The 112,929-nt window shown below is 71.5% G+C and carries 109 protein-coding genes, 1 pseudogene and 1 riboswitch (1 of these 111 only partly in view); of the genes and pseudogenes, 52 read left to right on the top strand and 58 right to left on the bottom strand.

Features of this window, described 5'->3' with window-relative positions:
* The 7 genes from ABTX18_RS24855 to ABTX18_RS24825 form a co-directional block, all read right to left on the bottom strand.
* Positions 1–245, bottom strand: partial view of a peptidoglycan D,D-transpeptidase FtsI family protein gene (locus ABTX18_RS24855; protein WP_352124953.1) — the start only. The gene continues 1,207 nt to the left of window position 1, outside the view; 245 of the gene's 1,452 nt are visible here — the first part of the coding sequence; it begins with the start codon at positions 243–245; the stop codon falls past the left edge of the window.
* 89 nt (positions 246–334) lie between these two features.
* Complete coding sequence (locus ABTX18_RS24850; protein ID WP_352124952.1) at positions 335–994, bottom strand: response regulator transcription factor; 660 nt, start codon at positions 992–994, stop codon at positions 335–337.
* Positions 994–2,253 (bottom strand): sensor histidine kinase, encoded by a 1,260-nt coding sequence (locus ABTX18_RS24845; protein ID WP_352124951.1) that lies wholly within the window; start codon positions 2,251–2,253, stop codon positions 994–996. Before ABTX18_RS24845 ends, ABTX18_RS24850 begins: the two co-directional genes overlap by 1 nt.
* On the bottom strand, positions 2,250–3,272 hold the full coding sequence (locus ABTX18_RS24840) for a hypothetical protein (protein ID WP_352124950.1): 1,023 nt from the start codon (positions 3,270–3,272) through the stop codon (positions 2,250–2,252). Before ABTX18_RS24840 ends, ABTX18_RS24845 begins: the two co-directional genes overlap by 4 nt.
* A gap of 92 nt (positions 3,273–3,364) precedes the next feature.
* Positions 3,365–4,705, bottom strand: coding sequence for a phosphatase PAP2 family protein (locus tag ABTX18_RS24835; protein ID WP_503061204.1), 1,341 nt, complete (start codon positions 4,703–4,705; stop codon positions 3,365–3,367).
* A gap of 254 nt (positions 4,706–4,959) precedes the next feature.
* Positions 4,960–5,433: a GNAT family N-acetyltransferase gene (locus ABTX18_RS24830; RefSeq protein ID WP_352124949.1), complete on the bottom strand. Its 474-nt coding sequence runs from the start codon at positions 5,431–5,433 to the stop codon at positions 4,960–4,962.
* Positions 5,434–5,435: 2 nt separating this feature from the next.
* Positions 5,436–6,206: an IclR family transcriptional regulator gene (locus ABTX18_RS24825; protein ID WP_219569419.1), complete on the bottom strand. Its 771-nt coding sequence runs from the start codon at positions 6,204–6,206 to the stop codon at positions 5,436–5,438.
* A gap of 154 nt (positions 6,207–6,360) precedes the next feature.
* On the opposite strand from ABTX18_RS24825, the gene ABTX18_RS24820 reads away from it, so the two are divergent.
* Entirely contained in the window at positions 6,361–7,881 is a 1,521-nt protein-coding gene (locus ABTX18_RS24820; RefSeq protein WP_352124948.1) for an aldehyde dehydrogenase (NADP(+)), read from the top strand.
* Positions 7,878–8,489 (top strand): DUF1349 domain-containing protein, encoded by a 612-nt coding sequence (locus tag ABTX18_RS24815; RefSeq protein ID WP_352124947.1) that lies wholly within the window; start codon positions 7,878–7,880, stop codon positions 8,487–8,489. Before ABTX18_RS24820 ends, ABTX18_RS24815 begins: the two co-directional genes overlap by 4 nt.
* A gap of 111 nt (positions 8,490–8,600) precedes the next feature.
* Here ABTX18_RS24815 and ABTX18_RS24810 read toward each other — a convergent pair whose 3' ends face one another.
* From ABTX18_RS24810 to ABTX18_RS24800, 3 genes are all read right to left on the bottom strand, one after another.
* Positions 8,601–9,269 carry an NADPH-dependent F420 reductase gene (locus tag ABTX18_RS24810; protein ID WP_503061203.1) on the bottom strand — a complete coding sequence of 223 codons (669 nt, stop codon included), beginning with the start codon at positions 9,267–9,269 and terminating at the stop codon, positions 8,601–8,603.
* 72 nt (positions 9,270–9,341) lie between these two features.
* Positions 9,342–10,274 (bottom strand): SDR family oxidoreductase, encoded by a 933-nt coding sequence (locus ABTX18_RS24805; RefSeq protein WP_352124946.1) that lies wholly within the window; start codon positions 10,272–10,274, stop codon positions 9,342–9,344.
* Positions 10,275–10,325: 51 nt separating this feature from the next.
* Entirely contained in the window at positions 10,326–10,946 is a 621-nt protein-coding gene (locus ABTX18_RS24800) for an NADPH-dependent F420 reductase (protein ID WP_352124945.1), read from the bottom strand.
* A 181-nt stretch (positions 10,947–11,127) separates the two neighbouring features.
* On the opposite strand from ABTX18_RS24800, the gene ABTX18_RS24795 reads away from it, so the two are divergent.
* From ABTX18_RS24795 to ABTX18_RS24780, 4 genes are all read left to right on the top strand, one after another.
* Positions 11,128–12,039, top strand: a complete 912-nt coding sequence (locus ABTX18_RS24795) for a LysR family transcriptional regulator (RefSeq protein WP_352124944.1) — start codon at positions 11,128–11,130, stop codon at positions 12,037–12,039.
* A gap of 238 nt (positions 12,040–12,277) precedes the next feature.
* Entirely contained in the window at positions 12,278–12,430 is a 153-nt protein-coding gene (locus ABTX18_RS24790; RefSeq protein WP_352124943.1) for a hypothetical protein, read from the top strand.
* 141 nt (positions 12,431–12,571) lie between these two features.
* Positions 12,572–13,291, top strand: coding sequence for a DsbA family oxidoreductase (locus ABTX18_RS24785; RefSeq protein WP_352124942.1), 720 nt, complete (start codon positions 12,572–12,574; stop codon positions 13,289–13,291).
* Positions 13,292–13,523: 232 nt separating this feature from the next.
* Complete coding sequence (locus ABTX18_RS24780; protein ID WP_352124941.1) at positions 13,524–14,585, top strand: aminotransferase class V-fold PLP-dependent enzyme; 1,062 nt, start codon at positions 13,524–13,526, stop codon at positions 14,583–14,585.
* Positions 14,586–14,591: 6 nt separating this feature from the next.
* Here ABTX18_RS24780 and ABTX18_RS24775 read toward each other — a convergent pair whose 3' ends face one another.
* The gene (locus tag ABTX18_RS24775) at positions 14,592–15,077 is read right to left on the bottom strand and encodes a MarR family winged helix-turn-helix transcriptional regulator (RefSeq protein WP_352124940.1); all 486 of its coding nucleotides are present in this window, start codon (positions 15,075–15,077) and stop codon (positions 14,592–14,594) included.
* A gap of 167 nt (positions 15,078–15,244) precedes the next feature.
* Here ABTX18_RS24775 and ABTX18_RS24770 point away from each other — a divergent pair, with 167 nt between their 5' ends.
* Positions 15,245–16,315, top strand: a complete 1,071-nt coding sequence (locus ABTX18_RS24770) for an alkene reductase (RefSeq protein ID WP_352124939.1) — start codon at positions 15,245–15,247, stop codon at positions 16,313–16,315.
* Between the two features lie 61 nt (positions 16,316–16,376).
* Here ABTX18_RS24770 and ABTX18_RS24765 read toward each other — a convergent pair whose 3' ends face one another.
* From ABTX18_RS24765 to ABTX18_RS24750, 4 genes are read right to left on the bottom strand one after another with little or no spacing between them, the layout of a single operon-like run.
* Positions 16,377–17,411 carry a LacI family DNA-binding transcriptional regulator gene (locus tag ABTX18_RS24765; protein WP_352124938.1) on the bottom strand — a complete coding sequence of 345 codons (1,035 nt, stop codon included), beginning with the start codon at positions 17,409–17,411 and terminating at the stop codon, positions 16,377–16,379.
* A 41-nt stretch (positions 17,412–17,452) separates the two neighbouring features.
* A complete protein-coding gene (locus ABTX18_RS24760; protein ID WP_503061202.1) occupies positions 17,453–18,319 on the bottom strand; it encodes a carbohydrate ABC transporter permease in 867 nt (288 codons plus the stop codon).
* Positions 18,316–19,242: a carbohydrate ABC transporter permease gene (locus ABTX18_RS24755; RefSeq protein ID WP_352124937.1), complete on the bottom strand. Its 927-nt coding sequence runs from the start codon at positions 19,240–19,242 to the stop codon at positions 18,316–18,318. Before ABTX18_RS24755 ends, ABTX18_RS24760 begins: the two co-directional genes overlap by 4 nt.
* Positions 19,239–20,555, bottom strand: coding sequence for an extracellular solute-binding protein (locus tag ABTX18_RS24750; protein WP_352124936.1), 1,317 nt, complete (start codon positions 20,553–20,555; stop codon positions 19,239–19,241). Before ABTX18_RS24750 ends, ABTX18_RS24755 begins: the two co-directional genes overlap by 4 nt.
* Before the next feature lie 180 nt (positions 20,556–20,735).
* On the opposite strand from ABTX18_RS24750, the gene ABTX18_RS24745 reads away from it, so the two are divergent.
* Together ABTX18_RS24745 and ABTX18_RS24740 are read left to right on the top strand one after the other, a co-directional pair.
* A complete protein-coding gene (locus ABTX18_RS24745; protein WP_352124935.1) occupies positions 20,736–22,781 on the top strand; it encodes a beta-galactosidase in 2,046 nt (681 codons plus the stop codon).
* A 58-nt stretch (positions 22,782–22,839) separates the two neighbouring features.
* A complete protein-coding gene (locus ABTX18_RS24740; protein ID WP_352124934.1) occupies positions 22,840–24,408 on the top strand; it encodes a glycoside hydrolase family 53 protein in 1,569 nt (522 codons plus the stop codon).
* An 11-nt stretch (positions 24,409–24,419) separates the two neighbouring features.
* On the opposite strand, the gene ABTX18_RS24735 is transcribed toward ABTX18_RS24740, so the two are convergent.
* From ABTX18_RS24735 to ABTX18_RS24705, 7 genes are all read right to left on the bottom strand, one after another.
* On the bottom strand, positions 24,420–25,439 hold the full coding sequence (locus ABTX18_RS24735) for a VOC family protein (RefSeq protein ID WP_352124933.1): 1,020 nt from the start codon (positions 25,437–25,439) through the stop codon (positions 24,420–24,422).
* A 111-nt stretch (positions 25,440–25,550) separates the two neighbouring features.
* Positions 25,551–26,402 (bottom strand): hypothetical protein, encoded by an 852-nt coding sequence (locus ABTX18_RS24730; RefSeq protein ID WP_352124932.1) that lies wholly within the window; start codon positions 26,400–26,402, stop codon positions 25,551–25,553.
* Between the two features lie 177 nt (positions 26,403–26,579).
* Positions 26,580–27,473, bottom strand: coding sequence for an ectoine hydroxylase (gene thpD / locus ABTX18_RS24725; protein ID WP_352124931.1), 894 nt, complete (start codon positions 27,471–27,473; stop codon positions 26,580–26,582).
* Positions 27,474–27,476: 3 nt separating this feature from the next.
* Positions 27,477–27,875 (bottom strand): ectoine synthase, encoded by a 399-nt coding sequence (locus ABTX18_RS24720; protein WP_136328578.1) that lies wholly within the window; start codon positions 27,873–27,875, stop codon positions 27,477–27,479.
* Between the two features lie 62 nt (positions 27,876–27,937).
* Positions 27,938–29,200, bottom strand: a complete 1,263-nt coding sequence (gene ectB / locus ABTX18_RS24715; protein ID WP_352124930.1) for a diaminobutyrate--2-oxoglutarate transaminase — start codon at positions 29,198–29,200, stop codon at positions 27,938–27,940.
* A gap of 143 nt (positions 29,201–29,343) precedes the next feature.
* Positions 29,344–29,874 (bottom strand): diaminobutyrate acetyltransferase, encoded by a 531-nt coding sequence (gene ectA, locus ABTX18_RS24710; protein WP_352124929.1) that lies wholly within the window; start codon positions 29,872–29,874, stop codon positions 29,344–29,346.
* Positions 29,875–30,192: 318 nt separating this feature from the next.
* Positions 30,193–31,299, bottom strand: a complete 1,107-nt coding sequence (locus ABTX18_RS24705) for a pyridoxal-phosphate-dependent aminotransferase family protein (protein ID WP_352124928.1) — start codon at positions 31,297–31,299, stop codon at positions 30,193–30,195.
* 183 nt (positions 31,300–31,482) lie between these two features.
* Between ABTX18_RS24705 and ABTX18_RS24700 the strand changes: the two genes are divergently transcribed.
* Both ABTX18_RS24700 and ABTX18_RS24695 read left to right on the top strand, forming a co-directional pair.
* The gene (locus tag ABTX18_RS24700; protein ID WP_352125193.1) at positions 31,483–32,559 is read left to right on the top strand and encodes an amidohydrolase family protein; all 1,077 of its coding nucleotides are present in this window, start codon (positions 31,483–31,485) and stop codon (positions 32,557–32,559) included.
* Positions 32,560–32,891: 332 nt separating this feature from the next.
* A complete protein-coding gene (locus tag ABTX18_RS24695) occupies positions 32,892–34,079 on the top strand; it encodes an SCO1860 family LAETG-anchored protein (RefSeq protein ID WP_352124927.1) in 1,188 nt (395 codons plus the stop codon).
* 325 nt (positions 34,080–34,404) lie between these two features.
* Here ABTX18_RS24695 and cobC read toward each other — a convergent pair.
* The 5 genes and pseudogenes from cobC to cobM form a co-directional block, all read right to left on the bottom strand.
* Positions 34,405–35,514: pseudogene (cobC, locus tag ABTX18_RS24690) on the bottom strand (Rv2231c family histidinol phosphate aminotransferase CobC); the annotation flags it as partial.
* On the bottom strand, positions 35,483–36,394 hold the full coding sequence (locus tag ABTX18_RS24685) for a sirohydrochlorin chelatase (protein ID WP_352124926.1): 912 nt from the start codon (positions 36,392–36,394) through the stop codon (positions 35,483–35,485). The pseudogene cobC and the gene ABTX18_RS24685, both read right to left, overlap by 32 nt.
* 56 nt (positions 36,395–36,450) lie before the next feature.
* Positions 36,451–38,169 carry a precorrin-3B C(17)-methyltransferase gene (gene cobJ, locus ABTX18_RS24680; protein WP_352124925.1) on the bottom strand — a complete coding sequence of 573 codons (1,719 nt, stop codon included), beginning with the start codon at positions 38,167–38,169 and terminating at the stop codon, positions 36,451–36,453.
* Positions 38,166–39,422, bottom strand: a complete 1,257-nt coding sequence (gene cbiE, locus ABTX18_RS24675) for a precorrin-6y C5,15-methyltransferase (decarboxylating) subunit CbiE (RefSeq protein WP_352124924.1) — start codon at positions 39,420–39,422, stop codon at positions 38,166–38,168. The genes cobJ and cbiE overlap by 4 nt, the downstream gene beginning before the upstream one ends.
* Positions 39,419–40,258 (bottom strand): precorrin-4 C(11)-methyltransferase, encoded by an 840-nt coding sequence (cobM, locus tag ABTX18_RS24670; protein WP_352124923.1) that lies wholly within the window; start codon positions 40,256–40,258, stop codon positions 39,419–39,421. The genes cbiE and cobM overlap by 4 nt, the downstream gene beginning before the upstream one ends.
* Positions 40,259–40,335: 77 nt before the next feature.
* Between cobM and ABTX18_RS24665 the strand changes: the two genes are divergently transcribed.
* Positions 40,336–41,058, top strand: a complete 723-nt coding sequence (locus tag ABTX18_RS24665) for a ZIP family metal transporter (RefSeq protein ID WP_352124922.1) — start codon at positions 40,336–40,338, stop codon at positions 41,056–41,058.
* Between the two features lie 5 nt (positions 41,059–41,063).
* Here the strand turns inward: ABTX18_RS24665 and cobI are convergent, their stop codons facing one another.
* The 9 genes from cobI to ABTX18_RS24620 all read right to left on the bottom strand — a co-directional run bounded on the left by cobI (position 41,064) and on the right by ABTX18_RS24620 (position 54,308).
* A complete protein-coding gene (cobI, locus tag ABTX18_RS24660; protein ID WP_352124921.1) occupies positions 41,064–41,792 on the bottom strand; it encodes a precorrin-2 C(20)-methyltransferase in 729 nt (242 codons plus the stop codon).
* Entirely contained in the window at positions 41,789–43,303 is a 1,515-nt protein-coding gene (locus tag ABTX18_RS24655; protein ID WP_352124920.1) for a cobyrinic acid a,c-diamide synthase CobB, read from the bottom strand. The genes cobI and ABTX18_RS24655 overlap by 4 nt, the downstream gene beginning before the upstream one ends.
* Positions 43,297–43,896: a cob(I)yrinic acid a,c-diamide adenosyltransferase gene (gene cobO, locus ABTX18_RS24650; RefSeq protein WP_352124919.1), complete on the bottom strand. Its 600-nt coding sequence runs from the start codon at positions 43,894–43,896 to the stop codon at positions 43,297–43,299. The genes ABTX18_RS24655 and cobO overlap by 7 nt, the downstream gene beginning before the upstream one ends.
* Positions 43,896–45,926, bottom strand: a complete 2,031-nt coding sequence (locus ABTX18_RS24645) for a putative cobaltochelatase (RefSeq protein WP_352124918.1) — start codon at positions 45,924–45,926, stop codon at positions 43,896–43,898. The genes cobO and ABTX18_RS24645 overlap by 1 nt, the downstream gene beginning before the upstream one ends.
* Positions 45,927–46,065: 139 nt before the next feature.
* A complete protein-coding gene (cobN, locus tag ABTX18_RS24640) occupies positions 46,066–49,716 on the bottom strand; it encodes a cobaltochelatase subunit CobN (RefSeq protein WP_352125192.1) in 3,651 nt (1,216 codons plus the stop codon).
* A 32-nt stretch (positions 49,717–49,748) separates the two neighbouring features.
* Complete coding sequence (locus ABTX18_RS24635) at positions 49,749–51,290, bottom strand: cobyric acid synthase (RefSeq protein ID WP_352124917.1); 1,542 nt, start codon at positions 51,288–51,290, stop codon at positions 49,749–49,751.
* The gene (locus ABTX18_RS24630) at positions 51,287–52,330 is read right to left on the bottom strand and encodes a cobalamin biosynthesis protein (RefSeq protein ID WP_352124916.1); all 1,044 of its coding nucleotides are present in this window, start codon (positions 52,328–52,330) and stop codon (positions 51,287–51,289) included. The genes ABTX18_RS24635 and ABTX18_RS24630 overlap by 4 nt, the downstream gene beginning before the upstream one ends.
* Positions 52,331–52,464: 134 nt before the next feature.
* A riboswitch (cobalamin riboswitch) is annotated at positions 52,465–52,595 on the bottom strand.
* A 152-nt stretch (positions 52,596–52,747) separates the two neighbouring features.
* Positions 52,748–52,981, bottom strand: coding sequence for a hypothetical protein (locus tag ABTX18_RS24625; protein ID WP_352124915.1), 234 nt, complete (start codon positions 52,979–52,981; stop codon positions 52,748–52,750).
* A gap of 34 nt (positions 52,982–53,015) precedes the next feature.
* Complete coding sequence (locus ABTX18_RS24620) at positions 53,016–54,308, bottom strand: inorganic phosphate transporter (RefSeq protein WP_352124914.1); 1,293 nt, start codon at positions 54,306–54,308, stop codon at positions 53,016–53,018.
* Positions 54,309–54,544: 236 nt separating this feature from the next.
* Here ABTX18_RS24620 and ABTX18_RS24615 point away from each other — a divergent pair, with 236 nt between their 5' ends.
* The 3 genes from ABTX18_RS24615 (at position 54,545) to ABTX18_RS24605 (ending at position 57,958) form a co-directional block, all read left to right on the top strand.
* Positions 54,545–55,213: a class II aldolase/adducin family protein gene (locus ABTX18_RS24615; RefSeq protein ID WP_352124913.1), complete on the top strand. Its 669-nt coding sequence runs from the start codon at positions 54,545–54,547 to the stop codon at positions 55,211–55,213.
* Between the two features lie 121 nt (positions 55,214–55,334).
* The gene (locus ABTX18_RS24610) at positions 55,335–56,462 is read left to right on the top strand and encodes an alpha/beta hydrolase (RefSeq protein WP_352124912.1); all 1,128 of its coding nucleotides are present in this window, start codon (positions 55,335–55,337) and stop codon (positions 56,460–56,462) included.
* A gap of 185 nt (positions 56,463–56,647) precedes the next feature.
* Positions 56,648–57,958: a hypothetical protein gene (locus ABTX18_RS24605; RefSeq protein WP_352125191.1), complete on the top strand. Its 1,311-nt coding sequence runs from the start codon at positions 56,648–56,650 to the stop codon at positions 57,956–57,958.
* Positions 57,959–58,073: 115 nt separating this feature from the next.
* Here ABTX18_RS24605 and ABTX18_RS24600 read toward each other — a convergent pair whose 3' ends face one another.
* Both ABTX18_RS24600 and ypfJ read right to left on the bottom strand, forming a co-directional pair.
* A complete protein-coding gene (locus ABTX18_RS24600; protein WP_352124911.1) occupies positions 58,074–58,487 on the bottom strand; it encodes a VOC family protein in 414 nt (137 codons plus the stop codon).
* 127 nt (positions 58,488–58,614) lie between these two features.
* Positions 58,615–59,505, bottom strand: a complete 891-nt coding sequence (gene ypfJ / locus ABTX18_RS24595) for a KPN_02809 family neutral zinc metallopeptidase (protein WP_352124910.1) — start codon at positions 59,503–59,505, stop codon at positions 58,615–58,617.
* Between the two features lie 280 nt (positions 59,506–59,785).
* On the opposite strand from ypfJ, the gene ABTX18_RS24590 reads away from it, so the two are divergent.
* From ABTX18_RS24590 to ABTX18_RS24580, 3 genes are all read left to right on the top strand, one after another.
* Entirely contained in the window at positions 59,786–61,384 is a 1,599-nt protein-coding gene (locus ABTX18_RS24590) for an ABC-F family ATP-binding cassette domain-containing protein (protein WP_352124909.1), read from the top strand.
* Positions 61,385–61,704: 320 nt separating this feature from the next.
* Complete coding sequence (locus tag ABTX18_RS24585) at positions 61,705–61,926, top strand: helix-turn-helix domain-containing protein (protein ID WP_352124908.1); 222 nt, start codon at positions 61,705–61,707, stop codon at positions 61,924–61,926.
* 160 nt (positions 61,927–62,086) lie between these two features.
* Positions 62,087–62,878 (top strand): enoyl-CoA hydratase/isomerase family protein, encoded by a 792-nt coding sequence (locus ABTX18_RS24580; protein ID WP_352124907.1) that lies wholly within the window; start codon positions 62,087–62,089, stop codon positions 62,876–62,878.
* 89 nt (positions 62,879–62,967) lie between these two features.
* On the opposite strand, the gene ABTX18_RS24575 is transcribed toward ABTX18_RS24580, so the two are convergent.
* Positions 62,968–63,687: a hypothetical protein gene (locus tag ABTX18_RS24575; RefSeq protein ID WP_352124906.1), complete on the bottom strand. Its 720-nt coding sequence runs from the start codon at positions 63,685–63,687 to the stop codon at positions 62,968–62,970.
* A gap of 92 nt (positions 63,688–63,779) precedes the next feature.
* Between ABTX18_RS24575 and ABTX18_RS24570 the strand changes: the two genes are divergently transcribed.
* The 5 genes from ABTX18_RS24570 to amaP are packed head-to-tail and all read left to right on the top strand — an operon-like array spanning position 63,780 to position 66,090.
* Positions 63,780–64,256 carry an Asp23/Gls24 family envelope stress response protein gene (locus ABTX18_RS24570; protein ID WP_352124905.1) on the top strand — a complete coding sequence of 159 codons (477 nt, stop codon included), beginning with the start codon at positions 63,780–63,782 and terminating at the stop codon, positions 64,254–64,256.
* A 31-nt stretch (positions 64,257–64,287) separates the two neighbouring features.
* The gene (locus ABTX18_RS24565; RefSeq protein ID WP_136330255.1) at positions 64,288–64,479 is read left to right on the top strand and encodes a hypothetical protein; all 192 of its coding nucleotides are present in this window, start codon (positions 64,288–64,290) and stop codon (positions 64,477–64,479) included.
* Between the two features lie 5 nt (positions 64,480–64,484).
* Positions 64,485–64,838 carry an Asp23/Gls24 family envelope stress response protein gene (locus ABTX18_RS24560; RefSeq protein WP_352124904.1) on the top strand — a complete coding sequence of 118 codons (354 nt, stop codon included), beginning with the start codon at positions 64,485–64,487 and terminating at the stop codon, positions 64,836–64,838.
* Positions 64,835–65,506, top strand: a complete 672-nt coding sequence (locus ABTX18_RS24555; RefSeq protein ID WP_352124903.1) for a DUF6286 domain-containing protein — start codon at positions 64,835–64,837, stop codon at positions 65,504–65,506. The genes ABTX18_RS24560 and ABTX18_RS24555 overlap by 4 nt, the downstream gene beginning before the upstream one ends.
* Positions 65,503–66,090 carry an alkaline shock response membrane anchor protein AmaP gene (gene amaP, locus ABTX18_RS24550; protein ID WP_352124902.1) on the top strand — a complete coding sequence of 196 codons (588 nt, stop codon included), beginning with the start codon at positions 65,503–65,505 and terminating at the stop codon, positions 66,088–66,090. The genes ABTX18_RS24555 and amaP overlap by 4 nt, the downstream gene beginning before the upstream one ends.
* Before the next feature lie 118 nt (positions 66,091–66,208).
* Here the strand turns inward: amaP and ABTX18_RS24545 are convergent, their stop codons facing one another.
* The 6 genes from ABTX18_RS24545 to ABTX18_RS24520 form a co-directional block, all read right to left on the bottom strand.
* Positions 66,209–66,964 (bottom strand): SDR family oxidoreductase, encoded by a 756-nt coding sequence (locus ABTX18_RS24545; protein WP_352124901.1) that lies wholly within the window; start codon positions 66,962–66,964, stop codon positions 66,209–66,211.
* A 4-nt stretch (positions 66,965–66,968) separates the two neighbouring features.
* Positions 66,969–68,780, bottom strand: coding sequence for a glycoside hydrolase family 15 protein (locus ABTX18_RS24540; RefSeq protein WP_352124900.1), 1,812 nt, complete (start codon positions 68,778–68,780; stop codon positions 66,969–66,971).
* Positions 68,781–68,873: 93 nt separating this feature from the next.
* Positions 68,874–69,671, bottom strand: a complete 798-nt coding sequence (locus tag ABTX18_RS24535) for an SURF1 family cytochrome oxidase biogenesis protein (protein ID WP_352125190.1) — start codon at positions 69,669–69,671, stop codon at positions 68,874–68,876.
* Positions 69,672–69,766: 95 nt separating this feature from the next.
* Positions 69,767–70,000, bottom strand: coding sequence for a metallothionein (locus tag ABTX18_RS24530; protein ID WP_078852816.1), 234 nt, complete (start codon positions 69,998–70,000; stop codon positions 69,767–69,769).
* A gap of 64 nt (positions 70,001–70,064) precedes the next feature.
* Positions 70,065–71,069 (bottom strand): DEDDh family exonuclease, encoded by a 1,005-nt coding sequence (locus ABTX18_RS24525; RefSeq protein WP_352124899.1) that lies wholly within the window; start codon positions 71,067–71,069, stop codon positions 70,065–70,067.
* A 40-nt stretch (positions 71,070–71,109) separates the two neighbouring features.
* Positions 71,110–71,742, bottom strand: a complete 633-nt coding sequence (locus ABTX18_RS24520) for a TetR/AcrR family transcriptional regulator (RefSeq protein ID WP_352124898.1) — start codon at positions 71,740–71,742, stop codon at positions 71,110–71,112.
* Between the two features lie 112 nt (positions 71,743–71,854).
* Between ABTX18_RS24520 and ABTX18_RS24515 the strand changes: the two genes are divergently transcribed.
* The 8 genes from ABTX18_RS24515 to ABTX18_RS24480 all read left to right on the top strand — a co-directional run bounded on the left by ABTX18_RS24515 (position 71,855) and on the right by ABTX18_RS24480 (position 79,544).
* Positions 71,855–72,655 carry an acetoacetate decarboxylase family protein gene (locus ABTX18_RS24515; RefSeq protein WP_352124897.1) on the top strand — a complete coding sequence of 267 codons (801 nt, stop codon included), beginning with the start codon at positions 71,855–71,857 and terminating at the stop codon, positions 72,653–72,655.
* Positions 72,652–73,536, top strand: a complete 885-nt coding sequence (locus ABTX18_RS24510) for an SDR family NAD(P)-dependent oxidoreductase (protein ID WP_352124896.1) — start codon at positions 72,652–72,654, stop codon at positions 73,534–73,536. Before ABTX18_RS24515 ends, ABTX18_RS24510 begins: the two co-directional genes overlap by 4 nt.
* Before the next feature lie 17 nt (positions 73,537–73,553).
* Positions 73,554–74,831 carry an amidohydrolase family protein gene (locus tag ABTX18_RS24505; RefSeq protein WP_352124895.1) on the top strand — a complete coding sequence of 426 codons (1,278 nt, stop codon included), beginning with the start codon at positions 73,554–73,556 and terminating at the stop codon, positions 74,829–74,831.
* A complete protein-coding gene (locus ABTX18_RS24500; protein WP_352124894.1) occupies positions 74,831–76,054 on the top strand; it encodes an amidohydrolase family protein in 1,224 nt (407 codons plus the stop codon). The genes ABTX18_RS24505 and ABTX18_RS24500 overlap by 1 nt, the downstream gene beginning before the upstream one ends.
* Before the next feature lie 30 nt (positions 76,055–76,084).
* Positions 76,085–76,789, top strand: coding sequence for a VIT1/CCC1 transporter family protein (locus tag ABTX18_RS24495; protein WP_503061209.1), 705 nt, complete (start codon positions 76,085–76,087; stop codon positions 76,787–76,789).
* Between the two features lie 113 nt (positions 76,790–76,902).
* Positions 76,903–77,790 (top strand): sterol desaturase family protein, encoded by an 888-nt coding sequence (locus ABTX18_RS24490; RefSeq protein ID WP_352124892.1) that lies wholly within the window; start codon positions 76,903–76,905, stop codon positions 77,788–77,790.
* Complete coding sequence (locus tag ABTX18_RS24485; RefSeq protein WP_352124891.1) at positions 77,787–78,479, top strand: lysoplasmalogenase; 693 nt, start codon at positions 77,787–77,789, stop codon at positions 78,477–78,479. The genes ABTX18_RS24490 and ABTX18_RS24485 overlap by 4 nt, the downstream gene beginning before the upstream one ends.
* A 21-nt stretch (positions 78,480–78,500) precedes the next feature.
* On the top strand, positions 78,501–79,544 hold the full coding sequence (locus ABTX18_RS24480) for a zinc-dependent alcohol dehydrogenase family protein (RefSeq protein ID WP_352124890.1): 1,044 nt from the start codon (positions 78,501–78,503) through the stop codon (positions 79,542–79,544).
* Positions 79,545–79,584: 40 nt separating this feature from the next.
* On the opposite strand, the gene ABTX18_RS24475 is transcribed toward ABTX18_RS24480, so the two are convergent.
* Positions 79,585–81,120: a S8 family peptidase gene (locus tag ABTX18_RS24475; RefSeq protein ID WP_352124889.1), complete on the bottom strand. Its 1,536-nt coding sequence runs from the start codon at positions 81,118–81,120 to the stop codon at positions 79,585–79,587.
* Between the two features lie 291 nt (positions 81,121–81,411).
* Between ABTX18_RS24475 and ABTX18_RS24470 the strand changes: the two genes are divergently transcribed.
* From ABTX18_RS24470 to moaA, 3 genes are all read left to right on the top strand, one after another.
* On the top strand, positions 81,412–81,777 hold the full coding sequence (locus tag ABTX18_RS24470) for a DUF485 domain-containing protein (protein ID WP_148015995.1): 366 nt from the start codon (positions 81,412–81,414) through the stop codon (positions 81,775–81,777).
* The gene (locus ABTX18_RS24465) at positions 81,774–83,414 is read left to right on the top strand and encodes a monocarboxylic acid transporter (RefSeq protein ID WP_352124888.1); all 1,641 of its coding nucleotides are present in this window, start codon (positions 81,774–81,776) and stop codon (positions 83,412–83,414) included. Before ABTX18_RS24470 ends, ABTX18_RS24465 begins: the two co-directional genes overlap by 4 nt.
* A 186-nt stretch (positions 83,415–83,600) precedes the next feature.
* Positions 83,601–84,590 carry a GTP 3',8-cyclase MoaA gene (moaA, locus tag ABTX18_RS24460; RefSeq protein WP_352124887.1) on the top strand — a complete coding sequence of 330 codons (990 nt, stop codon included), beginning with the start codon at positions 83,601–83,603 and terminating at the stop codon, positions 84,588–84,590.
* 21 nt (positions 84,591–84,611) lie between these two features.
* Here moaA and ABTX18_RS24455 read toward each other — a convergent pair whose 3' ends face one another.
* Together ABTX18_RS24455 and ABTX18_RS24450 are read right to left on the bottom strand one after the other, a co-directional pair.
* Entirely contained in the window at positions 84,612–84,863 is a 252-nt protein-coding gene (locus tag ABTX18_RS24455; protein WP_352124886.1) for a hypothetical protein, read from the bottom strand.
* A 219-nt stretch (positions 84,864–85,082) separates the two neighbouring features.
* Positions 85,083–85,460, bottom strand: a complete 378-nt coding sequence (locus ABTX18_RS24450; protein ID WP_352124885.1) for a DUF3099 domain-containing protein — start codon at positions 85,458–85,460, stop codon at positions 85,083–85,085.
* A gap of 240 nt (positions 85,461–85,700) precedes the next feature.
* Between ABTX18_RS24450 and ABTX18_RS24445 the strand changes: the two genes are divergently transcribed.
* Positions 85,701–85,985, top strand: a complete 285-nt coding sequence (locus ABTX18_RS24445; RefSeq protein WP_352124884.1) for a GlsB/YeaQ/YmgE family stress response membrane protein — start codon at positions 85,701–85,703, stop codon at positions 85,983–85,985.
* A gap of 120 nt (positions 85,986–86,105) precedes the next feature.
* Here ABTX18_RS24445 and tyrS read toward each other — a convergent pair whose 3' ends face one another.
* The 3 genes from tyrS to ABTX18_RS24430 all read right to left on the bottom strand — a co-directional run bounded on the left by tyrS (position 86,106) and on the right by ABTX18_RS24430 (position 90,362).
* Positions 86,106–87,374 (bottom strand): tyrosine--tRNA ligase, encoded by a 1,269-nt coding sequence (gene tyrS, locus ABTX18_RS24440; protein ID WP_352124883.1) that lies wholly within the window; start codon positions 87,372–87,374, stop codon positions 86,106–86,108.
* Between the two features lie 73 nt (positions 87,375–87,447).
* Positions 87,448–88,842, bottom strand: a complete 1,395-nt coding sequence (locus ABTX18_RS24435) for a metallopeptidase TldD-related protein (RefSeq protein ID WP_352124882.1) — start codon at positions 88,840–88,842, stop codon at positions 87,448–87,450.
* Positions 88,839–90,362, bottom strand: a complete 1,524-nt coding sequence (locus tag ABTX18_RS24430; RefSeq protein ID WP_352124881.1) for a TldD/PmbA family protein — start codon at positions 90,360–90,362, stop codon at positions 88,839–88,841. Before ABTX18_RS24430 ends, ABTX18_RS24435 begins: the two co-directional genes overlap by 4 nt.
* Positions 90,363–90,630: 268 nt before the next feature.
* On the opposite strand from ABTX18_RS24430, the gene fabG reads away from it, so the two are divergent.
* The 4 genes from fabG (at position 90,631) to ABTX18_RS24410 (ending at position 94,604) form a co-directional block, all read left to right on the top strand.
* Entirely contained in the window at positions 90,631–91,350 is a 720-nt protein-coding gene (gene fabG / locus ABTX18_RS24425; protein ID WP_352124880.1) for a 3-oxoacyl-[acyl-carrier-protein] reductase, read from the top strand.
* 5 nt (positions 91,351–91,355) lie between these two features.
* Positions 91,356–92,123, top strand: a complete 768-nt coding sequence (gene fabI, locus ABTX18_RS24420) for an enoyl-ACP reductase FabI (RefSeq protein ID WP_352124879.1) — start codon at positions 91,356–91,358, stop codon at positions 92,121–92,123.
* Positions 92,124–92,283: 160 nt separating this feature from the next.
* Entirely contained in the window at positions 92,284–92,688 is a 405-nt protein-coding gene (locus ABTX18_RS24415; protein ID WP_352124878.1) for a hypothetical protein, read from the top strand.
* Positions 92,689–92,969: 281 nt separating this feature from the next.
* Positions 92,970–94,604 (top strand): hypothetical protein, encoded by a 1,635-nt coding sequence (locus ABTX18_RS24410; protein WP_352124877.1) that lies wholly within the window; start codon positions 92,970–92,972, stop codon positions 94,602–94,604.
* Here the strand turns inward: ABTX18_RS24410 and ABTX18_RS24405 are convergent.
* Entirely contained in the window at positions 94,601–95,275 is a 675-nt protein-coding gene (locus tag ABTX18_RS24405; RefSeq protein ID WP_352124876.1) for a FadR/GntR family transcriptional regulator, read from the bottom strand. The two genes, ABTX18_RS24410 and ABTX18_RS24405, sit on opposite strands and share 4 nt — an antisense overlap.
* A gap of 117 nt (positions 95,276–95,392) precedes the next feature.
* On the opposite strand from ABTX18_RS24405, the gene ABTX18_RS24400 reads away from it, so the two are divergent.
* From ABTX18_RS24400 to ABTX18_RS24385, 4 genes are all read left to right on the top strand, one after another.
* Positions 95,393–96,679 carry a CynX/NimT family MFS transporter gene (locus ABTX18_RS24400; RefSeq protein WP_352124875.1) on the top strand — a complete coding sequence of 429 codons (1,287 nt, stop codon included), beginning with the start codon at positions 95,393–95,395 and terminating at the stop codon, positions 96,677–96,679.
* A 26-nt stretch (positions 96,680–96,705) separates the two neighbouring features.
* Positions 96,706–96,816, top strand: a complete 111-nt coding sequence (locus tag ABTX18_RS24395) for an SGM_5486 family transporter-associated protein (RefSeq protein ID WP_266786054.1) — start codon at positions 96,706–96,708, stop codon at positions 96,814–96,816.
* A 148-nt stretch (positions 96,817–96,964) separates the two neighbouring features.
* Entirely contained in the window at positions 96,965–97,171 is a 207-nt protein-coding gene (locus tag ABTX18_RS24390) for a hypothetical protein (protein ID WP_352124874.1), read from the top strand.
* Between the two features lie 74 nt (positions 97,172–97,245).
* Positions 97,246–97,764 (top strand): SixA phosphatase family protein, encoded by a 519-nt coding sequence (locus ABTX18_RS24385; RefSeq protein WP_352124873.1) that lies wholly within the window; start codon positions 97,246–97,248, stop codon positions 97,762–97,764.
* An 80-nt stretch (positions 97,765–97,844) separates the two neighbouring features.
* Here the strand turns inward: ABTX18_RS24385 and serB are convergent, their stop codons facing one another.
* The gene (gene serB, locus ABTX18_RS24380) at positions 97,845–99,101 is read right to left on the bottom strand and encodes a phosphoserine phosphatase SerB (RefSeq protein ID WP_352124872.1); all 1,257 of its coding nucleotides are present in this window, start codon (positions 99,099–99,101) and stop codon (positions 97,845–97,847) included.
* Between the two features lie 274 nt (positions 99,102–99,375).
* On the opposite strand from serB, the gene ABTX18_RS24375 reads away from it, so the two are divergent.
* Positions 99,376–101,931, top strand: coding sequence for an ABC transporter ATP-binding protein/permease (locus tag ABTX18_RS24375; protein ID WP_352124871.1), 2,556 nt, complete (start codon positions 99,376–99,378; stop codon positions 101,929–101,931).
* A 105-nt stretch (positions 101,932–102,036) separates the two neighbouring features.
* Here ABTX18_RS24375 and ABTX18_RS24370 read toward each other — a convergent pair whose 3' ends face one another.
* Positions 102,037–102,780 carry a transglycosylase SLT domain-containing protein gene (locus tag ABTX18_RS24370; RefSeq protein WP_352124870.1) on the bottom strand — a complete coding sequence of 248 codons (744 nt, stop codon included), beginning with the start codon at positions 102,778–102,780 and terminating at the stop codon, positions 102,037–102,039.
* Positions 102,781–103,292: 512 nt separating this feature from the next.
* On the opposite strand from ABTX18_RS24370, the gene ABTX18_RS24365 reads away from it, so the two are divergent.
* From ABTX18_RS24365 to ABTX18_RS24355, 3 genes are all read left to right on the top strand, one after another.
* Positions 103,293–104,438: a GAF domain-containing sensor histidine kinase gene (locus tag ABTX18_RS24365; protein ID WP_352124869.1), complete on the top strand. Its 1,146-nt coding sequence runs from the start codon at positions 103,293–103,295 to the stop codon at positions 104,436–104,438.
* Positions 104,431–105,075 (top strand): response regulator, encoded by a 645-nt coding sequence (locus tag ABTX18_RS24360; RefSeq protein ID WP_352124868.1) that lies wholly within the window; start codon positions 104,431–104,433, stop codon positions 105,073–105,075. The genes ABTX18_RS24365 and ABTX18_RS24360 overlap by 8 nt, the downstream gene beginning before the upstream one ends.
* A 149-nt stretch (positions 105,076–105,224) precedes the next feature.
* Positions 105,225–105,476 carry a chaplin family protein gene (locus ABTX18_RS24355; protein WP_351397035.1) on the top strand — a complete coding sequence of 84 codons (252 nt, stop codon included), beginning with the start codon at positions 105,225–105,227 and terminating at the stop codon, positions 105,474–105,476.
* Positions 105,477–105,566: 90 nt separating this feature from the next.
* On the opposite strand, the gene ABTX18_RS24350 is transcribed toward ABTX18_RS24355, so the two are convergent.
* Entirely contained in the window at positions 105,567–106,346 is a 780-nt protein-coding gene (locus ABTX18_RS24350) for an Rv1486c family protein (RefSeq protein ID WP_352124867.1), read from the bottom strand.
* 200 nt (positions 106,347–106,546) lie between these two features.
* On the opposite strand from ABTX18_RS24350, the gene ABTX18_RS24345 reads away from it, so the two are divergent.
* The 4 genes from ABTX18_RS24345 (at position 106,547) to ABTX18_RS24330 (ending at position 109,773) form a co-directional block, all read left to right on the top strand.
* Positions 106,547–107,344 (top strand): ABC transporter ATP-binding protein, encoded by a 798-nt coding sequence (locus ABTX18_RS24345; protein ID WP_352124866.1) that lies wholly within the window; start codon positions 106,547–106,549, stop codon positions 107,342–107,344.
* A 68-nt stretch (positions 107,345–107,412) separates the two neighbouring features.
* Positions 107,413–107,841, top strand: a complete 429-nt coding sequence (locus ABTX18_RS24340) for an NfeD family protein (RefSeq protein ID WP_352124865.1) — start codon at positions 107,413–107,415, stop codon at positions 107,839–107,841.
* Between the two features lie 153 nt (positions 107,842–107,994).
* Positions 107,995–108,933 carry an SPFH domain-containing protein gene (locus ABTX18_RS24335; RefSeq protein WP_352124864.1) on the top strand — a complete coding sequence of 313 codons (939 nt, stop codon included), beginning with the start codon at positions 107,995–107,997 and terminating at the stop codon, positions 108,931–108,933.
* A 72-nt stretch (positions 108,934–109,005) separates the two neighbouring features.
* Positions 109,006–109,773 carry a sulfite exporter TauE/SafE family protein gene (locus ABTX18_RS24330; protein ID WP_352124863.1) on the top strand — a complete coding sequence of 256 codons (768 nt, stop codon included), beginning with the start codon at positions 109,006–109,008 and terminating at the stop codon, positions 109,771–109,773.
* A 61-nt stretch (positions 109,774–109,834) separates the two neighbouring features.
* Here the strand turns inward: ABTX18_RS24330 and ABTX18_RS24325 are convergent, their stop codons facing one another.
* The 3 genes from ABTX18_RS24325 to ABTX18_RS24315 all read right to left on the bottom strand — a co-directional run bounded on the left by ABTX18_RS24325 (position 109,835) and on the right by ABTX18_RS24315 (position 111,865).
* Complete coding sequence (locus ABTX18_RS24325; RefSeq protein ID WP_136330302.1) at positions 109,835–110,341, bottom strand: HNH endonuclease; 507 nt, start codon at positions 110,339–110,341, stop codon at positions 109,835–109,837.
* Positions 110,342–110,488: 147 nt separating this feature from the next.
* Positions 110,489–111,028 carry a YbhB/YbcL family Raf kinase inhibitor-like protein gene (locus ABTX18_RS24320; RefSeq protein ID WP_352124862.1) on the bottom strand — a complete coding sequence of 180 codons (540 nt, stop codon included), beginning with the start codon at positions 111,026–111,028 and terminating at the stop codon, positions 110,489–110,491.
* A gap of 54 nt (positions 111,029–111,082) precedes the next feature.
* Positions 111,083–111,865, bottom strand: a complete 783-nt coding sequence (locus tag ABTX18_RS24315; RefSeq protein ID WP_352124861.1) for a sporulation protein — start codon at positions 111,863–111,865, stop codon at positions 111,083–111,085.
* A gap of 72 nt (positions 111,866–111,937) precedes the next feature.
* Here ABTX18_RS24315 and ABTX18_RS24310 point away from each other — a divergent pair, with 72 nt between their 5' ends.
* Positions 111,938–112,579 carry a DNA-3-methyladenine glycosylase gene (locus tag ABTX18_RS24310; RefSeq protein WP_352124860.1) on the top strand — a complete coding sequence of 214 codons (642 nt, stop codon included), beginning with the start codon at positions 111,938–111,940 and terminating at the stop codon, positions 112,577–112,579.
* The last annotated feature ends 350 nt before the right edge of the window (positions 112,580–112,929 follow it).

Genomic DNA, 112,929 nt, shown 5'->3' with positions numbered 1-112,929 from the left:
CCCTCCTTGTAGGTGCGCTTGTACGCGAGATCGCTGCCCTCCGTCCTCTTCGATCCGGTGACCGGGGAGCCGGCCACGATGATGTCGCCGAGCGGCTGCGCGTACTGCGCGATGGTCTTCCGCCGGTTGTGGTCGTCGTCTGCGAGCGCCCGGGCCTGGTACGCCTGCACCCAGGTCGCCCGCCCCAGGAGGGCGAGGACCAGCAGCAGGGAGAAGACCGAGGCGCGCCTGATCGTCTTGTTCATCCCGCTGGAGGGACGAGCGGGAGACGGTACTCCGTTCCCGTCTGTGCCGCTTCTCACCCATTCCTCATCTGCGCGGCCGTGCTCCCGGGTCAGCCCGGAGTGATGAACCCCGACTCGTACGCCGCGATGACCGCCTGGGTGCGGTCCCGGGCCCCGGTCTTCGCGAGGACGGCCGCCACATGGCTCTTCGCCGTCGCCGCGCCCACCCCCAGCCGCGCGGCGATCTCCGCGTTGGTGAGGCCGCTCGCCATCAGCCGCAGCACGTCCGACTCCCGGTCGGTGAGCCTGGCCGCCCACGGCGGCGCGGCGGGCTGCTGCCGCTTTCCGTACGCGGCCGCCAGATCCCGTACCGCGGCGGGGAAGAGCAGCGAGTCGCTGCGGGCGACGAGCCGGACCGCCTGCACCAGGTCCTCCGCCGCCGCCCGCTTGAGCAGGAAGCCCGCCGCCCCGGCGCGCAGCGCGTCGTACACATAGGAGTCGTTCTCGAAGGTGGTGACGACGACGACGCGGGGGGCCGGGTCGAGCGTGGCCAGGATCTGCTCCGTCGCCCGGATTCCGTCGATCTGCGGCATCCGGACATCCATCAGCACGACATCCGGGCGCAGTTCGCGGACCACGGAGACGGCCTCCGCCCCCGTCGACGCCTCACCGACGACCTCCAGGCCGGTCTCGGCGTCCAGGATGACCCGCAGGGCGGTGCGGACCATGCGTTCGTCGTCGGCCAGGACGATCCGGACCGGTGTGCTCATCACTGCTCCTCGGCGGGGGTGGGGAAGGGGAGGCGGGCGGTGAGCCGCCAGCGGCCCTCGTGTTCTCCGGCCTCGGCACGGCCACCGAGCAGTACGGCCCGCTCGGCGATGCCGCGCAGCCCGCGGCCCCCGCCGGGGCGCACCACCGCCGGCCGTTCGGACAGGGGGCTGTCCAGCACGGTCTCCAGCTCCCCGGCGCGCACCGTGATCCGCAGCCGCACCGGTTCGCCGCGTCCGCCGTGCCGCAGCGCGTTGCTCAGGCCTTCCTGCACGATGCGGTACGCCTCGCGGGACACTGGCGCGGGGACGGTGCGCGGATCGCCGTCGGCGGTGTGCGCGACGGGCAGCCCGCAGTGGGCCAGCAGCCCGTCCAGTGCGTCGAGCGCCGGGCCGGACGGCGTGCCCGGTGCCCCGGCCCCGTCGTGGTCGTCCCGGCGCAGCATCCCGAGCACGGTGTCGAGTTCGCCGACCGTGCGCCGGGTCGTCTCCTCGATCGCGGTCAGCGCGTCCCGGACGAAATCGGGGTCGCTGTCCAGGACCCTGCGGGCCGCGCCCGCCTGGAGGGTGACGGCGCTGAGCGCGTGGCCGACCGAGTCGTGCAGTTCGCGGGCCAGCCGGTTGCGTACGGCCAGGTCGGCCGCGCGGCGTTCGGCGGCGGCCAGCCGGTCGTCCGGGGTCGGGCCCAGCAGCACCGGCGCCCGGTCCGCCAGCAGCGCCCCGGCCGCCGCCGCGCACCCGGCCAGGGCCACCAGCATCGCGATACCGGCGAAGGGCGCCAGGGCCATGACCCATGGGCGGTCCATGGACGAGGGCAGACGCAGCACGGCGGAGTCCCGCACGGTCGTGAAGAACGGCAGCCCGATGACGCCGACGGCGAAGGGGACGAGCGACAGCGTCATGCCGCTGACGACGCCGCCGAGCCCCACGTGCAGGGTGAACCAGGCCGACGAACGGACCCGCGCCTGCCGGGTTCTGGCGGGTCCGTCCGCGAGCGGGCGGTCCGGCGGCAGACCGCACAGGGCGCGGGCGGCGGCCACCGAGAGCGGCCGGACCAGGGGCACGAGCGCGGTGACCGCGGCCATCGGCAGGGCGTAGGCGAAGGCGGTCAGCTGGTTGACCGGCGAGCTGAAGAGGTCGCCGTCGCTGCGGTACAGGCCGACGATCACGGTGCCGACCAGGAAGTACGGCATCAGCAGGGCGCCGCCGATGATCAGGTGCAGCCAGCGCTGCCGGGCCCGCCGGCCGACCAGCGGCGTCACGCCCGCCGGCCCGCAGGCCTGTTCGCGGCCGATCGCTCCACCAGGAAGTACGCACCCAGGGTCATCACCAGCGTTCCGACCAGCATCTGCACAGCGTAGATCAACACCATGGCGGCGGTGGGCTGATCGGCGAGGTCGTCGACGTCGCTCAGCGAGGCGATGCTCATCCAGCCGCCCCAGCAGGCGGTTGCTCCCGAGCCGCCCCAGGCCAGGACGAGCGGTACCCACAGGGGCAGCGCGGAGTTCCGGCGGAAGGCGAGGAGCAGGATTCCGGCGACGGCCGCGACGACGAAGAGCGCGAAGACCGCTTCGAGCACCGCCGATCCGCTGGTGCGTTCCTGGATCCGGCCCTCGTTGAGACCGGCCGTCGAACCGGTGGCCCAGAGCAGATGCAGGGCGCCGGGCACCAGGGCGAGCAGCGAGGCGGCGACGGCGGCGGCCCGCAGCGCGGGAGCGGTGGGGCTGTCCGGCAGTTCGCGGAGCGTGCCCTGCCAGAGGTGGCCCCAGCGGTCCCTGGCGTACAGGGCGAACAGGGTACCGAGGGCCAGTCCCTGGACGATGAAGCCGGTGTAGACGACGCCGAAGACCCACTCGTCCAGGAAGGGGCGGCCCGCGTCACCCTTGTTGACGGTCTTCCCGCCCAGGACCTGGACCAGCAGCTGGAGCGGATAGCCGGTCATGATCGGCAGCAGCAGGCCGGTCGCCACCCACATCGGCAGGGCGAGCAGCCAGGCGGGCACGCGCCGGCCCCAGGCCTGGGTGAGCAGCAGGGCGATGACCACGACGGCGCTGTCCATCAGGACCGACGCGCCGTTGGCGACAGCCATCGAGGTCCGGTGGTCGAGGAGCGAGCTGCCGGCCGGAATCCCGAGGCGGCTTCCCGAGATCCAGGCGGTCTTGAGGGCGATGTAGGGCAGGCAGGAGACGATCGCGACGCTGCGCAGCGCGGTGCGGAGGCGGTCGGTGACCGGGGCGGCGGCCTCAGGTGCGGGAGCGGGTGCGACAGGGGTCCGTGTCATGGCCTCCACGCTGCCGCGCGGCCGGTCCGGGCACGTCATGCCCGGCGACGATCCGTCTCCGCCGGACGGCGGAGACGGATCGTCGCAGCGGCTCAGACCAGTTCGGGCCGCAGCTCCGGCTGCCGTACCGGTGCGGGCTTCGGGTCCCACTGCCTGGTGGTCCGCACATACGCGTAGACCACCGAGGCCGTCGCGAGGACGAGCAGCGGGCCGGACACCCATGGATGGGCGGCCATCTGCGTGGGCACGAAGCGGGCGGCCACCAGGATCGCGGTGAAGACCGTGGCGCCGTAGGCGACCAGCTGGGTTCCGGACCGGTCCCAGCCGCGGCTCAGTGAGCGCAGGGCCGTCTCGATCGTGACGGTGAAGATCACGCCGGTGATGATGTCGATGCCGTAGTGGTAGCCGAAGCCCAGCGTCGCGGCGAGCGTGGCGATCAGCCAGAACGTGCCCGCGTACCGCAGGAAGCGGGGGCCCTTGCGGGAATGGATGAAGATCGTGGTGGCCCACGCCGTGTGCAGGCTGGGCATGCAGTTGCGCGGGGTGAAGTCGTCGAACGGCATGTGCTGCGGGCCGCTGCGCGGTGGCAGCGTGTCGGGCCACAGGCTGGCGGCCGCCCAGTGTCCGCCGTCGGCGCCGAAGGCGAAGACCGGTCCCACGACCGGGTAGATCATGTAGATGGCCGGTCCCAGGAGGCCGATGACCAGGAAGGTGCGCACCAGGTGGTGGGCCGGGAAGCGGCGCTCGTCCGACACGTTGCGCAGCTGGTACAGCGCGACGACGACCGCGGCCACCGCGAGCTGGGTGTAGACGGAGTCGAGGAAGACCTCACCGAACGAGCCGGTCGACCTGACCAGGCGGCCCACCAGCCACGAGGGGTTGCCCAGCGCGTGGTCGGCGGTCGCCACGTACTGGTCGAGCACCAGCGGGCGGGTCTTCGACGTGATGAGCAACCAGGTGTCGCCGGTCTTGCGGCCGGTCACCAGCAGCAGGCCCAGCCCGACACCCTTGAGCAGCAGGAGGCGTTCGGCGCCGGTGCGGCGGGTGACGGCGATCACCGCGCATCCCAGGATCACCCACAGCGCGCCGTTGCCGAAGGGGTGGCCGTGGGTCACCGGGGCGTCGGCCACCCAGCGCACCAGCAGGATGACGAGGTCGATACCGACGGCGGTCCCGATCGCGAGGAACCGCTGCCGCCAGGTCAGCACGACCATCATCAGGCCCATGCTGGCGTACAGCAGGAAGCCGGAGGCGGGGGCGAATATCACCTCGCGCGCCTGGCTGGCGATCGGCCCCGGCAGACCGTAGTGACGCGCGGCGATCTCCAGAGCGACGAGGAACCCGAGGCCCACGACCGCCGCCGCGGCGAACAGCGCCGTTCGTGGCCGGCGCCAAGTGCCGGGCGTATTTCCGTCGGTTATTCGCGAAAACACCCGCGATGCTATAGGTATCAAGAGTTTGGCCGATGTGTTAGATGTTGGTGGGGTACGTCACGCCGTGGGTCATTTGTCGCGCCGGACAGCATGGTCCGCCGCTGCGGTGCGGACCATGAGGCCAATCGCCAATCGCCATGAATCCGAGCATGTTATCGGAGTGGTGTTCGAAGGCTGCGACGGTCATGACGATTCCGCGGCAGGCCGGCCGGCCTGCCGCGTGGCACGGGGTGTCTCACCCGGGAAGCGTGAAGTCACCCGGGAAGGGTGAACAGCAGTTCGTCCGTCTCCTCGCCGCGCGCGTGCGCGTAGCCGTGGTCCTCGCCCGTCACGGCGAACCCGCACTTCTCCAGCACCCGCCGCGACCCCGTGTTGTCGGCCGCGGCGCGTGCGTACAGCGGACGTTCCGGTACGGCGTCGAGCAGCGCGCCCAGAGCGGCGGTGGCCACACCGCGGCCCCAGTACGCCCGGTCGATCCAGTACGTGACCTGCCGGTCGTCCGGCGCCCCGTACACCCCGGCGCTGCCGACCACCGCACCGTCCGTGAGCACCGTGCGCATCACGACCGAGGGGTTCGCGAGGATGCGCTTCCAGTGCGCGTCGAACGTGTGCCGGTCGGCCGGGTCCTCGCTGGTGAAGGCGGCCGTGCGGACGGACTCCGGGTCGGACATCCAGGCGAAGAACAACGGCAGGTCGGTGTCGCGCACCTCGCGCAGCGAGACGTCCACGGTCAGAGCCTCCTGGTGGCGAGCGTCAGCCGGTCCCGCGCGTCGAACAGGGCGTCCTTCACCATCTGCTCGTGGGCCGGCGTGAGCCGGGCGACGGGCACCGAGCAGCTGATGGCGTCCCGGGCGGGGGTGCGGTACGGGACCGCGACGCCGAAGCAGCGCAGGCCCAGGGTGTTCTCCTCGCGGTCCACCGCGTAACCCTGTTCGCGGATCAGGTGCAGCTCCTCGATGAGCTTCTCCCGGTCGGTCAGGGTGTGCTCCGTCAGCGCGGGCAGCGTCTCCGGAAGCATCTTGCGGACCTGCTCGTCGCTGTGGGTGGCCAGCAGCGCCTTGCCGAGCGAGGTCGAGTGCGCGGGCAGCCGGCGGCCGACGCGGGTGAAGGGGCGAAGATAGTGCTGGGACTGGCGGGTGGCGAGGTAGACCACGTTCGTCCCGTCGAGCCGGGCGAGGTGGATGGTCTCCGTGGTGTCGTCGGAGAGCCGGTCCAGGGTCGGGCGGGCCGCCGCGACCACCTCGTCGCCGTCGATGTACGAGGTGCCGACCAGGAGCGCCCGCACCCCGATCCCGTACCGCGTCCCCGTCGCGTCCGTCTCCACCCAGCCCAGCTCGACCAGCGTGCGCAGCAGCATGTAGAGGCTGGACTTGGGGTATCCGACGGCCTCCTGCACCGCGGCGAGGGAGTGCATGCCCGGCCGCCCGGCGAAGTACTCCAGCAGCTCCACCGTCCGTACCGCGGACTTGACCTGTGCCCCACCAGACTCGGCAACCGACATCGCCCTACGCCCCTTCCAGCCCACTTGGGAAACCTGCGACTTCTTGCCAACACCGAACGCCCGGAAATAGAGTCGCTTCATATTCACGATCAGGAACTCTGTTCAGAATACCGAACAACTTCTGATGTGTGGCAGTGGAGCGGAAGGAAACACGGTGGCAGCAGCACCAGTCTGGAGCGTCGACCCCCGCACCGGGAACCCGCGTGAGCAGGTTGCGGTGGAGGCTACAGCGGAGGAGGTCGACCGCGTGGTCCGGGCCGCCCACGCCGTACGGGCCTGTCTCGCGGACCGTGCGGTGCGCGCCGCGTTCCTGCGTACCGCGGCCGATCTGCTCGCCGGGGCCGGTGAGCACGTCATCGAGGCCGCCGATGCGGAGACGGCGCTCGGCCCGGCCCGCCTGACCGGCGAACTCGCCCGCACGGCAGCACAGTTCCGCGCCTTCGCGGAGGTCGTCGACGAGGGCGCGTACCTCGACATCCACATCGACCACGAGGACGCCACCCGCACCCCGCCGTGGCCCGACCTGCGCCGCTACAAGATCCCGCTCGGCGTCGTCGCCGTCTACGCGGCCAGCAACTTCCCGCTCGCCTTCTCCGTCCCCGGCGGTGACACCGCCAGCGCCCTCGCGGCCGGCTGCCCGGTCGTGGTCAAGGCGCACCCCGACCACCCCGCGACCTCCGAACTGTGCGCGTCGATCCTGCGCCGGGCCGCGGCGCAGCACGGGCTGCCGGAGGACGTCGTCACCCTGGTGCACGGCTTCCAGGCCGGCGTCGAACTGGTCAGGCACCCGCTCATCAGCGCCGCCGGGTTCACCGGCTCGATCCGCGGCGGCCGCGCCCTCTTCGACGCGGCGGCCGCACGGCCGGTCCCCATCCCCTTCCACGGCGAGCTCGGCTCCCTCAACCCCGTCGTCGTCACCGAGGCGGCCGCTGCCGAGCGCGGCGAGCAGATCGGCGCGGGGCTCGCGGGCTCGATCACCATGGGCGCGGGCCAGTTCTGCACCAAGCCCGGCTTCGTCCTGGCCCCCGCGGGCGAGAGCGGTGACCGGCTGCTGAAGTCCCTCACCGGGGTGGTCAGCGACACCGAGGCCGGGGTCCTGCTCGACCACCGCATGCGCGACGCGTTCCTCGCCGGAGTCAGCGAGCGCGCCGCACTCCCGGACGTCGAGGCCCCGGTCACCCCGGGAGCGGCCGGCGAGCACACCGTCGCGGCCGGCTTCCTGACCGTACCGGCGCAGCTGCTCGCCACCGAGGGCCCGCACGACGCGCTCCTGGAGGAGTGCTTCGGCCCGGTCACCGTCGTCGCCCGCTACACCTGCGAGGACGAGATCACCGCGGTCCTGTCCCGGCTGCCCGGCAACCTCACCGCCACGCTCCAGACCGCCACCGAGGAACCCGACGACGGCGCCGCAGCCCTCCTGGCCGCGCTCACCCCGCTCGCCGGACGCATCCTCGTCAACGGCTGGCCGACCGGCGTCGCCGTCGCGCCCGCCCAGCACCACGGCGGCCCCTACCCGGCCACCACCTCCACCTCCACCTCGGTCGGCGCCACCGCGATCGAGCGCTGGCTGCGCCCGGTCAGCTTCCAGACCACCCCCGACGCGCTGCTCCCGCCGGAGCTGCGCGAGGACAACCCGCTGGGCCTGCCCCGCCGCGTGAACGGACACCCCGCATGAGCCTGCGACTCCCCGAACTCCCCTTCGTGCTGGAGCCCTTCGGCCCCGCCACGGGCTGGAACTACGAGGCCGGCGTCCTCACCGGCCGCGCGGGCGCCCGCCAGGACCGCTTCGTCCCGCCGGACGGCGAGGGCCTCGACCCGGCGAGCGACGCCCCCCGGCTGCTGGGCCCCGCCCCGGAGGGCGACTTCCAGCTGATCGCACGGGTGCGCGTCGGCTTCGACGCCGCCTTCGACGCGGGGGTCCTCTATCTCCACGTCGGCGACCGCGAGTGGGCCAAGCTCTGCCTGGAACTCTCCCCGGACCGCCCCACCATCTGCACCGTCGTCACCCGGGGCCACTCCGACGACGCCAACTCCTTCGTCGTCGACGGCGACACCTACTGGCTGCGCCTGACCCGCACCGGCAGCGCCTTCGCCTGCCACGCCTCACCCGACGGCGAGAAGTGGACCTTCATCCGCGTCTTCGCCCTGGGCGCCCCGGACCGGGCCGCCGCCGCGTCCATCGGCTTCCTCGCCCAGTCACCCACGGGCGAGGGCTGCGAGGTCTCCTTCGACCACATCGAATTCCGCCCGACGGGCCTCGCGGACCTGCGCGACGGCAGCTGACGCCGCGGGTTGCGGCGGTGCGCCGTCCTCCGGCCACGGAGGACGGCGCACCGGACGCCGGTCTCCTTCACGGCTACCGCCGGGCGCTCGTTGGCCCGCGCCGACCTACGGTTACCGCGTTGCGGCGGCCAGTGCCGCGCGGATGGCGTCCTCGCCGGCCGGCCGGGCCTTCTCGTTCGAGGCCGGCCCGTACGGGGTCCCCCACACCGGTGTGTCCGTCGCCTGCCGCCAGCCGTCGGCCAGCGGTCCCGCGTCCATCACGCTGTACCCGATGGATTCGATGAACGCGGTCACCGCCGCCTTCGCCGGCGCGGAGTCCCCGGCGATCGGCAGGCAGGAACGGCCGGCCGCCCCCGCGGGGCGGGCGAGCGACAGCAGGTGCTTGAAGTAGATGTTGTTGAAGGCTTTCACGAGCATGGCGTCCGGTAGGTACTGCTGAAGCAGCTCGCTCGAGGTGAGCGACGTGCTGTCGAGCTCGGGGATGTGGCCGTCCCGCCCGGGGCCGTAGTTGCACGTGTCGATGACCGTTTTCCCGGCCAGCGGCGCGGCGGGCAAGCTGGGGAAGGCACTGACCGGCACCGTGACCACGACGATGTCACCGGCCGCCGCGGCCTCCCCGCTCGTCGCCGCAGACGCCCGCGGTCCCAGTTCCGCGACCGTGTCCGCGAGCGTTTCGGGACCGCGCGAGTTGCTGAGTACGACCTGGTGCCCGGCCTCGACGGCGAGCCGCGCGATGGTGGTGCCGATGTATCCACTGCCGATGAATCCCACAGTCGTCATATTCTCGGCGTCCCTCCAGAAGTCGTTAATCCTTGCCATTTTCCGGGTTCGTCGCGATTCGGATTCCTGCCGTCAGCCGGCGGAGAAGTAATGGCCGTTGTCCAAATCGGCGAGCAGGCTGGGCTGGGCGGGTTCCCAGCCGAGGGTCCGGCGGGTGATGAGGTTGGACGCCGGGTAGCTCTGCGTGACTATGTTCGCGAGGAACCCGAAGTACGCCGGCACCATCAGTTCGTCCGCGGGAATGGCTGCCACGGGCAGGCCCAGTCGGCTGCCAATGGCCTCGGCGATCTCGCGGAACGGGATGCCCCCGTCCTCGACCGCGTGCCAATATTTGCCGGCCGGACCCTTCTCCAGCGCCAAGCGGAACAACGAGGCGGCATCGCGGACGTGCACGGCGTTCCACAGGTTCGCGCCGTCTCCGGGGTAGCCGGCGAAGCCCTTCTCCTTCGCGAGCGCGATCAGCATGGGGAGGAAGCCGGCATCGGTCGTGCTGTGCATGATGTTGGCAATCCGCACGACCGAAGACCGCACTCCCTGCTCGGCGAGACCGATGACGGCGGCTTCCACGGCATTGCGAACCCGGAGGGTGCCCCTGTGCTCATCCCCGACGGGAAGGGCCGGGTCCTCCTCGGTGGCCGGCCGGCCCAGCCTGCCCGGCGACCCTATGCTTCCCGCGGCCACCAGCGGCTTTCCGGTTCCCGCAAGTGCCTCGCCGTACGCGAGCACGACCGGGAGCTCCGCGGCGGCCACAGCGTTCATCCCACCGGACGGAAGCAGGTCCTGCCTGTGCGCGACGTGGACGACGCCGTCGGAATCCGCAGCCGCCTCCTTGAGCCCGTCGAGATCCTCGAGGCCGCCGCGGCGCACCTTCGCGCCGAGCGCGGACAGCGCCGCCGCTGCCGTGTCCGATCGGGCCAGGCCGGTGACCTCGTGCCCTGCGGCGATGAGCTCGGGGATGATGTACGAACCGGAATGGCCGGTCCCGCCGGTGACGAAAACGCGCATGCTACTCGTCCTCTTCATTGTTGTGGCGCGAGACGTGGGGGTGTGGCGCGCTCAGGCTGAAGTGTTGACATCGAGGGTGAAGTCGAAGCTCCCGGCGCCGTGGTTTCCCAGGCCGATCATCACCAGGCCCGTTCCCTCCAGCCAGCGCGCCATTCCCAGGGAGCCGGTGTCCAACGGCCGCAGCCCGAGGCTTTCGATGAACGCCGAGACACTCGCCTTGGCCTCGGCGTCATCGCCGGCGAGGAGCACGTCCAGCGTGTTGCCCTGCGCCAGCATGTGACCGAAGACGGTGTTGAACGCCTTTACGACATGCGCGCCGCCGGGGGCGGCCTTGGCGATCTCCTGCGCGCCGGAACTGCCGTCGGGGGTGACAAGGCCCTGGGCATCGGGGGAGACGGGGTTGGTGACATCGATGATGACCTTGCCGTCCAGTGCGTCCCCGTACTCGCTCACCACCGCCGCCGCGCCGGCGTACGGCACGGCGAGGACAACGATGTCCCCGGTCGGGGGGGCACCGGCCGTTCCGACAGTGGCGCCGCCGAGCGCGGCGGCCAATTCCTTGGCCCTGGCCTGGTCGCGGCCGATGATCTCGACGTCGTTGCCACCGGCGAGCGCCCGGCCGGCCAGGGCGCGGGCCATGTTCCCCAGGCCGACAATGCTGATGCTGCTCATTGGTGTGCCTGCTTTCTTCCGGGCCTGAGCCCTGTCATCAAGTTCCGATGCCGAATTCGTAGGCCGCATTCGCTTCGGCCTCATGAGGTGTCAATTCAGGTTGTCACTGGCCTGAGTTGGTGTCCAAGACCTCTTTCAGTCGCGGTGATACCCTCACGGCATCACCGGACCGGGAGGCGCCATGGATCTGGATCTGCGCAAACTGCGTTACTTCGTTGCCGTGGCCGACCAGTTGCACTTCAGCCGCGCCGCCGATGAGCTGCATATCGCACAGCCGGTGCTCAGCCGGCAGATCCGCGCGCTCGAGCAGGATCTCGGCGCCCCGCTGTTCACCAGGGATCGCCACGGCGTAGCGCTGACCGACGCGGGCCGGCAACTACAGGCCGACGCCGGTCCGCTGCTCGCCTCCGCGCACGCGGCCCGCCGCCGGGTGACCGCGGCCGCGCGCGGCGGCCGACGGCTCATGGTCGGCTTCCGGGCAGGCATCGCGGTCGCCCCGGCGGTACGACTGTTCTCCGCCCGGCACCCGGATGTGCTGGTGGACGTGCAACGGATCGAATGGGACGACCAGGCCCCGATGCTGCTCGACGGGCGCATCGACATCGGCTATGTGCGGCTGCCCATCGACGAGGCCGGCCTGCGCGTCGCCCCGCTCTACGCCGAGCCACGGGTGGCGGTGCTGCCCGTCGGCCACCGATTGGCCGGCAAGGAGGAGATCCGCGAGGCCGACCTGGCCGGTGAGCCGCTGGTCTGGCACGCCGACCCGAGCACGCAGCCCACCAGGCACCCGCACCCCAACGCCGGGTACCTGGCGCGCGGGGTGGACGAAACGCTCGAGCATGTAGCGGCCGGCCGGGGCATCTCGTTCCTGGCCCGTTCGGCGACCGTGTTCTACTCCCATCCGAACGTCACCTATGTGCCCGTCCCGGATCTGGCGCCCGACCAGGTGTGCCTGGCGGTGCCGGTATCGCGGATCTCGCCGGTGGTCGACGACTTCTTCGCCGCGGCCCAGGCGGCGGCCGAGATCACGTCAGAATGTGGGAACTATGAAATGTGGCAGCGTGGAGGCCCTGCCGCCGCAAAGCACGGTTGAGCAGCTCACCCCCGTCGGCCTTCGGCCTGCGGGGCTCGTACGAACCGGTCAGGACGCCGCGAGAAGCCCCGCCTGTGCGCCACGGGGACAGCGCGTAGACGGGGCCGGGCCGATCCGCTGAACGGTCTTGCTCGCCGTCGCGCCGTTGCTCAGCGGACCGGGGTCGGGGCGTCCAGCGGACTCTGCCGGTCCGTCGAGCGGACGGGCACGGACGCGAGGCCGGAACGGGGGACAGAGTGTGGCTGCGAACGTGACCGATGCCGCCGCGGCCACCCGGCCGCCGAAGCGACTCCCGCTCGTCGCGGTCTCCGTCAACCAGTGCGACGGCGACGCCCCGACGATCATCGTGGCCCTCGTCAGTGACCGCCCGATCGTCGAGCTGGAGGAGTAGGGCCTCTCGGTCCGGCCGGGAATGACAGGGTCCGGGCGCGTGTTCACGCAGGAGCGGAGGGTGCCTCCGTGCTGCCCCTGCCGACCTGTGCCCAGGGCGGCCGCACGATCCATCTGTAACAGCCTGGAGAGAAGAAGAGTCATGCGCGTCGAGATCTGGAGCGACATCGCCTGCCCCTGGTGCTACATCGGCAAGGCCCGCTTCGAGAAGGGCCTGGCGGGGTTCGCCCATCGCGACGAGGTCGAGGTCGTGCACCGGTCCTTCGAGCTCGACCCGGGCCGCGCCAAGGGCGACACCGCCCAGGTGATCGACATGCTGGCGCAGAAGTACGGGCGTACCCGTGAGGAAGCCCGGTCGATGGAGGCGAACGTCGCGGCCAACGCGCAGGCCGAGGGGCTCGGCTACCTCGCGGAGGGCCGTGATCACGGCAGCACCTTCGACATCCACCGGCTGCTGCACCTGGCCAAGGCCCGCGGCCGTCAGGACGAGCTGCTGAGCCTCGCCTACCGGGCGAACTTCGCCGAGGAGCGTTCCGTCTACGACGACGCGGTGCTGCTCGACCTGGCCGTCGAGGCCGGTCTTGACGCGGACGAGGCGCGTGCGGTGCTTGCCGACCCGGAGGCGTACGCGGCCGAGGTGCGGGCCGACGAGCAGGAGGCGTCCGAACTGGGCGCCAACGCGGTGCCGTTCTTCGTGCTCGACCGGCGTTACGGCATCTCCGGCGGCCAGCCCGCAGAGGTTTTCGCCCAGGCGCTGGAGCAGGCGTGGAAGGACCGCCCGCTGACCGCGATCGGCGGGGACGGGGCGGCCTGCGACGCCGATGGCGCGTGCGAAGTGCCGCAGGCCGGCGGCACCGTCTGAGCCGGTGAGTGGCGGCCATGGGTTCGGCAGGCCGGCGGCACCGTCTCGGCCGGTGAGTCGCGGCCATGGGTTCGGCGGCCGACGGCGGCGTCCGGGCCGGGAGGCGGGGCTCAAGTTCCGCAGGTCGGCGGCACCAGCCTGAGCCCGTGAGCTGCGGGGATAAGTTTCCCTTGGATACGCCCCTCGACTCCGGGTGATTGACTATGAGTCAAGGGGAACCCACGCTGTTCCCATGACGATCTCTTCGCTCAGCCGTGCGGTGGCCGCCGAGTTCGCGCCGCAGACCGCCTACCTCAACACCTCCTCCTGCGGGCTGCTGCCCCGCCGCACCGTCAATGCGGTGAAGACGCTCGCCGAGGAGAACGCCTCCGGTCGCAGGGCCGGTGCGGGCGACTTCGAAGCGGTGGACCGGGCGCGGGACGGTTTCGCGCGGCTCGCCGGGGTCGCCGCCGGGCGGGTCGCGGTCGGCAGTTCCGTGTCCGTCCATGTGGGACTGGTCGCCTCCTCCCTGCCGGCCGGAGCCGAAGTGCTCGCGCCCGAGGGGGAGTTCAGCTCGGTCACCAGCCCGTTCTCGGTCCGCGGTGATCTGCGCATGCGGTACGTGCCGCTGGCGGAGCTCGCCGACGCGGTGCGCCCCGGGACCGCGCTCGTCGCCTTCTCCTCGGTGCAGTCCGCCGACGGCCGGCTCGCCGATCTGGAGGCCGTGCGCGCCGCGGCGGCCGCCCACGGGGCCCGTACGCTGCTGGACGCGACCCAGTCCGCCGGCTGGCTCCCGCTGGACGCGGGGGCGTACGACTACACGGTCACGGCCGGCTTCAAGTTCCTGCTCTGCCCACGGGGCGCGTCCTTCCTCACGGTCACCGAGGAGGCCCAGGAGTCGCTGCCCCCGGTCTTCGCGGGCTGGGTCGCGGCCGCCGACGCGTGGAACAGCCTGTACGAGCCGGTGCGGCGGCTCGCCGCCGACGCCCGCCGCTACGACGAGCCGCCCGCGTTCCTCTCGTACCACGGTGCCGAGCACTCCCTCGCGTTGCTGAACGAGATCGGGATCGACGCCGTGCACGACCACGCCACGGGGCTCGCGGCCCGCTTCCGGGACGGGCTGGAAGAACTGGGCCACAAGCCGGTGCCGGGGGCGACGGCCGTCGTCGCCGCGCCCGGACTCGGTGACCGGGCGCCGGACCTGGAGCGGGCCGGCGTCATGGTCTCCAACCGGGCCGGCAACCTCCGGGCGGCCTTCCACCTCTACAACACCGAGGCCGACGTGGACCGCGCGCTGGACGTGATCTCGGGCTGAGGCCGGTCAGCGGTTCTCCGGGCAGTCCCCCGCCTCCCGGCAGAGGTTCTCCTCGACCCTGGCCAGGAGCCGGGCCAGCTCCTTGCGTTCCCCCGCGTCCAGGCCCGCGAGCGTGTGCTCCTCCAGATTCGTCCAGGCCCGCTCCACCTGGGAGAGCAGCGCGCAGCTGGTGTCGGTGGCCTCGACCAGGACGGCCCTGCGGTCGGCCGGGTCGGGGCTGCGGCGCACATGGCCGGACTGCTCCAGTCGCTGGAGCATCTTGGTGACGGTGGAGGGATCCAGGTCGACCGCCTTGATCACGTCGGACTGCCGGACCGCCCCCGCGTCCCAGAGGTACATCATCAGGAACTCCTGCCCGGGGTAGAGGTCCGCCCCCTTGAGCAGCTTCCCGGCCGCGATCCGGTGGAGCCGGGCCACCCGTGACACGGCATGGCTGACCGGGCCGCCGCGGGCGGCGCTGGGCAGCTCGGTACAGGCGGGATCGGAGGTCATCGGGGGCTCCTCGGGTGGGGCGGGGCGGCTCTGCGGCGGCCGGATGCGGCTTCCCGGCAACTTTACCTTGGTCGGCCAAGTAATGCGCTACAGTGGCACGCGCATCAAATGCTTGGCCGACCACATAGTTTCCCCGGCCGACCACATACCTTTCCTGGGGGCTTCTCATGACCACCGCATTCGACTCGCACGACCTGGCCGGCACCCCGCTCGCCAACCGCATCGCACTGGCGCCGATGACGCGCAGCCGGGCCGGCGAGGGCGGCGTGCCGACCGAGCTGACGGCCGAGTACTACGCCCAGCGCGCCTCGGCGGGCCTCCTGATCACGGAGGGCGTCCAGCCGTCGGTCGTCGGCCAGGGCTACCCCGGCACCCCGGGGCTGCACAGCGACGAGCAGATCGCCGGCTGGCGCAGGGTGACCGACGCCGTGCACGACAAGGGCGGCAGGATCTTCGCCCAGATCATGCACACCGGCCGCATCGGCCACCCGGTCCTGCTGCCCGACGGGCTCACCCCCGTCGGTGCCTCCGCGGTCGCCGCCACCGGGCAGGTCTTCACGCACGTGGGCCCGAAGGACTTCGTCACCCCGCGCGAGCTGACCGACCCCGAGATCCGGGCGACGATCGCCGACTTCGCCGCCGCGGCGCGGGCCGCGGTGGACGCCGGCTTCGACGGGGTGGAGCTGCACGGCGCCAACGGATACCTGATCCACCAGTTCCTGGCGCCCAACTCCAACCGGCGCACCGACGAGTGGGGCGGTTCCGTGGAGGGCCGGATCCGGTTCGCCCTGGAGACCGTGCGTGCCGTCGCCGCCGAGATCGGCGCCGCCCGCACCGCGATCCGCCTCTCGCCCGGCAACCGGTTCAACGACATCGACGAGCCCGCGCCCGAGGCCACGTACAGCGCGCTCGTGCAGGCGATCGAGCCGCTCGGACTGGCCTATCTGCACCTCGTCGAGGGAGCGGCCGCCGACCGGGCGCTGACCGAGTCCCTGCGCAAGCAGTTCAACGGAACCCTCGTCCTCAACCCGGCGAGCGAGGGCCCGACCGGACCCGACGCGCTCGCCCTGATCGAGGAGGGCGTGGCCGACATCGTCTCGTACGGCGTGCTGTTCCTGGCCAACCCGGACCTGCCCGAGCGACTGCGCGCGGGCGGCCCGTTCAACGCCGCGGACGCCGCCACCTTCTACGGGGGCGACCACCGCGGCTACACCGACTACCCGGTGCTCGGGGCGTAACCAGAAGCAAGAAGACGTAGCGGCCGCAAGGGCCGGCCGCGGCGCCCCCCGAGCGCCGCGGTCAGGCCGATCCGCGACGGACCAGCTCGGTCGGCAGTATCACCGCGGCCGGGTCCTCCCCGCCGATCTGCGCCAGCAGCACCCGTACCATCTCGGCGCTGATCCGGTCCCACGGCTGACGGATCGTCGTCAGCGCCGGCCGGGAGGCGAGCGCCGCGGGGGAGTCGTCGAAGCCGCCCACCGCCACGTCCTGCGGCACGCTGCGCCCGGCCTTCTCCAGCGCCGCGAGCACGCCCTGCGCCATCAGGTCCGAGGCGACGAACACCGCGTCCACGTCCGGGGCCCGCTCCAGCAGCAGCGCGGCGGCCGCCTCGCCGCCCGCCCGGCTGTAGTCGCCCGGGACGATCAGCGCGTCGTCGGCGGGCAGCCCGCAGTCGGCCAGCATCTCGCGGTAGCCCGCGAGCCGCTCCACCCCGCCGGGGGTGTCCAGGGGGCCGCTGACCGTGCCGATCCGGCGGCGCCCCGACTCGTACAGAAAACGCACCATCTCCCGGGCCCCGTCCCGGTCGTCGGCCGCCACATAGCTGACCTTCGAGCCCTGCCCGAGCGGCTTCCCGCAGGCGACCAGGGGGACACCGGCCTCGTGCAGCTGGGCCGCGACCGGGTCGCCCGAGTGGCTGGAGACCAGCAGGACGCCGTCCACATGGCCGGCGATGTACCGCATGTTCCGGCGGCGTTCCGCCTCCGTGCCCGCGATCATCAGCAGCAGCGGGATGTCGTGCGCGGCGAGCGCGCTCGTGCAGCCGCGCAGCAGCACGTTGAAGTTCGGGTCCTCGAAGAACCGCTCCTGGGGCTCGGTGAGCAGGAACGCCACCGAGTCGGAGCGGCCCGTGATCAGCGACCTGGCGTGCCGGTTGACCGTGTAACCGGTCTTGCGGATGGCGGAGTTGACCGCGTCCAGCGCGGCGGGGCTGACGTTGTGGCCGCCGTTGAGCACCCGGGAGACCGTGCCCCGGGAGACTCCGGCCTCCCGCGCCACGTCGTGGATCGTCGGCGGCCGGCGGCGTCCCGTACCGGACTGTTCTGTGCGGCTCATGGTGCGTGATCTTTCATCAAATGGCTTCCTGGCGGGACCCGTCAGGACTTTACGGCCCCGGAGAGAAGGTCGAGGCTCCAGAACCGCTGGATGACCAGGAACAGGGCGATCAGCGGGACGATCGCGAGCAGCGCGCCCGTGATCACCAGCGTATAGAGGGCCGGGGTGGTGGACCCCTGCTGGAGCAGGGTGAACAGCCCCAGCGTGACCGGGAACTTCTCGTCGTCGCCGAGCATGATGTACGGCAGCAGGAAGTTGTTCCAGATCGCGACGAACTGGAAGAGGAAGACGGTCACCAGCCCCGGCAGCATCATCGGCAGCGCGATGGTCCGGAAGATCCGCCACTCGCCCCCGCCGTCCATCCGCCCGGCCTCGATCACATCGCCCGGCACGGCGGCCGCCGCGTAGATCCGGGCGAGGTACACCCCGTACGGGGAGAGGATCACCGGCAGCATCACCGAGAGGTAGGAATCGGTCAGGTCGGCCTTCGCCATCAGCAGGTACTGCGGTACGGCGAGGATCACGGGCGGCATCAGCACCCCGGCCAGCAGGATATTGAAGATGCTCTCCCTGCCGCGGAAGCGGTAGACCGCCAGCGCGTAGCCCGAGACGGCGGACACGCCCGTGGACAGCAGCGCGCCCACGCCGGCGTAGAGGGCCGAGTTGGCCATCCACTTCCAGTAGACGCCGTCCCGGTACGCGGAGAGGTCGGCGACGTTGTCCGCGAAGCCGGAGCCGGGCAGGAAGGTGAAGGTGGAGAACAGCTCGCTGCCGGACTTGGTCGAGGCGACCAGGATCCAGGCGACGGGCAGCAGACAGTAGAGCGCGCCGAGCAGCAGGGCGGCGGTGGGCGCGAGGGCGAACCGGCGGGGGGCCGCGGGCAGGCGCCCGAGGTGCGGCGTGGTCACTGGGAGTCTCCCTGCTTCGTACGGGAGTTGGCCGCCTTGAGGAAGCCGAAGGACAGGGCCAGGGTGGCGGCGGCGATGATGACGGCCTGGGCGGCCGCCGCGTAGATGTCGTTGTTGACGAAGGCGTCCTGATAGACCTTCATCAGCGGACTCCAGGTGGTGGAGAGGGAGTTGGTGAGCGGCTTCAGCGTCGTCGGCTCGCTGAACACCTGAAGGGTCGCGATGATCGAGAAGAAGAACGTCAGCACCAGGGACGGCGCCACCATCGGGATCTTGATCCGGAGCGCGATCTGCCACTGCGAGCAGCCGTCCAGCCGGGCCGCCTCGAAGATCTCGACGGGGATCGCCCGCAGCGAGGTGTAGATCACGATCATGTTGAAGCCGGTGCCGCCCCAGACCGCGATGTTGGCGAGCGCGAGGTAGAGCGGCCCGCCGTCCAGCAGATCGGGCTGCGGGAGCCCCGCCTTGTCCAGCAGGTAGTAGAACGGGCTGACGTCGGGCAGGTAGAGGAAGCCCCACATCAGGGCGGCGACGACCCCCGGGATCGCGTACGGGAGGAAGATCGCCAGCCGGCTGAACCCGCCCAGCCGGAGCCGTTCGGTGTCCAGGAGCAGGGCGAAGAGGAGGGCCAGGCCCAGCATCACCGGGACGACGATCGCGCCGTAGCCGAGGATGCGCAGCGCGCCGTGGAGCAGCTCGGAGTCGGAGACCGCGTCGGTGTAGTTGGCGAACCCGGCCCAGATCTCCTGGCGGGCGCCCTTGCCGAGGCCCAGGCCGCTGACCTCGGTCCGGCGGAAGCTGAGGTAGAGCGCGTAGCCGATGGGCAGGGCGAAGAAGAGCAGGAACAGCACGGTGGCGGGGATCAGGAAGGCGTACGGGGCGCTCTTGACCCCGTACGGCTTCCGGCGGCGTGCGCGTGTCACTCGGAGACTCCGAAACCCTGCTTCTTCAGGTCGGCGACGGTGGCGTCCTGCATCGCGGTGAGGGCCGGTGCGAAGTCGGACTTGTTCTTGGCGGCCTTGGCGAAGTTGTCCTTGAAGGCGGTGTACGCGACGTTCACGTTCGGCCCCCAGGCGGCGGGAGCGGTGCCCTGGGCGATCTTCGCGGCCTCGGTGTAGAAGTCCGGCTGGTTGGAGAAGTAGGCCGGAGGCTGCGCGAGCGCGCCACCGGTCTGGGCGGCCGTGGCCGCGGGGTAGATGCCGCTCTCCTTCACCAGCGCGGCCAGCGCGGCGGAGTCGGTGTTCAGCCACTTGGCGAAGGTGGCCGCGGCCTCCTTGTGCTTCGAGTCGTTGGTGACCGCGGTCGAGGAGCCGCCCCAGCTGCCGGTGACGCTCTCGCCGGACTTCCACTGGGGAAGCGGGGCCATGGCCCACTTGCCCGCGGTCTCGGGCGCGGCGGTGGTCAGCGTGCCCGGCGCCCACACGGCGCTGACCCAGGCGATCTGCTTGCCCGTGTTGAGCGCCTTGTTCCAGGCCGGGGTGTACATCGGCTGGTTGTCGATGGCGCCCTCCTTGACCAGGCCGCCCCAGAAGCTCGCGACCTTCTGCGTGGCCGGGTCGTCGATGGCGACCTTCCACTTGTCGCCGGAGGTGGTCCACCACTTCGCGCCGGCCTGCTGGGCGAGGCCCGCGAAGAGGCCGGAGTCGTTGGAGGAGAAGGTGGTGAGGTCCTTCTCGGGGGCCTTCTTCTTCAGCGCCCGGGCGGTCTCGGCGAACTCGTCCCAGGTGGTGGGCACGGACAGGCCGTACTGCTTGAACAGGTCCTGGCGGTAGTAGAACATCAGGGGGCCCGAGTCCTGCGGCAGCGCGTACAGGGCGTCCGAGCCCAGCGTCGCCTGCTGCCAGACGCCGTCGGCGAACTCGCCCTTGGCGTCGCCCGCCTCCTTGGATATGTCGGCCAGCACGTCGTTGGAGACCAGGGTGGGGAGCGCCTGGTACTCGGCCTGCACCAGGTCGGGGGCCTTGTGCGCCTTCGCCGCGGTGATGATCTTGGTGACCAGGTCGTCGCCCGACGCCTGCTTCTTCACCGTGACCGTGATCCCGGCCTTCTTGCCCTCGCCCTTGTTCCAGATGTCCGCGACCTTGTCCAGGCCGGGGGCCCAGGCCCAGTAGGTGAGCGAGACGGGGCCGGAGGCGGCCGTGCCGTCGTCGCCGTCGTCCGACGAGCCGCAGCCCGTGAGCAGTGCGGTGGCGGCGAGCACGGCGGCCGTGGACGCCGCGACGATGCGGTACTTCATGGATGTCTCCCCTGACGAGAAGCGAGGGTGCAGCGCCGATGTGCGCTGTGAGCGTTCACAGTAGAGAAACGAAACCGACACTTGTCAATGGTTGTTGCTGTGCGGTTATGTTGGCCCTGCGCCACCGAGAGGGTGTGTGCACGTTCCCAGAAGTTGTACCAAAGAGCCCAGGAGACGCCCATGCCGCACACCCCTCGCGCGACTGCCCCGCAGGGTCTGCACCAGCTGGCCTTCGGCGGCGACTACAACCCCGAGCAGTGGCCGGAGGAGGTCTGGCCCGAGGACATGCGCCTCATGCGGGAGGCCGGCGTCACCATGGTCAGCGTCGGGATCTTCTCCTGGGCGCTGCTGCAGCCCGAGCCGGATCGTTATGATTTCGGCTGGCTCGACCGGCTCCTGGACCTGCTGCACGCCAACGGCATCCGCGCCGACCTCGGCACCCCCACCGTCGTCCCGCCCGCCTGGTTCTACCGCGCCCACCCCGAGGCCCTGCCGGTCAGCCGGGAGGGCGTCCGGTACGCCTTCGGCTCACGCGGCGCGATCTGCCACAGCAACCCCGACTACCGGGCCGCCGCGGCGGACATCACCCGGCAGCTCGCCCTCCGGTACGCGAACCACCCGGCCCTCGCCCTGTGGCACGTCCACAACGAGTACGGCGTCCCGGTCAGCGCCTGCTACTGCGAGAACTGCGCCGCGCACTTCCGCCGCTGGCTCGCCGCCCGCCACGGCAGCGTCGAGGCCGTCAACGAGGCCTGGGGCACGGCCTTCTGGGGCCAGCGCTACCGCACCCTCGACGACATCGACCCGCCCCGCACCACCCCCACCGTCGGCAACCCGGCCCAGCAGCTCGACTACGCACGCTTCGCCGACGCCACCATGCGCGAGAACTTCTGCGCCGAACGCGACATCCTGCACGAGCTCGCCCCCGGCATCCCCGTCACCACCAACTTCATGACCGCCCTCAGCCAGTGCGACTCCGTGGACTACTGGGCCTGGGGACGCGAGGTCGACCTCGTCACCAACGACCACTACCTGATCACCGACGGCCGCCGCACCCACGTCAACCTCGCCATGGCCGCCGACCTCACCCGCTCGGTCGCGGGCGGCGCCCCCTGGCTGCTCCTGGAGCACTCCACCGGCGGCGTCAACTGGCAGCCCCGCAACCCCGCCAAGCGCCCCGGCGAGATGGCCCGCAACAGCCTCGCCCATGTCGCCCGCGGCTCCGAGGGCGCGATGTTCTTCCAGTGGCGGCAGTCCCTGCGCGGCGCGGAGAAGTTCCACTCGGCGATGCTCCCGCACGCCGGCACGGACTCCCGGATCTGGCGCGAGGTCTCCCGCCTCGGCGCCGATCTCGGCCTGCTCAACGAGATCCGCACCACCCGGACCGTCGCCGACGTCGCCATGATCTGGGACTGGCAGTCCTGGTGGGCGCAGTCCCTGGAGTGGCGCCCGAGCCAGGACCACGACGCCCGCGAGCGCGCCGACACCTTCTACGCCTCGCTCTTCGACCGGCACCTCACCGTCGACTTCGCCCACCCCGACGCCGACCTGTCCGGCTACCCCCTGGTCGTCGTCCCGGCCCTCTACCTCGCCACCGAGGAGACCGGCCGCAACCTGCGCCGGTACGTGGAGGGCGGCGGCACCCTCGTGGTCTCGTACTTCTCCGGCATCGTCGACGCCAACGACGCCGTGCACCCCGGCCCGTACCCGGGCGCGCTCAGGGACGTACTGGGGCTGACGGTCGAGGAGTTCTCCCCGCTCGCCGAGGGCGGCACCGTCCGCCTGATCACCCCCGAGGGCGCACCCGAGGGCCCCGGACTGACCGGCGACCTCTGGTCGGACGTGGTGATCCCGCGCGGCGCCGAGACCATGTGGTCCTACGCCGACGGCATCGCGGCCGGCCGCCCCGCGGTCACCCGCCACCGCCTCGGCGAGGGCACCGCCTGGTACGTCTCCACCCGGCTGAGCGGCGCCGGCCTGGACGCCGTGCTCGACCGGGCCTGCGAGGACGCCCGCGTCGTCCCCCGCACCGCCCTCCCGTACGACGTCGAGGCCGTCACCCGCACCGGCGACAGCGGCACGTACCTCTTCGTGATCAACCACACCGGGGACGAGGCCAAGGTGCCGCTCGACGCCCCCGGCACCGAACTCCTCACCGGAGAACCGGCCACGGGCCACCTCGCCGTACCGGCAGGTGCCGTCCGCGTGGTCCGCCTCGACGGCTGAGGGCGCACCACCGCATCCCCTCCACGCAATTCCGCGCACGGTCGAAGGGACATCGACGATGTACGCAACGACGCACGGCAAGAAGAGAGCGGCGGTGCTGGCCGCCTCGCTCTCCGGGCTCCTGCTGGCCGCACTGCCCGCACTTCCCGCACACGCGGCCACGGCCGCCACCACGCCCGCCAACACCGGCTTCGAATCGGGGAGCACCGGCTGGTCGACGTACTCGGCCGCCGGGCAGAACGCCGCCTCCTTCACCGAGGCGGGCGGCCACAGCGGCAGCACCCGGCTCAGCCACTGGTCCGCCTCCGCCTACAAGGTGGAGACGTACCAGTACCTCACCGGCCTCACCGACGGCACGTACACGCTGAGCGCCTGGGTCAGGTCGGGCGGCGGCCAGAACTCCGCGTACATCGCCCTGCGCAACTGCGGCAGCGCGGAGCAGCGCACCGACCTGCCGCCCACCGCGAACGGCGGCTGGATCCGCCTGGTCACCTCCGTCAAGGTCACCGGCGGCTCCTGCACGATCAGCCTGAACTCGGACGCCCACGCGGACGAGTGGGCCAACTTCGACGACATCGCCTTCACCAAGGGGGCCACCGGCCTGAGCATCAAGGGCGGAGACCTCTCCACCCTCCCGAAGAACGAGGCGCACGGCGCGGTCTACCGCAGTGCGAGCGGAACGACGGGCGACGCGATGGGTCTCCTGAAGTCCGCGGGAATGAACTACGTCCGCCTCAAGGTGTGGGTGAACCCGGCCGACGGGTACAACGACAAGGCCCACGTCCTGGCCATGGCCAAGCGCGCCAAGGCCCTCGGCATGAAGATCCTCGTCGACTTCCACTACTCCGACGCCTGGGCCGACCCGGGCAAGCAGAACAAGCCCGCCGCCTGGGCGGGGCACGGCTACGCGCAGCTGAAGAAGGACGTCTACAACCACACGTACGACGTGCTGGGCGCGCTGAAGGCCCAGGGCACCACCGCCGACATGGTCCAGATAGGCAACGAGATCAACGGCGGAATGCTCTGGCCCGAAGGGTCCACCGACAACTGGACCCAGCTCGCCGGACTCCTCACCTCCGGTGCGAACGCGGCGAAGGCCGTCTCCTCCGGTACGAAGGTGGCCCTGCACCTCGCCAAGGGCGGCGACAACGCCGGCACCCGCTGGTGGTTCGACAACGCGGTGGCGCAGAAAGTGCCGTTCGACGTCATCGCCCTCTCGTACTACGGCTACTGGCACGGCCCGCTCAATGACCTCCAGACCAACCTGGACGACGCCGCCGCCCGGTACGGGAAGCCGGTGATGGTCGCCGAGACGGCCTACGCCCACACCCTCGCGGACGCCGACGGCCTGGAGAACAACATCGCCACGGCCGGCCAGCTCGTCTCCGGCTACCCGGCCACCCCGGCCGGTCAGGCGACCAACCTGCGCGACGTCATGAACGTCGTCGAGGCCGTCCCCGGCGGCCGAGGACTGGGCGCCGTCTACTGGGAGCCGGCCTGGACCGCGGTCACCGGCAGCGGCTGGGACCCGGCCGACCCGTCCTCCGGCAACGCCTGGGAGAACCAGGCGCTGTTCGGCTACGACGCGAAGCTGCTCCCGGCGGCGAACTGGTTCTCCCACAGGTAAATGACCTGGTGCTACGGGGTCTTCTCCAAGGGGGCCCCGTGCCACTTCCACGACGTCACGCGCTCGCGGCCCGGCAGATCCGCGCGACCGGTGGACCAGAGCAGGACGGTCCACCGGTCCTCGTCGTCCGGGGCGTCGGGGAAGAGCCGGGCCAGCACCCGGTCGCACAGATCGGCGGGCGGTGCCCAGGTGACACCGAGGGCCTCCGCGATGTCGTGGGTGTGCACCAAGGTCTCCACGATGCCCATCGCGGCGAAGCCCTCCGGGTCCGAGACACCCCAGGAGTGGTGGGCGCGGACATCGGGGGAGGCGGTCCGCACCATCGCGGCCAGCAGGGCGCCGCTCGCCTCCAGCGTCTGGAGGAGCCCGGCGGCTCCCGCCTCCGGGTTCGCGAAGATCGCGTTCCAGGGGCCGCCCTCACGCTCCGGCGCCCAGCGGTAGGGAACCTCGGTCTCCGAAGGCGGCGTGCGCGGGCCGAGCTGGACGGCGTACGCGAAGAGGTCGTCGCTCAGGTGCTCCACGGTCTCCCAGCAGTCCCAGGTGAGCGTGCCGGCGGGGATGCGCCAGTCCTCGGCCGGCGACTGCCCGAGCGTGTCCACCGCCAGCCGCACCGCCGACGTCACATCGTCCGCGGTGACCGGCAGCCGCGTCCCGGACAGCCGGGCCCGCTCCCGCGCGCTGCACTCCACACAGAACTCGTTGCCCTCCGGATCGGCCAGGGTCGCCCAGCCCCGCCCGTTCGGCCTGCGGTGGTCGCCGACCAGCGTGGCGCCGAGGGCGAGCAGCCGCTCGACCTCCTCGTCGCGGGTGCGGTCGTCCGGCTGGATGTCGAGGTGGATGCGGTTCTTGACGCCCTTCGGCTCGGGCACGGTGACGAACAGCAGAGCGGCACCGGGGGTCTCGACCAGCGCCTCGGGATCACCGGGGAAGTCGTCGTCGGCGAGGGAGGAACCCAGCACCTGCGCCCAGAACGTGCCGAGCTTGTAGGCGTCGGCGCAGTCGACGGTGACGTGGTGTACGTGTGAAGTCATGGGGCCACCTTCTCCGCTTCCTGGCGCCGGGGTCCAGCGAGTTGAAGCGGCGGGCGCCTCCGCGTCGGTCCGGAACCCGTGCGCACCACGGGGAGCCGGCCCGCGGCCCGGTCACTCCCTTTCCTCCCGGCTGAACAGCCGCCGCCCCTGCCCGCTCTTGTCCGCCCCCCAGTAGTCGGCGTATTCCTTGTCGTCGACCATGCCTGAGACACGGAAGACGCCGACGCCGGTACCGGGCTCGTTCACAACGAGAGAGCGTTGGCTGCCCTTCCTGTCGAGGTAGTCCACCTTCAGGTGGTATTCGACGTACTCCCTGCCCAGGAGTTTCGCCTCCACGGCCATGACGAAGCCCTCCCCCGCCTTGAGGACCTGCGACTGACGGGTGAAGTAGGGCTTCCCGTTCTGGGTGAACTTCGGGTACCGGTTGTCGAGGTTCAACTGGACCGGGATGCTGTCCGACGCCACACCTCCCAGAGGTTCGATCATCGTGGTGTCGATCGCCCCGGAGCGGCGTGTGATCACCGGGACGATGTCCACCACCCTGACCGGGGAGGAGGAGACGTTGGTGACAGCGACCTTGTACGAGGTCATGTTGATCGAGGTCGCCTTGATCTTCCGGAGCAGGCGCTCCCACTCCTCCTGCGTCCTCGCTCCATTGATCAGCACGGATCTGTCCTCGGGTCTTGTCACGTGCTGCTCCGAGACCAGGAACGAGCCGCCCTCCTCCGGCAGGGCCACCACCTTGAGCGGGACCGCGGGCTCCGTGTGCGGCGGTGCCGAAGCGGCCGGCTTCTTCTCGTCCGTCAGCACGTCCGTGACGAGTCCCTGAACCGTGGAGCCCAGGCCGGTGATGAAACTGACGATCACGGCGGAGACGCCGGCCAGAACCGATGCCGCGATCACCGTGCGCGCCGAGTTCCGGTCGGCCTCCGGCCTTCCCGCGGCTCGTCGTCGTTCGGACACCCGCCGAAGGTGTTCACGCTGGTTGGCCCGTCGCACCATGTTGCCCCCGCCTCCGGAAATTTCTTGATCCTAACGCGGTTCACGAGGACGGGCCCAGGGGATTGGCGGCGGGTCGGGAACATGCCGAAGGGGCGGGACGCATCACTGCGTCCCGCCCCAACCAGCCTGCGTACGCCCCTACTTCACCGGAGTGAAGTCCCGCGCCCCGATGAACTCCGGGCGGCGGATCGGAGCCGCGAACGGTTCCTGGGCCGTGTTCTCCACGCTGTTGAACACGATGAAGACGTTGCTGCGCGGGTACGGCGTGATGTTGTCGCCCGACCCGTGCATCGCGTTGCAGTCGAACCAGGTCGCCGAACCAGCCCTGCCCGTGAAGAGCCTGATGCCGTGCCGGTCGGCCATCTTCGTCAGCGCCTCGTCGGACGGGGTGCCGGCGTCCTGCATCTGCAGGGACTTCTTGTAGTTGTCCTTCGGCGTCTCGCCCGCACAGCCGAGGAACGACTTGTGCGAACCGGGCATGATCATCAGCCCGCCGTTGGTGTCGTAGTTCTCGGTCAGCGCGATGGAGACCGACACCGTCCGCATGTGCGGCAGACCGTCCTCGGCGTGCCAGGTCTCGAAGTCCGAGTGCCAGTAGAAGCCCGAAGCCCCGAAGCCCGGCTTCACGTTGATCCTCGACTGGTGGACGTACACGTCCGAGCCGAGGATCTGACGGGCCCGGCCCACCACGCGCTCGTCGCTGACGAGCCGGGCGAAGACCTCGCTGAGCCGGTGGACCTCGAAGACCGACCGTACGGAGTCCGACTGCGGCTCGATGATCGAGCGCTCGTCGGCGCGGACCGCCGGATCGGCGATCAGCCGCTCCAGCTCGGCGTGGTAGCCGGCCACCTCGTCCGGGGTGATCAGCTGGTCGACGGTGAGGAATCCGTCGCGTTCGAAGCCCTGGAGCTCCTTGGCGGCGACCGGGCCCGGTGCGCCCGGCGCGGACCAGATGACCGGGTCCTGGCGGGGAGTGGTCATCTCGGCGGCGCCGCGCGAGGGGTACAGGTCGGCGCGTACATCGGTGGTCATGGTTCAGCCCTCCTCGGTCAGCAGTGGATAGACACCGTTCTCGTCGTGGTCCTCCCGTCCGGTGACGGGGGGATTGAAGACGCAGACACAGCGGAAGTCCGTCTTGGGACGCAGCGTGTGGTGCTCGTGGCCGTCCAGCAGATACATCGTGCCGGGGGAGATCCAGTGCTTCTCGCCGGTCTCGTCGTTGGTGAGCTCGGCCTCGCCCTCGGTGCACAGCACGGCCTCGATGTGGTTGGCGTACCACATCGACGTCTCCGTGCCCGCGTACAGCACGGTCTCGTGGAGCGAGAAGCCGACCTTCTCCTTGGCCAGCACGATGCGCTTGCTCTCCCAGGTGCCGGAGGCGGCCTTCACATGCCGGTCGGTGTTCTCGATGTCACTGAACGATCGGACGATCACGGTGGGTCGGTGCCTTTCTCTCTACGGTGTTTCTCGTCGGGCCCGCCCGGGGCGGGCCCGGGTCAGGCGGTCTCGCGGACGCAACGGGCCAGCGTGCGCAGGCCCTCGTCCAGCTCCTCGGGGGTGATGGTCAGCGGCGGCAGCAGCTTCACGACCTCGCTCTGCGGTCCGGAGGTCTCCAGGAGCAGCCCCAGCTCGAACGCGCGGGCGCAGATGGCGGACGCACGCGTCGGGTCGGTGAACTCCAGGCCCCAGACCAGTCCGCGGCCACGGAACTGCGCGGTGTCGTCCTCGCCGCAGATGCCCAGCAGCGCCTGCTCGACCTGCTCGCCGCGGGCCAGCGTCTGCTTCTCCATCTGGCCGTCGGCCCAGTAGGCGTCCAGCGCGGCGGCGGCGGTGACGAAGGCCGGGTTGTTGCCGCGGAAGGTGCCGTTGTGCTCGCCGGGCTCCCAGATGTCCAGCTCGCCCTTGAAGAGGCAGAGGGACATGGGCAGTCCGTACCCGCTGATGGACTTCGACAGCGTCACGATGTCCGGCGTGATGCCGGCCTCCTCGAAGGAGAAGAAGCCGCCGGTCCGGCCGCAGCCCATCTGGATGTCGTCGACGATGAGCAGCATGTCCTGGCGGTGGCACAGGTCCTGGAGCGCGCGCAGCCACTCGGCGCGGGCGACGTTGATGCCGCCCTCGCCCTGCACGGTCTCCACGATCACCGCGGCGGGCTTGTTGAGCCCGGAGCCCTGGTCCTCCAGGAGCCGCTCGAACCAGAGGAAGTCGGGGACCTGGCCGTCGAAGTAGTTGTCGAACGGCATCGGCGTGCCGTGCACCAGCGGGATGCCGGCCCCGGCCCGCTTGAAGGCGTTGCCGGTGACGGCGAGCGAGCCGAGCGACATGCCGTGGAAGGCGTTGGTGAACGAGACCACGGACTCGCGGCCCTTGACCTTGCGGGCCAGCTTCAGCGCCGACTCGACGGCGTTGGTGCCCGTCGGGCCGGGGAACATGACCTTGTACGGCAGGTCCCGGGGACGCAGGATCACGTTCTGGAAGGTCTCCAGGAACGCGCGTTTGGCGGTCGTCGCCATGTCGAGGCCGTGGGTGATGCCGTCGCGCTCGATGTAGTCGATCAGTGCGCGTTTCAGCACCGGGTTGTTGTGGCCGTAGTTGAGTGAGCCGGCTCCGGCGAAGAAGTCGAGGTACGTGTGGCCGTCCTCGTCGGTCAGCCGGGCGCCCTGCGCGCGGTCGAAGACGGCGGGCCAGCCGCGGCAGTAGCTCCGTACCTCGGACTCGAGGGTTTCGAAGACGCTGAGGGCGGGCGGGGTGATGGTCACAGTGGGTCTCCTGCGTGAGGGGGGTTGTGACGGGCGGCGGTGAAGGTCGTGACGGCGACGGGCGGCACCCGCCGCAGGACGTGCACCTGCGGGCGGGGCCCGTCGGAAAGCTGCCTGCGGGTGGGGCCCGGAAGGCGGCCTGGTCAGGCGTGGAACGGGCCGATGCTGTAGAGCACTTCCGGCAGATGGGTTCCCTCGGGGAACAGGCCGCCGTCGAAGAGCACCTCGCGCTCCAGTGCGACATCGTGGCGCTGTGCGTAGGAGGTGAACAGGCGGTCCGACGCCGCGTTGTCCGGGGTGATGGTCGTCTCGACAGAGGCGAGGCCCTGCTCCGCGGCGACGCGGGCGGTCAGGGCGTCCAGCAGCTTCGCGGCCAGGCCGGTACCGCGGTGGCCGTGGTCGACGGCCACCTGCCAGACGACGAGCGTCTCGGGGCGGTCGGGCCTGATGTACCCCGTCACGAAGGCGACCGGGGAGCCGGTCTCGTCGCGGGCGACCACGGAGGTCGCCGCGAAGTCACGGCACCACAGCAGGTAGCTGTACGAGGAGTTGAGGTCCAGGACCTCGGAATCGCGGGCTATACGCCAGATCGCGGCTCCGTCCTCCACTCGGGGGGTGTCGATGGTGAGGAATTCGCTTCGGGCACGTGCAAAATCTGCTGGTGCGGCGGTCATGCGAATTGAATTTACCCAGCAAATTTCTAAATTGCATCGGCCCGGAGGGTTGGGCGGAGTGAGGGTCTGTGTTATCGCGCGGGCGGGCGCTCCACGCGAAACCGTGGCATTTTCGTCCGATTTGGCTAGCATTTATCCGGCATAACGCCCCCCTCTGTGGAGTCGGTCACATGGACGTAACTCTCGTGCGACGTAACCGAATTGTCGAGATCGGGGGCCCCGAAACTGGGGTGTTTAGCCTTCGGGAAAGCGGGAAGAAGAATATGGGGAGCTGCCCTGAATAAGACAGCTCCCCGCATTTATGGATGACGCCGGAGTTTATGCTCCGGTCCAGGTTTCCGAAACGGCCTTCCGGGCAGCTTCGGGATCGACCTGCCGGCCGGCATCGGCCAGCGCCGCCCCCAGAGCCGCGAGCGAGGAGAGCACCGCGCCCCGCGTCGCATCCACCCCGTAGTGATTGACCCGGATCATCTCCTTGGAAAGCGCCCCGCCCCCCGCGATCAGCGGCAGCGACGGGTCGGCCGCCAGCGCCCGCGTGACCAGGTCCGCCGCGTCCACGCCGTCCGGCGTCCGCAGCGTGGTCGCGACCGGCGCGGCGTCCCGCGCCTCGTGCACGTACGGCGTCAGGCCGCCGCCCAGCGCCACCGCACCGGCCCGGGTGGCAGCGGCCGCGGTGGCGTGACGGGCCATCAGCGCGTCCAGGCCCTCCGCCTCGATCCGCTCCACACAGGCCTCCAGGGCCAGCATCTCCAGCTGGGCCGGGGCGTGCAGCAGGGCCCGGCGGCCGCCGTCGATCCAGCGCTCCTTCCAGTCCAGCAGGGAGAGGTAGGAGCGGCGGGGCGCCTGCGGGTTGGCGGCGATCCGCTCCCAGGCGCGTGCGCTCACCGACACCGCGGACACCCCGGCCGGACCGCCCATCGCCTTCTGCGCCCCGATCACGCACAGGTCGACGCCCCAGGCGTCGGGCAGCAGCGGCTCGGCGCCCACCGAGGCGACGGCGTCCAGCATGAACAGCGCCCCGTGCGCCCGGACGACCTCACCGATCCCGGCGACCGGGTTGGTGTTCCCCGTGGCCGCCTCCGCGTGCACCAGCGACACGAAGTCGATCTCCGGACGAGCGGCCAGCGCCTCGGCGACCTGGTCGGCGGTGACGGCCGTGTGGAAGGGCACCACGAGATCGATGACCTCGGCGCCGCAGTCGCGCAGCCAGTTGCCGAACGTCTGCCCGTACGGCCCCGTGACGATGTTCAGCGCCGTCGAACCGGGCCGGGCGCCGCCTCTGATGCAGCCTTCGAGGGGCAGGAGCGCCTCGCCCTGCATGATGACGACGTCCTGCTCGGTGGCGAGGAGACCGGCCACCCGCCGCTCGATCGCCGCGAAGTGCGCGGCGGTGAGCGGGGTCAGGTCGAGGAAGGGGTGCGTCACGGTGGTGCTCTCTTCGGGATCGGATCGGTGTGCGGCCGGGCCTGCGGGCGGGGCCTGCACCGAGGGTACCGAGCCGTGCGCGCACGGCCCGGGGCGTGTCCGGCGGACTGCCCGGGACGGGCCGCGGAGTAACGCGCGGGGGCTCGTACAGTGCTGTGCATGAGCGATCACGAGGCGCCGCGGGTGCTGCAGGTGAAGGGGCGGGTGCTCGTCGGACCCGAGGAGGTCAGGGACGAGCTCTGGGCGGTCGACGGACGCGTGACGTACGAGCGGCCTCCCGGTGCGGACGACGCGGTCGTCGTCACGGGCTGGGCCCTGCCCGGACTGGTCGACGCCCACTGCCACGTCGGGCTCGACCACCACGGCGCCGTCGACCACGCGACCACCGAGAAGCAGGCGCTGGACGACCGCGAGGCCGGTGCGCTGCTCCTGCGGGACGCGGGCTCGCCCGCCGACACCCGGTGGATCGACGACCGCGAGGACCTGCCGAAGATCATCAGGGCCGGCCGGCACATCGCCAGGACCCGGCGGTACACCAGGAACTACGCGTACGAGATCGAGCCGGACGAACTGGTGGCGTACGTCGCGCAGGAGGCGCGCCGCGGGGACGGCTGGGTGAAGCTCGTCGGCGACTGGATCGACCGCGAGGTGGGCGACCTGGCCGCCTGCTGGCCGCGCGAGGCCGTCACGGCGGCCATCGCCGAGGCGCACCGGCTGGGCGCCCGGGTCACCGCGCACTGCTTCGCCGAGGACTCGCTGCGCGATCTCGTCGAGGCCGGCATCGACTGCATCGAGCACGCCACCGGGCTGACGGAGGAGACCATTCCGCTCTTCGCCGAGCGCGGGGTCGCCATCGTCCCCACCCTGGTCAACATCGCCACCTTCCCCGCGCTCGCGAAGGGCGGCGACGCCAAGTACCCCCGCTGGTCCGCCCATATGCGCCGGCTGCATGAGCGCCGCTACGACACCGTGCGCGCCGCGTACGACGCGGGGGTGCCTGTGTTCGTCGGCACCGACGCCGGCGGGGTGCTCGCCCACGGCCTAGTGGCCGACGAGGTCGCGGAGCTCGTCAAGGCGGGCATTCCCGCACTGGAGGCGCTGTCCGCGACGACGTGGGCCGCCCGCGCCTGGCTCGGCAGGCCGGGTCTCGAGGAGGGCGCACCGGCCGACCTGGTGGTGTACGACGAGGACCCCCGGGCGGACGTGCGCGTGCTGGCGGGTCCGCGGCGGATCGTCCTCAATGGGCGAGTGATCGGCTGATCCGGGTGCCCCGGGCCGGGGCGGGCCCGGGATGCGCGGTGTTGACCGGCAGTTACCCGAAGCGTGCCCGCTCGTTGAATCACCTCCCCGCGCTCCGTCCGAGGGCCCTCCGGGCCGTCCGCGTTCGGTAAAACGGGTGAACTCGAGGAACGCACGTGCCGGAATATTCGAATACGGACGCGAAAACCACCCTTTGGGATGAACTCACGTCAGGTGTCTGCCAGTTCACCCTCTGTGCGTAAAGATTCACGGAGTCGAGGCCACCGGTGCCCGCGATGTCCCCCATTGGACGGCGCCGGTGGCTCCATGTCTCTTGTGGGGGTTCCACCATCTTGAACAGCAACACCTTCCGCCTCGCCGCCCTGGCGGTCGCCGCCGCCGCCCCCGTCGCCCTGCTGGTCGCCGTCCCGGCCCAGGCCGCCACCGCGACCACCGCCACGACCACCGGCGACGGGAAGGCGAGCGCGGTCGTGCTCCGTACCGCACTCGACGTCTCGCTCCTGAACAAGACGATCGATGTGCCGCTCAAGGCCACGCTCAACGAGGTGCACGCGCCGCGGAGCGCAGAACAGACCGCGCTGAGTGTGAAGCTCGACGGAGTGGAGGGCGGGCGGCCGGTCAGGGTGCTGCGTGCCGACGTGGCCACGGCGAAGGCGACGGTGAACAGGCACCGGGCCGAGGGATACAGCAATGTGGTCAAGGCGCGCCTGCACGTGCCCGGCCTGCCGCTGCTCTCGCTGGTCGAGGTCGAGCAGGTCACCTCCAAGGCCGTCTGCGAGGTCGGCCACGAGCCGGTCGCCGAATCGAACATCCTGGGGCATGTGAGGGTCCTCGGCAAGCGCGTCCGCCTGACCGCCACGGGCACCACGCAGATCGCCGTTCCCGGTGTCGGCTCGGTGACGCTCGACCTGTCGAAGACGAGCACCACCTCACGCACCGCGGCTGCGGTGGCGCTCCAGCTGAAGGTCTCGCTCAACCCGCTGAACCTGAACGTCGCCGACGTGAAGGGCGAGGTCACGCTCGCCGAGGCCACCTGCGAGACGCCCAGGGAGTCCGGCACGGGCGGCGGTGGCAACGGAGGCGGTCACAGCGGGGGTGGTCACAGCGGGGGTTCCACCAACGGCGGCGGTGACTACGGCGGCGGCGACAACGGGGGTGCGGACAGCGGCGGGTCGTCCAGCGGCGGCTCCACCGACGGCGGTTCGTCGGACGGCGGGTCCTCCGACGGGGGCTCGACCGAGGGCGGTTCGGGCAACGGCGGGTCCACCGGCGGCGGGTCGGACACCGCGGGCTCCACGGCTGGTTCCACCGCAGGCTCGTCGACCGGCTCCTCGACCGGCGACACCGGCGGAGACGTGAAGCCTCAGACCGGCACCGGTGACGCGCCCCGAACCAGCGATGCCGACCTCGCCGAGACGGGCAGCAGCTCCACCACGCCGTACGTCGCCGGTGGCGCCGCTCTCCTGCTGGCGGTCGGCGCCGGCGCGATGGTCGTGGCCCGGCGGCGTGCGCAGGACTGATACCCGGGGGAGGGAAGCAGGGCCCGAGGGGGCGGCCGGGGGGCTGTAGGGGAAGCGGGGAGCGGTGTTCCGTACGCGGAGCACCGCTCTCCGTCGGGGGCCGCCGCTCTCCGCAGAAGCACCGCTGTCCGCCGGGTACGCCGCTCTGCCTTGGGGACGCCGCTCTGCCTTGGGGACGCCGCTCTGCCTTGGGGACGCCGCTCCCCGTCCAGAGCAGCGCTCCCGGTCACGAGCACCGCCTCCCGTCGGGAGCACCGCTCCCACCGCGCAGGACGGCTCAGCGGACGGGCAGCACCGGGCTCACTGGCTCACCGGGGTCACCCGCTCACCGGCTCACCGTGGACAGCGCCTGCAGTGCCTGGTCGAACGCCTGCAGGAAGCGGTTCGTCGTCGTACGGTCCCGTACCGCCAGCCGCAGCCACTCGTCGCCGAGCCCCGGAAACGTATCGCCGCGCCGGGCCGCGAAGCCAAGCATCCGCAGCCGCTCACGTATCTCCGCGGCCCGCTCCAGCCGGATCAGGACGAACGGCGCCTGCGCCGGCTCCACCACCCGTATCTCGGTGAACTCCCGCAGGCCCGCCACCAGATGGCAGCGGTCCACGGCGATCCGGTCCGCAGCCGCGGCCGCCTCGGCCAGCGCCCGCGGCTCCACGCACGCCTCCGCCGCCGCCAGCGCCGGGGACGACACCGGCCAGAGCGGCTGCGCCTCCTCCAGCGTGCGGATGGTCTCCGGCGCGGCCGTCACGTACCCGATCCGCAGCCCGGCGAGCCCCCAGGTCTTGGTGAGGCTCCGCAGGACCACGAGCCCCGGGATGTCCGTACGGCCGCACAGCGCCTCGCGCTCGCCCGGCACCGCGTCCATGAACGCCTCGTCGACCACCAGCGTCCGCCCGGGACGCGCCAGCCGCTCCAGCACGGCCGCGGGATGCAGTACGGATGTCGGGTTGGTCGGATTGCCGACCACCACCAGATCCGCGTCCTCCGGCACGGCCGCCGGATCCAGCCGGAAGCCGTCCACGGCCCGCAGCAGCACCCGTCCCACCTCGTGCCCGGCCGCGCGCAGCGCCGCCTCCGGCTCGGTGAACTGCGGATGGACCACGACCGGCCGCCGGGCCGGCAGCGCCCGCGCGATCAGCACGAACGCCTCCGCCGCACCCGCCGTCAACAGGAGCCGCTCCGGCGGGAGTCCGTGCCGGGCGGCGACCGCCGCGCGCGCCGCGCGCCCGTCCGGGTACGCGGCGAGTGTGCCGAGGGACACGGCGATCCGCTCCTTCAGCCAGGCCGGTGGGGTACCGGCCCGTACGTTGACGGCGAGATCGGTCAGATCCCGGCTCCGTCCCCGTACCTCCGCGTCACCGTGGTGACGCAGGTCGTGCGCGCCCGCGCCTGTGGCGTCGGGGCGTTCAGTGGGAGTGTGCATGACCGCCATGGTGGGTGTGGGGGTGATGGCCGTCGTCGTCAGGGTGGAAGTGCGGCTGCTGCGGCAGTCCCACCTTGTCCTCGAAGCCCGGCAGTGCGATCCGGTACACGCAAGAGTCGCAGTTCATCCGCAGATCGCCCTTGACGGCCTCCCGGTAGCGCTCCATGACCAGATCGAGCAGTTCCTCCGCGGCGCCGATCACGTCGGCCGGCCGGACGTCCAGCTCCGGATGGGCGGCGGCCCATTCGGTGGTCTGATGACGCACCCGGTCCGGCAGAATGCCGGTGAAGAGGAAGTACGGCAGAACGACTATGCGCCCCGCACCCAGCTTCACGCAACGGTCAAGACCCGACGGCACATCAGGCGCGGCCAGCGAGACGAAAGCGGTTTCCACACCCGCGTAGCCCCGGCCCTCCCAGAGGAGCCTCGCGGCCTTGTACACCTCGGCGTTGGCGTCCGGGTCGGTGGAGCCGCGACCCACCAGCAGAATCGTCACCTCGGACCGGTCGGTGTCGCCCAGCACCTCGTCCACCCGCCGCTCCAGCACCTTCAGCAGCGCCGGATGCGGGCCCAGCGGACGCCCGTAGGTGTACGAGATGCCGGGGTGGCGCTCCTTCTCACGGGTCAGCGCCGCCGGGATGTCGCCCTTGGCGTGCCCGGCCGACACCAGCATCAGCGGAACGGCGGCGAAGTGCCTGACGCCCTGTTCGACGAGCTCGGTCACGGCGTCGCCGAGCGGCGGCGGCGACAGCTCGATGAATCCGCCCGCGACGGGCAACTGCGGGTTGCGTGCGCCGAGTTCGGCCACGAAGTCACGGAAGGCGGCGGCTCCGCCCTCGTCCCGGGTGCCGTGGCCGGCGATGAGCAGGGCGGGCTGGGCGGACGGGGTGTTCACGGATGCTCCTCGGTGTTCCTGGGGGGTGGTGGGGTGCGGGGTGGCGGCGGACCGGTTCACGGGGCCGGGGCCGGGGCGGCCGTCGCCGACTGCCAGCGGTAGCCGCGCGGGGTGACCATGCGGCCGGCGATCTCGCGGGTGGCCGTGTTGCCGACGGTGACGACGGTCATCATGTCGACGGTCGCCGGGTCCAGTGCGGCGAGAGACGTGACCCGGCTGGACTCGTCGGGCCGGGAGGCGTTGCGCACGACGCCCACCGGAGTGGCCGGCTCCCGGTGTTCCGCCAGGATCGACAGCGCCTTCGGCAGCTGCCAGTCGCGGCCCCGGCTGCGCGGGTTGTAGAACGTCACGATGATGTCGGCCTCGGCCGCGGCCCGGACCCGGCGCTCGATGACCTCCCACGGCGTGTGCAGATCGGAGAGGCTGATCGACACATGGTCGTGGCCCAGCGGGGCGCCCAGGATCGCGGCCGCGGCCAGCGCCGCCGTCACCCCCGGCACCCCCACCACATCGATGTCGGCGCCCGCCTCGGCCAGCGCCGGCGAGGCCATCGCGTACACGCCCGCGTCACCACTGCCGATCAGGGCCACCGCATGCCCCTTGCGCGCCTCGGCGACCGCGGTCCGCGCCCGCTCCTCCTCGGCGCCGAGCCCCGACTCGAGCACCGTGGTGCCCGGCCGCAGCAGATCCCTGATCTGGTCGACGTACTGGTCGAGACCGACCAGCACCGACGCCCGGCGCAGCTCGTCGCGGGCACGCGGCGTCAGCAGGTCGCGCGCCCCGGGGCCGAGCCCCACGACGGCGAGCCGCCCGCGCGGCGCCCGGCGCACCACCGCACAGGTCGCCATCGCCGCCCGCCCCTCGGGAGCCGACTTCCTCTTCGGTACGAGGAGTTCGCCGCCCTCCGCGAGCGCCGCGGCCTCCGCCACCGAGGGCGTGCCGACGGCGGCGAGCGGTGCGTCGGAGGGGTGCGGCACCTCGATCCGGGCCAGCTCCTCGGCCGGGTACGTGCGCAGAGGCACGCCCAACTTCGCGGCGGCCGCCACGATCCCCGGCTCCCCGGCCTTCGCGTCGACGGTCACCAGTTCCGCGATGCTCAGTGCCGAGAGCCCGGCGTCCGCGAGCGCGGCCCGGATCAGCCCGAGCACCTCGCCGGCGGGCGCGTCCTTGGAAGCGCCGACCCCGACGGCGAGCGAGGCGGGCCGCAACACGGCTTCCCGTGGCGCGAGTTCGACCACCCGGTCGGTGAGGTGCAGCACCGCGGCGCTCGCGCCCCCGGACGCCACGTTCGGCGGCAGCGCGGGCAGCGGCCACACCGCGTCCGCCCGCAACGCCACCGGCGCCCCGTCCAGCATCGCCCGCGACACCCCGGCGACATCGCCCTCCACGGGGAGCCCCAGCATGTCAAGGCCGGGAACGCCCACCGCGTCCGTCGCCGTCGTCACCACCGGCGCGGCCCCGAGCACCTCGCCGACCGCCACCGCCAGGGCGTTCGCCCCGCCACCGTGCCCGCCGAGCAGCGCCACCGCGTGACGTCCCGCCTCGTCGACACAGACGACACCGGGATCGGCCGACTTGTCCCGCAGCAGGGGGGCGACCAGCCGCACCACGGCCCCCGTCGCCAGGAAACACACCAGCTGCTCGCACTCGGCGAACGCCCGACGCACGGCCTCGCCCACCGGGCCGTCGTAGACCACGGCACGGCCGGGCCAGGCCGCGGCCAGCCGGTCACGGGCGACGGCGCCCGCCGCCGTCGCGGAGATCAGGCCGATCACTGGGTTGCTCCTTCACTTGCACCGGCCGCGGAGCGGACGCCCCACAGCAGAAAGACCGGGTTGGCCGCGGCGAGCCGGGTCACGTCACCGGGCAGCGGCGCCAGCCGCGACGACTGCAACAGCACGCCCTCGGGTGCGAACCCGGCCGAGGCCAGCGCCGACCGCACCGGCCCCACCCGGTCCAGCGCCGCCACCGCGACCACCACGGCACGCCGCGCCCGCCGGGCGCACGCCGTCACGATCGCCGGCAGCTCACGCCCGCCGCCCCCGATGAACACCGCGTCGGGGTCCTCCAGATCGGAGAGCACGGTCGGCGCGGCGCCGTGCACCGCCCGCACGTACACCCCGTGCGCGGCGGCGTTCGCCCGGATCCGCTCGATCCCGTCCACGGTCTTCTCGACCGCCACGGCGGCCGCGCCGAGCCGCGCGCACTCCACCGCCACCGATCCCGAACCGGCGCCGATGTCCCACACCAGATCACCGGTGCGCGGCCCGAGCCGGGACAGTGCCAGCGCCCGCACCTCGAACTTCGTGATCATCGAGTCGCGGTGCTCGAACTCCACCTCGTCCAGCGCCCAACCGGCCGGGCCCACGTCCGCACCGGCCACCGTCCGTACCGGCGACAGGGCCCGCGACTCGTCCAGGCACAGCACCACGCTCACCGGATCCGGCCACTCACGTCCCGCCGCCTCCCTGGGCGTCAGCCGCTCGACGCGCTCGCGCTCCTGGTCGCCGAGCGCCGTCGCGACGACCAGGGTCCGCTCCTCGCTCCGGTACAGCAGCCCGGCCGCCAGTTCCGCCGGCCCGGCGCCGGGCCCCGTGAGCACCGCGACCTTGGGGTGCGCGAAGCACACGTTCACCGCGGTCCGCGGATCACGCCCGTGCGCGCTGACCACGACCGCGTCGTCCCACGGAAGACCCAGCCGGGCGAACGCCACCGCGATCGACGGCGCCCCCGGCCGCACATCGAGCGCCCCGGGCCCGAACCGCTCCGCCAGCGCCCGGACGATCCCGAAGAACCCCGGATCACCGGAGGCCAGCACCACCACCCGGGCCCCGCCCTCGGCGAGGTGCTTGCCGATCCGGTCGAGCGCCGGAGCCAGCGGCCCCAGGACCACCCGCCCGGCGCCCGCCGGCAGCGCGGCCCCGTCCAGATGGCGCCGGGCCCCGACGACCAGCGAGGCCCCGGCCAGCGCCCGCACGGCGTCGGGGGCGAGCGGCGCCCCCGTACCCGTACCGAAGACCCGGATCACGAGCCGGACCGCTGGGCGCGCAACTCGGCGCGTGCCGCCCTGTCGGCCTTGCGGTACCCGTGGAAGTGCCCCGGGTGGTAGAGGTGCGAACGCGTCCCCGACGCCGACAGGGCCGGGCCGACCAGGAACAGCGTGTGCTTCCAGAGCTTGTGCTCCTTGACCGTGGCCTCCAGCGTCTCGATCGTGCAGTGCAGGATCAGCTCCTCCGGCCACGTCGCCTGATACGCGATCACCACCGGCGTCGACGTCGGGTAGCCGCCCTCCAGAAGCTCCTGCGTCAGCTGACCGGACCGGGCCGCCGACAGGAACAGCGCCATCGTCGTGCCGTGCCGGGCGAACTCCCGGACCTCCTCGCCGGGCGGCATCGGCGTCTTGCCCCCGCCGAGCCGGGTCAGGATCACCGACTGCGCCACCTCGGGGATCGTCAGCTCGCGTTGCACGAGGGCCGCGACCGCCGAGAACGACGACACGCCGGGCACGATCTCCACCGCCACCCCCAGCTCACGGCACCGGTCGACCTGCTCCTGGGTGCCGCCCCACAGCGCCGGATCGCCGGAGTGGATCCTGGCGACCTTCAGCCCCACCTCCGACGCCCGCCGGTACACGGCGACCACCTCTTCGAGGGACATCTGCGCCGAGTCCAGGATCTCGGCGCCCTCCCGGGCGTGGTCGAGGACCTCCGCCTGTACGAGGCTCGCCGCCCAGATGACGATGTCGGCGTCCGCGATGGCCCGCGCCGCCCGGAAGGTCAGCAGATCGGCGGCGCCGGGGCCGGCACCGACGAACGTGACGGTGCCGCGGGTGGGCGCGGCGGCCGCGTCGACTGCTTCGGACATGGGAGGGGTCCTTTCGAGAACGTGGATCGTGGAATTCGGGGATGCGCGCACCGGGGTCAATCGGCTAGCAAGAGCCCATGGCGGTGTTCGTCGCGCTCGGCGCGTTCCTGATGACCCTGGCCGGCGGCTGGGTCGCCCAGCGCGTCACCGACCGCCGCCACCTGGTGCTCGGATTCGCCGGCGGACTGATGCTCGGCGTCGTCGGCCTCGACCTCCTGCCGGAGGCCATCGAGGCGGCGGGCGGCCTCGTCTTCGGCGTACCGGCGGCCCTGCTGCTGTTCGTGGGCGGCTTCCTCTTCGCGCACCTGGTGGAGCGTCTGCTCGCCGTACGCCAGGCCGCACACGGCGCGAGCGAGGAACGCGTGCCCCAGGTCGGACTGACGGCGGCGGCCGCCATGGTCCTGCACAGCCTGATGGACGGCGTGGCGCTCGGCGCGGCCTTCCAGGTCGGCGGCGGCATGGGAGCGGCCGTCGCCCTCGCCGTCATCACCCACGACTTCGCGGACGGCTTCAACACGTACACGATCACCAGCCTGTACGGAAACGCCCGCCGCAAGGCCCTGACGATGCTGTACGCGGACGCGGCGGCGCCCGTCGTCGGCGCGGCGACGACGCTCGTGTTCACCCTTCCGGAGGAACTCCTCGGCTGCTATCTCGGCTTCTTCGGCGGAGCGCTCCTCTACCTCGCCGCAGCCGAGATCCTGCCCGAGGCGCACCACGACCACCCGGCCCGCTCCACCCTGCTGTGCACCATCGGGGGAGTGGGCTTCATCTGGCTGGTGGTGGGCCTCGCGCAGTGACCGCCTCACAGCTTGCCGCCCCGCCCGCCGTCGCGCGGCGCGGGTGCGATCAGCGTGGAGAGGTACGGCAACGGGCCGTCGGCCAGCTCCGCCGCCGGCCGGATCGACTCCTCCGGCAGCCCGAGCGCCGAACCCCACACCGCGTCCCCGGTCCGCCCCGTCTCGCGCAACGCCGCGGCGACTTCCTGGGCCAGCCGCCCGAACTTGTACGCGACGACCGTCCCGGGCCCCTTGAGGGCCTCCCGCAGCACATCCGCCCCGGCGGTCACCGGAACCAGCGTCAACGGCTCGGTGCCCTCGGTCAGCACCGCCCCGCTGCGCGCCGCCAGATCCTGCATCGCCGTGATCCCCGGAACCGTCACCACGGCCGTCCCCGGCAGCAGCTCACCGATCGTGTGCGCGAGATACGTGAACGTCGAATACACATTGGGGTCCCCGATGGTCGCGAACGCCACCGACCCATGCGTACGCAGCAACTCCGCGACCCGCGCACCCGCCGCGTCCCACGCCGCCTCCCGGCGCGCCCGGTCCGTCCGCTCGTTGAGCGCGAACACGACCCGCACGACCTTCTCGGCCCCGACGTAGTGCAACACCGTCGCCTCGGCGCGCCCCTGCTCACCCGTGTCCATCACGGGCACCACGACCACAGCGGCGTTCCGCAGCGCGTTCACGCCCTTGACGGTCACCAGCTCCGGATCACCGGGCCCGACGCCGACCCCGACCAGTGTGTTCATCCCTTGCACCTCTCCACGAACCGACGGGCCGCACCGGGCGCCGAAGCCCAGTGCGTATGCAGATAACTCGCGTGCACGCCCTGCTGCACGAACCCCTCCACGCGCCGCTCCGGCTGGTGCATGCCCCAGGCCGGCACTTCCCCCGCCCCCGGCTCCAGCACGGTGCGATGGAACTCGTGCCCCCGCATCCGCGTCCCCGTGGCCGCCAGCACGCTGTCGGAGACCGCCACGGCGTCCCGGTAGCCGAGCGTCAGCCGCTCCGACATCCGCGCCTCGGCGTCCAGCACCCCGCACATCGGCAGCCCGTCCAGCGACCGCGCCAGATACAACAGCCCCGCACACTCGGCGGCCACCGGAGCCCCGGACGCCGTCACCTTCGCAACGGCCTCGCGCAACGGCTCATTGGCCGACAGCTCGGGCCCGTACACCTCGGGAAACCCACCGCCGACGACGAGCCCCCGAGTCCCGTCGGGCAACGCCTCGTCCCGCAACGGATCAAACGGCACGACGGTGGCCCCGGCGGCGGCGAGGAGCTCGCTGTGCTCGGCGTAGGAGAAGGTGAACGCGGGCCCGGAGGCAACGGCAACCACCACTCCCAGCCCTTTCGCCCCATCCAGCCCCTCCGGGGTACTTCTCAGCCTCTGGGGGTCCCCCCGGACGAAGTCTGGGGGAGTTTGAGGCGCGGGGGTCGCGGCGGAGCCCCCCCGCGGCGGAGCCGCATAATGTTGCTGCCGGGAAGGGGCGGGGAGGGGAACAGGCCCGCCGCAGGCGCCCACCGCCTCAGCCGCGCTCCACGCACCCGCACCCGGCACCGGCGGCGCGGACCGCGCCAAGCCCATCAGCGCCTCCAGGTCACACCCGCCCCGCACCTGAGCAGCCATCGCCGCGACAGCGGCCACCGCATCACCCCGCCGCTCAGCCACCGGCACCAGCCCCAGATGCCGCGACGGAACCTCCACCTGCGCGGCCCGCCGCAGCACCCCCAGCACCGGTACCCCGGACTCGTCCAGGGCCTCCCGGAGCAGCGCCTCATGACGGTCCGAGCCGACCTTGTTCAGGATCACCCCGCCGATCCGCACCTGCGTGTCCCAGGAGGCGAACCCGTGCACCAGCGCCGCCACGGACCGCGACTGCGACGACGCGTCCACGACGAGCACCACCGGCGCCCGCAACAACTTCGCGACCTGTGCCGTGGAGGCCAGCTCGCCCTGCCCCGACGCCCCGTCGTACAGCCCCATGACGCCCTCGACGACCGCCAGGTCGCACCCCTGCGCCCCGTGCGCGAACAACGGAGCGATCAGCTCGGGCCCGCACATGTACGCGTCGAGATTGCGCCCCGGCCGCCCGGTGGCCAGCGCGTGGTAACCCGGATCGATGTAGTCCGGGCCCACCTTGTGCCCGGACACGGCGAGCCCCCGCCCGGCGAAGGCGGCCATCAGACCCGTCGCGACGGTGGTCTTGCCGCTGCCGGAGGACGGCGCGGCAATGACCAGGCGCGGAACGTTCACCACTCGATGCCCCTCTGGCCCTTCTGCCCGGCGTCCATCGGGTGCTTCACCTTCGACATGTCGGTCACCAGATCCGCCGCGTCCACCAGCGCGGCAGGCGCGTTGCGCCCGGTGATCACCACGTGCTGGGTGCCCGGCCGCCGGCGCAGCACCTCGACGACCTCGTCGGTGTCGACCCACCCCCAGTGCATCGGGTAGGCGAACTCGTCCAGCACGTACAACTGGTACGTCTCGGCGGCCAGATCACGCTTGACCTGCTCCCAGCCCTCCCGCGCGGCCGCCTCGTTGTCCAGCTGCTGATCGCGCTGGACCCAGGACCAGCCCTCGCCCATTTTGTGCCAGGCGACGGACCCGCCCTCGCCGCTGGCTCCGAGGACCTTCAGCGCGTTCTCCTCGCCGACCTTCCACTTCGCCGACTTCACGAACTGGAAGACCCCGATCGGCCACCCCTGATTCCAGGCGCGCAGGGCGAGCCCGAAGGCCGCCGTCGACTTCCCCTTGCCGATACCGGTGTGCACCACCAGCAGCGGCCGGTTGCGGCGCTGCCGGGTGGTGAGCCCGTCGTCCGGCACACTGACCGGCTGTCCCTGCGGCATTACGCGGCCCTCCTGCTGTAACCCTGAACGTCCTTGACCAGCCCGGCGATCGATTCCGCCCGTAGCTCCTCGAGCGTGACGGCGGTGCCGCCCAGCTCACCCGCGAGGCTCACCGCGAGCCCGAGCCGTACGGGCCCCGACTCGCAGTCCACGACCACGGACGCCGTGCCCTCGGCCTCATGCAGCCGTGCGGCCCGCGCGGCCAGCGCCACCGGCTCCGGCCCTCCGGTCGCCCGTCCGTCGGTCACCACGACCAGCAACGGCCGTCGCGAAGGATCGCGCAGCCGCTCCACCCGCAACACGTCATGCGCCTTCAACAGCCCGGCGGCCACCGGGGTACGCCCACCCGTCGGCAGCATCTCCAGCCGCGCGGCAGCCGCGTCCACGGATGACGTCGGGGGCAGCACCACCTCGGCGTCCTTGCCCCGGAAGGTGATCAGCCCGACCTTGTCCCGACGCTGGTACGCATCCATCAGCAGCGACAGCACCGCACCCTTCACGGCGGTCATCCGCTGCCGGGCGGCCATCGACCCCGACGCGTCCACGACGAACAGGACGAGATTTCCCTCGCGCCCCTCCCGCACCGCCTGCCGCAGGTCGTCCCGCCGCACCACCAGCCCCCGCCCCGACCGGCCCCGCGCCCGCTGATGCGGGGCGGCGGCCTGCACGGTCGCGGCCAGATGCAGCTTGGTCAGCGCACCCTGCGGCCGCCGCGCACCGGTCGTCCGCCCGTGCTCGGTACGCGCACGGGAGCGCCGCCCCGCCGCACCCTCGCCCAGACCGGGCACGCTCAGCATCTTCGTACGGAACGGCTCACCGGCCCGTACGGGCTGCTGCTCACCGCCCCCGCCCGCCTGCTCCTTACCCGGCTCCTGTTCCTTCTCCCCGCCCTGCTCGGGCACGGACTGCGCGGGCGTGTCATCGGCCCCGCCCTCGCCCTGCGGCGGCGTGTCGGGCCCGTCGCCCTCCGGCGGCCGGCCGCCGCCACCGGGGCCGTCCGGGTCCGGATCGTCGTCCTCGCCGCTGTTCTGCTCCAGCGTGTCGTCGAGCTTGTCCTCGTCGAGCCCGGGCGCGTCGAAGGGATTGCGCCGGCGCCGGTGGGGGAGTGCGAGCAGGGCCGCCTGCCGCACGTCCTCGGCGAGCACGTCCGTACGTCCCGCCCAGGCGGCCAGAGCGGTGGCGGTCCGGGCCATGACGATGTCGGCCCGCATCCCGTCGACCTCGAAGGCCGCACAGGTGGCCGCGATCTGGCGCAAGGCACCGTCACCGAGCCGCACTTGGGGAAGGAGCGCCCGTGCTGCGACGATCCGGGCCCGCAACGCGCCTTCCTCGTCGGCCCACCGGGCGGCGAACGCGGCCGGATCGTCGTCGTACGCGAGCCGGCGCCGCACGACCTCGACCCGCAGGTCGGTCTCACGGGAGGCGGCGACCTCGACGGTCAGCCCGAACCGGTCGAGCAACTGCGGGCGCAACTCGCCCTCTTCGGGATTCATGGTCCCGACGAGCAGGAAGCGCGCGGCATGCCGTACGGAGACACCTTCGCGCTCGACGTACGAAGCACCCATGGCGGCGGCATCCAGCAGCAGGTCGACCAGATGGTCATGGAGGAGATTGACCTCGTCGACGTACAGAATCCCGCGATGCGCGTCGGCGAGCAGCCCCGGCTCGAAGGCCTTTACGCCCTCGGCGAGCGCCCGCTCGATGTCGAGCGCCCCGACGAGCCGGTCCTCGGACGCGCCGACGGGCAGCTCGACGGTCCGCGCCGCCCGCGACACGCCGGACCCGGCCTCGTGGGGACCGTCGGGACACGCCGGATCGGGGGATGCCGGGTCGCAGGAGAACCGGCAGCCGGGGACAACGGACACCTCCGGCATGAGCGCGGCGAGCGCGCGCACGGCGGTGGACTTGGCGGTGCCTTTCTCGCCGCGCACGAGGACGCCGCCGACGGCGGGCGAGACGGCGTTGAGGAGCAGGCCGAGCCGGAGGTCGTCCTGCCCGACGATGGCGGTGAAGGGATAAGGCGTGCTCACGAGACCTCCTTGGGAGAGCGGCACATATTCAGCCCCTCCGGCGATTGAGGAGCGGGGTCCGGGGCGGAGCCCCGGTTCGGGAAGGGGCGGGTAGGGGACAGGCCCGCCGCAGGCGCCACCCGCACCACGCCGTGCCCCGTCACGCGTCCCCCTCCAGCTCGCCCTCGAGCTCCAGGTACGTCGCCCGCAACCGCTCCAACGTCTCCGCGTCCGGCTCCGCCCACAGCCCCCGCTCCGCCGCCTCCAGCAACCGCTCAGAAATCCCGCGCAGCGCCCAGGGATTGGACTTCTTCATGAAGTCCCGGTTGGTCTCGTCGAACACGTACTCCGCCGACAACTTCTCGTACATCCAGTCGTCGACCACCCCCGCCGTCGCGTCGTACCCGAACAGGTAGTCCACGGTCGCCGCCATCTCGAAGGCGCCCTTGTACCCGTGCCGCCGCATAGCGCTCATCCAGCGCGGGTTCACGACCCGCGCCCGGAAGACCCTGTGGGTCTCCTCGCCCAGCGTCCGCGTCTTCACCTGATCCGGCGTCGCCGAATCCCCCACGTACGCCTCGGGCGACTCACCCGTCAGATGCCGCACCATGGCGACCATGCCGCCGTGGTACTGGAAGTAGTCATCCGCGTCGACCAGATCGTGCTCCCGCGTGTCCACGTTCTTCGCCGCCACCGCGATCCGCCGGAACGCCGTCTCCATGTCCCCGCGCGCCGCCCGCCCCTCGAGCCCGCGCCCGTACGCGTAACCGCCCCAGACCGCGTACACCTCGGCCAGATCCGCATCGCTGCGCCAGTTGCGCGCGTCGATCAGCGGCAGCAGCCCCGCCCCGTACGCCCCCGGCTTCGAGCCGAAGATGCGTGCCGTGGCCCGTCGGCGGTCACCGTGGACCGCGGTGTCCTCGTCGGCGTGCGCCCGTACGTAGTTGGCGTCGGCCGGCTCGTCCAGTTCCGCCACCGCGCGCACCGCGTCGTCGATCAGGCCCACCACATGCGGGAACGCGTCCCGGAAGAAGCCCGAGATGCGGACCGTCACATCGATGCGCGGCCGGCCGAGCTCGCTCACCGGCACCACCTCGAAGCCGGTGACCCGGCGCGAGGCGTCGTCCCACACCGGTCGGCAGCCGAGCAGCGCCAGGATCTCCGCGATGTCGTCGCCCTGGGTGCGCATGGCGGAGGTGCCCCACACGGTCAGGCCGACCGACTTCGGGTAGGCGCCCGTGTCGGCGAGGTACCGGGCGATCAACGAGTCCGCGAGCGACTGGCCGACCTCCCACGACAGCCGGGACGGGATCGCCTTCGGGTCGACGGAGTAGAAGTTCCGGCCCGTCGGCAGGACGTTCACGAGCCCGCGCGTAGGCGAACCCGAAGGCCCCGCCGGCACGAAGCCACCGTCCAGTGCCAGCAGGATGTGGTCGATCTCGTCGGTCGTCCGGGCCAGCCGGGGCACGACCTCCTCGCAGGCGAAGCCCAGGACGGCGACGGCGTCCGGGAGTTCGAAGCCCAGCACCTCCCGCACCAGACCGGCCACCGCCGTGAGCTCCCAGCCGCGCGCCTCCATGCCCTCCGCGAGGCGGCGGCACAGCTGCTCCAGCAGGTCGATCGCGTCCGCACCCGTCCTGGCCGGGCCGTCCACCAGCTCACTCAGCTCGGCCGGCACCTTCACGGGGGCGCCCGGCTCGCCCAGCAACTCCTTCTCGCTCAGCCCGAAGTGCCCGGCGATGGCCGCCCGCAGCCCGGGCAGCGCGTTCGCCGTGCCGCCCCACACCTGTGAGGCGCGCAGGACGGCCAGCACCAGGTTGACCCGTGCCTCGTCGACCGGGCCGCCGCCCAGGATGTGGAGACCGTCGCGGATCTGGACGTCCTTGATCTCGCAGAGGTAGCCGTCGATGTGCATGACGAACGAGTCGAAGGCGTCGTCGCCCGGCTGCTCGTCGACATGCAGGTCGTGGTGGAGCTCGGCGGCCTTGACCAGCGTCCAGATCTGCGCCCGCACGGCGGGCGCCTTCGTCGGGTCGAGGTCGCTGACCAGCGCGTACTCGTCGAGCAGTTGCTCGAGCTTCGCCAGATCGCCGTACGTGTCGGCGCGCGCCATCGGCGGCACCAGGTGGTCCACCACCGTGGCGTGGCCCCGGCGCTTGGCCTGGGTGCCCTCGCCCGGGTCGTTGACGATGAACGGGTAGATCAGCGGCAGTTCGCCGAGCACCGCGTCCGGGCCGCAGCCGGCGGACAGGCCGAGGCCCTTGCCGGGCAGCCACTCCATCGTGCCGTGCTTGCCCATGTGGACGACGGCGTCCGCGCCGAACGTGTTCTCCAGCCAGCGGTACGTCGCCAGGTAGTGGTGCGAGGGCGGCATGTCCGGGTCGTGGTAGATCGCGATCGGGTTCTCGCCGAAGCCGCGCGGCGGCTGGATCAGCACCACCACGTTCCCGAACTGGAGCGAGGCGAGGACGATGTCGTCCCCGTCCACGTACAGCGAGCCCGGCGGCTCGCCCCAGTGCTCCAACATCGAGTCGCGCAGCCCCGGCTCCAGCTTCGCGAACCAGGCCCGGTAGTCGGCCAGCGGGACCCGGGCGGGTGCCGCCGCGAGCTGCTCCTCGGTCAGCCACTCCACGTCGTGGCCGCCGGCGTTGATGAGGCGGTGGATGAGCTCGTCGCCGTTGTCCGGGTGGCCGTCCACCCCGTAACCGGCGTCGCGCAGGGCGTCCAGCACGCGGACCGCGGAGGCGGGCGTGTCCAGGCCGACCGCGTTGCCGACGCGGGAGTGCTTGGTGGGGTAGGCGGTGAAGACCAGGGCGAGCTTCTTCTCCGCGTTGGGCTTGTGCTTGAGGACGGCGTGGCGCACGGCGATCCCGGCGACGCGTGCGGCCCGCTCGGGGTCGGCGCGGTACACGGGCACCTCGTCCGGGCCCTGCTCCTTGAAGGAGAACGACACGGTGATGAGCCGGCCGTCGAACTCGGGGATGGCGACCTGCATCGCCGCGTCCATGGGGGTCACGGCCGCGTCCGAGGCTTCCCAGGCGGCGCGCGAGGAGGTGAGGCAGAGCCCTTGCAGCACCGGCACGTTCAGGTCGGCGAGCGCGCCGATGTCCCAGGCCTCGTCGTCGCCCCCGGCCGAGGCGTCCGACGCGCGGGTCCCGCCGGCCGCGAGCACCGTGGCGACCAGGGCGTCGGCCCGGCCGAGGAGCTCGTACAGCCCCGGGTCCGCGCCGCGCAGCGAACCGCAGTAGACGGGGAGGGCGTTGGCGCCGCGCGCCTCGACGGCGTCGCACAGCACGTCGACGAACGAGGTGTTGCCGGAGAGGTGGTGCGCCCGGTAGAAGAGCACGCCGACGGTCGGGCGGCCCTCGGTGAACGTACGGCTGCCGTGGAGACCCCACTCGGGCATCTTCTGCGGTTCGGCGAACCCGTGCCCGGTCAGCAGGACGGTGTCGGAGAGGAAGCGGGCGAGTTCGACGAGGTTCCCGGGGCCGCCCTCCACCAGATAGCGCAGCGCCTCGGCGACGACGCCGGCCGGCGCGGACGACTCGGCCATCAGCTCCGCGTCCGGCACCGTCTCGCCGCCGAGCAGCACGGTCGGGATGCCGGACGCCTTCAGGGCCGCGAGGCCGTCCTCCCAGGCGCGCTTGCCGCCCAGGAGGCGGACGACGGCGACGGAGGAGCCCGCGATCAGCGCGGGCAGCTCGTCCTGGACGTCGATACGGGTCGGGTTGCCGATCCGGTAGGGGGCGCCGGAGACACGGGCGGCGAGGAGGTCGGTGTCGGCCGTCGACAACAGCAGCACGGTGCTCAGCGGGGCGTCGAGCGGGGCGGTCAGTGGCGCGTTCATGCGCGTGCTCCAGGTGCTCCGGGGGCGATGAAGGGAAGTCCTGCCGGTGCGCCCGACTCGATGAGTCGCCACAGCGCATCGGTGTCCGCGTGTTCTTCGATCAGGTCGCCGAGGCGGTCGAGCTGCTCCTCCCGCAGCCCGGCGAAGCAGGTGTCGGGGGCGGGCACGAAGCGTCGGCCGGCTGCCTTCGCGATCTCGGTCAGGAAGCGGCGGCGGAAGGCGTCGCTCTCCAGCGAGCCGTGCCAGTGGGTGCCCCACACGGCGCCGGTCCGGCAGCCGTCGATGCGCTGTCCTTGTCCGTCGGTGAGGAACGGCTCACCGCCGCGCACGTCCGCGACGCCGTGGTGGATCTCGTACCCCTCGACCGGGGCGCCGAGCGCCTCGCCGACCGGGCGGGCGAGGGTCTTCTCGCGGTCGAACCGGACGCGTACGGGCAGCAGCCCGAGCCCTTCGACCTGCCCCGCGCGCGACTCCACGTCGTCCTCGATGCGTTCGCCGAGGATCTGGTAGCCGCCGCAGATACCGAGGACCGGCCGGCCCTCGGCCCCGCGCCGCAGCAGCGCGTCGGCGAGCCCGCGCTCGCGCAGCCAGGCGAGCGCCTTCACGGTGCCGCGGGTGCCGGGCACGATGACGAGGTCGGCGTCGGCGAGCTCCTCGGCGCGGTCCACGAACCGCACGACGACGCCCGGTTCGGCGGCGAGCGCGTCCACGTCGGTGAAGTTGGACATCAGCGGGACGGCGCACACGGCGACGCGCAGGATGTCCTCGCCGTGCGGCGGCGCGACGACCGATTCGCGTACGGTGCCGCGCAGCGAGACCCGCAGCCCGTCCTCCTCGTCGATGCCGAGGCCGTGCGCGAACGGCAGCACCCCGTACGTCGGACGTCCCGTCAGCTCGCGCAGCATGTCCAGGCCGGGCTCCAGGAGCGAGACGTCGCCGCGGAACTTGTTGACCAGGTAGCCGGCGATCAGCGACTGGTCCTCGGCCGAGAGCAGCGCCGTCGTTCCGAAGAACGAGGCGAAGACCCCGCCGCGGTCGATGTCGCCGACGACCACCACCGGGAAGCGTGCCGCCCGTGCGATGCCCATGTTCACGATGTCCGTGCGCCGCAGATTGATCTCGGCCGGACTGCCCGCCCCTTCGCAGATCACCGCGTCATACGTGCCCCGGAGTTGTTCCAGGCAGTCCACGACGGTGGACAGGAGCGACTCCTGCCGGCCGCCGTGGTAGCCGCGGGCACTCATCTCACCGACCGGACGACCCATCAGGACGACCTGGCTGGAGCGGTCGCTGCCGGGCTTGAGCAGCACCGGGTTCATCAGGGCGGTCGGCTCCACCCGGGCGGCCTGGGCCTGCATGGCCTGGGCGCGGCCGATCTCGGCGCCCTCCCGGGTGACGAAGGAGTTGAGCGACATGTTCTGCGCCTTGAACGGCGCGACCTTCACGCCGCGGCGCACCAGCCAGCGGCAGATGCCCGCCGTGACGACGCTCTTGCCCGCGTCGGAGGTGGTCCCGGCGACCAGCAGCCCGCCGCTCATATCGGTCTCCGTCCTGGGAGTCGGGTTCCTGGGAGTCCAGGGCCATGGGTACGGGCAACGGTGGTGCGGGCCCCCGCGATCCGCCGTGCCGCGATCCGCCGTGCCGCGAACCCCGCGCCCAGGCGGGCCGCCACGCTCACGCCGAGGGCCAGAGTGCTCACCCGGCGCGACAGCCGTACGGCCCGCTCGATGTCCCCGGGCTCCACCGCCCGTCCCGTCTCGCCGTTGAGGGCGGGACGGTGCTCGACCCGGCCGCCGTACGAGAGCGTCCCGCCGAGCCGTACGCCGAGCGCCCCCGCGAACGAGGCCTCCACCGGGCCCGCGTTGGGGCTCGGGTGCTTGGCCGCGTCCGCCCGCCAGGCCCGGACCGCTCGCCGTGGCCGCCCCCCGGCGGTCACGGCGAGCAGGGCCGTCAGCCGGGCGCCGGGCCATCCCGCCACGTCGTCGAGGCGGGCCGAGGCCCAGCCGTAACGCCGGTAGCGGGGCGACTTGTGACCGACCATCGCGTCGAGCGTGTTCACGGCGCGGAACCCGACGAGTCCGGGAACCCCGCCCAGCGCGCCCCACACGAGGGCGCCGACCACGGCGTCCGAGGTGTTCTCGGCGACGGACTCCACGACGGCGCGGGCGATCTGCGGGCCGTCCAGGGACTGCGGGTCGCGGCCGCACAAGCGAGGCAGCCGCTCACGGGCGAGGCCCAGGTCCCCGGCGGTCAGGGCGTCGCCGATGGACCGGGCCTCGCGCCCCAGCGACGTACCGCCGAGGACGGACCAGGTGGCAGCGGCGGTCAGGGCGACGGACGCGGCGGGGTGGCGGCGCAGCGCACGGGAGGCCAGGGCGGCACCCCCGGTGGCGCCTCCGGCGCAGATCAGGGTGTGCAGTGCGCCCCACCCGCGGTGGTCGCGCCACAGACGGCGTTCGACGCCTGCCGCGGCCCGCCCGAAGGCGGCGACCGGGTGTCCCCTGCGGGGGTCACCGAGCAGAGAATCGCCGATCAGACCGGCCGTGGCGCCGTACGCGAAGATGCGATCGGCACGCACGGTTCAGCCGGCCGTTGCGCCTCGGAGGACCTGGGGACCTGTTCGGAGTGGCACAGGGACGGACGCACGGCAGCCGGGCATGGCGATATGTCCTCACTCAGGGTCCGCGCCCTGGTTCGACGTGACGGCGACGAGAGTCTCCTGGCTTCCGGATCCGCGGTTCCCCCGGTCTTCCAGTCCGCTTGCGTGGACCGTGACTTCCGTGGTGGGGGACTGCTCCCCGGTGACAGTGGCGGGACCGCGCCGGATTCGCACCGGCTTCCTCTGCTGTCGCCGTAATGGCTCCGGCAGTCCACCACGCCCCGCGAACACCCGTCAACTCGCCGTTGACCTGCGACGGCGCAGTGTGCTGAGACGCACATCGGGCCGGACGCACACGAGGTGCGTCCGGCCCGATGCGGGTGGGAGTGGTGGGGCTCAGGCGACGATCAGATAGATGCCGTACGCCACGGCCGCGGCGCACAGTCCGAAGCAGACGTACGCGCCGGTGCGGGCCAGGGCGAGCGATCCGCCCGCGGACCCGCCCTGCGCGGCTGGTTCCGGCTGCTTGGAGAGGCCGACGATGCCGAGGGTGAAGAGGCCCACGAGAGCGACGGTGGCGACGAGGGAGACGCCGAAGACGGTGCCGAGGGCTGCCCAGTCGATGTTCATGCGGATCTGTCCTTACCAAAGGCTCGTGTGATGCCTAAACCGTGGCGGGTCGGGCCGGGTCGGCGACCGGTCCGGCGGCGACCGGTCCGGCCGGGGCCGGGATGGTGGCCGTGAGGTCGTGGGTCTGGGCGGCCGCGGTGGGCGGCGGGCTGACGGCCGCGATGGCGGTGGTGACGACGCCCGAGGGCTCGCCGGTTCCGGCGGCCGCGTGCTGGCCGCCGGGTGCCACATCGCCGTGCCCGACGGGCTTGCGGCGCGACAGCGTCCAGATCGCGCCGGAGCCCGCGATCAGGAGCGCGGCGACGACCACGACACCCCAGGTGCCCTGCTTGGTGAGGAACTCCGCACCCGCGCCGACCAGACCGGCGGCCGGCAGGGTCAGGCCCCAGGCGACGAACATCCGGGTGGCGGTCGACCAGCGGACGACGCCGCCCTTGCGGCCGAGGCCCGCGCCCATGACGGCGCCCGAGCACGACTGGGTGGTGGAGAGGGAGAAGCCGAGGTGCGAGGAGGCCAGGATGACGGTGGCCGCACTGGTCTGGGCGGCGAAGCCCTGCGGCGGCTTCAGCTCGGTCAGGCCGCTGCCCATGGTGCGGATGATGCGCCAGCCGCCCAGGTAGGTGCCGAGTGCGATGGCGAGGCCGGCGGCCACGATGACCCAGACCGGCGGGTTGGAGCCGGGGGAGAGGACGCCGCCGGTGACCAGGGCGAGCGTGATGATGCCCATGGTCTTCTGCGCGTCGTTGGTGCCGTGCGCGAGCGAGACGAGCCCGGCCGAGGCGATCTGCCCGGCGCGGTAACCCTTCGCGGTGGCCTTCTCCTGGGCGCCGCCCGTGACCTTCCCGCCGATGCGGTACGTCAGCCGGGTGGCCAGCAGCGCGGCCAGACCGGCGACGACCGGCGCGGCGACCGCGGGGAGCAGCACCTTGGTGACGACGGTACCGCCGTCGACCGAGGACCAGCCCGCGGACATCACCGCGGCGCCGATCAGGCCGCCGAACAGTGCGTGGGAGGAGCTGGACGGCAGGCCGACCAGCCAGGTCAGGAGATTCCACAGGATGGCGCCGACGAGCGCCGCGAAGATGACCTCGGTTCTGAGCCCGTCTTCGTTGATGATCCCGCCGGAGATCGTCTTGGCGACCTCCACCGACAGGAACGCGCCTACGAGGTTGAGAACGGCGGACATGGCCACCGCTGTCTTGGGTTTGAGTGCGCCGGTCGAGATGGTGGTGGCCATCGCGTTGGCGGTGTCGTGGAAACCGTTCGTGAAATCGAACACTAGAGCTGTCACGATCACAATCGCGAGCAGCAGCGTGATGTGTTCCATTTACCCAGGCAATCGTTCGACGTCAGTGGCACGTGGACCGTAGGCAACCTGAGTGAACGGAAGATGAACTGAGCAGGGCGTCGCGGTGACCCCAACCGGAGCGCTGCCGCCCTTTTCGTGCGGCGGGTGAGGGTGGGATTCCGGTACGGGCCGGTGTGGGCCCAGAATCCGGGGCCCGGGCGGGTCGTCGGGGGAGGGGCGGCAGGGGGTCGCTCATCCGTGGAAAGGATCTTCGTATGAGCAGTGAGTGGCGGGATTCGATCGAACGGGCCTGGGGCGCGGTCGTCGCCACGGCCCGCAGAACGGCCTCCGAGGGACTGGTCGTGGGGACCTCGGGCAACGTGTCGGCGCGGGTCGGCGGGACCGTCCTGGTCACCCCGAGCGGAATGCCGTACGACCGGCTCCGCCCCGAGGATGTGACCGGCGTCGATCTGGAAGGCAACCAGGTCCTCGGCGACCTGGCCCCCACCAGCGAACTCCCGCTCCATCTCGCGGTGTACCGGAACACCGACGCCGCTGCGGTCGTGCACACCCACGCGGTGCACGCCACGGCCGTCTCCACGCTGGTCGCCGAGGTGCCCACGGTCCATTACGCCGCCGCGATGCTGGGCGGCCCCGTGCGGGTCGCCGCCTACGCCCGCTACGGCACGGACGAACTGGCCGAAAACATGCTCACGGCCTTGCGCGACCGCACCGGCTGTCTGCTGGGCAACCACGGCACGGTCACCTATGGCGCCACCCTGGACGAGGCGTACGACCGCACCGCCCAGCTCGAATGGCTCTGCCGCCTCTGGCTCACCGCGAGCTCCGTGCCCGGCCTCACCCCGGCCCTGCTCACGCCGGAGCAGCTGAGCGAGGCCGGACAAGCGCTGAAGGGGTACGGGCAGCCACGCGGGGGCCGGTGAGGGACGGCCGACGGCCCGCGAGCCGGGCGGGGCCACGGGCCGGGCGGGGCCACGGCGGCCCCGGTCACCGGACGGCCCCCGCCCACTGGCCATGTGCGGCACAGACGCCGACACTGAAGCCGTGCGCCCGGCTACAGCAACGGCAGCTGCCGTCACCTCCATCCTCGGCGTCGGCGCGGCAGCGGTCGCCGCCGGCCGGTACGCCGGCGACGTCGCCCTCAAGACGCCGTCCGGACGTCCCCTCCCCGCCGACCGCCGACTGACCGTGCATGCCACGGCGGCCGGACAGGTCACCCTCACCCGGTCCCTCACCTCGCTCCGGCCAGGCACCTACGGTCTGGTGGGCGACGGCGTCCATGCCGTCGTGGGGCCGGTGATCGACCAGGCCCACCAGGCCCCCGACACCGTCGTACGCCGACTGGAACGCGTGAACCGCGGCACCCTGAGCCCCGGTGCCAAGGTCCGCCTCACCCCGGAGCTCCACAGCGGCGACCCCGCCACCGCCCTCGGCCTCGACTTCCGCGAGGTGGAGATCCCCGGAGAGCTCGGCGGCCTGCCCGCCTGGTTCATGCCGGGCGCCCGCGACACCTGGGTCATCACCGTCCACGGCCTCGGCACCACCCGGGAACACCCGCTGAACGTGACGGGCTTCCTGCACGGGCAGCAGCTTCCGGTGCTCGACCTCGCCTACCGCGGCGACCGCGGCGCGCCCCGCTCCCCGGGCGGGCTCAGCCACCTCGGCGAGTCCGAGTGGCGGGACCTGGACGCGGCCATCCGCTTCGCCGTGCGCTACGGCGCCGAGCAGGTCGTGCTGTACGGCTGGTCCACCGGCGCCTCGATGGCCCTGCACGCCTGCGTCAACTCGGCTCTGAAGGACCGGATCGGCGGCCTCGTCCTCGATTCGCCGGTGCTGGACTGGCAGGCCACGCTGCGCGCGCTGGCCGCCGCCCGCGGCGTTCCCGCCGCGCTGATGCCCCTCGCGGTCCGCGCCGCCCAGGGACAGACCGGACTGCACGGAGCCCGGCTCCTGGACACGTCTCTGCCCGTGACCCTCCATGTGCCGACGCTGATCTTCCACGGACCCGACGACACCCTGGCCCCCTGGCGGCCGACCCGGGAGCTCGCCGCCCGCCGCCCCGACCTGATCGCCCTGCACGCCGTGCCCCAGGCTCCGCATGCGGCGATGTGGAACGCCGACCCGGCCCGCTACGAGGAGACGCTGCGCCGCTTCCTCACGCCCCTGATGTGAGCTGATGCACCGCTTCGGCCGATTGGTCCCGGCCGGTGCGGCAGGGCGCCGGCACCGGTGATCCGGGTTCCGTTTGGGCTTTCGGGCCGTCAGAGGCAAGACTGCTCCCCGTGACGTCCCGTACCCCGCGCGACTCCAGGCTGCGACTTGTCCGCCCGCGACCCCTCACCACCGCTCGCAAGGCCGTGACCACCCGGCGCACCAGGCCGGCGCCGCGCCCGCCCGAGGGCACCCCGCCCCGGTCGGAACTGGCCCGCCAGGCCAGGGCCGCACTCGCCGACGCCGTGCGGATCGCCCGGTGGGCGGCCGACGGCGCGAGCTCCGGCACGCCCCCGCTGGCCGCCCGGGCCCTCGAACGTGCTGCGGCGGCGCTCGAGTTGTCCCCGGCCCAGGTGCGCTCCGGCTGGGACCGGGCCAGGCTCGCCGGTCTCGTGGAGCTGCACGGCGAGACGGCCCGGCCCGGCTGGCGGCTGCGCGCCTGGGACCGCGACGACTCCGCCGTGCTCCGCGGCTGGGTGGCGCTCTTCGACGCGTGGTCGCTCGTCCACCCCGCACCGCGGGACATCGAGTCCACCGCGGTCTCCGAGGCGGTCGAGGCCGTGCCCCAGGTGCTCTCCCTCCTTCAGCTCTCGGCGGGCCCGGTCACGGTGCCCGCACTCCTCGACCTGCTGGGCCAGCGCGTCGCCGAACTGCACGAGGAGCGCTGCGAGGTGCCGTACGGGCCCCAGCCGCTGCCCGCCCCCGCCGCACCGGCGCCCACCGCACACCCCGCCGCACTCGTCGCCCTCCTGCTGGACTGGGCCCTGGAAGGGCTGGCCGCCGTCGGCGCCCTCACCCTCGGCGAGGGGACCGCCACCCTGACCCCCCTCGGCAACTGGGCGGTCTGGGTCAAGCTGGAACAGATCTGCGTCGCCGCGCAGAGCCCGGCAGGGAACATCGAGCAGTCCGCCGCCGACATGCTGCTCGGCTGCGCCCGCCTCAGCCCCGGCCCGGCCCGCGCCGAATACCGCGCCTGGCTGGCCGCCCGCCCCGTCGGCAGCGCCGTCGCCGAACTCCTCGGCGTGGCCCGCGGCGAGGACGCCCTCCTGCGCGGGCTCGCCTTCGAGGCCCTCCGGGTCGTCGGCGCCCCGGCCGAGCCCGAGGTGCGCTCCGTCGTCGCCGACCCCACCCTGCGCCCCTACGCGTTGCTCTGGCTCGCGGAGTACGACGGGACCGACCCCGAGGACGCCCAGGACGTCCTCAGCCGCGAGGAGGCCACCTGGCTCTGGGTCGACACCGCGGCGGCCGTCGCCGACCACGGCGAGACGGGACTGCTGGTCCGCCACCTCGACTCGGCCGTGCAGGGCACCGTCCCGGCACTGCTGGACGAGGTACGGGCCGTCGGCCATCCGCGCACCGTCCAGGTCCTGGTGGCCCTGGCCGCCGCGCACCCCGACCCCGCGCTCGCCAAGGCGGTCCGCAAGGCGGCGTTCCAGGTCCACACCGGCGGAGCCTGAACCGGGGGCTCCGCCCCGAACCCCCGCTCCTCTCCGGCGGAGCCTGAACCGGGGGCTCCGCCCCCGAACCCCCGCTCCTCAATCGCAGGAGGGGCCTGGTACGCGCCGCGCCTCCTCAGCCCGCCGATCCCGGGGCGTACGTCCCGAAGCTCCACACATTGCCCTCCGCGTCCCGCGCCATGTAGTCACGGGAGCCGTAGTCCTGGTCGGTGGGCGGCATGAGGATCTCCACCCCGTGCTCCACGGCCCGCGCGTGGTGGGCGTCCACCTCGTCGACCACCACGTAGACGCCGGCCGGTCCCGCCTTTTGCATCGCCTGGGCGAAGACGCCCCCGCGGCCCTTCGAGCCCAGCATCACCCTGCCGTTGCCGCAGGACAGCTCCGCATGCATCACCGCGCCGTCCTCGCCCTCGTACACCGCCTCCTGCGTGAAGCCGAGGCCCTCGGTCAGCGTCTTGATCGCGGCCTTCGCGTCCTCGTACAGAATCGTCGGATAGACCGTCGGAACGCTCGCCTTCGTGTCTGCCATCGTGCTCATTCCCTTCCCGCGCCGCCCGGGCCTGCCGTGGTCCGGATGTCATGTGATCTGTGTCTCAGTCTTCCACCGGGCACTGACAACGCCCTGCGCGACGCCCGACCCATGCCGTCCGGGCACGTCAGCGGAAGGTGTCGCAGTCGGCCATGTCGCCGCTGCGGAAGCCGGTGGTGAACCACTGCTGGCGCTGCGCGGCCGAGCCGTGCGTCCAGGACTCCGGGGTGACCCGGCCCTGGAACCTCTCCTGGATCCGGTCGTCCCCGACCGACGCCGCGGCGTCGAGCCCGTCCCGGATGTCCGCCCGGGCGAGCTCGGTGATCAGCGGCCGGCCGGTCGACTCGTCGGGCGTCGTCGTCGCGTGGTGCGCCCAGATCCCGGCGTAGCAGTCCGCCTGGAGCTCCACCTTCACGGCGTTGCTGTTCTCGCCGGTCCGTCCGTCCTGCGAGCGGGCCAGCGTCCCCATCTGGTTCTGCACGTGGTGTCCGTACTCGTGCGCGACGACATACGCCTCGGCGAACGGCCCGCCGCTCGACCCGAACTTGGTGCGCAGCTCGTCGAAGAAGCCCAGGTCCAGATAGACCTGCCGGTCGCCGGGGCAGTAGAAGGGGCCCACGGCCGAGGTCGCCGACCCGCAGGCCGTGCCGACCCGGTCGGTGAACAGGACCGTGCGGGCGCTGCCGTACGTGGCGTCACGCCGCCGGAACTCCTGGCCCCAGTAGTCCTGCACGCTGTTGACCACCGCGACCGTCCGGCAGTCGTCCTTGGTGTTGGCGTCGCGGCCGGTCCGGCAGTCCCGGCCGACCTGCGCGGCCGACGAGGCGGTGGCGGTCGTGCCCGAGTCGCCGGAGGAGAGGCCGAGCTGATCCGGGCCGACGCCGAAGAGCAGTCCCAGGATCAGCGCGACGACCCCGGCGATCCCGCCGCCGACGGTGGCCCTGCCACCCGGGATGCGGCTGCCCCGCGTGTCGCTGACCTCGGACGTGTCCAGGCCGGCGTCGTCGTCGAACTGCATGGCACCACCTCCGCTCGGCGCGCGGCTGCCACACAGCCATGCGCCGAGTATCGGATATTTCACACCACAATGCCCGGTTTCGCTCACGCGGGGGAGTGGGCCGGGCGCGCTCGGCGAGCGTTTCGGCAACTGCGGCGGGAGCACGCGGAAAAGTGGTTGGACACCGCCAGTAGACTGGTCCTCATGGCAATTCTCCTTGTGCGTGTGCGTGAGTAACGGCGTCGAGTCGTGAATCGCTAGCCGTTCCTCCGCCGTCCATACCGCTCTGGAGTTTTTCCCCTTGATCACCGCTTCCGGCATCGAGCTGCGCGCCGGCGCCCGCATGCTCATCGAATCCGCCTCGTTCCGTATCGCCAAGGGCGACCGCATCGGCCTCGTCGGCCGCAACGGAGCGGGCAAGACCACCCTCACCAAGTGCCTCGCGGGCGAGGGCACCCCGGCGGCCGGCACCATCACCCGCTCCGGCGAGGTGGGCTATCTCCCGCAGGACCCGCGCACCGGCGACCTCGACGTGCTCGCCCGCGACCGCATCCTGTCCGCCCGCGGCCTCGACGAGATCCTGCGCAAGATGCGGGAGAACGAGGAGCGGATGGCGAACGGCAAGGGCGCCACCCGCGAGAAGGCGATGAAGAAGTACGAGCGCCTGGAGACGGAGTTCCTCACCAAGGGCGGATACGCGGCCGAGGCCGAGGCGGCCACCATCGCCGCGGCGCTCAGCCTGCCCGACCGGGTGCTCGCGCAGCCGCTCCACACGCTCTCCGGCGGTCAGCGCCGCCGCGTCGAGCTGGCCCGGATCCTCTTCTCGGACGCCGACACCCTGCTCCTCGACGAGCCCACGAACCACCTCGACGCGGACTCGATCGTCTGGCTCCGGGACTACCTCAAGAGCTACCGCGGCGGCTTCATCGTGATCTCCCACGACGTCGAGCTCGTCGAGACGGTCGTCAACAAGGTCTTCTACCTCGACGCCAACCGCTCGCAGATCGACGTCTACAACATGGGCTGGAAGCTCTACCAGCAGCAGCGCGAGGCCGACGAGAAGCGCCGCAAGCGCGAGCGGCAGAACGCGGAGAAGAAGGCCGCGACGCTCAACGCCCAGGCCGACAAGATGCGCGCCAAGGCCACCAAGACCGTGGCCGCGCAGAACATGGCCAAGCGTGCCGACCGGCTGCTCTCCGGCCTGGAGGCGGTGCGGGTCTCCGACAAGGTCGCCAAGCTGCGCTTCCCGGATCCTTCGCCGTGCGGCAAGACCCCGCTGATGGCCGAGGGCCTCTCCAAGTCCTACGGGTCGCTGGAGATCTTCACCGATGTCGACCTCGCGATCGACAAGGGCTCCCGGGTCGTCATCCTCGGCCTCAACGGCGCGGGCAAGACCACCCTGCTCCGGCTCCTCGGCGGTGCGGAGAAGCCCGACACCGGTGAGATCATCGAGGGTCACGGACTCAAGCTGGGCTACTACGCCCAGGAGCACGAGACCCTCGACCCGGACCGCAGCGTCCTGGAGAACATGCGCTCCGCGGCGCCGGACCTCGATCTGGTCGCGGTCCGCAAGACGCTCGGATCGTTCCTCTTCTCCGGGGACGACGTGGACAAGCCCGCAGGCGTGCTCTCCGGCGGTGAGAAGACCCGGCTCGCCCTCGCGACGCTTGTGGTCTCCTCCGCCAACGTGCTCCTGCTCGACGAGCCCACCAACAACCTCGACCCGGCCAGCCGCGAGGAGATCCTCGGCGCGCTGCGCACGTACAAGGGCGCCGTCGTCCTCGTCACGCACGACGAGGGCGCGGTGGAGGCGCTCCAGCCCGAGCGGATCATCCTGCTGCCCGACGGCGTCGAGGACCTGTGGGGTGCGGACTACCGGGACCTGGTCTCGCTGGCCTGATCCACTCGCACTGGATCATTCGGCCTACGCGTGATCCATCATCTGTGTGAGGACGTCTCGTACCTCGGCGCGGCACCCGGCAGCTGCCTGCCGGGTGCACGCATGCGGGCCCCCGCTCCCTTTACGGCCCTGACCTGCCCGTTCCCTCAGGGGTAATTCCCCCGCTGCCCCCGCAAGCCTCCGGAATGAGTGATTCCGGTCGTGTCGGTGTCATTCCGCGGTGCCGATCCGCTTGTACGGACCTTGCCGAATGGGTGGCCAGGACGGCCCCGAGGGGTGATCATGAGAGTCCAGAGCGCACTTCCCACGAGGAGGCACGGGTGGCCGAGACTCTGAAGAAGGGCAGCCGGGTAACCGGCGATGCGCGCGACAAGCTCGCGGCAGACCTGAAGAAGAAGTACGACTCCGGTGCGAGTATCCGGGCGTTGGCCGAGGAAACCGGCCGCTCCTACGGATTCGTCCACCGGATGCTCAGCGAGTCCGGAGTGACGCTGCGGGGACGCGGCGGCGCGACACGAGGCAAGAAGGCCGCAGCGGCCTGACGGCCGTCCGCGGATCGGGACGGGTCGCAGGACCTGTCCCGGGGCTCACCGGTTTCGGTGGTGGCCACCCGGTCGATCGTGCGGTCGATCGGGTGGTTACTGTTCAGTCACTTAGCCCTGTGCTGACTGCACTGACTGCACCCCGATCCGGAGGCGCTTCATGACCTCGCTCGACACTGTGCTCGACAAGGACGGCGTACGACTCACCGTCGGCGACGCGGTTGCCACGGTGACCCTCACCAATCCGGCCAAGCGCAACGCTCAGTCCCCCGCTCTGTGGCGGGCGTTGACAGAGGCCGGACGGGCTCTGCCTGGCAGTGTGCGGGTCGTCGTGCTGCGTGGCGAAGGTGTGTCCTTCTCCGCCGGCCTCGACCGTCAGGCGTTCACCCCCGAGGGCTTCGACGGCGAGCCGTCGTTCCTCGACATGGGGCGCGGCCCGGAGGCCGAGCTCGACGCGGTCATCGCCGAGTACCAGGAGGCGTTCACCTGGTGGCGCCGCAACGACATCGTGTCGATCGCGGCCGTCCAGGGGCATGCCATCGGCGCGGGCTTCCAGCTCGCCCTCGCGTGCGATCTGCGGATCGTCGCCGAGGACGTGCAGTTCGCCATGCGCGAGACCAGCCTCGGGCTGGTCCCGGACCTCACCGGCACGCACCCCCTGGTGCACCTGGTGGGGTACGCCCGCGCGCTCGAAATCTGCGCCACCGGCCGCTTCGTGCACGCCGCGGAGGCCGAGCGCACCGGCCTGGCCAACCTCGTGGTGCCCGCCGCGGAACTCGAAGGAGCCGCCCGCGACCTGGCCGGCGCCCTGATCGCCGCCCCGCGCGACGCCGTCATCGAGACCAAGGCCCTGCTGAGCGGCGCCGTCTCCCGTCCGTACGAGGAACAGCGCGCCGCCGAGCGCGCCGCGCAGGGCCGCCGGCTGCGGGACCTCTCCGGCACCGCCGACTGACACGGCCCCGTCCACCGGCAGGCCGGCCACCGTCATCCGCCTCGGCAACCACGTGGCACCGGGTGCGCCGCCCGGGCCCCGGCGCCACGTCAGCCGGCCGGTGGACCCTGTGGCTCCGGCGCGTCCGTCACCGCCGTGACCAGCACCGCCACCGGCGGATGCCCGTCCACCGCCCGGGTCACCGCCGCCCGCACCGCGCGGGTCACGTCCAGCGCCCGGTGACCGCCCTCCGTCGCCAGCTCCACCCGCACGTGGCCCTCGCCCGTGTGCACGGGTGCACCGAGGGTCCGCGTCAGCGTCGCCACCCCCGTCACTCCAGCGGCCGCACGGCCCGCCGCGCCCTCCGGTTCCGCCGGGAGCACCTCGGCAGGCGGCGGTTCGGCCCGTTCCGGTTCGGTGTCCAGCAACTTCGCCACCCGGACGTCCACTTCGTCGACCACCAGCCCGAGCCGCTGCGCGGCAGCCGTCAGCAGAGCCGAGCGCAGGGCCGCCGCAGCGGCCGGCAGCGGCTGGTGGGCCGTCGCGGCCACGGTCGCCTCGATCCGCAGCGGGCCGGGCGGCAGCGCGCTCGGGGGCGGCGGCACCTGCGGGGCGGGAGCCGACTCCGCGTCGGCCACCGCGATCCGCAGCTCCATGATCACCGGCCCCGGCCCGGCCACCGCCCGGCGCAGCACGCCGACCGCGGCCCGCTCCGAGATCCAGGCCCCGTCCGCCGGACCGCCCAGCGGAAGAAGCCGGCCCAGCCCGAGCCGTTGCCGTACCGCGGCCGTCCATCCGTGGGCCCTGTGAGAGCCGTCAGCCGTCGTCATTGCTCCAGCCTGCCGCATCCACGGGGCGAGATGGGGCAAGCGCACTTAATCTGGGCGAGGAAGTCCAATCTGTCCCGAAGGGAAGAACGGCGATGACCGACACCCCCCAGCGGAACCACAACCTCGACACGGACTCGACGGGCGGCAGCACGCTGACCAAGCGCGGCGGAGGAGATCCCGCCACCCGCGGCCGTACGACGATCGCCGACGGTGTGGTCGAGAAGATCGCCGGAATGGCGGCACGTGACGTGTCCGGTGTGCACGCGATGGGCAGCGGAATGTCGCGGACGTTCGGCGCGGTGCGCGACCGTGTCCCCGGCGGCGGCAAGTCCGTCAGCCGCGGTGTGAAGGCAGAGGTCGGCGAGTCCCAGACGGCCCTCGACCTGGAGATCGTCGTCGACTACGGCGTGTCGATCCGCGATGTCGCCCGCGACGTGAGGGAGAACGTGGTCGCGGCGGTCGAGCGGATGACGGGCCTCGAGGTCATCGAGGTCAACATCGCGGTGAGCGATGTGAAGCTGCCCGACGAGGAGGACGACGAGGACCAGTCCGAGCCACGAGTCCAGTAGTCCTTGCGTCAAGGGCAGGTGAGGAGCGCAGATGAGCATGGCTGTGGTCGGCATGGTGGCCGGCATGGCACTCGGCTTCGCCGGGTACTTCGGCGGATTCGGAGCCTTTCTTCTGGTGGCCGCCCTGGGGGCGATCGGCTTCATCGCCGGTCGCTTCCTCGACGGTGACCTGGAGCCCGGCGACTTCTTCCGGAGTCGCGATCGCGGCGACCGGCGGCGGTGACGGGCATGCCGGGGGCGGGCGGCCGGGTGGCCGCCGCGGAGCGAGGGGAGACCCGGATCGCCGACCGGGTCGTCGCGAAGATCGCCGCGCAGGCGGCGAAGGAGGCGGTCGACGAGCCCGCGAAGGACGCCGCGTCGCCGCGGGCCACGGTCACGGTGCACCGTGACACCGCCCGCGTACGGGTGAGCCTGGAGCTCGGATACCCCAGCGACATCGGGCGCCAGTGCGGTGCCGTGCGTCGCCGGGTCGCCGAACGGGTAGAGGCACTTGCGGGGATGGAAGTGCCCGAAGTGGCCGTACAGGTCGAGCGCCTGCACCCCTCAGGAGCGAGCCTCGCGGCGCAGGGGAGGATTCGATGACCGAGCCCCATAACCCGGAACGCGACGCCGACGGGCCGGTGGAACACGGAAACGTGGTCGCACTCGACCAGTCGGCCTCGTCCGCGGCGTACGAACCCGTCCCGGCGAAGGAACGGAGCGGGGGCGGAGCGGGCCGCTTCTGGTCCGCCCGCCGCATCCCCGCGGGCATCACGGCGCTGGTGGTCCTGGCCGGCGCCGCACTGCTGCTCTACGACGTCGCCGCGGTCCGCGCCGACCACCCGGCGATGCAGTGGCGCCGCTCGCTGGCCGGTGAACTGGCCGAGCGCCGGCTGGACGACGTCTGGGTGCTGACGGGCGCCTCGGTCGCGGTGGCGGTCGGCCTGTGGCTGCTGGTCCTCGCGCTCACGCCGGGACTGCGTGATCTGCTGCCGATGCGCCGCGAGCACCGGGCCGTACGGGCGTCCCTCGACCGGACCGCGGCGGCCATGGTCCTGCGCGACCGGGCCGTGGAGGTGTCCGGTGTGCAGTCGGTCCGGGTCCGGATGGGCCGCAGCAGGGTGAAGGCGCGGGCCGTCTCGCACTTCCGTGAACTGGACGACGTACGGGCCGATCTGGACTCCGTGCTCTCCACCGGCATCAGGGAACTGGGGCTGGCCAGGCACCCGAGCCTGTCCGTCCATGTCCGCCGTCCGGCGAAGAAGGGGTGAGCGGCGTGCTCAGGACCGTCAACCGGGTACTGCTGGGTCTGGCCGGACTCGTACTGGTCTGCGTGGGCGGCGGGGTGCTGGCCGCGGCGCTCGGTCTGTCCGTCCCGTCCTGGTGGCCGTGGTACGGCAAGCGCGACGTCCTGCTCAGTGACGCGGACCGGGACCGCTGGCGCTCCGAGGGCTGGTGGTGGCCGGTGGTGATCGCGGTCCTCGCGGTCCTGGTGGTCCTCGCCCTGTGGTGGCTGCTGGCCCAGCTGCGCCGCGCCCGCCTCGCCGAAGTGCTCGTGGACAGCGGCGACGGCGAGGGCGCCCTGCTGCGCGGCCGCGCCCTGGAGGGCGTCCTCGCGCAGGAGGCGGGGGCCCTGGACGGGGTCTCCCGCGCCCACGTCGTCCTGACCGGCAAGCGCAGCACGCCCCGGGCCAGGATCCGGCTGCTGATGGAGCCGCACGCCGCGCCCGGCGAGGCGCTGGGCCTTCTCACCGACGAGGCACTGGCTCATGCCCGGGACTCCGCGGGGCTGGCGGAGCTGCCTGCCGAGGTACGGCTCAAGGCGGTCAAGCACCGTGCGGAACGGGTGAGCTGACGGGCAGAGGCTTCTCCTGACGGGCAGAACGCTTCAGCTGACAGGCAGAAGGCGACGACGCGCCCGGGCCGGACGATCGCAGCCGTCCGGCCGTCCGGCCCCGACACGTTCCGCCGTCTCAGAAGCCGCGCCGGGACCCGCCGTCGACCGGCACCATGATGCCGGTCAGATACGAGGCGGCGGGCGAAAGCAGGAAGGCCGCGGTCCGGCCGAACTCCTCCGGGGTGCCATAGCGGCGCAACGGGATGGCCGCCTCGTTGGCGGTGCGTGAGGCCTCCGCGTCGCCGGACAACGCGTCCAGTTCGCGTACCCGGTCCGTGTCGATCCGGGCCGGGAGCACGCCCACCACGCGGATGCCCCGCGGGCCGAGCTCGTCGGCCAGTGACTTGGCGAAGCCGGCGAGACCGGGCCGCAGTCCGTTGGAGATGGTCAGTCCCGCGATCGGCTCGTGGACGGAGCCGGAGAGCACGAAGCCGATGACACCGCCCTCGCCGAGCACCGCGGCGGCTTCCCGGGCCAGACGCACGGCGCCCAGGAAGACCGATTCGAAGGCCGACTGCCACTGCGCGTCCGTGTTGTCCGCCGCGGTGCCCGGCGCCGGACCGCCGACGCTGATCAGGATGCCGTCGAGCCGGCCGAGGCCTTCCAGCGCGGTCTCCACCAGCCGCCGCGCCGCCGTGGGGTCGGCGTTGTCGGCGGCCAGCCCGACGGCGTCCGGCCCCAGTTCGGCGGCGGCCGCCTCGACGCGCTTCTCGTCGCGGCCGGTGATGATCACCTTCGCGCCGTCGTCGACGAGCGCGCGTGCCGTGGCGTTGCCGAGTCCCCGGGTCGCTCCGGTGACGATGTACACACGGTCCTTCAGTCCAAGATCCATGGTCCTATCCTGCCGCGTCACCCCGCGCCGTGTCCTCGACGGCCTGGGCCTCGGCCAGCGCCACCGCCGTGCCGACCAGTCCGATGTGGCTGAACGCCTGCGGGAAGTTGCCCAGTTGCCGCCCGCTCGCGGTGTCGTACTCCTCGGCGAGCAGCCCCACATCGTTGCGGAGGTCCAGCAGCCGCTCGAAGAGTTCCCTGGCCTCGTCGGCGCGCCCGGTCATCCGCAACGCGTCCGCCAGCCAGAACGAGCAGGCGAGGAACGCGCCCTCACCGCCCGGCAGTCCGTCGATCGAGGTGCCGTCGGTGCTGTAGCGGCGCACCAGCCCGTTGCTCCCCAGCTCCTCCCGCACGGCGTCCACCGTCCCGATCACGCGCGGGTCGTCGGGCGGCAGGAAGCCGGTCCGGGCGATCAGCAGCGTGGCGGCGTCCAAATCCCGTGACCCGTACGACTGGGTGAAGGTGTTGCGCACCGGGTCGTATCCCCGCTCGCACACCTCCTGGTGCACGGCGTCCCGCATCGCCCGCCAGCGGTCCGCGTCACCGGACAGCGAGGGGTCCTCCTCCAGGCTGCGCACCGCGCGGTCGGCGGCCACCCAGGCCATCACCTTGGAGTGCACGAAATGGCGGCGCTCCCCCCGGATCTCCCACAGTCCCTCGTCCGGCTCGCGCCAGGTGGATTCCAGGAAGCCGAGCAGGCTGAGCTGGAGGCTCCAGGCGTGCGGCTTGTCGTCGAGACCGGCGTCGCGGGCCAGCCGCAGCGAGTCGATGACCTCTCCGTACACATCGAGCTGGCGCTGCCGGACGGCGGCGTTGCCGATCCTGACCGGGGCGGAGTTCTCGTAGCCGCGAAGCCACGGAAGTTCCGACTCGGGCAGCCGGCGCTCGCCCGCCAGCCCGTACATGATCTGCAGGTCGGCCGGGTCCCCGGCGACCGCGCGCAGCAGCCAGTCCCGCCACGCGGCCGCCTCCTGCACATAGCCGGCCGAGAGCAATGCGCCGAGCGTGAGGGTGGAGTCCCGCAGCCAGCAGAAGCGGTAGTCCCAGTTCCGTACGCCCCCGATCTCCTCGGGCAGCGAGGTGGTGGGGGCCGCCACGATGCCGCCGGTCGGGCCGAAGGTGAGCGCCTTGAGGGTGATCAGCGAACGGATCACGGCCTCCCGGTAAGGGCCCTGGTACTTGCAGCGCGCGGACCACTCGGTCCAGTCGGCCAGGGTGTTCTCCAGCGCCTCGTGCGGGTCGACGAGATCGGGACGGGGCGAGTGCGAGGGGTGCCAGGTCAGGACGAAGGCCACCTGCTCGCCCGCCGAGACGCTGAACGAGGAGCACGTGGAGAACTGCTGGCCCCACGTCTTGACCGGCGGTTCGCTGCGCAGCCAGGCGGAGTCCGGCCCGGCGATCGCCACCCGGTGGCCCTGGGAGCGGCGCATCCACGGCACGATCGAGCCGAAGTCGAAGCGCAGCCGGATCACCGAGGACATGTCGACGGTGCCGCTGATGCCCTCGACGATCCGCATCACGTCGGGTTCCTGGTCCCGCTGCGGCATGAAGTCGATGACCTTTACCGTGCCGGTGCGGGTTTCCCAGAACGTCTCCAGGACGAGGGAGTCGCCCACGTAGGCGCGCCGGGTGCAGGTGTCCGCACCCTTGGGGGCGATGCGCCAGTGGCCGTTGTCCTCGTCGCCGAGCAGTGCGGCGAAGCAGGCGCCCGAGTCGAAGCGGGGCAGACAGAGCCAGTCGACAGAACCGTTCCTGCCGACCAGGGCGGCGGTCTGGAGATCGCCGATGAGGGCGTAGTCCTCGATGCGTGGGGTCACGTTCTGGCCTTTTCCCGCACGGGGCCCTTGCTAAGCAGCCACCGTGTCAGGAGAGGCGGGAGTCACCCGGTGGGCGCCGGCCCGGACGTGCCGTCAGGCCTTCACCGGCTCGGGCTCCGCCGTATCGGCCTGTTCGGCGGCGGCAGCCGCCACCCTGTCGCGCTTCTCCCGGCGGGCCAGCACCACGAAGCCGACCGGGACACCGGCGGCGAACAGCCACCACTGCACGGCGTACGCCATGTGCGGGCCGATGGAGCTGTCGTCGGGGGCCTCGATCAGCTCGGGGGTGTCGCCCTTCGGCTCCGGCCCGGTCTGCTCGATGTAGCCGCCGAGCACCGGCCGGGACAGGAGCTTCGCCTGCTGGGCGCTGTTGATCAGCATCACCTGGCGGTCCGGCAGGTCGGAGAGATCCTTGATGCCGCTGCTGCCCGTCGTCTCGTCGGCCTTGAGCCGCCCGGTGACGGTCACCTCGCCCCTGGGCACGGCCGGGACGTCGGGGAAGGCGTGCTGGTCGGCGGCGGACGGGACCCAGCCACGGTTGATCATGACCGTGCCGCCGCCCTTGAGGTCGAACGGGATCAGCACATGGACGCCGATGCTGCCGTCGGTGGCGGTCCTGCGCCGGACGACGACCTCGTGCTTCTCGTCGTACGTCCCCGTGGCCGTCACCGCACGCCAGTAGTCGGCGCGCGGCACGACATGACCGGGGGACGTGAGCCCGGCGACGGGAACGGGCTTCGCCTTGAGGTTCCGCGAGATCAGGGCGTTCTGCGCGACCTTGTGCTCATGCCGGTGCAGCTGCCAGAAACCCAGCTCGACCATCGTCGGAATCAGGACGAGGGTGATCAGGGCGAGAATCAGCCACTGCCGGGTCAACAGGAAGCGGTACACCCCATGACGGTACAACTGCGTCATGGGGTGCATTGCGGAGGGGGTGGGGGCCGGGGTGCGGCGCTAGGGTCTGTCCGACGACAGGCCCTGGGTGCTCAGACTTTGTCGATGATCCCCACCTTCCCCTCCGCGCGGGCGCAGTGGCCGCCGCAGAACCAGTGGCCGTCGACCTCGACGCCCTGGCCGATGACCTGGACCCGGCAGTGCTCACAGATGGGCGCCATGCGGTGAATGGCGCAGGAGAAGCAGTCGAAGACATGTACCGCGCCCTGGGCGTGGACTTCGAAGGACATCCCGTAGTCGTTTCCGCATACCTCGCAACGTGCCATGCGCCACAGGGTGGGACGCCGGGGCGGCGGCGGGCGAGCGGCGGGCGGGCGAGTCGCCCCCGGTTCACTCCGATGACCGCGTCGGCCCCGGCACCTTCGCTGCCGCGGCCACGTCCCTCAGCAGATGGGTGAAGGCGCTCTCGTCCAGGATCGGGGTGCCGAACGATTTGGCCTTCACCGTCTTCGACGTCGCCGCGTCCGGGTCGTTGGTGACGAGCAGACTCGTCAGCCGGGAGACGCTCGTCGCCACATGGAGCCCCGCCTCGACGGCCCGGTCCTCCAAGAGCTCGCGGTCGATCGACGTGTCGCCGGAGAACGCCACCCGCATGCCCTGCATGAGAGGTTTGTCCTTCTCGTACCGTCCCGGATTCGGATGCGGGCAGGCCGGGCGCTTGCGTGAGGGGCGCCAGCTGTTCTGTGCCCCGTACGAGGGCTGGTAGCCGATCCGCGGGGTGACGGGTGAGTCCGACCACTCGGTCAGCGGCCGGCACTCCAGGAGCGGCAGCCGCACCCCGTCCCGCGCGGCCGCGTGCAGGCTCGGGCGGAACGCCTCGGCCAGTACACGGGCGTCGTCCAGCGCGTGGTGGGCGCGCTCCTGCACCACGCCGAAGTGCGCGGCCAGCGACTCCAGCTTGTGGTTGGGCAGCGGCAGCCGCAGCTCCTTGGAGAGCGCGATGGTGCACAGCCGCTGCTGGACGGGGGCGATCACCGCGGCCCGTGCGTACTCCCGGGCCAGCATCGACCAGTCGAAGGCGGCGTTGTGCGCGACGAGCACCCGGTCGGCGAGGCGCTCGGAGAGCTGGGCGGCGACCTCGGGGAAGAGCGGGGCGCCTTCCAGGACATCGCTCGTCAGACCGTGGATCCAGACGGGACCGGGATCGCGCTCCGGATTGACGAGGGTGTACCAGTGGTCCTCGACGTTGCCCCGCGCGTCCAGGCGGTAGACGGCGGCGGACACTATCCGGTCGTCGCGTGCGAGTCCGGTGGTCTCCACGTCGACGACCGCGTACCCCTGCGGGTAGGCGGTCGGCCACGGTGCTGCGGTCTGGCGGTCGTCGAGCATGGTCACAGAGAATACGGGCCGCCACCGACAGTCCCCTATTCGGCCGTCAACCGGGGCTCTCGCAGCCGGCCAGCAGCCCGTCGACCAGCGCCCGCAGGGAGGTGACGAACAGCCGCTCCGGATCGGCCGGCCGGGCCAGCGCACGGGCCAGTGCCGGGTCGTCGCCCGCGGAGGAGGCCGACCACAGCTCGCCCTCGCCCGGGGACTGGACGGGGGACCGCTCCCGGTTGCGCTCGACGAGCAGGAAGCCGACGGTGTGGAACTGCACCGCCCGCACCGCGGCGGCCGCCCGGGCGCCGCGCAGCCCTGCGGCGTGCACCTCGTGGACCAGCGCCCGCTGGGCCGGCAGGAACATCCGTTCCGTCAGTCCCCGTTCGTGGACCATGGCGATCAGATGCGGCCGGGCGCGCAGCTCCCGGCGGAGCCCGCGGGCCACGGAGACGATCCGGGCGGCCGGGGTGCGGCCGACGGGGCGCAGGGTGCCCATCTCGCGGACGGTGCGCTCGACCAGGGCGTCCAGCAGCGACTCGCGGTTGCCGATGTGCCAGTAGATCGAGGTGACGGCGGTGCCCAGCTCCGCGGCCAGCTTGCGCATGGTCAGGGTCTGCGGACCATGCTGCCGCACGAGCCCGGCAGCGGCCGCGAGGATCTCCTCACGCGTCAGCGGTGATCGAGCCACAGCTCCTCCAGACCTCGCAACTCCATTACACGCACGGCTCTTTACCCTTCAAGAGCTCCGGTGTAACTGTGTTACAGAGCCCGGTACGGACAACCGAGAAGGGTGGCACCGCATGGCACGTGTACGGTACGGCGCGCGCACCGAGGCCGAGATCGCGGCGGCCCGCGAGGCCCGCTCCCGGCTCCCCGACATCTGGTCCACCGGCGTCGCCGCCGTCTGGGAGAGCGACCCGGACGCGGTGGCCGCCGTCCTCCCGCCGCCCCTCAAACCCTCCGCGCGCCCGCTGGTCCGGGCGAACATCAGCAAGGTCGATCTCCCCGGCTACCCCCTCGGCGCGGGCTCCGTCGCCGTCGCCGCCGTCCACGACGGGCACGAGGGCTGGTACCCCCTGGTCATGCCGATGACCCACGAGCGGGCCCTGACCGGCGGCCGCGAGGTGTTCGGCGAGCCGAAGAAGCTCGGCGAGGTGCGGGTGGAGCGCGAAGGACTCGTGGTGCACGCCTCGCTCGCCCGCCACGGCATCGCCTTCGTCGAGATCCGCGGCGCCGTCACCGAACCGCTCCCGCTGCCCCCACTGGTCACCAAGCTCGACTTCTACTTCAAGTTCCTGCCCGCGGCGGACGGCGACGGCTTCGACTCCGGCCCCGTCCTGATCCACTGCACCCGCCACGAGAAGGTCCGCCGGCTGGAGCGGATCACCGGAGACGTGGTGCTGCGCGAATCCATGTACGACCCGGTCGCCGACCTTCCCGTACTGCGCCTCCTCGACCTCACCATCGGCGAGAAGACCAGCGACCAGCGGGGCCGGGCCGTCGAGCGGGTGAGCGCCGACGCGCTCCTGCCGTACATCCACCAGCGCTACGACGATCCGCAGCAGATTCACGACGGCCCGCCGCGAGGGAGCGTCCGATGAGGCTTCAGGAGGGACAGACAGCCGTCGTCACCGGCGCCGCGAGCGGCGTCGGGTTCGCGATGGCCCGCAGGTTCGCGGCCGAGGGGCTGAACGTCGTCCTCGCCGACGTGGAGGAGGGCGCGCTCGACAAGGCGGCGGGGGAACTGAGCCGCGAGGGCGCGCGGGTGCTCGCCGCGGTCGTCGACGTCGGCGAACGCGATTCCGTCACCGCGCTCGCCGACACCGCGTACGACACCTTCGGGGCCGTGCACGTGCTGTGCAACAACGCCGGTGTCGGCTCCGGCGCCGAGGGCCGGATGTGGGAACACGACCCGAACGACTGGAAATGGGCCTTCGCCGTCAACGTGTGGGGCGTCTTCCACGGCATCCAGGCCTTCCTGCCGCGCATGCTGGAGGGCGGCGCCCCCGGCCACGTCGTCAACACCTCCTCCGGCGACGGCGGGATCGCCCCGCTGCCCACCGCGTCCGTGTACGCCGTCACCAAGTCCGCCGTCGTCACGATGACCGAGTCGCTGTACGCGCACCTGCGGGCGGAGGGCGCCCCGGTCGGCGCCTCGGTCCTCTTCCCCGGCCCCCACATGCTGCGCACCGGACTGTGGGAGTCGCACCGCAACCGGCCGGAGCGGTACGCCAAGGAGCGCCCGCGCCGGACCCCGTACCGCAGCCTCGGCCAGTGGGAGAGCGCCATGCGGGCGGCGGGCCACGAGGTGGAGTTCACACCGGTGGAGGACGTCGCCGCGACCGTCGTGGACGGGATACGCGCCGACCGCTTCTGGATGCTGCCCGACAGCGAGCACAGCGACCGCCAGATCCGCGCCAGGTCGCAGTCGATGCTCGACCGTTCCAATCCGTCGTACCTGGAGAGCTTCGTACTCGACTGAGGAGACAGGACCCCGCGATGACCGACGACCCGTACCTGATCATCTCCTCCGACTGCCACGCCGGACTGCCCACCGAGGAGTACCGGCCCTACCTGGAGCGCCGCTTCCACCGTGAGTTCGACGACTTCCTGGCCGGCCGGGACCGCCGTCGCGAGGAGATGACCCGCCTCGGCGTACGCAACGAGGCCTTCGCCGACAAGTGGTTCCGCGACAACGAGGAGGGGCTGAGGGGCGGCTGGGACGCCGGGCAGCGTCTCAAGGAGCTCGACGGCGACGGCGTGGCGGCCGAGGTCGTCTTCCCCGACGCGGACGCCGTCGACAGCCGCACCGCGGCCCCCTTCGGGGTCGGTCTCGGCCTCTCCGGGGACCAGGACCCCGAGCTGGGCATGGCCGGGGCGCAGGCCCACAACCGCTGGCTCGCCGACTTCGTCTCGCAGCACCCCGAGCGCCACTGCGGCGTCGCCCTGCTGCCCGTCACCGGCGAGAGGGACCGGGTCGTCGCCGAGATCCACCGGGCGAAGGAGTCCGGTCTGGGCGCCCTGATGATCCCCTCCATGTGGGTCGACAAGGCCCCCTACCACGACCGCCGTTACGACCCCGTGTGGGCGGCCGCCGCCGAGACGGGCATGCCGGTCGTCACCCACTCCGGCGCGGCGCCCCGCCACGAGTACGGCGATCACCTCGGCATCTACGTCTCCGAGGTCACCTGGTGGCCCTCCCGTCCGCTCTGGTTCCTCCTCTGGTCGGGCGCCCTCGAACGGCACCCCGGGCTGAGGTTCGGCGTCGCGGAGTCCGGCTGCTGGTGGCTGCCGAACCTCCTGTGGTTCATGGACCGGCTCTACCTCGGCGCCCACGGCGGCAAGAAGCTCTCCCCGTTCGCCGAACTCAGGCGCCCGCCGCACGAGTACCTCGACCGGCAGGTGTTCGTCTGCGCCACGAACACCAAACGCCGGGAGCTCGCCCAGCGGTACGAGATCGGCGTCGGCAACATCCTGTGGGGCAGCGACTTCCCGCACCCGGAGGGCACCTGGCCGAACACCGCGAGGTGGCTGCGCGACACCTTCCACGACATCCCCGTCGCCGAGACCCGCGTGATGCTGGGCCTCGCCGCCGCCGAGGTCTTCGGCTTCGACACGGACAAGCTCGCCCCGCTGGCCGCGCGCATCGGCCCCACCCCCGCCGACCTGGGCCAGAGCACCGACCAGGCAGCGGTCGAGGCGTCCTGGGCCCGCTCGCGCGAGGTCGGCCGGCACTGGCTGACCGACCACGACTTCCCGGTCCTGGGGGTCTCGTGATGGACCGCTACACCGTCATCTCCGCCGACTGCCACGCCGGTGCCGACCTCCTCGACTACCGGCCCTACCTGGAGTCGAAGCACCACGACGACTTCGACGCCTGGGCAGCCGCCTACGTCAACCCGTACGAGGACCTGGTCGCCGACACCGCCGACCGCAACTGGAACTCGGACCGCCGACTCGCCGAACTGGAGGCAGACGGAATCGTCGCGGAAGTCGTCTTCCCCAACACCATCCCGCCCTTCTTCCCCTCCGCCTCCCTGATGGCGCCCGCGCCCTCCCGGCAGGAGTACGAACAGCGCTGGGCCGGCCTGCGCGCCCACAACCGCTGGCTGGCCGACTTCTGCGCCGCCGCGCCCGGCCGAAGGGCGGGCGTCGCGCAGATCCTCCTCAACGACCCGGCCGAGGCGGTCCGCGAGATCCGCCGCACCACGCGGGCGGGGCTCACCGGCGGCATCCTGCTGCCCGGCGCCCCACCTGGCAGCGGAATCCCGGAGCTGTACTCCGAGGTGTACGACCCGCTGTGGGCGGTCTGCGCGGAGCTCGGCGTTCCGGTCAACCACCACGGCGGCTCCGCCTCCCCGCCGCTCGGCGACGAACCGGCGGCCCGCGCCGTCTTCATGGTGGAGACCACCTGGTTCTCGCACCGGGCGCTGTGGCACCTGATCTTCGGCGGGGCCTTCCGCCGCCACCCCGGGCTGAAACTGGTCCTCACCGAACAGGGATCGGGCTGGATCCCGGGGGTCGTGGAGATGCTCGACTACTACCACGGGCGGCTGGTCGCGGCGGCGACCCGTGCGGCCACCGCCGAGTCCAAGTTCGGTGCCGGGCTCGCCGCTTCGATGGGCGCGAGCCCCAGTGAGGTCTGGCGCGAGAACTGCTACGTGGGCGCCAGCTTCATGCGCCCGCACGAGGTGCCGCTGCGCGAACGGATCGGCCTCGACAAGATCATGTGGGGCAGCGACTACCCGCACGACGAGGGCACCGCCCCGTACTCGCGGGAGGCCCTGCGGATCGCGTACGCCGGACTGCCGCCGGCCGAGATCGCGGCCATGACCGGCGGGAACGCGGCCCGAGTCTACGGATTCGACCTGCCCGCCCTCGACCGCATCGCGGCGACCGTCGGCCCGACAGCCGAGGAGATCGCCGAACCCCTGAAGGAGGTCCCGGCGGACGCCACGAGCCCCGCTTTCGCACGGGGTGGGTCGGTACGCGTCTGGTGAGCGAGGTGAGACCATCCCCGGGTGACGGATATGCAGGCGCACCACGAACCGCACGGCAACGGCCTGGGCGCGCGGCTGAACTGGCTGCGCGCCGCGGTCCTCGGGGCCAACGACGGCGTCGTCTCCACCGCGGGCCTCGTCGTCGGCGTCGCCGGGGCCACCGACGACCGCGGCACCCTGCTGACGGCGGGCTTGGCCGGGCTGCTGGCCGGGTCCATGTCGATGGCCGCGGGCGAGTACGTGTCGGTCTCCACCCAGCTCGATTCGGAGAAGGCCGCACTGGCCACCGAGAGGCGCGAGCTCCAGGAGACCCCGGAGGCCGAACTCGCCGAGCTCACCGGCCTGCTGGAGGGCAAGGGACTCAGCCGGGAGGTGGCCCGCGAGGCCGCTGTGCAGCTCACCGCACGCGACGCGCTGCGCGCCCATGCCGAGGTCGAGCTGGGCATCGACCCGGACGACCTGACGAACCCCTGGCACGCGGCCGGGGCCAGTTTCCTCGCGTTCACGGCCGGTGCGCTGCTTCCCCTGCTGGCGATCGTGCTGCCGCCGTCATCGGTCCGCCTCCTGGTGACCGTGGTGTCCGTGCTCGCGGCCCTGTCCCTGACGGGCTGGTGGAGTGCCCGGCTGGGCGCCGCGGCCCCGGGCCCGGCGGTGCTGCGCAACATGGGCGGGGGAGCGGTGGCGATGGCGGTGACGTATGCGGCGGGGGAGCTGCTGGGGGCGGCGGGGGTGTGAGGACCGGTGCCCGCCGTTGGCAGAAGGCGCCAAAAGCCGCTGACAGCATGTCTCGCATACTTGTTGGTAACAACGTCTAGGCGGGGCCGGATCCGGGGCCCTACGGTGCAGGCATGCCGACGAACCTGCCCGATGTAGTGCTCTGGTCCATACCGGCCTTCGTCCTGCTCACCGTTCTGGAGATGGCGCTCCACCATTTCCACCCCGACGAGGACGCCGCCGGTTACGAGGCGAAGGACGCCGCCACCAGCATCACCATGGGGCTGGGCAGCCTGGCCTTCGACCTGCTGTGGAAAGTGCCCATCGTCGCGGTCTACACCGCGGTGTACGAACTGACCCCGCTCCGCGTCCCGCTCCTGTGGTGGACCGTTCCGCTGATGCTGCTGGGGCAGGACTTCCTCTACTACTGGTCGCACCGCGGCCACCACGTCATCCGGATCCTCTGGGCCTGCCACGTGGTCCACCACTCCAGCCGGAAGTTCAACCTCTCCACGGCGCTGCGCCAGCCCTGGACCTCGCTGACCGTCTGGCCGTTCTACCTCCCGCTGATCGCCTGCGGCGTCCACCCGGCGGCCCTGGCCTTCTGCTCGTCGGCCAACCTCGTCTACCAGTTCTGGGTGCACACCGAGCGGATCGACAAGCTGCCCCGGCCCTTCGAGTACGTACTGAACACCCCCTCCCACCACCGGGTGCACCACGCCTCCCAGGGCGGCTACCTCGACCGGAACTTCGGCGGCATCCTGATCGTGTGGGACCGGTGGTTCGGCTCCTTCACCGCGGAGACGGAGCGGCCCGTGTTCGGGCTCACGAAGAACATCGACACGTTCAACCCGCTGCGGGTCGCCACCCACGAGTACGCCGCCATCGCCCGCGACGTGCGTGCGGCGGGCAGCTGGAGCGAGCGGGCCGGGCGGGTCTTCCGCGGTCCAGGCTGGCAGCCCGCCACGGCGGGTAAGGGGAAGGCCCTCACGGCCGCCCCCGTGCGGGAGCGCACCGGATGAGCGCCGGTGGGCTGCCGGACGGCCGGCGGGAGCGTCTCGTACGCCCCTTGCTCATCGCCTTCCTCGCCGCGTGCGCCGCCGACCTCGCGGGGCTCCTGGCCGGAAGCGACGTCCTTCACCTCGTCGCCAAGCCGTTGCTGATGCCGCTCCTCGCCGCGTACGCCGCCGCCCGGCGCGGGCCCCGGCTGCTGATCGCGGCCCTGCTCTGCGGCTGGACCGGGGACGTGTTCCTGCTGGCCGACGCCGATCTAGCCTTCCTCGTCGGGATGGGCGGCTTCGCCGCCGGGCACCTCTGCTATCTGCGGCTCTTCGGCCGGGCCCGCGGCGCCCTGCTGCCCGGGATCGGGTACGCGGCGGTCCTCACCGTCTTCGTCGTCCTGATCTGGGACGGGCTGCCGGCCGGGCTGCGGGTCCCGATGGCCGGCTACAGCCTGCTGCTGACCGCCATGGCCTACCGGTCCGGGGTCCTCGGCCGGTACGCGGCCGCCGGTGGCGCGCTCTTCCTGCTCTCCGACGCCCTGATCGCCACCGGCATCGCCGACTGGCCGCAGCCGCCCGCCCCCGGCTTCTGGGTCATGCTCACCTACGTGGCCGCGCAGCTCCTGCTGACCCTGGGCGCGCTCGCCCCGGGGGCGAAATGGGCCGGTGTGACCCATGGGGCGTACCGTGAGCGGGGTATCAGCATCTGAGATCAGCAAGGACCCCCACGCATGCGCGCCACCGTCATCCACGCACCCCACGACATCCGCGTGCAGGAGGTCCCCGACCCGGTGATCCAGCAGCCCACCGACGTGGTGGTGCGGGTCCTGCGGGCCTGCATCTGCGGCAGCGACCTGTGGGCCTACCGCGGCGAGTCCGCCCGGCAGCCGGGTCAGAGGATCGGCCACGAGTTCCTGGGGACCGTCGAGGAGGCGGGTTCCGAGGTCAACGGCTTCGCCGTCGGCGACCTCGTCGTCGTCCCCTTCGTCTGGTCCGACGGCACCTGCACCTACTGTGCCGAGGGGCTCACCACCTCCTGCCCGCAGGGCGGCTTCTGGGGCTCGGCCGGCTCCGACGGCGGCCAGGGCGAGGCCGTACGCGTCCCGTTCGCCGACGGCACGCTGGTCAAGCTCCCCGCCGCCGCGGCCTCCGACGACCACCTGCTCACCGCGCTGCTCGCCCTCTCCGACGTCCTCGGCACCGGCCACCACGCCGCCGTGGGCGCCGGTGTGAAGCGCGGCTCCACGGTCGCCGTCGTCGGCGACGGAGCCGTCGGCCTGTGCGGCGTCATGGCCGCCAAGCGGCTCGGCGCCGAGCGGATCATCGCACTCGGCCGCCACCGGGCGCGTACCGACATCGCCCGGGACTTCGGCGCGACCGACGTCGTCGCCGAGCGCGGCGAAGCGGCTGTCGCGGCGGTACGGGAACTGCTCGGCGGCGAGGGCGCCCAGGCGGTCATCGAGGCCGTCGGCACCGAGCAGTCGATGCGCACCGCCATCGGCATCACCCGCGACGGCGGCTCGATCGGCTACGTCGGCGTGCCGCACGGCAGCGGCACCGGACTGGACCTCGGCGTCATGTTCGACCGGAACATCGCCCTGCGCGGCGGCGTAGCCCCCGTGCGCGCCTACATCCCGGAGCTGCTCCCCGACGTGCTGTCCGGCACCATCGACCCGTCGCCCGTCTTCGACCTGACCGTCGGCCTCGACGAGGTACCGGCCGGCTACAAGTCGATGGACGAGCGGACGGCGCTGAAGGTCCTCATCAAGCCGTGAGCCGGTGCGGGGGCCGGACCACCGGCCCCCGCACCGTCCGCTACCAGCGCACGGCGTCCAGCGCGTCCACCACTCCGGCCCCGTAGAAGCCGTTGCGGTTCGTGCCGCCCTCGCAGACCGCGTCGACCGTGCCGTCGCGGTTGATGTCGTACGGGTCACCGCACGCCGTGGCGTCGGCCTGGATCGTCAGCAGGGCCTTGACCGCGGCCGCCGAAGCGTAGGGGTGCTTCGACTTGATCAGGGCCACGACGCCCGCGACATGCGGGGAAGCCATCGAGGTCCCGGCCTTGTAGCCGTACTTGCCGCCCGGCAGCGTGGAGAGGATGAGACCGCTCGTCGCGGGCGGTGCGGGCGTCTGGTAGCTCGTCGAGTCGCCGCCCGGCGCGGCCACGTCGATGACGCCGTTCCCGTAGTTCGAGTACGAGGCCTTCAGCCCCTTCGCGCCCGTCGCCGAGACCGTCACGACACCCGGCAGCATCGTCGGGATGTCGAAGCACTGCTTCGGGTCGATGGTCCGGGTCACCGGCTCGGTGTCGTTCGGGCTGGTCGAGTCCTCGATCGTGTCGGCCGCCAGGTCCTCGGCCGAGTTGCCCGCCGCGGCGACGTTGACCGTGCCCTTGCTCTCGGCGTACCGCGTGGCCCGGGCGACCGCCTCGACGAGCGCGCCCTGGTCCGGGTCGTTCTTGCAGTTGTAGAGCCACGGGTCGGTGTAATAGCTGTTGTTCGTGACGTCGACGCCGTGGTCGGCGGCCCAGACGAAGCCGCAGACGACGGACTCCGTGTAGAAGAAGCCGCCCGGGTTCGCCACCTTGATGCCGGCGACCTTCACGCCCGGCGCGACCCCCGTCACCCCGATGCCGTTCTTCGCGGCGGCTATCGTGCCCGCGACATGCGTGCCGTGATCGCTCTCCCCGGCCGCCGGACGCCAGGCGCCCTCCGTGGTGTCCGGGGCGCCGGAGACACAGTTCGCCGAGGCGGACCGGTCGAAGTTCGGGGCGAGGTCCGGATGGGTGTCGTCGACGCCCGTGTCGATGACCGCGACCGTGACCTTCGAGCTGCCCAGCGACTTCTCGTGCGCCTTGTCCGCCTTGATGGCGGGCAGGTCCCACTGCAGCGGCTCCAGCGGGTCCTGGCCCGCCGTCGCCTGCGCCGCCGCGGTCCGCTCCTGCTCGGCCGTCAGCGGCTGCTCGACACCGATGTCCTTGGTGGCCTGCGGCACGATCGGGTTGGTGCGGGTGGCGCCCGCGGAGTCGACACCTCTGACCCGGCGTATCGCCTGCGCGAACTGCGGGTTCTGCGAATGGGCGACGATGACCCCGATCCGGTCGTAGGCGATCACCACCGTGCCGCCCGCCCGCTCGATCGCCTTGCGCACCTGCTTGACGGTGCCGTGACCGCCGCGGGTGTTGACCACGTACGACAGTTTCGGTCCGTCCGTCGACACCGCCGCCGCGGGCGCGTCCTGCGCCGGGGCGGCGGAGGCGGTGCCCGTCGGCAGGAAGCCGAGCGAGGCGGTGAGGGCCAATCCGACGGGCAGCGTCAGTGCGCGCGTGCGTCCGGATCCCAGATGAGCCATGGGGTCTCCACTTCATCCGTATCAGTCGACCGGACACGGGCTGTGTCCAGTCGCGTACATGACGAGTGAAGCTATCGCCGATCATCCCCGCTCATCAATGATTCCGGGAGAACCGATTCGGGCCGGAGCGTCCGAAGGGGTGACGCGGAGTGGGCCGAAACCGAGGTGAACCGCTTCGCCGCGCGCCGCGTGCCGTTGTCAGGGGAAGCGCACCATCACTCCCCGATATCGAGGTCCCCAGTGAAATCCACCGTCCCCACCACCACCGCACCCGCGTCGCGAGGAGATTCCGTGGCTACCGATGCACCGCCGCCCGAGGGCAGTACGGAGACCGGCCCCGCCCAGCCCACGACCGAGGCGTTCGTCGCGGAGCAGGCGAGCCAGGAATTCGGCGAACTCCGCCGCTCGTACCGCTCGTTCGCCTTCCCCCTGACCATCGCCTTCGTCCTCTGGTACCTGCTGTACGTGCTGCTCTCCAACTACGCCGGCGGCTTCATGGGCACCAAGGTGTACAGCAACTTCAACGTGGCCTTCGTCTTCGGCCTCGCCCAGTTCCTCACCACGTTCCTCATCGCCTGGTTCTACTCGCGGCACGCCAACGCGAAGCTCGACCCGAAGGCCGAGGCCATCAAGTCCCGTATGGAGGCCGACGCATGAGCGCCGCGTACCACTCCCAGAACGTCGTGACGCTCGCCGCCTCGTCGACCAGCGAGCACCGGCCGCTGATCATCTCCCTCTTCGCGCTCTTCGTCGTCGCGACCCTCGGCATCACCGTCTGGGCCGGCCGCCAGACCAAGAGCGCCTCCGACTTCTACGCGGGCGGCCGCCAGTTCACCGCCTTCCAGAACGGACTCGCGGTCTCCGGCGACTACATGTCCGCCGCCTCGTTCCTCGGCATCGCCGGAGCCATCGCCCTCTTCGGCTACGACGGCTTCCTCTACTCCATCGGCTTCCTCGTCGCCTGGCTCGTGGCGCTGCTGCTGGTAGCCGAACCGCTGCGCAACTCCGGCCGGTACACCATGGGCGACGTCCTCGCCTACCGGATGCGCCAGCGCCCGGTCCGTACCGCCGCGGGCGTCTCCACCATCATCGTCTCGATCTTCTACCTGCTCGCACAGATGGCGGGCGCGGGAGTTCTGGTCTCGCTGCTCCTCGGCATCACCAGCGACGCCGGAAAGATCCTCATCGTTGCGCTGGTCGGCGTACTGATGATCGTGTACGTCACCATCGGCGGCATGAAGGGCACCACCTGGGTGCAGATGGTCAAGGCCGTGCTCCTCATCGCGGGTGCCATCCTGATGACCTTCATGGTGCTGTGGAAGTTCGACTTCAACGTCTCCGACCTGCTGGGCACCGCCGCCGAGAAGAGCGGCCACGGAGCCTCGTTCCTGGAGCCCGGACTCAAGTACGGGGCCACCGGCACCTCGAAGCTGGACTTCCTCTCCCTCGGCATCGCCCTGGTGCTGGGCACCGCCGGACTGCCGCACATCCTGATCCGCTTCTACACGGTGCCGACCGCCAAGGCCGCCCGTAAGTCGGTCAACTGGGCCATCGGCATCATCGGCGCGTTCTACCTGATGACGATCGCGCTCGGCTTCGGCGCCGCGGCCCTCATCGGCCCGGACGAGATCAGGGCGAAGAACCCGGCAGGCAACGCGGCGGCCCCGCAGCTCGCCGAGTACCTCGGCGGGGTCGGCACCACCGGCGGCGCCGTCATGCTCGCCGTCATCTCCGCCGTCGCCTTCGCCACCATCCTCGCCGTGGTCGCGGGACTCACCCTCGCCTCCTCGTCCTCCTTCGCCCACGACATCTACGCCAACGTCATCCGCAAGGGGAAGGCCACCGAGAAGGAGGAGATGCGGGCCGCGCGCTGGGCCACCGTGTTCATCGGCGCCGCCGCGATCCTGCTGGGCGCCTTCGCCCGCGACATGAACGTCGCCGGTCTGGTGGCACTCGCCTTCGCCGTCGCCGCCTCGGCCAACCTGCCGACGCTGCTCTACAGCCTGTTCTGGAAGCGGTTCACCACCCAGGGCGCGCTGTGGTCCATCTACGGCGGCCTCGCCAGCTCGGTGATCCTGGTGCTGTTCTCGCCGGTCGTCTCCGGAAACGCGAAGACCTCGATGTTCAAGGGCGTCGACTTCGCCTGGTTCCCGCTGGAGAACCCGGGCCTGATCTCCATCCCGCTGGGCTTCCTGCTCGGCTGGATCGGCTCCCTCCTGTCCAAGGAGGAGCCCGACAAGGGCAAGTACGCCGAGCTGGAGGTCAAGTCCCTCACCGGCATCGGAGCCCACTAGAGAGCAGGAGTTCACACAGGAGAGCGCATCCCGCGCCCTCCGCTCCCGCGGCCGCGTCGTAGAGTCCTACGACGCGGCCGCGCCGCTCCTCGTGTCAAACGGGCCCCTCCGTTGTCAGAGGTCTCGCGTAGTCTCGGAAGAGTCAGATACCGCAACCGGAGAAGTCGCCGGGGGAGGGGGCCCACCATGCTCATCGACACCTACGACCGGGTTGCGACTGACCTGCGCGTCTCGCTGACCGACCGCTGCAACCTGCGCTGCACCTACTGCATGCCCGAGGAAGGCCTGCAGTGGCTGGCCAAGCCCGACCTGCTCAGTGACGACGAGATCGTCCGGCTCGTCCGCATCGCCGTCTCACAGCTCGGCATCACCGAGGTCCGCTTCACCGGCGGAGAGCCCCTGCTGCGCCCCGGACTCGTCTCCATCGTCCAGCAGTGCGCGGCCCTGGAGCCCCGCCCGAAGATGTCGCTCACGACCAACGGCATCGGACTCAAGCGGACCGCCGCCGCGCTCAAGACCGCAGGCCTGGACCGGGTCAACGTCTCCCTGGACACCCTGCGCCCCGAAGTCTTCAAGACCCTCACCCGCCGCGACCGCCACCATGACGTCCTGGCCGGACTCGAGGCCGCCCGCGAGGCCGGCCTCACCCCCGTCAAGGTCAACACCGTCCTGATGCCGGGGCTCAACGACGACGAGGCCCCCGACCTCCTCGCCTGGGCCGTGGAGAACGAGTACGAGCTCCGCTTCATCGAGCAGATGCCGCTCGACGCCCAGCACGGCTGGAAGCGCGACGGCATGATCACGGCCGGTGACATCCTCCAGTCGCTGCGCACCCGCTTCGAGCTCACCGCCGAGGAGGACGGCGAACGCGGCTCCGCCCCCGCCGAGCGCTGGCTCGTGGACGGCGGCCCCCACCGCGTCGGCGTCATCGCCTCCGTCACCCGGCCGTTCTGCCGGGCCTGCGACCGCACCCGGCTCACCGCCGACGGACAGGTGCGCACCTGCCTGTTCGCCCGCGAGGAGACCGACCTGCGCGGCGCCCTGCGCTCCGAGGCCCCGGACGAGGAGATCGCCCGGCTCTGGAAGCTCGCCATGTGGGGCAAGAAGGCCGGCTCCGGCCTCGACGACCCGTCGTTCCTCCAGCCCGACCGCCCGATGTCCGCGATCGGCGGATAGCCGCTTGTTCACGAGGACTTTTTACGAGGACGGCGAGTCCGGCGACTCCCACTCGGCCAGCGTCACCACGTCCTTCAGGAAGCCCCGCACCCCCAGGAACTGCGACAGGTGCTCCCGGTGCTCGTCACAGGCCAGCCAGGTCTTGCGGCGGTCGGGAGTGTGCAGCTTCGGGTTGTTCCAGGCGAGCACCCACACGGCATCGGCGCGGCAGCCCTTGGCCGAGCAGACGGGGGCGGTGGCAGCGGCCGCGGAATCGGGTTCTGGGGAGTTCACGGACTCAACCCTAAGGCTTGGGCAGGACGGCGATCCTGCGGCATCCCCGCCGGAGAAATGGCGACGCCGAGCAGCCACGGGGGGAGCTGCCCGGCGTCGGTCCGTCGCTCCGACGGGGGATGCGGAGCGCTCACGAAGTATGTCACGCAGACCCGGGTGCGGTGCACTGGAACTTCATGATTGATCTGAGCTTTTCTTGAGCTTGGGTCCGCCCCGGACTCAGCCGTGCTCCTGCGGATCCGGGCTTCGGAAAGCGCGTCCGGATTCCGGACCGGGCTCCGTCGGCCCCGCCATCGGCGCCGCGTCCAGCACGGGCCGCGTGGCCGCCGGAATGAAGGTCGAGGGAATGGACGGGCTGTTCTCCCGGCCCGCGTTGGCGATGACGACCGCGACGTACGGCAGCAGAACGCCCAGCGCGAGCGCCACGATCGCCACATGACGTTCCACGTTCCACAGGACTGCCGCGGCGACCACCGAAACCGTGCGCACCGACATCGAGATCACATACCGCCGCTGCCTGCCGCGCACGTCCTCCGCGAGCCCCTGCCGCGCCCCCGTGATCCGGAAGACCTCCGCACCGCTGTGCTTCCCCAACACGTCTCCACCACCCTTCCCCGAGCTCATGACGAACTGGGGGAGACCCTCTGCTGCGCCGGACGCTCCCCGGACCGGACCGGATCCCACGGTACGCCCGGTGTCCCCCCGGTTCGATGCCGGGGCGCGCCGCGTGCGTACGCGTCCCCGCCCGTCGCACGTACGGACCTGTCCGACGTGCGGCGTAGCCGAGCGGCACAGAGACTGGGCCATGCACGACACCGCGTCGTACGAGGAGGCGACATGAGCTGGCTGTGGGCAATCATCGTGGGTCTGGTGCTCGGTCTGATCGCTAAGGCGATCCTGCCGGGCAAGCAGCAGATCCCACTCTGGCTGACGGTCATTTTCGGCATGATCGGCAGCATCCTCGGCAATGCTGTCGCCACCTGGATCGGCGTCAACGACACCAAGGGCATCGACTGGACACGCCATGTGCTCCAGCTGATCGGAGCCGTGGTGGTGGTCGGTGTCGGCGACATGCTCTATGCCTCGATCCGGGGCAGCCGGGGCAGCCGGCAGAGGACCTGATCCGGGACGGACGCATGACGGCGGGGCACGCATCGTGCGTGCCCCGCCGTGCTGCTGTCCGTACTCGGCCGGCCGGCCGTGATGATGCCGGCCGCGCGTGGGATGCTGCCCGCGCGTGGGTCAGCCGGCCGTGACCTCGATCGCCGCCAGGTTCTTCTTGCCACGGCGCAGCACCAGCCAGCGCCCGTGCAGCAGCTCCTCGCGGGACGGCGCCGCCTCACCGTCGACGGCCTTCACGTTGTTCACGTAGGCGCCGCCCTCCTTGACCGTGCGACGGGCGCCCGACTTGCTCGGCGCCAGACCGGCCTCGACCAGCAGGTCGACCAGCGGACCGAGCTCGGTGACCTGCGCGTGCGGCACCTCGGAGAGCGCCGCGCCCAGCGTCGCCTCGTCCAGCTCACCGAGCTCGCCCTGACCGAACAGAGCCTTCGACGCGGCGATGACCGCGGCGCACTGCTCCGCGCCGTGCACCAGCGTCGTCAGCTCCTCGGCCAGCGCACGCTGCGCGGCCCGGGCCTGCGGCCGCTCCTCGGTGACCTTCTCCAGCTCCTCCAGTTCGGCGGGGCTCAGGAAGCTGAGGATGCGCATGTAGCGGGAGATGTCGCGGTCGTCCACGTTCAGCCAGAACTGGTAGAACGCGTACGGCGTGGTCATCTCGGCGTCGAGCCAGATGGCGCCGCTCTCGGACTTGCCGAACTTGGTGCCGTCCGCCTTCGTCATCAGCGGGGTCGCCAGCGCGTGCACGTCGGCGCCCGGCTCCAGGCGGTGGATCAGGTCGAGGCCCGCGGTGAGATTGCCCCACTGGTCGCTGCCGCCCTGCTGGAGGGTGCAGCCGTGGCGCCGGTACAGCTCGAGGAAGTCCATGCTCTGGAGCAGCTGGTAGCTGAACTCGGTGTAGCTGATGCCCTCGTCGGACTCCAGCCGCCGGGCGATGGACTCCTTGGTGAGCATCTTGTTGACCCGGAAGTGCTTGCCGATGTCCCGCAGGAACTCGATCGCGGACATGCCCGCGGTCCAGTCCAGGTTGTTCACCATGACCGCCGCGTTCTCGCCCTCGAAGGACAGGAACGGCTCGATCTGGGCCCGCAGCCGTGCCACCCAGGCGGCGATGGTCTCCGGGTCGTTCAGCGTGCGCTCGGCGGTCGGCCGCGGGTCACCGATCTGACCCGTCGCCCCGCCCACCAGGGCGAGCGGCCGCAGACCGGCCTGCTGGAGGCGGCGCATGGTGAGCACCTGCACCAGATGGCCGACGTGCAGACTCGCCGCGGTGGGGTCGTAGCCGCAATAGAACGTGACCGGACCGTCCGCGAGAGCCTTGCGCAGCGCGTCCTCGTCAGTGGACTGGGCGAACAGCCCGCGCCACTTCAGCTCGTCGACGATGTCCGTCACGGTTCCGTGTCTCCTCAGCTACGTGTATCGAATGAGCTGCCTCTACCGAAAGGCAACCGTCAGTCTAGGCGGGTCATACGCCCCGGCTCACCGAGCTCATGTTGAAGTCCGGGATGCGCAGCGCGGGCATCGCGGCCCGGGTGAACCAGTCGCCCCACTCGCGCGGCAGCGTCTTCTCCGTACGGCCGGCCTCCGTGGCCCGCGACAGCAGATCCACGGGGGACTCGTTGAAGCGGAAGTTGTTCACCTCACCGACCACCTCGCCGCCCTCCACGAGATACACGCCGTCCCGGGTCAGCCCGGTCAGCAGCAGCGTCGCCGGGTCGACCTCCCGGATGTACCACATGCAGGTCAGCAGCAGTGCGCGGCCGGTCGTCGCGGCCACCATCTCCTCCACGGACCGCTCCCCGCCGCCCTCCAGCAACAGGTTGTCGATCGCCGGGGCGAGCGGCAGCCCGGTCTCACCGGCCGTGTGCCGGGTCGTCGTCAGCTGTTCGAGCCGGCCGTCCCTGATCCAGTCGGTCCGGCCCAGTGGCAGCCCGTTGTCGAAGACCGACGCACCGTCCCCGGACGCGTGCGCGATGACGAACGGCGCGGACTCGAGCCCCGGCGCGTACGGGTCGCTGCGCAGGGTCAGCGGCAGCGGGGACAGGGTCTCGCCGAGCCGGGTCCCGCCCCCCGGCTTGGAGAACACCGTCCGGCCCTCGACGGCGTCCCGGGCGGTCGCCGACCACAGCTGGTAGATCAGCAGGTCGGCGACCGCGGTCGGGGGAAGCAGCGTCTCGTACCGCCCGGCGGGCAGCTCGATCCGGCGCTCCGCCCAGCCGAGACGCTGGGCCAGCTCGGCGTCCAGCTCGGCCGGGTCGACATCCTTGAAGTCACGGGTCGAGCGCCCCGCCCAGGCCGAACGCGACCGGTCGGGCGACTTGGCGTTCAGTTCCAGCGTCCCGTTCGGCTGGTCGTGGCGCAGCCGCAGCCCCGTAGACGTACCCAGGTAGGTCGACGTCATCTCGTGGTTCGCGAAGCCGTACAGCTCGCGGCCGCCGGAGCGGGCCCGGGCGAAGGCGTCGCCGAGCGCGGGCGCGAACGCCGCGAAGACGTCGGCCCCCGTCTCGGCGGGCCCGTCCGTGAAGTCGGGCGACTCCGGCACGCCGGTGACCAGCGGCTGCGCGTCCTCGGCCGGACCGGCCCCGCGCGCGGCGGCCTCGGCGGCCCGCACCAGCGGCTCCAGATCGGCCGCGGTGACGGCGGACCGGGACACCACACCGGAGGCGGCGCCCTCGGACCCGTCCACGGTGGCGATGACGGTCAGGGTCCGGCCCCGGGTCACCCCGTTCGTGGTGAGCGCGTTGCCCGCCCAGCGCAGATTGGCCGACGACTCCTCGTCGGCGATGACCACACAGCCGTCGGCGGTGGACAGTTCGAGCGCGCGCTCGACGATCTCGTGCGGCTTGCTGACGCGGCTCATCGCCCGGCCTCCTGCGTCGTGTTGAGGATGTTCACGCCTCGGAAGAGGGCGGAGGGGCAGCCGTGCGAGACGGCCGCGATCTGGCCCGGCTGGGCCTTGCCGCAGTTGAAGGCGCCGCCCAGGACGTACGTCTGCGGTCCGCCGACCTTCTCCATCGAGCCCCAGAAGTCCGTCGTCGTCGCCTGGTAGGCGACATCGCGCAACTGCCCGGCCAGCCTGCCGTTCTCGATCCGGAAGAACCGCTGCGCGGTGAACTGGAAGTTGTACCGCTGCATGTCGATCGACCAGGACCGGTCGCCGACCACATAGATCCCGCGCTCCACCCCGCCGATCAGATCCTCCGTGGAGAGCCCGCCGGGATCGGGTGCCAGCGACACGTTCGCCATCCGCTGCACGGGCACATGACCCGGCGAGTCGGCGAACGCGCAGCCGTTGGACCGGCCCAGACCCGTCAGCTTCGCGATCCGGCGGTCCAGCTGGTAGCCCACCAGCGTCCCGTCCTTGACGAGGTCCCAGGACTGCGCCTCGACGCCCTCGTCGTCGTACCCGATCGTCGCCAGCCCGTGCTCGGCGGTGCGGTCGCCAGTCACGTTCATCACCGGAGAGCCGTACGTCAGCTTGCCCAGCTGGTCGAAGGTGGCGAACGAGGTCCCGGCGTACGCCGCCTCGTACCCCAGCGTCCGGTCCAGCTCGGTGGCGTGGCCGATCGACTCGTGGATGGTCAGCCACAGATTGGACGGGTCGACGACCAGGTCGTACGCCCCCGCCTCGACGCTCGGGGCCCGCATCTTCTCGGCCAGCAGCCCGGGAATGGTCTCCAGCTCCGCGTCCCAGTCCCAGCCGGTGCCGGTCAGGTATTCCCAGCCGCGCCCCGCCGGGGGCGCGATCGTGCGCATCGAGTCGAACTCGCCGGTCGTCGCGTCCACGGCGACCGCGGTGACCTGCGGATGCACCCGCACCCGCTGCTGGGTGGTGACCGTGCCCGCCGTGTCGGCGTAGAACTTGTTCTCGTGGACGGTCATCAGGGAGGCGTCCACATGCGCGACGCCCGGGGCGCCCAGCAGTCGGCCGCTCCACTCGGCGAGCAGCCCCGCCTTCTCCTCGGCCGGTACGTCGAAGGGGTCGATGTCGTACGCCGACACCCAGGTGCGTTCCCCGTGTACGGGTTCGTCGGCGAGCTCCACCCTCTCGTCCGACCCCGCCGCCGCGATCACCTTCGCCGACAGCTTCGCCATGGCGACGGCCTGCGAGGCCACCCGCGCCGCGGCGTCCATCGTGAGATCCACCCCGGAGGCGAACCCCCACGCCCCGCCGTGCACCACCCGCACCGCGTACCCGAGATCGGTGGTGTCCGACGACCCCGCCGGCCGGGCGTCCCGCAGCCGCCAGGTGGCGCTGCGCACCCGCTCGAAGCGGAAGTCGGCGTGCACGGCCCCGAGCGCCCGCGCGCGGGCGAGCGCCGCGTCGGCGAGGGGCCGTAGCGGGAGGGCCAGGAACGACTGATCTACCTCATGGGCCACGGGCGGCCTCTCCTCTGCGTCACATACCCTCGGATCGTTTACGAGGCAGTGAAGCACGGCCGCAGCGGCGTCGCGGCCGAATTCCCGCCCGTGCGGGGGCGGGCCGCCGGGTGGCCCCCGGTCCGGGCGCGGCTTGCCGGGACGGATGCGGCACTGTAGGAACCCCACAGTGACCGGATGGACGCGCTGTCAGGGGCCGATTCCCCGCGGAGCACCTGGTACCGATAGGTTTTCGAGGTACCAGACCGCTGAAGGAAAGGGTGATCCGTTGAGCCGCTCGGTTCTCGTCACCGGAGGAAACCGGGGCATCGGCCTCGCCATCGCCCGCGCTTTCGCCGACAACGGCGACAAGGTCGCGATCACCTACCGTTCCGGCGAGCCGCCGGCCGAGCTCACCGAGGCGGGTGTGCTCGCGGTCCGTTGCGACATCACCGACGCCGAACAGGTGGAGCAGGCCTACAAGGAGATCGAGGAGAAGCACGGCAACGTGGAGGTGCTGGTCGCCAACGCCGGTATCACCAAGGACCAGTTGCTGATGCGGATGTCCGAGGAGGACTTCGCGTCCGTACTCGACACCAACCTCACCGGTACCTTCCGGGTCGTCAAGCGCGCCAACCGCGGCATGCTGCGCGCCAGGAAGGGCCGCGTGGTCCTCATCTCCTCCGTCGTCGGCCTCCTCGGCTCGGCGGGACAGGCCAACTACGCGGCCTCCAAGGCCGGTCTGGTCGGCTTCGCCCGTTCACTGGCCCGTGAGCTCGGCTCGCGGAACATCACGTTCAACGTCGTCGCGCCCGGCTTCGTCGACACCGACATGACGCAGGCGCTCACCGAGGAGCAGCGCAAGGGCATCGTCGCCCAGGTGCCGCTCGCGCGTTACGCGCAGCCTGCGGAGATCGCCGCCGCGGTGCGCTTCCTCGCCTCCGACGACGCGTCGTACATCACTGGAGCCGTCATCCCCGTTGACGGCGGATTGGGCATGGGTCACTGATCACCATGAGCGGAATTCTCGACGGCAAGCGCATCCTCATCACCGGGGTGCTGATGGAGTCGTCCATCGCGTTCCACGCCGCCAAGGTGGCTCAGGAGCAGGGCGCGGAGATCATTCTGACCGCCTTCCCGCGGCCCACGCTGACGGAGCGCATCGCCAGGAAGCTGCCCAAGCCGGCCAAGGTCATCGAGCTGGACGTGACCAACACCGAGCACCTGGACCGGCTCGCCGGTCTGGTGAAGGACGAGCTGGGCTCGCTCGACGGCGTCGTCCACTCCATCGGTTTCGCGCCGCAGGACGCCCTCGGCGGCAACTTCCTCAACACCCCGTTCGAGTCGGTCGCCACGGCGATGCACGTCTCGGCGTTCTCGTTGAAGTCGCTCGCCATGGCGTGCAAGCCGCTGATGAGCGAGGGCGGTTCGATCGTCGGCCTCACCTTCGACGCGCAGTTCGCCTGGCCGCAGTACGACTGGATGGGCCCGACCAAGGCCGCCCTGGAGGCGACCTCCCGCTACCTCGCCCGGGACCTCGGCAAGGACGGCCTGCGCTGCAACCTGGTGTCCGCCGGACCGCTCGGCTCCATGGCCGCCAAGTCCATCCCGGGCTTCGGCGAGCTCGCGAGCGTGTGGGACACCCGTTCCCCGCTGGCGTGGGACATGGCCGACCCGGAGCCGGCCGGCCGCGCCATCGTCGCGCTGCTGTCGGACTTCTTCCCGAAGACGACGGGCGAGATCATCCACGTCGACGGTGGCGTGCACATGATCGGCGCCTGAATTCTCGCACCCCGGCCGCGCACCGCCTCCTCCTGAGGCGGTGCGCGGCCGTTTTCCTTGCCCCGTAAGGCCTTCCGGCGCTCAGGTCGAAAACCCGGCCGATCCACCGCAGAATGTGGAGGAACCGGACTTCTGGTCAGGCTGAGGGGAGGAGATCGCTGTGCGCGGTACTCGTCACCGAACCCGAACCCGATCCCTGCTGGTGGCCTCGGCCGTCGTCGCCGGGCTGCTGGTACCCGCCGGCCTGTACACGGCGGGGTACGTCGGAGCCGCCGGCCGGGCCGCGCCGCCCGCGGCCGACCCCGAGCCCTCCGGCGCCGAATGCCGTACGTCGGTGAAGGGCTCCAGGGTCGTCGCCTACTGCCACAACCCGTACCCCTCCACCGACCGCGTCCAGCTGCACACCGAATGCGCCCGCTGGTGGGACATCGACGCAGACTCCAAGCCGGTGACCGTCGGCCCCGGCCGGACCGTCCGGCTGGACGACCGCTGCTGGAAGGAAGTCCGCTCGGCCTGGGTCACGCACGCCGCCGACACGCACCCGCGCAAGGCCAAGTCTTCCTAGGGGCTGTCCCGCAATTCCTGGTGGATCAGCGCGCGGCGTCAGATGCGGTGCATCGCAAGGCGGAGAGGCGCCCGCATACTGGATGTATTCGGGCGTTTCGACAACGCGGCGAGGTGCCGTAGCTGTCGTCGTGCGCCCGCCAGGAATTGCGGGACAGCCCCTAGGCAGAGGCCCCAGGGGCGACGCGCTGGTACGGCGTGCCCACCGTCCCCGTACGCCGCGATCGGGCAGGCTGTCCCCGGTCAGGGGGTCATCCCCAACCGCCTTGCCCAGGAGCGGTCATGTACGAGTTACGGACTCCGAGCCCACCCCCCGTGCGCGAGTCGACGGAGCCGGCGCCCCGGCCCTCGCCACGGCTGCTGCCCTGCCTGGTGGCGGTCGCGGTGGTCTGCGTCGCCGTCCAACTGGCCTTCGTCGTACCGGGGTCCGGCCTCGGGTGGGACGAGACCGTCTACGTCAGCCAGGCCGGAGGCGACACCCCTGCGGCGTTCTTCAGCGCTCCCCGCGCCCGCGGCATCTCCTACCTGGTCGTTCCGGTCGCCGCCCTCACCGCGTCCACGACGGCCCTGCGGATCTACCTCGTCCTGCTCTCGGCCGGCGCGCTCGTCGGTGCCTTCCGGGTATGGCGCACCCTCGTGCCCGCCCGCGTCCTGGTCTGTGCGGGAGCGGTCTTCGCCACCCTCTGGCCGGCCCTGTTCTACGGCTCCATGGCCATGCCGAACCTGTGGTGCGCGCTGGGCTCACTGGCCGCCGCCGGGTGGGTCGCGCGTGGCCTGCTGCGCGGGGCGGGGCGGGCCGGACTCCTCGGTGCGGGGGCGGCGACAGCGGTCGTCGTGCTGATGAGGCCGGCTGACGGGGTGTGGCTCGCCCTGCCGTTGCTGCTGGTCACGGTGGTGCGGCCCCGGATGTTCGCCGCGCTGGCCGTCGGGCTGCTCGTGGGAGCCGCACCGTGGATCGTGGAGGCGTTCGCGCACTACGGGGGTCCGCTCACCCGGCTGCACCGGGCCAGCGAGATCCAGGGCGGTCTGGGCTGGAACCTGGCGGTGGACGATCAGGCCAAGGCGCTTGAAGGGCGCACCCTCTGCCGCCCCTGCACCATCCCGTGGAAACGGCCCGGGACGACGGTCTGGTGGGCCCTGCTGCCGTTCCTCGCCGCCGGCGGAGCGGTCGTCGCCCGCCGGGCCGGCCGGGGCACGGCGATCCTGCTGGCGACCGGGACGGCGGTGTCGCTGGCGGTGCCGTACCTCTTCCTGATCGAGTACGCGGCACCGCGCTTCCTGCTGCCCGCCTACGCGCTGCTGTCCCTGCCGGTGGCGGAGTGCCTGGTACGGCTGTACGCGTGGGCGCGCCGTCCCGCCGGACGGCCGGGGCGTACCGTCGCGGCGCAGTGGCGCGTCGTCGCGCTCGCCGCCGTTCTCGCCGCCCACCTGGTCGTGCAGCTCCAGGTGACGAGCCGGGTGTCCGCCAGCAGTCATTCGACCAGCGCGGACTTCGAGACCGTGGCCGCCGCGCTCCACCGCAACGGAATCCGCCCACCCTGCGTGATCAGCGGCCATCAGGCCGTCCCGATCGCCTACTACGCGGGCTGCGCCTCACGGCAGACCACCGGGCACGACGGGAGCATCACCCCCGCAGGTCTCAGGGAGGCCGCCCGGCGGGTCCCGACGGCGGTTCTCGTCGCCGGCGGCGGCCCCCGGCCGGCGTACGCACCCTCGGGCCCGCCCGTCTTCCTGGCGGAGACCCGGGACGCGGGCCCGTACAGCGGCTATCTGTTCCCACCGCCGGACCGCCCGGTCCGAGCGGCCCGGACTCCTGAAGCGGCCAGGGGCCGGACTGTCGGTCGGGGAGGCGGACCCGGATCACTGGGGCGAACGGGCCCGACCGACTGGCGGACGGGTGCCAGGTCAGGGTCCTAGACCCGGTCCACCAGGCAGCTCAGCGCGTGGCTCGCGGCCTCGGCCGCCGCCGTCTCCGCGTCGCCGGTCCGGATCGCCTCGACGAGCCGGCTGTGGTCCATGTGGTTCTCCGGCCGCAGCTCATGCCCGACGTCGTCCCGCAGGTAGTCCTTCAGCAGCTCACCCAGGTCCGCGTAGAGGCCGGTCAGCACCTCGTTGTGCGAGGCGGCGACCACGGCCAGATGCAGGGTCGCGTCCGCCGCCACGAAGGCCTCCGCGTCCCCCGCCGCCCAGGTCTCCTCCCGGTGCCGCAGGAGCGCGTCCAGCTGCTTGAGGTCCCGCTCGGTGCGCCGGGCCGCGGCCAGGCGGGCCGCCGAGGACTCCAGCGTCGAGCGCAGCTCGGCGACATGGCGGGGATCGGCTGACGCGAACCGGCGGTGCATCACCCCGGCCAGCTCGCTGACGGCCACCACGTAGGTGCCCGAGCCCTGCCGGATGTCCAGCAGCCCGTTGTGAGCGAGCGCCCGCACCGCCTCGCGGACGGTGTTACGGGCCACCCCCAGCTGCTCGACCAGCTCGGGTTCGGTGGGGATGCGCGAGCCCACGGGCCACTCGCCCGACGTGATCTGGTTCCTCAGCTGGGCAATCACCTGGTCGGCGAGTGCCGAACGCCGCGGGGACGTCAGCGCCATGGTGCTCCTTGCTCGGGTGTGGGGCGGACCGGCCGGCCGGTCCGCCGTCTCACGGCGGTATCCGCATCGTCTCAGAGAAGTGGACAAGCAATCATCCCATGATTCTATGATGGCCCCATGTCTGCCGACGAAACCCCTTCCCGGATCCCGGCCCGGACGCTGAACCCCACCGCACCGGCGGCCTCCCGCACCGAGGTCCCCGCGCAGGGGACCGGCCCCGCCCCCTGGGTGTTCCGCCTGGTCACGGTCGGGCTCGTCCTCACCGCGCTCAACCTCCGGCCCGCCATCACCAGCCTCGGCGCGCTTCTGGAGGAGGTGCGGGACGGGCTGCACATGAGCGGCAGCGTCGCCGGGGTGCTCACCTCCGTACCGCCGCTCTGCTTCGCGGTCTTCGGCGTCATGGCGCCGCGGCTGGCCCGCCGCTTCGGTGCGGGCGCGGTCGTCTGCGCGGGCATGGTGGCCATCACGGCGGGGCTGGTGATCAGGCCCCTCGTCGGCGGCACGGCCGGCTTCCTCGCCGCGAGCGCGCTCGCCCTGATGGGCATCGCCGTCAGCAACGTCCTGATGCCGGTGATCGTCAAGCGCTGGTTCCCCGACCGCGTCGGCTCCATGACCGGCCTCTACTCCATGGCCCTGGCGCTGGGCACCTCGCTGGCCGCCGCCGTGACCGTCCCCATGACCGAGGCGATGGGCGGCAGTTGGAAGGCCGGTCTCGGCGTCTGGGCCGCGCTCGCCGCCGTCGCGATCCTGCCCTGGATCCCGCTGGTACGGGACCGCGGCGACGCCCCCGGACATTCCGCGGCCCACCGGCCGGACGCCCCGGCCCTGCGGATCACCCGCAGCCGCACCGCCTGGGCCCTCGCCTGCTTCTTCGGCCTCCAGGCCACCGCCGCCTACATCACCATGGGGTGGATGCCGCAGATCTTCCGGGACGCCGGCGTCTCGGCCGGCACGGCGGGCGTCCTGCTCGCCCTCACCATGGCGATGGGCGTGCCGCTCGCCTTCGTCATCCCCAGGGTCGCCGCCCGGATGAGGAACCAGGGGCCCATCGTCGTCTTCCTCGGCGCCTGCGGCCTCATCGGCTACGCGGGCCTCTACCTCGCCCCGTCCGGCGGGGCCTGGCTCTGGGCGCTGCTCCTCGGCGTATCGAACTGCGCCTTCCCGCTCGCCCTCACCATGATCGGCATGCGCTCCCGCAGCGGCGCCGGCGTGGTCAGGCTCTCCGCGTTCGCCCAGTCCACCGGCTACCTGATCTCGATTCCCGGCCCGCTGCTGGTCGGCGTGCTCTACCAGCACAGTGGCGGCTGGGGGCTGCCGATCGCGCTCATGGCGGCCCTGATGGTGCCGCAGATGGCAGCGGGAATCCTGGCCGGCCGGGACCGGACGATCGAGGACGAATCCTGAGATGCGAGACTGGGTCCATGTCTCCTGTGCTCGATCCGAATCCCCAGAACGGTCAGAAGAAGCTGCTCATGGTCTTCGGGGCCATGCTGCTGATCACGGTGGTCATCGGCGTGATCGCCTCGATCGCCTCCCCGTGACGCACGGCTGACGGCGCGAGGGTGGGGCTAGCCCCACCATCCCCTAGGGGGCTGGGGTCAGGGTGGAGTGGGTGGGTCACCGGATGTGACCGGCGCCCCCGGATCCGTAGGTTCTGGGTATCGGAATCCAGCACCCACGGAGGCGGACATGCCGGCCCGTACGCACACCCGTTCCACCCGCCCGGACACGGCCGGGGTCGAGGTCCGGCTGCCGTGGTGGGCCGTCGCGCTGCCCGCCGTCGCCTTCGGCGCACTCCTCCTGCTGATCGCCGGACCGGGCCAGGCGCACGCCGCCACGGGCGATCCGGCGGTCGGCCGGTTGCTGGAGCGAATCGTGGAGTTGCTCACCCGCTGACGTCCGGCGCCCGGGGCGGGGGAGCACTCCAACACCCTGCGCCAGGTGGCACATTTCGTGCGAAGCTGAGATGTATGAGCGTCGATACACCTCGCAGGATCGTCCTTCTCAGGCATGCAAAGGCGGAATGGTCGCAGGACTCCGACCATGAGCGGCCGCTCGCGGAGCGCGGCCGCAAGGACGCCCCCGTGGCGGGCCGCAAACTCGCCGATTCCGGGATCGTCTTCGACCTGGCCCTCTGCTCGACCGCGGCCAGGACGCGTGAGACGTGGAAGCTGGCCGTGCACGAGATGCCGGAGCGCCCCAGGACCGTGTACGAGGAGAGGCTCTACGAGGCCTCGCTCGGCGAGCTCATCGCGCTGATCAACGAGACCCCCGACGAGGTCCGCGATCTGCTCGTGATCGGCCACAACCCCGGCATGCACGCCGTCGCCGACGCCCTGGCGGGCACGGCGGAGGGCGACGCCCTGGCGCGGATGACCCGCGGCGGCTTCCCGACCGCCGCGTTCGCCGTGGTCGAGCTCCCAGGCACCTGGAAGAGCGTGGAGCACGGCGTCGGCAAGCTCGTCGAGTACTGGACGCCGAACGACTGACCGCCCGGCTCACCGAAAGGGCCCGGGTGCGCACGCTTCGGCGTACGCACCCGGGCCCTCCTCACGTGCGGGCGCGGGCCCTATTCGACGAGGCCGTCGGCGGCCTCGACCTCCTCGCGGGTGATGCCCAGCAGATAGAGCACGGTGTCCAGGAACGGCACGTTCACCGCGGTATGCGCGGCCTCGCGGACCACCGGCTTGGCGTTGAAGGCGACCCCGAGCCCCGCGGTGTTCAGCATGTCCAGGTCGTTCGCCCCGTCACCGATCGCCACCGTCTGTGCCAGCGGCACCCCGGCCTCCTCGGCGAAGCTCCGCAACAGCCGGGCCTTGCCGGCCCGGTCGACGATGTCCCCGGTCACCCGGCCGGTGAGCTTCCCGTCGACGACCTCCAGAGTGTTGGCAGAGGCGAAGTCGAGCCCTAGCCGCTCCTTGAGATCGTCCGTCACCTGGGTGAACCCGCCCGAGACGACGCCCACTTGATAGCCGAGCCGCTTCAGCGTACGGATCAGGGTCCGCGCGCCCGGCGTCAGCCGCACGTCGGCACGGACCTTCTCCACCACCGAGACGTCGAGCCCCGCCAGCAGCGCCACGCGCGCGTGCAGCGACTGCTCGAAGTCGAGCTCGCCGCGCATCGCCTGCTCGGTCACCGCGGCGACCTCCGCCTCGCACCCGGCGTGGGCCGCGAAGAGCTCGATGACCTCGTCCTGGATGAGCGTCGAGTCGACGTCCATCACGACGAGCCGCTGCGCCCGCCGGCTCAGCCCGGCGGAGACGACCGCCACATCGACGCCGATCCCGGCGGCCTCGGTGGCCAGCGCGGTGCGCAGCGCCTCCGTCCCGGTGCCGGACACCGCGAACTCGACCGCGGTCACCGGATATTTCGCCAGCCGGAAGATCCGGTCGATATTTCCGCCGGTCGAGGTGATCGTGGCCGCTATGGCGGCGGTCGACTCCGCGGTCAGCGGATGGCCGAGCACCGTCACATGCGAACGGCCGTCGCCACGCGGACGGTTGTCACCCGTGCCGGAGATGATCTCGGCCTGCAGCTTCAGCGACTCGGCCCAGCTGTGCACGGTAGCCCGCAGATCGCCCTCGGTGGTTCCGCCCGCGGTCGGGGCGGTGACCAGCGCGCACAGGACGATGCGGCCACGGGTGACGACCTGCTCGATGTCGACCACATCGACCGAGTAGGCGGCGAGGGTGTCGAAGAGCCCGGCGGTGATTCCGGGCCGGTCCTTCCCGAAGATCTTCACGAGGAGGGTCGGCGTGTCTGCGTCCCGACGTGACTCAGGATGCTCAGGAGACAGGGCGGACTGAGGGGGCTGAGGTGCGCTCATGGTGCCCCCACCGTATCGGTCCGCGGTACGCCCCCGACGGCGCGTCCCGAGGACCGGACAGTCGGGCCGATGCCCTGGATGTCCCGTTGCGTGCCGGTCTGCTGATGGATATGGCTGTAGGTGGCCTTCTGGGCCGGGTCATGAGCAACGGTGCGGTCTCGGTTCGGTCAACCTCCCGTCCGGCTTTCGCTTCCGGGACTGCTCCTGGAATAGTTCCCCACGATGTTCAGCATCCCTAGACTCCCTGCAACGGGGGTAATTCGGGGGACAACTAGTGGGGCGCGGAGTGCCGGAACTCGTACTGGAATTGAATGGCAGGACCTGGACGCTCGATCCGTCCAGGTCGTACACCCTCGGACGTGATCCGCAGGGCGACATGACGATCGACGACGCCAGGGTGTCGTGGCGGCACGCCACGATCAGCTGGAGCGGGCACAGTTGGTTCATCGAGGACCACGGCAGCACCAACGGCACCTATGTGCACGGCCAGCGGATCCACCAGGTGGAGATCGGGCCCGGCTCCACGGTGAACCTGGGCAACGCCACCGACGGACCGCGGCTGAGCCTCGGCGGCGCCGGCGTGTACAGCGGGCAGGCCGCCGCGGGTGCCCAGGCCCCCGCCCAGCCGCAGCAGCAGCCGCACCGGGCCCCGCAGCCGTCGGGACCCGGTGGCCAGCAGCCGCCCGCCCAGCCGCAGGCCTGGCAGCAGACACCGCAGGCGCAGCCCCAGCAGCCCATGCAGCCTCACGTGCCGCAGCAGCAGGGCATGCCACCGGCACCCCACGGCGGCGGCGCGGCGGGGGCGCCGCCGGTGTACGGCGACCGGAGCCCGACCACGTTCCACCAGCTGGCGCTCGGCCGGGTGATGCGGATCGGCCGTGCGTTGGAGAACGAGCTGGTCGTCTCCGACCTGCAGGTCTCGCGCCACCACGCCGAGTTCCACGCGACGCCCGACGGCCGGTTCGAGATCCGCGACCTGGGATCCCACAACGGCACCTACGTCAACGGCCAGCCGCTCTCGAAGTCCGGCTCCGCACTCATCGGCCCGAACGACATCGTCGGCGTCGGTCACTCGACCTTCCGCCTCGTCGGTGACCGGCTCGAGGAGTTCGTCGACACCGGTGAGGTCTCCTTCGCCGCCCGCCACCTCACGGTGACGGTCGACGGAGGCAAGCAGATCCTCAAGGACGTGTCGTTCGGCGTCCCGGAGAAGTCGCTGATCGGGGTCATCGGCCCGTCCGGCTCCGGAAAGTCCACCCTTCTCAAGGCGCTCACCGGCTACCGGCCCGCCAACCAGGGCGACGTCCTCTACGACAACCGGAATCTGTACAAGCAGTTCGCCGAGCTGCGCCAGCGCATCGGTCTGGTCCCGCAGGACGACATCCTGCACAAGGAGCTGACCGTCGCGCGGGCCCTCAAGTACGCCGCCAAGCTCCGCTTCCCCGCGGACACCACGGAGGCCGAGCGCCAGGCCCGGATCCAGGAGGTCCTCGCCGAGCTCAAGCTCGACATCCACAAGGACAAGAAGGTCACCTCCCTCTCCGGCGGCCAGCGCAAGCGCGTCTCGGTGGCCCTGGAGCTGCTGACCAAGCCGTCGCTGATCTTCCTGGACGAGCCGACCTCCGGCCTGGACCCGGGCATGGACCGCGATGTCATGCAGCTGCTGCGCGGCCTGGCCGACGACGGCCGCACCGTCCTCGTCGTCACACACTCCGTCGCCGAGCTGGCCATCTGCGACAAGCTCCTGGTGATGGCGCCGGGCGGTTCCGTCGCCTACTTCGGTCCGCCGGAGGAAGCGCTCAACTTCTTCGGCTACAGCACCTGGGCCGATGTCTTCTCCGCGTTCGAGAACTACCGCGACTACGACTGGGCGGGCCGCTGGCGCGGTTCGCAGCACTACCAGATGTACGCCGCCGACATCGACGCCGTCGCCGCACAGCCCGTACACATGCCGCCGCATCAGCAGATGCGCCCGCCGAAGCCCCAGGGCTGGATGACCCAGCTGTGGACGCTGATGCGCCGCTACGTCTCGGTGATCGCGTCCGACAAGGGCTTCTTGGGCCTGATGGTGATCCTGCCCGCGGTGCTCGGCATCGTCAGCGTGGTCATCCCCGCCGACTTCGGCCTCGCCCCGCCGAAGCCGCCGTCCCGGTTCAACGGGGACGCCGGCACGATCATGCTGATCCTGGTGATCGGCATGACCTTCTCGGCCGCTGCCAACTCCGTACGAGAACTGATCAAGGAACGCGTGATCTACGAACGGGAACGGGCCACCGGCCTGTCCCGCTCGGCCTACCTGATGTCCAAGGTGATCGTGCTCGGCGTGATCACGGCCTTCCAGGGCGTCATCATCTGCGGCATCGGCTTCGCGACCCGCGATCTGCCCGCCGAGGGCCTGATCATGCCGCCGGCCGTGGAACTCTGCGTGACGATCATCGCGCTCGGTTTCACCTCGATGATGTTCGGCCTGGTCATCTCCTCGCTGGTGAAGACCTCCGAGAAGACCATGCCGCTGCTGGTCATGTTCGCGATCGTCCAGGTCGTGTTCACCGGCATCCTCTTCCAGGTGTACGGATCGCCCGGCCTCGAGCAGTTCGCCTGGCTGATGCCGTCGCGCTGGGCCATCGCGGGCGCGGGCTCCACGCTCGACCTCGCCCACCTCATGCCGCCGTGGGACCAGAAGAACCCCACGGACCTCGACCCGCTGTGGGAGCACACGGCCGGGCAGTGGGGGATGAACATCGCGGTGCTGCTCGTCCTCGGCGTCATCTGCGGGTTCGCGGTCGCACGGCTGCTGCGCCGCCACGAACCCGAGGTCATGCGCAAGTAGCGGGCGCCCCGGCGCACAGCACGACGCCGAAGGGCGGCACCCCGCGTGGGGTGCCGCCCTTCGGCGTGAGTCCGGACGGATCAGGCGTGAGCCGGACCGGTCAGGTCAGTACGCGCTGTCGACGTTGTCGATCGAGCCGTACTTGTCGGCGGCGTAGTTGGCCGAGGCGGTCAGGTTGGCGACCGGGTCGTACTGGGTGTGGGGGGTACCACTGACGTGGTACGCGTCGAACGTCGGCTTGATGATCTGGAGCAGACCGATCGACGGCACACCGTTGATGGCGTTGATGTCCCAGTCGTTGATGGCGTTCGGGTTGCCACTGGACTCACGCATGATGTTGCGGTGCAGGCCCTCGTAGGTGCCGGGGATGCCCTTGGCCTTCATGATGGCCAGGGACTCCTTGATCCAACCGTCCAGGTTGTTCGCGTACACGGGGGTACGGGACTCGGAGCGGCTGGAGCGCTCGGCGGCGGCCTTCTTGGCCTTCCACTTCGCGGCGGCCTTCTTCTTCGCGTCGGCCTTGGCGACAGCCTCGGCCTTCGCCTTCACGGCGGCGGCCTTCTCGGCCTTCGCGGCCTTCTCGGCGGCGATGGCCTTGACCATCTGCTCGGCCGAGGAGTGCTGCTCGATGAGGCTCGCCTGGATGGTCTTGGCCTGCGGGGCGCCGGCGGCGGAGCCGAAGACGACGGGGGAGGCGGAGAGTGCCTGGGGCTCGGTCTCGGCCTCGGCGTTACCGGGCACCAGGGACAAGGAGAGGGCAGCGGCGGCGACGGCGGAGATGCCGGCGGCGGAGAGCTTCTGGGTCTTGTTCAGGCGTCGGAGACGGCCGGGAATGCTGGAGACGGTCATATCAGGCGTACCTCTTCGAATCGCGGAAGGTCCTCACGGAGGACGAAGACGGGAGGCGACTTCGCTTCTCCGTCGGGGACAGATGCAATTGTTAGCGGCCGCAAAATGCCCTGGCAAAGGTGTGACGTACGAAGCCGGATAGTGGAACACGAGGGCGTTGTACGCCGGTGATCCGGGCCCATCACCACCCAAATCGCCCTTATCTCTCCACTAGGCGGCTTCGTAAGTGACGTGGGTCCTATGCGCGGCCTCACATCGGGCGGGTGGTGAACTCACCATCCGTTGCTCCAGCAATGCGGAGTGTGAGATTCCGGTTCATGATCGGCCTCCGCGAGGCCGTTCCGGGGCTACTTCGATGCCGTTTCGGCACTTTTGGCTGATTCTGAGCGGTTTCAGGGCTCTTTCGAGGCCGAGTCAGACCGGCTCGGCGCACGGGCCTAGTCCCTGCGCCCCTGTCAGGGGCCGTCCCCGGACGGATACGGGCCGGGCGGGCCCGCCGGTACCGTGACGCCATGAGCCATCGCCCACCGTCGGGCCTCGCAGCGGTGAGTGCCGCGCTGCTCGCCATGAGCCGGCACCTCGAAACGCGGGACGTCCTGAAAACGATCGTCGCGTCCGCCCGCGAACTGCTCGACGCCGAGTACGCCGCCCTCGGGGTCCCCGACGACCACGGCGGCTTCGCCCAGTTCGTCGTCGACGGCGTCAGCGACGAGCAGTGGAAGGCCATCGGCCCGCTCCCGCGCCAGCACGGCATCCTCGCCGCGATGCTCCACGAGGCGAAGCCCGAGCGCCTGGCCGACGTCCGCAAGGACCCGCGCTTCGGGGGCTGGCCGGCCGCCCACCCCGACATGTCCGACTTCCTCGGGCTGCCGATCAGGGACGGCGACGACATCATCGGGGCCCTCTTCCTCGCCAACAAGCGCTGCCCGAAGCCCGAGGGCACCTGCGGATTCACCGCCGAGGACGAGGAGCTGCTGGCGATCCTCGCCCAGCACGCGGCGATCGCCCTGACGAACGCCCGGCTGTACGAGCGCAGCCGCGAGCTCACCATCGCCGAGGAACGCTCCCGACTCGCCCACGAGCTGCACGACGCGGTCAGCCAGAAGCTCTTCTCCCTCCGGCTCACCGCCCAGGCCGCCGCCGCTCTGGTCGACCGGGACCCGGCCCGCGCGAAGGGCGAGCTCCAGCAGGTCGCAGCCCTGGCGGCGGAGGCCGTCGACGAGCTGCGCGCCGCCGTCGTCGAGCTCCGCCCCGCCGCGCTCGACGAGGACGGCCTCGTCGCCACCCTCCGGACCCAGATCCAGGTCCTGGACCGCGCCCACACGGCCGAGGTCACCTTCGGGAGCGTGGGCGTACGGGCGCTGCCCGCCGCCCAGGAGGAAGCGCTGCTCCGGGTCTCCCAGGAGGCGCTGCACAACGCGCTGCGCCACTCGGGCGCCGGGCACGTCGACGTCACCCTCACCCGCCGCGACGGCGGCACGGTGCTGCGGATCACGGACGACGGCAGCGGCTTCGAACCCGCGGCCACCCGCCGGGCGGGAAGGCACCTGGGCCTCGTGTCGATGCGGGACCGTGCCGATGGCGTCGGCGGCAGGCTCACCGTTGAATCGGCGCCCGGCAAGGGCACCACGATCGAGATGGAGGTGCCCGGTGGCTGACAAGCTCATCAGGGTGCTGCTGGTCGACGACCACCAGGTGGTCCGCCGCGGGCTGCGTACGTTCCTGGAGATCCAGGACGACATAGAGGTCGTCGGGGAGGCCGCCGACGGCGCCGAAGGGGTGGCCCGGGCGGAGGAGCTGCGTCCCGACGTGGTGCTGATGGACATCAAGATGCCGGGCACCGACGGCATAGAGGCCCTGCGCAGGCTCCGCGAGCTGGAGAACCCCGCCAGGGTCCTGATCGTCACCAGCTTCACCGAGCAGCGCACCGTCGTCCCCGCCCTGCGCGCAGGCGCCTGCGGATACGTCTATAAGGACGTCGACCCGGACGCGCTGGCCGGTGCCATCCGCTCGGTGCACGCGGGCCACGTCCTGCTCCAGCCGGAAGTGGCCGGCGCGCTGCTCGCCCAGGACGACCCGGGAACGGGCACGGGCCGGGGGAGCACCCTCACCGAACGGGAGCGGGAGGTGCTGGGCCTGATCGCCGACGGCCGGTCGAACCGGGAGATCGCGCGGGCCCTGGTGCTGTCCGAGAAGACCGTCAAGACGCATGTCTCGAACATCCTGATGAAGCTGGACCTGTCCGACCGCACCCAGGCGGCGATCTGGGCCGTGCGGCACGGGGCGGCGGACTGAAGGAGCGACCGGAACCGTGCGTCATCCTCCGGCCCGGGATTCACACTCCCGGGTGGACGTCACCCGAACGGCGCATCCTCTTTCGGCCCGGAGCGTTCTTCATGGCGTGCTGCGGCGGCTGGCCGCAGCGATGCTAGGAGGATCCTGAAGTGAAGAACCTGAAGAAGGCTGCCGCCGTCACCATGATCGCCGGTGGCATCATCGCCGCCGGCGCCGGAGCGGCCTCCGCCACCGGTCACAGCGGTGCCGGCGCCCACGGTGTCGCGGCCCACTCCCCGGGCGTGGCGAGCGGCAACCTCGTCCAGGTCCCGGTCCACGTCCCGGTGAACGTGGTCGGCAACACGGTCAACGTGATCGGCCTGCTCAACCCGGCGTTCGGCAACTTCGGCCTGAACCACTGACGCTCCGCGTCCACGGCGATGCCGTCGGCCGGTCCCACGGGGACCGGCCGGCGGCCTCGTGCTGTACCCCGGCTCCGCTCGGTTCTCCCGCTACCGCGCCCGCTCCTCCACGTACGCGTTGTACGCGGCCACCTGCGCGCGCCGGGCCACCCGCTCCACCGGCCGCAGCGCCTCCCCCCGCGCCGCCATCTCCGACGCGCTCACCGCACCGCCGTGCCCGTTCTCGTACGCCACCTCGACCAGCAGCCCGACCCGCTGCGCCAGCTCCAGCACCCGCACCGCCCGCGGCGGATAACCCGGGGCGAGCACCTCGCGCCCCCGCTCCGCCCGCGCCCGGTACGCGTCCACCGCCGCCTCGGCCACCGGCCCCGACCCGGCCACATCGAGCCTCGACAGCAACGCCGTCGCATCCCGCAACGCCTCGGCGAGCTCCCGCTCCGCCTCGCCAAGCGACGGCACATCGGCCGGCGGCGCCTCGCGCACCCCCAGACACCGCCACACCACGTCGACGTGGAGATCCCCGGCGGGCCCCGCCTCCCGCACCTCGGGCACCAGCCCGTACGGCGCACCGTAGGTGACCACCGCCTCCTCGGCCTCCAGCGCCCGGGCGTTGAACTCCGCCGGACCGCTGAGGCCCAGCGGATGCCCGGGAACCGGCAGCGCGACCCGGAAGCCCGTCACCCCCAGCCCCCGCAGCCGCCCCAGCGCGAGCGTGAGACCGACCGGCCCCGCCTCACCCGGCAGCCCCTCGACGCGGTGCACCGCGTCCTCCCCGACAATGGCGAGCGCCGCGTCGTCGGGCGACACGAGTCCGGCCAACAACGCGTTGCCCCAAGCGGCCAGCAGCCCTGAGCGTGGTTCCGAAAGCATGGGGGACAGCCTAAGACCGACCGGCACACGAAGGGCGGCGTCGCGCCGTACCCGGCCTCCGGACGAGCGGGGGACCGTACGACAGCGGGCGACGACGGGCCCAGCGCCTGAAGCGCGCACGCGGTGGCGTAGGTTTTCCCTGGGAGCTGTGCCTACAGGCACGCGACGATCTCGAGACTGCATGGGGAGACAACGCGCTCATGAGCGATGTACTGGAGCTGGTGGACGTATCCGTGGTCCGCGACGGACGCGCTCTGGTGGACGATGTCTCCTGGTCGGTCAAGGAGGGGGAGCGCTGGGTCATCCTCGGCCCGAACGGCGCCGGCAAGACCACCCTCCTCAACATCGCGTCCAGCTACCTCTTCCCGACCAAGGGCAGCGCCACGGTCCTCGGCGAGCAGCTCGGCGGCGTCGGCACCGACGTCTTCGACCTGCGCCCCCGCATCGGCATCGCGGGCGTCGCCATGGCCGAGAAGCTGCCCCGGCGCCAGACCGTGCTGCAGACGGTGCTCACCGCCGCGTACGGCATGACCGCCACCTGGAACGAGAACTACGACAAGGTCGACGAGGACCGCGCCCGCGCCTTCCTCGACCGGCTCGGCATGACCGAATACCTCGACCGGAAGTTCGGCACCCTGTCCGAGGGCGAGCGCAAGCGCACCCTGATCGCCCGAGCCATGATGACCGACCCCGAGCTGCTGCTCCTCGACGAGCCGGCCGCCGGTCTCGACCTCGGCGGCCGCGAGGACCTGGTCCGCCGCCTCGGCCGGCTGGCCCGCGACCCGTACGCACCCTCCATGATCATGGTGACCCACCACGTCGAGGAGATCGCCCCCGGCTTCACCCACGTCCTGATGATCCGTCAGGGCAGGGTGCTCGCCGCCGGTCCCATGGAGACCGAGCTCAGCTCCCGCAATCTCTCCCTCTGCTTCGGCCTGCCGCTCGTCGTCGAGCACCAGGGCGACCGCTACACCGCCCGCGGACTGCCGCTCGGCTGACGGCCCGCGGGCCATCGGACGGGCTCGCGCCCTGTCCGCGGAGGTACTCCCGGTCCTACGATGACCAGGTGGACATCGACGCGTGGGTGTGGTGGCTGATAGGCGCGGTGGGACTGGGCATTCCCCTCGTCCTGACCGCGATGCCCGAGTTCGGCATGTTCGCCGTCGGAGCAGTCGCCGCGGCGGTCGTCGCGGCCCTCGGCGGCGGAATCGTGGCCCAGGTCCTGGTGTTCGTCATCGTCTCGGTCGCGCTGATCGCCGTGGTCCGCCCGATCGCCAACAGGCATCGCGCGGACCGGCCCCGGCTCGCCACCGGAATCGACGCGCTGAAGGGCCGTCAGGCCGTCGTCCTGGAACGGGTCGACGGCAGCGGCGGCCGGATCAAGCTGGCCGGCGAGATCTGGTCGGCCCGCGCCCTCGACGCGGAACTCAGCTTCGAACCCGGCCAACAGGTCGATGTCGTCGACATCGACGGGGCGACGGCCGTCGTCATGTGACCGAACGGCCCCCACAGCAGCGCCCGTTCTGCGACACTCGATGTCGATCATCATGGAAGCCGGACCCGGCAGGACAACCGACCTGACCCACGGCCCCTACGATCTCGACCCGATCATCGCGATCCGTCGGCAACCGAAGGGCACGAGGAAACGATGCAACCGATCATCATCGTCCTGATCATTCTGGTGGTGCTCGTCTTCATCGCTCTGATCAAGACGATCCAGGTCATCCCCCAGGCCAGCGCCGCCATCGTGGAACGTTTCGGCCGGTACACCCGCACCCTCAACGCGGGCCTGAACATCGTCGTCCCGTTCATCGACTCGATCCGCAACCGGATCGACCTCCGCGAACAGGTCGTGCCCTTCCCGCCGCAGCCGGTGATCACCCAGGACAACCTGGTGGTCAACATCGACACCGTCATCTACTACCAGGTGACCGACGCCAGGGCGGCGACGTACGAGGTCGCCAGCTACATCCAGGCCATCGAGCAGCTCACCGTCACCACGCTCCGCAACATCATCGGCGGCATGGACCTGGAACGGACCCTCACCTCCCGCGAGGAGATCAACGCCGCGCTGCGCGGCGTCCTCGACGAGGCCACAGGCAAGTGGGGCATCCGCGTCAACCGCGTCGAACTGAAGGCGATCGAGCCGCCCACCTCCATCCAGGACTCGATGGAGAAGCAGATGCGCGCCGACCGTGACAAGCGCGCCGCGATCCTCCAGGCCGAAGGCACGCGCCAGTCGGCGATCCTCACCGCGGAGGGCGAGAAGCAGTCCGCGATCCTGCGCGCCGAGGGTGAGGCCAAGGCGGCCGCCCTGCGCGCGGAGGGCGAGGCCCAGGCCGTCCGTACGGTCTTCGAGGCGATCCACGCCGGCGACCCGGACCAGAAGCTCCTCTCGTACCAGTACCTCCAGATGCTCCCGAAGATCGCCGAGGGCGACGCCAACAAGCTCTGGATCGTGCCCAGCGAGATCGGCGACGCACTCAAGGGCCTCAGCGGCGCCTTCGGCAACCTCGGCACCGGCATGCCCGGCTTCAACACCGGAAACACCGCCAAGGAGCGCCGCGAGGAGCCCCCGGTCGACTGACGCGCACACCCCCCGTGCATGATCAGTGCACCAAGCACCGATCACGACCGATCACGCACGGGGGAATGAGCCATGACCACCTGGGAGATGCTCGCCGTCTTCGTCGCGGGCATCAGCGCGGGCACGATCAACACGATCGTGGGCTCCGGAACCCTGATCACCTTCCCGGTGCTGCTCGCCACCGGCCTGCCCCCGGTCACCGCCACCGTCTCCAACGCACTCGGCCTGATCCCCGGCTCCATCAGCGGCGCGATCGGCTACCGCAAGGAACTCGAAGGTCAGCGCGGGCGCGTCCTCAAGCTCGCCGTCGGCGCCGCGATCGGCGGCCTCACCGGCGCGACCCTGCTGCTGGCCCTGCCGTCCACGGCCTTCGAGACCATCGTCCCGGTCCTGGTCGCCCTGGCGCTCGTCCTGGTCATCCTCCAGCCGCGCATCAGCAAAGCGGTCCAGCGCCGGCGCGAACACACCGGCACCGCCGCCCGCCCCGACGGCGGCCCGCTGCTCTTCATCGGCCTGATGCTCGCCAGCGTCTACGGCGGCTACTTCACCGCCGCCCAGGGGATCATCTACCTCTCCCTGATGGGCATGCTGCTCGACGACACCATGCAGCGCCTCAACGCCGTGAAGAACGTCCTCGCGGCCGTCGTCAACAGCATCGCCGCCCTCTTCTTCCTCTTCGTCGCGGACTTCGACTGGACGGCCGTCGTCCTGATCGCCGTCGGCTCCGCACTCGGCGGCCAGATCGGGGCCAGGATCGGCCGCCGGCTCAGCCCCACATTCCTGCGCGTCCTCATCGTCACGGTCGGCACGGCCGCCATCGTCCAGCTGATCCTGCGCTGAAACGACGAAGCCCGCCTCCGCACGGAAGCGGGTTTCGTCTACGTCACCGGGCGTACGGCGGCTACGCCGCGGACTGCGCCAGCCACTCCGGCAGCGCGGACCGGTCACCGGCCCCCAGCGCCAGCAGCATCGCGTCCGCCGGCGACGGGACGAACGGCTGCCTCAGCAGCGGCATCCCCGCCTGCTCCGGCGTACGCGCCGCCTTGCGGTGGTTGTCCTCGGCGCAGGAGGCCACCGTGTTGAGCCAGGTGTCCTGACCGCCCTGGGCCCGCGGCACCACGTGGTCGACGGTGCTCGCCCGCCGCCCGCAGTACGCGCACCGGTGCTGGTCGCGGATCAGCACGCCCCTTCTGGACCACGGGGCCTGTCTTCGGAACGGCACCCGTACGTACCGGCAGAGCCTGATCACCCGGGGCACCGGAATGTCGACGGCGGCACCGCGCATACGGAGGCCGGGGTGCGACTGCTCGACGACGGCCTTGTCCTGAAGAATCAGCACCACAGCGCGGTTCAGCGTCACCGTCGACAGCGGCTCGAAGCTCGCGTTCAGCACCAGCGTGTCCCGCATTTCGCCCACCTCCCGTATGCCGCCCGCCCCCTGGCAGGCCCGGACCAACTCTGGCCGGGCAGGCCGTGATGGACAACGCAATAAAAAATGCCCTGCCCTGATCTCTCCAAGACCAGGGCAGGGCAAACAGCGGAGGAACCTTCGGCTTCACCCGTTTCCGGCGGGCTCCGCGTACTCACCGATCAGCTGGGCACGGCCCAGGGTGTGGAACCGCAGGTTGAAACCGACCGCCGCGGGAGAGGTATCGCTGTCAGGACCGAGCTTCTCGCTGTCCACCGCGTACACGGTGAACACATAGCGGTGCCTCTCGCCGGCCGGCGGAGCGGCGCCGCCAAACTCCTTCGACCCGTAGTCGTTGCGGGCCTGCACGGCGCCCGCGGGCAGCCCCTCGAACGTCCCGCTGCCCGCACCCGCCGGCAGCTCCGTGACCGACGCCGGGATGTCGAAGACCACCCAGTGCCAGAACCCGCTGCCCGTCGGGGCGTCCGGGTCGAAGCACGTCACGGCGAAACTCTTCGTCTCCGCAGGGAAGCCCTCCCACCGCAGCTGCGGTGAGGTGTTCCCCTTCGCGTGGACCTGTGCGTCCGCGAGGACGGCACCCGGGGCCAGGTCCTCGCTCACCACGGTGAACGAGGGGACCTCGGGATGGAAGTCATGCGGAAGCGGGGCCCTCTTCGACTCGGTCACGTCAGCACCTCTCCTGGTCGGTTCAGCTTTCGGAAGGTCTCCTTCCTCCCGACCCTAGAGCCAGTTGCGCTGCCCGCCGACCTGCGCCAGCCACTGATTGAGATAAGCCGTCCAGTCGGTCCCCTGGAAGTCGTTCAGACCCACCTTGAACGCGCGGTAGGAGTCGCTGCCCTCACTGAAGAGCCCCGGCTTCTTGTCCATCTCCAGCACGACGTCCATCTCGCGGTCGTCCGCGACGAACGTCAGCTCGACCTGGTTCAGCCCCCGGTACTGCGACGGCGGGAAGAACTCGATCTCCTGGTAGAACGGCAGCCGCTGACGCGTGCCCCGGATGTGACCGCGCTCCATGTCCGCGCTGCGGAAGCCGAAGCCCAGCTGCCCGAAGGCGTCCAGGATGGCCTGCTGCGCCGGCAGCGGGTGCACGTTGATGGGGTCGAGGTCGCCCGAGTCCAGCGCCCGTGCGATCTCCAGCTCCGTGGTCACCCCGATGTTCATGCCGCGCAGGTGCTGACCCGCGAACGTCGTGATCGGCGTCTCCCACGGGATCTCGAGCCCGAACGGCACGACGTGCACCGCACCCGCCCGCACCTCGAACGCGCCGCCGAGACGCAGCTTCGTGAACTCGATGTCCTGCTTGGTCTCCTGGTCCTGCCCCTCGACCTCGACCCGTGCCTGCAGACCGACGGAGAGCCCCTCGATCTGCTGGTCCACCGACCCGCCCTGGATCCGCACCTCGCCCTGGACGACCCCACCCGGTACGACGTTGAGCTCGGTGAGCTCCGTCTCCACCGAGGCGCCACCGGCACCCATGCTCGCGAGCAGCCGCTTGAAGCCCATGTTTTCTCCTTCGTGGTCCTGACCCCTACATACGCGCCATGACCGTAGTCGGTTCCCGTACCCTCGAACCTCATGATCGATGGCTCGGACCGTACGCCGCTGACGCGGGACTTCTTCGACCGCCCCGTACTGGAGGTGGCCCCGGATCTCCTGGGCCGCGTCCTGGTCCGCAGCACGCCGGACGGCCCGATCGAGGTGCGCCTCACCGAGGTGGAGGCGTACGCCGGCGAGATCGATCCCGGCTCCCACGCCTTCCGCGGCCGGACCCGCCGCAACGGCGTCATGTACGGACCGCCCGGCCACGCCTACGTGTATTTCACCTACGGAATGTGGCACTGCCTCAACCTGGTGTGCGGCCCCGAAGGCATGGCGAGCGGTGTACTCCTGCGGGCCGGCCACATCACTACGGGCGCCGAGCTCACGCGCACGCGTCGGTTCGCGGCCCGTCACGACCGGGAACTGGCCAAAGGGCCGGCCCGCCTCGCGACGGCCCTGGACATCGACCGGTCACTCGACGGAACGGACGCCATCGCCCATCCGGGTGCCCAGCTCGCCGTACTGCACGGCACCCCTCCGCCCCGCGACCAGGTGCGCAGCGGTCCGCGGACCGGGGTGGGCGGCGACGGGGCCGTGCATCCCTGGCGTTTCTGGATCGACGGCGACCCCACGGTGAGCCCGTACCGCGCCCACGTGCCACGTCGCCGGTCAACTTGACTCGCCCATGGGGGACGCCTAATGTAGTCCGAGCCGCTTGACACGGGAACAGCTTCTGGTTCGGTCCATCGGATCGTGCACCGGGCAACCCGAGGCGGCCAACCACTACCTACGACTCACCCTTGAGGGTATGGATTTCGGCGTGCCGAAATTTCAATCCTCTTGACTCGATTATGAGCCACCGGGTGAATCGGCTAAAGTAGTGAACACGCCGAAAGGGAAAGCGCGAAAGCGAATTCCCCGAAAGTAATCCCACTTCGACCGGGAATCGGACACGAAAGAGTCTGATAGAGTCGGAAACGCAAGACCGAAGGGAAGCGCCCGGAGGAAAGCCCGCAGGGGTGAGTACA

The sequence above is a fragment of the Streptomyces sp. NPDC096323 genome, assembly GCF_040302845.1.
Taxonomy (GTDB): domain Bacteria; phylum Actinomycetota; class Actinomycetes; order Streptomycetales; family Streptomycetaceae; genus Streptomyces.
This window is presented reverse-complemented; position numbering and strand designations above follow the sequence as displayed.

Excerpts from the sequence above, each read along its gene's own strand:
- ABTX18_RS24795 (WP_352124944.1), top strand. The coding sequence starts at position 11,128 with ATGGATCTGGATCTGCGCAAACTGCGTTACTTCGTTGCCGTGGCCGAC.
- ABTX18_RS24840 (WP_352124950.1), bottom strand. The coding sequence starts at position 3,272 with ATGACACGGACCCCTGTCGCACCCGCTCCCGCACCTGAGGCCGCCGCC.
- ABTX18_RS24345 (WP_352124866.1), top strand. The coding sequence starts at position 106,547 with ATGAGCGATGTACTGGAGCTGGTGGACGTATCCGTGGTCCGCGACGGA.
- ABTX18_RS24350 (WP_352124867.1), bottom strand. The coding sequence starts at position 106,346 with ATGCTTTCGGAACCACGCTCAGGGCTGCTGGCCGCTTGGGGCAACGCG.
- ABTX18_RS24740 (WP_352124934.1), top strand. The coding sequence starts at position 22,840 with ATGTACGCAACGACGCACGGCAAGAAGAGAGCGGCGGTGCTGGCCGCC.
- ABTX18_RS24475 (WP_352124889.1), bottom strand. The coding sequence starts at position 81,120 with ATGGCTCATCTGGGATCCGGACGCACGCGCGCACTGACGCTGCCCGTC.
- ABTX18_RS24500 (WP_352124894.1), top strand. The coding sequence starts at position 74,831 with ATGGACCGCTACACCGTCATCTCCGCCGACTGCCACGCCGGTGCCGAC.
- ABTX18_RS24625 (WP_352124915.1), bottom strand. The coding sequence starts at position 52,981 with ATGAACATCGACTGGGCAGCCCTCGGCACCGTCTTCGGCGTCTCCCTC.
- ABTX18_RS24770 (WP_352124939.1), top strand. The coding sequence starts at position 15,245 with ATGACCACCGCATTCGACTCGCACGACCTGGCCGGCACCCCGCTCGCC.
- serB (WP_352124872.1), bottom strand. The coding sequence starts at position 99,101 with ATGAGCGCACCTCAGCCCCCTCAGTCCGCCCTGTCTCCTGAGCATCCT.
- ABTX18_RS24635 (WP_352124917.1), bottom strand. The coding sequence starts at position 51,290 with ATGAGCGGCGGGCTGCTGGTCGCCGGGACCACCTCCGACGCGGGCAAG.
- ABTX18_RS24735 (WP_352124933.1), bottom strand. The coding sequence starts at position 25,439 with ATGACTTCACACGTACACCACGTCACCGTCGACTGCGCCGACGCCTAC.
- ABTX18_RS24765 (WP_352124938.1), bottom strand. The coding sequence starts at position 17,411 with ATGAGCCGCACAGAACAGTCCGGTACGGGACGCCGCCGGCCGCCGACG.
- ABTX18_RS24580 (WP_352124907.1), top strand. The coding sequence starts at position 62,087 with ATGACCTCGCTCGACACTGTGCTCGACAAGGACGGCGTACGACTCACC.
- ABTX18_RS24390 (WP_352124874.1), top strand. The coding sequence starts at position 96,965 with ATGCCGGCCCGTACGCACACCCGTTCCACCCGCCCGGACACGGCCGGG.
- ABTX18_RS24330 (WP_352124863.1), top strand. The coding sequence starts at position 109,006 with ATGACCACCTGGGAGATGCTCGCCGTCTTCGTCGCGGGCATCAGCGCG.
- ABTX18_RS24505 (WP_352124895.1), top strand. The coding sequence starts at position 73,554 with ATGACCGACGACCCGTACCTGATCATCTCCTCCGACTGCCACGCCGGA.
- ABTX18_RS24825 (WP_219569419.1), bottom strand. The coding sequence starts at position 6,206 with ATGTCGGTTGCCGAGTCTGGTGGGGCACAGGTCAAGTCCGCGGTACGG.
- ABTX18_RS24575 (WP_352124906.1), bottom strand. The coding sequence starts at position 63,687 with ATGACGACGGCTGACGGCTCTCACAGGGCCCACGGATGGACGGCCGCG.
- ABTX18_RS24810 (WP_503061203.1), bottom strand. The coding sequence starts at position 9,269 with ATGACGACTGTGGGATTCATCGGCAGTGGATACATCGGCACCACCATC.
- ABTX18_RS24315 (WP_352124861.1), bottom strand. The coding sequence starts at position 111,865 with ATGGGCTTCAAGCGGCTGCTCGCGAGCATGGGTGCCGGTGGCGCCTCG.
- ABTX18_RS24785 (WP_352124942.1), top strand. The coding sequence starts at position 12,572 with ATGCGCGTCGAGATCTGGAGCGACATCGCCTGCCCCTGGTGCTACATC.
- ABTX18_RS24750 (WP_352124936.1), bottom strand. The coding sequence starts at position 20,555 with ATGAAGTACCGCATCGTCGCGGCGTCCACGGCCGCCGTGCTCGCCGCC.
- ABTX18_RS24435 (WP_352124882.1), bottom strand. The coding sequence starts at position 88,842 with ATGAGCCGCGTCAGCAAGCCGCACGAGATCGTCGAGCGCGCGCTCGAA.
- ABTX18_RS24775 (WP_352124940.1), bottom strand. The coding sequence starts at position 15,077 with ATGACCTCCGATCCCGCCTGTACCGAGCTGCCCAGCGCCGCCCGCGGC.
- fabI (WP_352124879.1), top strand. The coding sequence starts at position 91,356 with ATGAGCGGAATTCTCGACGGCAAGCGCATCCTCATCACCGGGGTGCTG.
- ABTX18_RS24400 (WP_352124875.1), top strand. The coding sequence starts at position 95,393 with ATGTCTGCCGACGAAACCCCTTCCCGGATCCCGGCCCGGACGCTGAAC.
- cobI (WP_352124921.1), bottom strand. The coding sequence starts at position 41,792 with ATGAACACACTGGTCGGGGTCGGCGTCGGGCCCGGTGATCCGGAGCTG.
- ABTX18_RS24815 (WP_352124947.1), top strand. The coding sequence starts at position 7,878 with ATGAGCCTGCGACTCCCCGAACTCCCCTTCGTGCTGGAGCCCTTCGGC.
- ABTX18_RS24405 (WP_352124876.1), bottom strand. The coding sequence starts at position 95,275 with ATGGCGCTGACGTCCCCGCGGCGTTCGGCACTCGCCGACCAGGTGATT.
- ABTX18_RS24325 (WP_136330302.1), bottom strand. The coding sequence starts at position 110,341 with ATGCGGGACACGCTGGTGCTGAACGCGAGCTTCGAGCCGCTGTCGACG.
- ABTX18_RS24370 (WP_352124870.1), bottom strand. The coding sequence starts at position 102,780 with ATGACCGTCTCCAGCATTCCCGGCCGTCTCCGACGCCTGAACAAGACC.
- ABTX18_RS24385 (WP_352124873.1), top strand. The coding sequence starts at position 97,246 with ATGAGCGTCGATACACCTCGCAGGATCGTCCTTCTCAGGCATGCAAAG.
- ABTX18_RS24545 (WP_352124901.1), bottom strand. The coding sequence starts at position 66,964 with ATGGATCTTGGACTGAAGGACCGTGTGTACATCGTCACCGGAGCGACC.
- ABTX18_RS24310 (WP_352124860.1), top strand. The coding sequence starts at position 111,938 with ATGATCGATGGCTCGGACCGTACGCCGCTGACGCGGGACTTCTTCGAC.
- ABTX18_RS24780 (WP_352124941.1), top strand. The coding sequence starts at position 13,524 with ATGACGATCTCTTCGCTCAGCCGTGCGGTGGCCGCCGAGTTCGCGCCG.
- ABTX18_RS24570 (WP_352124905.1), top strand. The coding sequence starts at position 63,780 with ATGACCGACACCCCCCAGCGGAACCACAACCTCGACACGGACTCGACG.
- ABTX18_RS24410 (WP_352124877.1), top strand. The coding sequence starts at position 92,970 with ATGTACGAGTTACGGACTCCGAGCCCACCCCCCGTGCGCGAGTCGACG.
- ABTX18_RS24335 (WP_352124864.1), top strand. The coding sequence starts at position 107,995 with ATGCAACCGATCATCATCGTCCTGATCATTCTGGTGGTGCTCGTCTTC.
- ABTX18_RS24530 (WP_078852816.1), bottom strand. The coding sequence starts at position 70,000 with ATGGCACGTTGCGAGGTATGCGGAAACGACTACGGGATGTCCTTCGAA.
- ypfJ (WP_352124910.1), bottom strand. The coding sequence starts at position 59,505 with ATGCAGTTCGACGACGACGCCGGCCTGGACACGTCCGAGGTCAGCGAC.
- ABTX18_RS24480 (WP_352124890.1), top strand. The coding sequence starts at position 78,501 with ATGCGCGCCACCGTCATCCACGCACCCCACGACATCCGCGTGCAGGAG.
- ABTX18_RS24495 (WP_503061209.1), top strand. The coding sequence starts at position 76,085 with ATGCAGGCGCACCACGAACCGCACGGCAACGGCCTGGGCGCGCGGCTG.
- ABTX18_RS24745 (WP_352124935.1), top strand. The coding sequence starts at position 20,736 with ATGCCGCACACCCCTCGCGCGACTGCCCCGCAGGGTCTGCACCAGCTG.
- ABTX18_RS24465 (WP_352124888.1), top strand. The coding sequence starts at position 81,774 with ATGAGCGCCGCGTACCACTCCCAGAACGTCGTGACGCTCGCCGCCTCG.
- ABTX18_RS24560 (WP_352124904.1), top strand. The coding sequence starts at position 64,485 with ATGCCGGGGGCGGGCGGCCGGGTGGCCGCCGCGGAGCGAGGGGAGACC.
- ABTX18_RS24515 (WP_352124897.1), top strand. The coding sequence starts at position 71,855 with ATGGCACGTGTACGGTACGGCGCGCGCACCGAGGCCGAGATCGCGGCG.
- ABTX18_RS24620 (WP_352124914.1), bottom strand. The coding sequence starts at position 54,308 with ATGGAACACATCACGCTGCTGCTCGCGATTGTGATCGTGACAGCTCTA.
- ABTX18_RS24490 (WP_352124892.1), top strand. The coding sequence starts at position 76,903 with ATGCCGACGAACCTGCCCGATGTAGTGCTCTGGTCCATACCGGCCTTC.
- cobM (WP_352124923.1), bottom strand. The coding sequence starts at position 40,258 with ATGTCCGAAGCAGTCGACGCGGCCGCCGCGCCCACCCGCGGCACCGTC.
- ABTX18_RS24565 (WP_136330255.1), top strand. The coding sequence starts at position 64,288 with ATGAGCATGGCTGTGGTCGGCATGGTGGCCGGCATGGCACTCGGCTTC.
- ABTX18_RS24510 (WP_352124896.1), top strand. The coding sequence starts at position 72,652 with ATGAGGCTTCAGGAGGGACAGACAGCCGTCGTCACCGGCGCCGCGAGC.
- ABTX18_RS24600 (WP_352124911.1), bottom strand. The coding sequence starts at position 58,487 with ATGGCAGACACGAAGGCGAGCGTTCCGACGGTCTATCCGACGATTCTG.
- moaA (WP_352124887.1), top strand. The coding sequence starts at position 83,601 with ATGCTCATCGACACCTACGACCGGGTTGCGACTGACCTGCGCGTCTCG.
- ABTX18_RS24800 (WP_352124945.1), bottom strand. The coding sequence starts at position 10,946 with ATGAGCAGCATCAGCATTGTCGGCCTGGGGAACATGGCCCGCGCCCTG.
- ABTX18_RS24555 (WP_352124903.1), top strand. The coding sequence starts at position 64,835 with ATGACCGAGCCCCATAACCCGGAACGCGACGCCGACGGGCCGGTGGAA.
- ABTX18_RS24805 (WP_352124946.1), bottom strand. The coding sequence starts at position 10,274 with ATGCGCGTTTTCGTCACCGGCGGGACCGGCCATTCCGGTTCGTACATC.
- thpD (WP_352124931.1), bottom strand. The coding sequence starts at position 27,473 with ATGACCACCGATGTACGCGCCGACCTGTACCCCTCGCGCGGCGCCGCC.
- ectA (WP_352124929.1), bottom strand. The coding sequence starts at position 29,874 with ATGACCGCCGCACCAGCAGATTTTGCACGTGCCCGAAGCGAATTCCTC.
- ABTX18_RS24850 (WP_352124952.1), bottom strand. The coding sequence starts at position 994 with ATGAGCACACCGGTCCGGATCGTCCTGGCCGACGACGAACGCATGGTC.
- ABTX18_RS24665 (WP_352124922.1), top strand. The coding sequence starts at position 40,336 with ATGGCGGTGTTCGTCGCGCTCGGCGCGTTCCTGATGACCCTGGCCGGC.
- ABTX18_RS24445 (WP_352124884.1), top strand. The coding sequence starts at position 85,701 with ATGAGCTGGCTGTGGGCAATCATCGTGGGTCTGGTGCTCGGTCTGATC.
- ABTX18_RS24485 (WP_352124891.1), top strand. The coding sequence starts at position 77,787 with ATGAGCGCCGGTGGGCTGCCGGACGGCCGGCGGGAGCGTCTCGTACGC.
- ABTX18_RS24365 (WP_352124869.1), top strand. The coding sequence starts at position 103,293 with ATGAGCCATCGCCCACCGTCGGGCCTCGCAGCGGTGAGTGCCGCGCTG.
- cobO (WP_352124919.1), bottom strand. The coding sequence starts at position 43,896 with ATGCCGCAGGGACAGCCGGTCAGTGTGCCGGACGACGGGCTCACCACC.
- ABTX18_RS24615 (WP_352124913.1), top strand. The coding sequence starts at position 54,545 with ATGAGCAGTGAGTGGCGGGATTCGATCGAACGGGCCTGGGGCGCGGTC.